This is a genomic window from Paenibacillus sp. FSL H7-0690 (genome assembly GCF_037980415.1).
In the GTDB taxonomy this organism is placed as follows: Bacteria; Bacillota; Bacilli; order Paenibacillales; family Paenibacillaceae; genus Paenibacillus_AQ; species Paenibacillus_AQ odorifer.
On the sequence record NZ_CP150281.1, the window covers coordinates 1,441,789 to 1,557,131 of the forward strand.

Genomic DNA, 115,343 nt, shown 5'->3' on the forward strand with positions numbered 1-115,343 from the left:
ACAGGCTGATGATAAAATTGAAGTATCCACTCACGGACAAAGCGTATCCTACGAATATGTAGCGGATAAGAATCCGGATTATCTGTTTGTAGTGGACAGAGATGCGGCTGTGAAGAGTGATGGCGGCGAAGCCGGCTCAGCTAAAAAAGCAGTTGAAAACGATCTAGTGAAGAACACAAATGCCTTTAAAAACGGTAAAATCATTTACTTGGATCCTAACTACTGGTATTTGTCCGGTGGCGGTTTAATATCCGTTAGCGAAATGCTCAAAGAAGTTGAAGTTGTTCTGTAAGCAGAGTAACTTGGTGAATTAAAAAGCCTGTTGGCAGGAGTAATACTCCCTGCCAGCAGGCTTTTTTTCGCTTTTTTCCATGGAATTACTGGTATATTCATACTAGTTGCTAAATTTATCTGTAACTTTTCAGGCTGGGATACGTGGTTAGGTTAAGGGGGGAGTGCATGAAGCGAAAGTCATTGGATGAAATATATCAGATGTATGTGATGGATATTTACCGCTATTTGCGCTCCCTTTGTGGTGATCATTATGCGGCTGAAGATTTGATGCAAGAAACCTTTTATCGCGCTTATCTACATTTGGAGGATTGTAAAGAAGAGAAGATTAAGCCATGGTTGTTCCGTGTCGCTTATAACGCCTTCGTAGATTACAAGCGAAAGGAAGGCCGCAGTACAGTTCAGAGTGAGGATTATTTCAAAAAGCTTGCTCATCCAGATACCACAGAAAGCACACTGCTTCATCAGGAACGTTGGGAAGAGATGAGGATAGCAGTAGGTGAGCTACCGGACAATCAGAGAAATGCACTGCTGCTGCATGATTTTCATGGGCTGAGTTATCGGGAAGCATCGGACATTATGGATGTGGGCTTGTCCCAATATAAGATATTGATTTTTCGGGCCAGACAGAAGCTGCGTGAGGCAGAGCGGAGGAGAAATGAACATGAGTGAAGAGTTTAAGGAGAAGTTAAGAAGGTATGGCGAAGGCACTCTTGCTGATGAGGATAGGGATGAGGTTGAACGTGAGCTAGAGAAGATGGAAGCTTACCAGGCCTATCTGGATGAACTGATGGGCGAAGAAAAGCCGGCTTCAGAAGAGGAGAAGAGCATAAAATTCGGAAAGGGTAAAAGAAACAGACCCGGCAAAGAAAAAAAGATCATCCGCCGTGGCAAGTGGAAAGCACGTATATCAAATACTTTGACGGTGATTTCTGCATTTTTGATTTTTTTGATCGTCAGCAGTATCATCACAGCGGTATTTTATGGCACTGGAGAAAGAGGAGAGACTTACCGTGATGTCGTTTCTTCCGCAATTGCTGTTTCACAGCCGAATACAATCGTCCATTTGAGTAGCGATTCCGGACCGTTTTTTAGTATGAATCTGCAGGGTGAAATAATAAAACAAATTGGTGATGCGCGGATTAATGTTGGAGATTATTCGATGAAGTTTCTATTAGGCTGGCCCAGAATATATAGTTATTCATGGACATATGAACGCAGTGGGACAGGTAATTACTTTATCTATCCCACTGAGAACCAGTCTGCAGAAAATAGGATGGATGACAGCAGTGAGTGGGAAAAACTAGAAAAGCTCCCTGAAGGTACGGTAGGAGAAGCCTATTTGTCTTTTGAACAATTTTTTACGACAGATGAGCTATTGAAGAAGTTTCAGCATAAAAATCTTGAGCTTTTATGGTTCGCAGCAGATACAGGTCCAAGGATACAAGAGCCAGTAATAAATGATCCCTTAGGATTTCCAAGTACGCCCATCTGGCATGCCGATGATATGAAGGTGACACAAGAGTCAAAGAAAAAGTGGGGTTGGTTTGGAGGGGGGACTAGCCGCACGAGTGTTTCTCCATCTGTTGACTCATATGGGGATGGTGAACTTCGTAATGCGAACTTCCTTAAGACACTGCACTTAATGCAGGAGCATAAATCGATCGCCAACAAGGTAATTCCGTTTATTGATCTGGATGACTCCATTAGTTATCTGGAGAAGAACGGAGTTAGGCTGTATGGAGCTGTCGTAACCGGTCCGGTAAAAGAACTGCTCAAGTTAAAGGAAGAAAAATGGGTCAGTAATATTCATGTTGAAGAAGTAAGATTATGGAATTGGCAGGATAGAGAGAACTGAGTTGGGATGCTAAATACTGTAGAAGGTAGTAAGCATAAATGATTTCTTTGGAATTACTTAATGGCAGCCGGATATGCCCTGTGTTAGTGGGGTGTACCCGGCTTTTCTGTGTGGGAGAAGTCACAGAACTTGCTTCTCGTTTAAGCAAATCGTACAATTATTTGAATATGAGATGAGTATGATAGATTAGGAGCTGAGTTATATGAAAGTAGGCGTGGTATCAGATACACATATGACAAGAATGGCTAAGTCTCTGCCCAAAGCACTTGTTGCTGAATTCCGGAATGTAGACTTGATTCTGCATCTTGGAGATTGGGTGAGTATGGGAATCTACGATTTGTTGGCTGAATTGGCTCCAGTGGAAGGGATTGCTGGGAATAACGATGGAATAGAGATCATCGAGCGTTTCGGGGAGCGTAAGCTGCTAACGCTTGAGGGAGTCCGGATCGGAATGGTCCATGGTCATACGCCACACTCCCGCAAAGGAACGGACGGGAATGCGCTGCTTGCTTTTGCGAACGATAAGGTGGATTGTATTCTTTTTGGACATTCGCATCAGCCTTTATTGCGGGAAGAGAATGGGATTCTGCTCTTTAATCCAGGATCGCCAACGGATAAACGACGTGAGAAACTGTATTCCATCGGAATTTTGGATATCGAAGAGGGTAAAGTCAGTGCCCGGCATGTGTTCTACGATTCCAAAGAATAAGAATAATTGTCCAAATGATCTGGCGTTCGCTCCATGGTGCACGGTACGGCTGAAATATACAATAACGTTAAAACGGCCCAAGCCGGAAAGTGAGCGTTGAGGATGAACAACTATCGTATTGAACGTGTGATCTATGATGATTTGGAACGGCTTATCCCATTGTTTGATGAGTATCGGGTATTTTATGGGGCAGTCTCTGATCTGGATGGTGCACGTGCTTTTTTATCAGATCGATTGAAGCTGAACGAATCGGTAATCTTTATTGCGGTGGAGGGAGAAGGCGAGGAGAAACGAGCGTGGGGCTTCATTCAGCTCTATCCCTCTTTTTCATCGGTCTCTATGGAGCGTCTCTGGATATTGAATGATCTATATGTAACTACAGAACTGCGAGGACATGGGCTCGGCTCCAAGCTGCTGGAAAGTGCCATAGCTCATGCGCTCGCAACTAATACCAAGGGCTTGTCCCTGACAACAATGACGGCGAATGTGGGGGCACAGCGCTTATATGAAGCGCATGGCTACATTCGGGATGATGATTTTTATACCTATAACCTTTTTTTCTAAAGCTAGAGAGAAAGACGAGTAAGGGGCGTTAAAGTGGATACAAGTAATAAGCTGGCAATCTTTTTTGACCTTGATGATACCTTATATGATCATTTGATTCCTTTTAAAGAAGCGGTGCGTCAAGTGCTTAGACCGGATGAGAGCAGTCTGGACTTTGCGGAGTTATTTTATAAAGTAAGACATCATAGTGATGTATTATGGCCTATGTATTTACGTGGAGAAATTCCGCTGGAGGAGACTAGGGTACGCCGATTGGAGCTTGCTTTTGCAGAGTATGGTTTACAGCTCGATCGTGATCAAGCCACGGCGGTACAAGCGGCTTACATTGGCCGTCAGTACACCATTCAAATGATAGATGGAGTCCGGGAGCAATTGGAAAGGTTCATTACTGCTGGTCATAAAGTAGGCATCATTACGAATGGACCCAAAGATCATCAAATGAAAAAGATTCGCGGATTAGGTCTGGATCAGATGATCCCCGAGGAGATGATTTTTATTTCTGACGCTGTAGGTCTGGCCAAACCAGATCCGCAACTCTTTTTGCATGTGAATCAGAAGTCTGGCACTTCACCAGACCATTCACTTTATATAGGTGATACCTGGGCTAACGATGTAGTAGGAGCGCTTGCGGCTGGCTGGAAGGTCTGCTGGTATAATCCGAGAGGCAGACAGCCGGCTACGGATCATAAGCCTAGTTATATTTTCACGAATTATAAGGAATTTAGCGAGTTGCCTTTGGTGCTGCAAAAATCTTGATCAGGAATTAATTAGGGAGGAATTCCCTGAAATTAATCGATTAAAGCGCGAAATGGAGGTTATTGGGGAATTCCTCCCTAATAAAACCTAAATAAGCACGGTTATAGCCAAATTTCGGTGATTTTTAGGGAGGAATTCCCTGATTATCAGGCTGCTGGGCGATGAATGGGCGATGAATATCCCTCAGCCACGCCAAAGAACCTTTATCCACAACAAAAGAGCTTGCCTCCCAAAGCCAATAATGGCTTTATGGGGGCAAGCTCTTTTCTACTAATCAGCGAAGCTGTACGTAGGGTCAGTCAGATTCATTCTTTCTTTAATGCCTGGTGTGGCGTAGATTTTGTTGTCATCGGTAATAAAGAAAGCTTCTACATCTTCAGGTAACGACTCCAGATATTTCATGCCTTCTTCGATCCCCATCAAGAATACCCCAGTGGACAAAGCGTCCGCATCTGTTGCATTAGGGCTCATAATGGTCAAGCTTTTGAGACCGTTCTGAGAAGGGTAACCTGTGCGTGGATCAAGAATATGGTGGTAACGAACATTGTCTTGCATAAAATAACGTTCGTAAACACCAGAAGCATCGATGACCTCATCTGCGATTTTAATCGTTCCTAGCTGTGTGCCGCGGCTTTGGTCAGGGTCTTGCAGACCAATATTCCAATCCGTTCCGTTTGGTTTCGTACCTAACGCAATAATACTGCTGCCGCCGAGGTTGATCATTGCACTGTTAAGACCTTGCTCTTTTAAATAATCAGCGATACGGTCAGCAGCATACCCTTTGCCGATACCTCCAAGATCCAGTACCATATTTTCCTTCAATAGCTTCACGGTCTTAGCAGCTTCGTCAATTTCAACGTCCCTGTAATTGGTTAGGCTCTTGGCTGCATCGATAGCTGCTGGATCAGGGACTTTATCCCCGCCACTACCGATGTTCCAGAGGTCGATCAGCGGACCAATCGTGGGATCGAATAGCCCGTCCATTTCTTTTGCATATTGCACCGATTGTTTTACAACATCTAAGGTCTCTTCCGAAACGACAACCGCTTCTTTTCCTGCTGCTTGATTGACTGCGTAAACCTCGCCGCCTTCTTTTGTACGGCTAAGCTCCATATCCATTCGCTCCAGCATTTGCTGGATATCATCCATATTTTTTTGGGCTACATTTTCTCCGAACACTTTGATATTCACGACCGTGTCATAGATATAAAAGGTCTGTGAGAGTGACTTGGCTTCGCCTTTTCCTGAAGCTGTTGCGCCACCCGGTGTTTCCGTCGCTTTGTCATCCTTATTTTTAGTAATTAGCCAAGCGCCGACAGCTATGACGACGATGAGGATAACAACGAGGATCAACGTCGTTTTTTTGTTCTTGAACATATTCCACCATCCATAAAGTTAGTTTCTAAAACACATTATCACTATCATACCCTAGATCAGAAGTTGATGGAAATTAATTTCATGGCATATTTAGGTACAACTCCGTCTGCACGAAAAAAAAGCCCCGCAATCTGATTCGGAGCAACGCTGTGGATATAGAGGTAACTATTAAGCTAATCTAGCATGTATTCACGGTATTTGTTTTTACGAGGATTCATTACGAAAAGGATTCCTTTGGCATAACCGCTAACGGCTTTGAAATTTCGTTTGAGAGTTTCTTTGCCTGTCAGACAGGTTAACGTCCAGATCAATGCGGCATAATTCATAGGGGGTGCTTTACGTAAGTTGAGCAGATAATAATGATTGATGGCAGTAGCTCTTGCAACAACGCCCGCCTTATCCCGAGAACCCGGCGACTCATGATGAATGATTTTCATAGCCGGGTTAATGACAAGCTTGCCATAACGGCTAGCCAAATGGGACAAGTAAATATCCTCGGCAATGGAGTAACTTGTCATCCAGGGATAGGGTTTCATATCTTGTAATGCTGAGCGCCGGAATGACATATTACAGCCGTGAAAAAAATCCGTTTCAAAAACCTGCTCTTTCTCTCCCCAGAGGTATAGGGAGCCTGCAAACATGCTTGGGGATAATCTGCCCGGGGATCCGGACATTTGTCCGGTCAGCATGCCAAACAGCCGGCCCGGTTTGCTGCTGCGCATGCCTTTAGCAACCCCGCCTACACCGACAATTGAATCGTCCGCTGCATAAGTATCAAGTAATCGTCGAATATATAAGGAATCATCTAATTCTGCATCATCGTCTAAATGAAGCACAATTTCAGCATTTACTAGTCCAAGTGACTCATAACGGGAGAGCCAGAGACCCGGATTAGTCTTACGATGATATCGAAACTCAGCCTGTGGCAATTTGTTCAGTATGTTACGATAATAGGTTAATCTTTCTACAGGAATCTCACCGTCATCTACAATCCAGAGCTCGATGGAGACATTCTCTAGCTGTGTCTGCTTGCTTATAGATTCTATGCACACTGTAAGGTCGTTTATACGGTTACGGGTAGGTATCACTATAGATACATCATGCATATGGGGATCTCCCTTCGGAATTTCTGGTGTTAACTTTATTCTATCTGCCCTGAAGGGGAGCGTATATACCACTTTCGTTTACTTTTTGCTTTAACATTCACGTCTATAAATGTTATTTTAATAAAAGTTAAGTTTGTAATTTTGAGTTTTTAACTATATAATAGTAAGCGACGTATATTTAGTTATTACTCTTATATAACAGCTACAAATTATCAATAATATTAGGAGGTTTTTTCGTGAGAATAGATATCTGGTCCGATTATGCATGTCCTTTTTGTTATATTGGCAAAAGACGGTTGGAGAATGCGCTCAGCCAATTCCCGAACCGTGATCAAGTGGAGGTAGTATTCCGTAGCTTTCAATTGGATCCACATGCAGAGGTAAGTACAGACAAGAGTATTCATGAGCTGTTGGCTACCAAATACGGGATGACCGTTGAAAAAGCAAAAGCAATGAACGCACAACTAGCGGAGCAAGCTAAAGATGTGGGTTTGGAATTTAATTTTGATACAGTGAAGCATACCAACACTTTTGACAGTCACCGACTGAGTCATTTTGCAAGCACAAAGGGAAAAGGCGCAGAAATGTCCGAACGTCTGCTGCGCGCCTACTTTACGGATTCATTAAATCTTGGAGATCGCAGTGTACTGGCTTCACTCGCTACTGAAGTAGGTCTGGATCAAGCAGAAGCTGCGGCAATGCTGGAAACGGATGCTTTTGCGAATGAGGTTAATGGCGATATTGAAGAAGGAAGCCGTCTTAATATTACCGGTGTACCTTTCTTTGTATTCAACAATAAATATGCTTTATCTGGTGCACAACCAGGTCCTGTATTTACAGAGGTACTGGATACTGTGTGGGCGGAGGAACAAGCAGGACCAACGTTACAAGTGGTTGGTAAGGGGAATTCTGAAGTATCCTCCGATGATGGCTGCGCAGATGGATCTTGCAATATTTAAAGTTTGGATTCGAGTAAAACAAAAGAGCTGAGGGAGCCCTCAGCTCTTTTTTTGTTTTGATAAAACTGTTCTTTTGTTGCTTCCCACACTCAAAAACAAGCGCTCCCGATATCCGGAAGCGCTCGCCGCTGATTGTTGTTTTATCTGAAAGATGTAACAAAGCTTGAGAATAGTGTACGTACATCGTATTGATATTGGTTGATTGGCTCGATAGGCCGTTCGATACCAAGTAGAGTATATACCGCAATTCTCGCTGCTCTCACGGAGTATTCTTCAGTGAATACAACGTCATCTGGAATTTCACAGAATTGTCCAATAAAGGCCAGGTTCGTGGAACCCTCAGGGACAACTTTTGGTCTGTCACTATTGAGTCTAGGCATGAACTGTGAAGTGATATAAGGCATCATGCAAGGAATACAGTTGGCGGTAGCCATGATCTCGTCCTTATGTTCTTCAAAGTGAAGATGACCGATCAATTCTTGCATGATTTCTTCGCCGGTACAATCACACATTCTCTTTTTCACGAAATCCCCAACTTTGTCTGGATACAGTCCGTAACCCCAGAACACTTTAACATGCTCAGGTTGATTGCGGAAATGCGGTTGGTAGGCCAGTACAACGGACATAAACCAGCTCGAATCCTTGAATGTGACCAAAGCGCCTGTGCCGGCACGGTTACGTGTGAAATTTTCCATCAGATCGAAGAATTTGGAGTCATGGAAAGTTACAGTAAAGGACTCCCATTTCGAACCGTCTACATGATCATCGAACGAAGAAGGATTGCCAAGACTTGGTTTCTTGGAAGCGATGTTTTCCCATAATTTCCACGAGCTTCCCTTGCCGTTAAGGCGTGGAGCAGAAGTCATAGAACCAAGGCTGGAGCCTTCGGTCATAGAACCGTTTGTGATAATCACAAGATCATCTTCTTTTACATCAATCACATCTTTGACACCTTCGCGCACTACATTCATTTGGGTTACGGTAATTCCGTCACCTTTTTTGAACTGCAGATCAGTCACTGTACATTTCAGTGTGAAATCGACACCAAATGGTTCAAGATATTTGTGCAAAGGCAGAATGATGGAATCATATTGGTTATAAGGAGTGCGGGTTACACCTTCCAGTGTTTGAATTCTTGGGAATTCATGGAAGAAACGGAGCATATATCTTTTAAACTCTACAGCGCTGTGCCAAGGTTGAAATGCAAAAGTAGTAGCCCACATATACCAGAAGTTAGTTGTGAAAAAGTGAGGGGCGAACCAGTCGTTGATACGCGCTTTCCCCATTTTATCTTCTGGTGTAATAATCAGCTTGCCCATAGCGAGACGATCAGCCATATCAAAACCCATGGACAATACATCTTCTACTTTGCCGTCTTTATTTACTAGTCTGGCGTTTGAGTGTGTTGGATTAGCGGTATCAAAAGCAATAATTTCATCCCGCACAGACAACCCCGGACGGTCGACAGAAGGAATCGTTGTTAATAGTTCCCAGAGATTTTCATAAGCTTCATCGTTGAGCATACGGCCGCCGCGGACAACGTAACCATGTTCAGCGTCACCTGCGCCGTCATTGCTACCACCAAGAATCTTCATCTCTTCAATAATGTGAATGTTTTGTCCCGGAAAATCACAGTCTCTGACCAGGTAAGCAGCGCCCGCTAGGGATGCAATTCCGCCACCGACAAAATAAACCTGTCTATTACCGTACTCTTTTTTCACAATGGTCGCCTCCAAGTAGTTGTTTAAATAATCACACTCTTAATGTAAACCAACTCCTATTTTGAAGGTATAATCAAACTCTTTAGAGTGTCTGGATTTTTGTCATTATGGGTGATCTGTCTAGTTTTTAGACAAAAAAAACCGCTGCAACCAAAGGTTACAACGGATGGTTCTCATATTTGTGTAAAGCTTTCAGAAAATTTCCTTCAATTAGATCACTTAGCTTCTCAATCATATGGTGCGGTTGTTCCTTCATGCCTTCTCTCATCCACTGAATGATTAGGCCTGTGAAGGCTAGCGTATAGAAATTGGCTATAAAATGCTTGTCTTCTTCGCAAACCTCCATCCCGGAGGACAGCTCGTTTATAACCCCCATGATGAGATCGTTTGTCACCTCGTACAGATATGCATCCAGGTGATTTCTGCCTAGTGAATTTAGCGTGTTACAGCAAAAGGATTTATTCCGCTCAATATAGCAGAAGATTCTATAAAAACCGTCCGTCCAAGTGCTGTAGCTGCGATACTGGGCGAGGCTTTCGACAGCCTCAGTCTTATAGATCCAACCTAGCAAATCAAATATATCCTGAAAATGATAATAAAAGGTTTGTCTGTTTAGTCCGCAATGGTCCACTAGTTGTTTAACAGTAATTTTATTGAGCGGTGTATGCTCCATTAGTTCTTTTAAAGAATGGGACAATGCATTTTTGGTTAGAAAAGAATTGGACAACAGCGTTTCACCTCTTCCATTCAAGACTTCGATGCTCGCGTATACAGCAGACGAATACCTTCCGCTAATAAACCCAGTGCAAATCCGGCACATGAAAATAGGGAAAATGCGAGGAAGCCTGCGAGATCCTCCCAACCGGACATCTCTTTGTAGGTGTAGCCCAGCATAAATGCCGCGCCTATGATTATTCCCGCCGTACTAAATACCCAGAGCAGACGTGCTCCGAGCCAGCCTAAAGTGTTGACGATGCCTGCCACTACTACGGAAAAAAGAGCAAAGCGCAGTAAGAGTGTGGTATCCATTTCTTGGGCCAGCATCACAAATCGGTGCAGAGGGAAAAGAAGCCATAGCAGAATGGCATAAACGGTCATCCAGAGAAACCAACTTTTACTTTTGGTAGCAGGCAGGAATTTCATTTCATGCACACCTCTTTTCCCATAGTTCGAACGTTAAAAAGTAGGAATTATACCGTGAAGGATTCCAGTTCTTCCGCACTTTGCAGCAGGTGGCTTAGCAGGTTTGGAATGTCCTCCATTTGTTCTTCTGTAAGTTGTCTTTTGAATTGCAGCTCGATGCAGTTATTGTAAGTTTCACTTTCCTGGCCATATATGAAGCTTAAAGATTGCACAGGCTGGAAATCAGGTCCCCAGATCGCTTTTAGAATACTGTCTATCGCCTGACATTCGTTAGGAATATCATCGACTTCCATATAAAAACGAAGTGAAAGATTACAGCCGGGATCCGTATTAGGAACCTCCATGATTTCATCGCTGAGATCTTTCGTGGTCGAAGTGAGCAGGATTTCGGCGGTTACTTTCCTGCCTGCAGTTAATTGGAAGGAGAGACTGAACTCTCTGGACATCAGCGCCATATTCAGAAGGTCGGAGCGATCCGTAACCACCAGTATTCCGTCTAAATTATCGTAGTCATAAATCTGGTTCTCAAAGGCGATCTTAATATTATCGAAAACAGTAGGATGGAACAATAAGGGCACCTTCTTTGTTTATTTATATTGTAACATGATGTGATAGGAAGTTAAAAAAAGACGCCCAGGACCAAATGGACCGGGCATCTTGTGTAGAAGTTACGGCTTCCCATAAGCGGGAAGGCTCGTCAGTCGTGGGTATACGTTCAATTCTTAGTTTGTAGGCGCAGGTGCAGTATATTTCAGGAACGTCTTCGGAATCGGGCTCTCAAAGGTCATTAGTTCTCCAGTGGTTGGATGAATAAAAGAGAGCACTCGAGCATGTAGGCCAAGTCTTCCTACCGTTTTGGTCTCTGCCCCATATTTCTTGTCACCTGCGATAGGGTGGCCGATATCTGCCATGTGCACCCGAATCTGATTTTTTCGTCCGGTTTCGAGCTTAACCTCTAGCAAGGAAAAATGGCGGTTAGCCTGTATAAGCTTATAATGTGTAATTGCATGTAGTCCATCGCCTTCATGAGGACTGGAATACATTTTAAGGGTTGAGGTTTCTTTGAGCCAAGAGCTTATCTTGCCTTCAGGTCTTTTAACCGCGCCTTCGACGAGCGCTACGTAAGAACGTTCCTTCACAGTATCTTTCCACGTAGTTTGTAATGCCTGCTGAATCCGTTCGCTTTTGGCAAACATCATTACGCCTGAAGTATCTCTGTCCAAACGGTGTACGACAAAAATCCGATTTTTTGGATTGCTAACACGGACATGCTCCATAAGCTGGCGGTAAGCCGTCAATTCATTTTCTTCCGCAGTGGCGATAGATAGCAGTCCAGCATCCTTTTGAACAATGATCAGATCTTCATCCTCATGAACGATTTTAAGTCCGATCATCTCTGCTGTTTGTACAGGCTTCTCTTGATCAATAGTAACGTTTTGACCCGGATGCAGTTGGAAATTATGCTGTGTAACTACCTTATCATTCACCGACACTTGTCCACGCGATAGGATGGATTTAATCGCATTTCGTCCGCGACCCGTGACGTGGGTGAGTAAGAAGGGCAACAGTTCAGAAGGTTCGTTTACAGTAAAAGACTTGGGTGCTGCGGTTGTTTTAGTTTTATGGTTAAGCTTGCCAGTAGGCTTGCTGTGAGAACGAGTACCTCTTTTGGCTGTTTCTTTAGGATTTCTTCTTGAGTTCATGGATGCATTCTCCGTCCTTTAATATTGTACTCCTCAATATACCATGGGCTGTGAAGAAATACTATGGAGAGGGCAGGCTTGCTGGTTTGGTTTGTAAATGCTCATAAATAGAACAGCTGGGCTAATCCAAGAAGCAGGAATAAACCGAGATAAATCCAGCCTAATATGCGGGCATATTTCTTTTCCCGGTGCATGGCATTGACTGCATATATTTTAGTATCCACAGTAAGCAACAGAACACTGGAGATCAGCAGCGCAACAATTACGTAGGTTAGCTGGTGATAGAGCATAGTAGAGCCTCCCATAAACGTCATTTAATTTTGTTTAAGACCTACTCTGTCGATGTGAGTTTTCAACTTAACTTCAATACTGAGATTGGAATACTGCTGCTCCCAGTCATGTTTGTCACGAATATTGGCTTTCCAGTAGGAGGGAGCATATGCACGAATATATTCACCCATGCCAAAGACATCGGAATGCGCTTGTTGAGTTTCTTTGATAAGGTGGTTGAAAATACCGATCACTCTCTTTTGAAAAATATCTTCAATCTTTTCTAAAGAACGGCTGGAATCGATAGGGATATCACTACGTAAATGCTCATCTAGAGCCGCCTCTAAAGTGAGGTTATAAGTGATGTGAGGTTTGCCCTCTTTGAAATGGACCTTCACCCTCGTGAACCGGTCGTTGACCTTGAGCATCACCGGACCGAATTCATCAGCATAAAAAAGATCGGAGTATCCCCCGGGATTAATGCCCTTCATGGACATATATGCGCCAATCTCAATCGGAATCGTCGATCCGACCATCACTCCACCACTAAAGTAAGCTAGGCCTTTAATCATGATATTGTCTTCCTGATGTAATGAGACGTAAGGCAGATAACCACTTTCGCCCCATTTGGATTCTGCTGACCAGAATACACCTATATAATCAGCGGGGAATTTTCCTGATGTTACTGCTTTTTCCATGGTGGAGAGGATGTAAAGGGTCGGCACTCGCTGCAGCGGAGGATTAATATTCATAAATTTAGCAGCCTCCCCTTCGGATACTAGCAGCCAGGTCCGGCGACGAACTTCTGGATTTCGCCGCAAATAATCATTTAAGTCATTCATGCTTTTTTTTGCGATGTCCTCACTAATAATAATCACTCGTAAATGAATTAGATAACGTGGATCAGAAATTTGCTGCTGTAAATTGTTCATGGCGTCATCTAAGGTGTACCCGTACACTTCTACGACCCATACTGGATTTTGATTCACGCCTCCGCCTTCCCCCCCACTGCCTGGTCCGAGTGGAACTCTTCCCGGAACCGCAATTTGGGCGGTCACACGGATTTTGGGAAGGTTAATATTTGCGCTTTTAAGATGAGTGGTTTGATCATCATTTATTTTGCTGTCTGGAGGGACGGAATCAATGGATAACCCTAGCACCAATGCACGGTCTTCTATTTCAAGCTGGTCCCAGCACCCTGAGAGTAAGCCAGACATGAGTGAGAGAATAAATATAAGAACTACACGCTTGTAAATTTTTTTATTCATGAGAAATGGCTCCTTTATTTCGGATTAGAGAGACTAACCATAATAAAAGAGGATAGAAGGTCAAAAAAATCAAACCGATTATCGCTGTAATGCTAGCAAATGAATAGACCTGAAATATATTTCTCGGCAAAAGTGAAAAAGTGATGATAAGTGGAAGTAAGAAACTGGATATTAGGCGGTGATCCTTGTGCCGCAGCACTTGTTGCAGAGAGTATGCAGCTAAGTAGTAGTTCGTAAAGATGGAAGTGAATATAGAAACCACCCAAATTATTATAAAAAGAGCATCAAACCGTTCTAATAGTCCTGCGCCGATGGATATGGAGCGAGCTGCTTCTAGGGTTGGATAGGAAAGTAATTTGGTTTCTTGAGCTCCAAACATGCCTAAAGTGACCCAAACGATCATTACATAAATGAATCCAATGATACAAAGCGCAACAGTGCCTGCTTTAAGGATCTGTTGAGGTTTTTTCATTAAAGGAACCAGCAGGATGATGACAAATGTGCCCTGATAAAGGCCAGCGGACGTAATCGTTCCTTTGGAAAAGCTTGAAAAGGTGGTGTGATTTCCGGTGAGGGGTAGCAAGTTTAGAACATCAACATTTTTCATAGCTACCAAGGCAATTGCTATAACAGATAATAGAATAAAAGGTAAATAGAAAACATGGACATAAGTGAATTTCACAATATTTCTTCGGATTGATAAGGCAACCAGTAGGAGCATTAAGAGAATTACTGCTTCGATGGGTGTCTTTTTAAAGACAACCGCAATACATACTTCTCCGAATTGGCGCATGGTGATCCCGGCAGAGAAAGCAAAAAACAAAGAAATAAAAATGGAGAAAATATCCGCGAGCCCAGTTCCGAGAAGGCGGCGGCTGAATACGAACAACGTTTCGTTCGGGAATTTTCGGCAGACAGCTGCTGTAAACCAGCAACCCAAAAAAGCAACAGGTACACCAGAAGCAGTCACGAGCGGTGCACCACTGTCTCCGGCTTCAGCCATATAACGAGGAATACTTAAGATTCCTATTCCTATAATCGTACTAACGATTACAGCCATGACTTGGATCGTTGTTATGGGGCGGTTACTATTCATCAGCTTCACTTTTCTCCTTAAAAATCAGATCGGTATGCATTTTCGGAATATCCTTGGCAAGAAGATCAGGATCAGGTGTATTAAGAAAGCTTGGGCGGCTTCGCATCCACCATAAAGGTACCCGAACGATACTATCCTTAAGGTCCTTCCATATCGTAGGGACAAAGGGGGTCATGTAGGGAACGCCAAAAGATTCCAGGAATAATAAGTGGTTGATAATAACAATAGTGCCCAGCATTACTCCGTACAGGCCAAAGCAGCCTGCCAATATGATCAATGGAAATCTAAGCATTCTTGAAGAGATTGCGGCATTGTAAGCGGGTGTGGCAAAAGACCCTATGGTCGTTATAGCGACAACAACTACGGTGGTTGGACTCGCCAGACCTGCTGCTACGGCTGCCTGACCAATGACAAGCACACCTACAATAGAAAGAGCCCCGCCAATCATTTGCGGTAGGCGAATGGTTGCTTCGCGCAGCACCTCCATGAAGACTTCCATAATCAGAACTTCCAATACGGCTGGAAAGGGTACGCCAGCTCTTGCACCTGTTATTGCTACGGCGAACTCTGTCGGCAGTAGCTCAGGGTTGAAAGAGATAATGGATACATATAAGGCAGGGAAGAAAAGGGAAAATAATAATGCGATCAGGCGGATCATTCTTAGGAGGCTTCCTACGATAAAACGTTCCGTATAGTCATCCATCGTCTGAAAGAATTGGTTGAAAAGTGCCGGGACGATAAGGCAGAAAGGTGAGCCATCTACAAGGATGATGACTCGTCCTTCTAATAAAGAGGCTATAGATTTATCCGGACGTTCAGTTGGCTGAACCTGTGGAAACGGGGAAAGGGGATGATCCTCTATAAATTGCTCGATATACCCCGCATCAAGGATGCCGTCTACATTTATTGCTGATAATCTCTTCATCACCTTTTGAACTAGCCCTGGATCGGCTATTCCTTCGATATAACAAACAGCTACTTTTGAGCGCGTCCGTACGCCAAGAGGGGCAGTTACTACACGAAAATCCGGCGTTTGTAGTCGATAGCGAAGCAAAGAGATGTTGGATTCTAAATTCTCTATAAACCCATCACGTGAACCGCGTATAACTTGTTCAGTTTGAGGTTGCTCAATGCTACGATGCTCAATTTTACGCAGATTGAAGTAAAGTGCCTGATCCATTCCATCTATGATTAGAACTACATTTCCATCCAACAAGACGGAGACTAGAGTATTTAGGTCCTTAGTGCGGTTACCTTGTGTGACTTGTACAGTCATACTCCAGATGTAATCAGGTAAATCCTTTAGATCTTTTGGAATTTCTGAGTGGTCGGAGGAAACATTCATTAATGGCTTTAAAACATAGTTCTGAATTTGATTCTGGTCCACCACAGAAGAAAAAAAGATAATAGCCGCATCATATCTACCGTATACCTTGAAGTTACGGACAATAAGGTCGCTGTCTTCTCCAAAGACTTGTCGAATGAAGCTTATATTGCTCTTCAGGCTGGAATCCAATGGCTTTACTGGACGATTGTCCTGGGCAGAGGACTCGTTACGTGCAGGCTTTTGTTTAAAGGAGGTATATTTTTGTTTCCAATTTTGCACGGTCGCTCCACCTTTCTATGAAATCACGCTTATTAAAGCTTGGCTTAAAAGAAGACCTTTTATGTAAATATTTCAAAAGAAGAACAGGGTGATGATAGTTAAGAAGTGTTGCTCATTACACCATTGACCGCTAAACTAAAGATAGAAACGCCTAAGGAGTTATGAGAGATATGAAGATGCAAGCACCTACTATTGAACAGGCGCAGGCTGAGCTGCAAAAATATTACGGTTATCCAGACTTTCGGGATGGCCAGAAAAAGATTGTTCAGAACTTGCTGGAAGGACGCGACACACTGGGAATCCTCCCTACGGGTGGCGGGAAATCGATCTGTTATCAGGTTCCTGCACTGCTCCTGCCAGGGCTGACACTGGTGATATCACCACTGATCTCGCTGATGAAAGACCAGGTGGATGCGTTAACTACTGCGGGTATTCCGGCAGCCTTTATTAATAGCACGTTAAGCGGAAAAGAAGTGAATGAGCGGATTCGGGCTGCCCGGCGGGGCGATTTGAAGCTGCTCTATGTTGCGCCCGAAAGACTTGAGCTGGACTGGTTCCGTCTGGAAATGGCTGAGCTGTCTATTTCCTGCGTGGCTGTTGATGAAGCGCACTGTGTATCCCAGTGGGGACATGATTTTCGGACAAGTTATCTGTCGGTATCTCCATTTGTAGATGAGCTGCCTAAACGTCCGATCCTGGCAGCATTTACCGCCACGGCGACGCCGGAGGTTATGGAGGATATGGTCCGGCTGCTGCGCTTGCGCGAGCCGGGTATTTTCATGACGGGGCTAGGAAGAGATAATCTGGCAATGTCCGTGCTGCGGGGAGAGAACAAGCGGGAGTTCGTTATGGATTATGCGGCTACGCATTCTCACCAGCCGGGGATTGTATATGCGGCAACCCGCAAAGAAGTAGATGATCTGTATCAGAGGCTGCAAGCTTCTGGCATAGCGGCAGGTCGCTATCATGCGGGTATGAACGACCAGGAGCGGGCAGATAGCCAGGAAGGGTTCCTCTATGACGATATCCGGGTCATGGTGGCTACGAATGCCTTTGGGATGGGGATTGATAAATCCAATGTCCGGTACGTAATTCACTACAATATGCCCAAAAATATGGAAGCTTATGTTCAGGAAGCAGGTCGTGCTGGACGTGACGGGGAGCCGAGTGAATGTATTTTGCTGTTTAGTGCGCAGGATATTATGACGCAAAAGTTCCTGATCGAGCAGAATCCACAGGATACTGACCGTAAAGCTAACGAATATCGCAAGCTTCAGCAAATGATTGATTATTGCTATACTACTCGCTGCTTGCGCAGTGCCCAGCTGGATTATTTCGGGGAAGAGCATGGGGACAAGCCATGTGGTATCTGCAGCTCATGTACGGATGAACGAGAGCTAGTGGATATGACCGTCGATGCGCAAAAGATTTTCTCCTGCATCCACCGCATGCGGGAGCGTTATGGTGTAGCGTTGGTGGCATCTGTGCTGAAAGGCTCTCGCAATCAAAAGGTGATGCAGTACGGCTTCGATAAGCTGCCCACACATGGGGCGATGTCGAGCCGGACGGAGAAGGAAATCTCAGAGAGTATCAATGTGCTTATCTCAGAAGGGTATCTTGCCTTGTCGGAAGGCCAGTACCCTGTAGTACGGCTTCAGCCTTTGGCTGCCGAGGTCCTGCGCGGACAGCGTGAGGTGATGCAGCGTGTGGCACGGCCTTCGCGGACAGGTACAACATCCGGTACGAGAGTTCGTAGTCGGGGGCATGACCTGTCGCCATCAGCCGTCAATGAGACTGTCTTTGAGCAGCTGCGTCTTATCCGGCGTGAATTGGCAGGACGCGAGCATGTGCCGTCGTACATTATTTTTAATGATGCCACGCTGCGTGAGATGAGTGTGGTTTGCCCGCAGACCGAAGCGGAAATGCTGAGGGTAAAGGGTGTTGGGGAAGTGAAGTACCGGAAGTACGGTAAGGCATTCTTAGAGTTTTTTCAAAATGAAATGTAGAAAAGGTCGTGTAGCATGAAAATCGTCCTGACCACGTTAAACGCCAAATATATTCATACCTCACTCGCAATCCGCTTGCTAAAAGCGTACAGTGAGCATGAATTTAAGGATATTCATTTGGCAGAGTACACCATCAAAGATCCCGTGATGAATATTGTGTCCGACTTGTTTCAGAAACGGCCAGATGTGATTGGTTTCTCCTGTTATATCTGGAACATCGAAGAGACGCTGAAGCTGATTGGTATTCTTAAGCAAGTGATGCCTGAAGTTACGATTGTTCTCGGAGGACCGGAAGTTTCGTATGAGCCGCTTCATTGGATGAAAAGAGAAGCTGGCATTGATTTTATAGTTAATGGAGATGGGGAAGAGACGTTCCACCATTTGCTGCAGGAGCTAAGGGATGATCGTAAGTTTCACTTTGTGTATGGAGCCGCTTATCGCAAGGGAGAAGAGATCATTGTCAATCCACCACGTCCCAAAAGCGATCTGAATACCCTGCCTACGCCGCATCGTTTTCCTGAGGATATTCCAGATTTGAGTAAACGTATTGTTTATTTTGAGACAAGCCGCGGGTGCCCATTTAACTGCCAGTTCTGTTTATCCAGTATTGAGGTAGGCGTACGTTATTATGATATTGAACGAGTGAAATCTGATCTGCTTTATTTAATACAGAATGGCGCCAAAATCATTAAATTTCTGGACCGTACCTTTAATATCAACCGCAACTATGCGATGGAAATGTTTCAATTCCTGATCGATAATCATCAAGGCTGCGTGTTTCAGTTCGAAATTACCGCAGATATCATGCGGCCGGAAGTTCTGGATTTCCTATCTAAGAATGCGCCTCCGGGTATTTTTAGATTTGAAATTGGGGTGCAATCTACCAACGATGAGACGAATGAGCTTGTTAAACGCCGCCAGAATTTCAAAAAGCTGTCCCGTACCGTAATGAAGATTAAGGCAAGCGGCAATATCGATCAGCATCTGGATTTGATTGCCGGACTACCTATGGAGGATTACAGTACCTTCCGTAAAACGTTTAATGATGTATTCGTTATGGAGCCGGAAGAGCTACAGCTAGGATTCCTCAAAATGCTGCGGGGAACGGGGCTGCGGGCGCAGGCGTCTAAATATGAGTACACGTATATGGAACACGCACCCTACGAAATTCTTAGCAGTCATATGATGCCTTTCTCAGACATTATCCGTTTGAAGCGGCTTGAGGATGTGCTGGAGAAATACTGGAACAGCCACCGGATGGACCATACGGCCAAGTACTTGATCCGACATGTATTTGATTCGCCATTCGATTTCTTTCAGGAGTTCGGTGACTACTGGGAGGAGAGAGGCTGGCAAAAGATTGGTCATCAGCTGGAAGATCTCTTCACCCGCTTGCAGTCCTTCCTGATAGATCGCGGGACGCCGTCTATGGATGTTATAACTGGCTTGATGAAGCTGGACTATTTTCTTGGACACAAGTACAAGCCGCGCAAAATCTGGTGGGATTTCGTGCTGGATAAGTCGGATTGGTCGAGCTATTTAAAAGATATCGCGGCTAATCCGGGTCAAATTTCTGCCCAGTTAGCAGAAGCAGGACTTAACGAAAGAGAACTGCAAAAGTATACTGTGCTGGAAGTATTGCCATTCTCGCTGGAAGCGGTGCTGGATTCCATCAGCGGCATGCGTGCCGATGAAGGCTTGGAGGATAGTGAAGCTGATATGGCTAATCTGGAGGCGTTGCCTTCGGCAGACTCGCCATTACAGGGAGCAGCGGATAGTAGTTTAGAAGAGACTGCGCAAGCAGCAAGCTCGGCTGTAGCTGTAGCGGAGCCCGCTTCCATTAGAGAAGGGCGCACGCTACTAATCGTAATGTATCAGCAGAACGAGAGCCAACGCGCTCAGTACTACACACTGCCCTTGTAATAGGCGGGTGGAAGGATAGACCGTTCCTTTATGGGACGGTCTATTTTTTTGTCTTGGGCGATAGCGTCATCTGGATTCACAAGTGGCTGGGAAGGGGATGAGGTGGAGCTAGTGGCGATTGAGTCCGCATATGGTGGAGGAGAGAGATGGTGGGGATATTGACAACTGGGTCCGAAAGCGGTGAGTAACCCGACGCAGGCGGACCCAGCGGACCTTATACGTGGAATTATCTTGTTTTTTTGATGCTAACGGACCGCATAGTCGCTATTGTCACGAAAAACACCCAATATGAACCTGTTTCGCATGAATAGCTTCACTGGAGTCCGAAACCTAGCTCGAAAGGCTATAAATCAGCAAATAGCGTCAACTGAGTCCGAAAGCGGTGAGTAACCCGACGCAGGCGGACCCAGCGGACCTTATACGTGGAAATATCCTGTTTTTTGGATGCTAAAGGACCGCATAGTCGCTATTGGCACGAAAAATACTCAATATGAACCTGTTTCGCATGAATAGCTGCACTGGAGTCCGAAACCTAGCTCGAATGGCTATAAATTAGCAAATAGCGTCATCTGAGTCCGGAAGCGGTGAGTCACCCGACGCAGGCGGACCCAGCAGACCTTATAACGTGGAATTATCCTGTTTTTTGGATGCAAACGGACCGCATAGTCGCTATTGGCACGAAACACACCCAATATGAACCTGTTTCACATGAATAGCTGCACTGGAGTCCGATATCTAGCTCGAAAGGCTATAAATTAGTAAATAGCGTCATCTGGGTCCGAAAGCGGCGGGGGAAGGTGATGATATGTAGCTAGTGACAACTGAGCCCGAAAGTGGAGGGGGAAAGTGATGATGTGTAGTTAGTGACAGCTGAGTCCGAAACCTAGCTCGAATGTCTGAAAATAGCAAATAGCATCATCTGAGTCCGGAAGCGGTGAGTAACCCGACGCAGGCGGACCCAGCGGACCTTATACGTGGAAATATCCTGTTTTTTGGATGCAAACGGACCGCATAGTCGCTATTGGCACGAAAAACACCTAATATACACCTCTTTGGAAGGAATAGGTGCACTGGAGTCCGAAACCTAGCTCGAAAGGCTATAAATCAGCAAATAGCGTCATCTGAGTCCGAAAGTAGCGGGGAGAGTAATGATATGTAGTTAGTGTCAACTGAAGTCCGAAAGTGGAGGGGAGAGTGACGATGTATAGTTAGTGTCAACTGAGTCCCAAAGTAGCGGGGGAATGGTGATGATGTGTAGCTAGCGACAACGAGTTTGTACGTGGTGTGGGAGAACGATGAGCTGAAGACAGCGTCAACTGAGTCCTTTAGCGGTGGGGGATGTTTATTTACTAAGTTCAGATGCGCGGAGGAACTGGAGATTGTTAGATTGAGAAGTCTGCTGAGACAAGCTACGCAAAACGCAAAACGCAAACCGCAAACCGCAAACCGCAAACCGCAAAGAAGCGATCTCCCAAATACCGGGAGCATCGCTTCTATGTTGTCTCATTTCTCGTCTCATAAATTCACTAACAACTGCGCTTTTTTCTTAACTTATCTTAGCAACCTCTGAAGGAAGGTGGCGCTCTAACCAGTTGAGCACATCGGCTGTGACTTGATCTCGATTCACTTCATTTAGCATTTCGTGTCTGCCTTCTGGATAGAGTCGGAACTCAACGTCTGACACTCCTCGTTTCTTATACAACTCCGCAAGACGGGGAATGCCTTGACCGTTCATCCCGACAGGGTCCTTATCCCCACCGAATATATAAATGGGCTTACCTGTACATAATGTGCTAAGTGATTCCTCAGTATGGATCTCTCTTAGGAGGTGGAAGAAACCACGGAAAAAGCGTGTTGTACAAATAGCTCCGCAGAATGGATCGGAAATGTACTTATCTACTTCCGCAGTATCGCTGCTCAGCCAGTCAAATGTTGTTCTGACCGGGGAAAAGGCGCGGTTATAGCTGCCAAATACCAGACTGTTCAGCAGTACACTGCGATGATGCTCACCCTTTAGCTTAAGCTGCGCGCTAGCCAGAGATTCTCCAATACGCAGCATACTGCGTGGACCATTTGTCCCGCTTAGGATAAACCCTGAATAGATTTCGTTGCCTTCTTCGCACATGAGTTTTTGACCCAGAAAGGAACCCATGCTGTGTGCGAATAAAATGATGGGCTTTCCTTCATGCTTGGAGAGTGCTGCGGCACCTACCTGTAGAAGATTGCGCCGCATCCAATAAAATCCGTCCTCCCCAACATCACCAAGCAGGTTGACTTGACCAGCGGTTCTACCATGTCCCCGGTGGTCATTTGCATATACTGCATAACCAACCCCGGTTAAAGCTTCCGCAAAACGAGCGTAGCGGGCAGCAGTTTCACACATCCCGTGTGAAATTTGCACGATTCCTCTAACTGGCACATCGGACTCAGGTAACCATTCATAGACATGGATGGTTACACCTATGGGATCCGTTAGAGTAAAGCTGTTTTCCTTCATGGTCCATTCCTCCTAAAGGTTCTCGACTTATGGTAAATAAGAGCGAAGCACAGTAGAATGACCCTCGATAGTATAACGGCCTAGGTTGGAAGGAATCAGATAACATTCCCCTGCGGCATAAGGCTGGGAGCCGCCTTCCCAAGTCAGATGTCCGCTGCCTTCGCAGATAACCAGAATAGTGAAGCTGTCTTCTGAAGTGGTGAGATCCCATGAACCATTTACGATCCCTTTTTCGACAATAAAATAAGGTGAAGCGGCAAGCTGCAGCCACTCTCCAGGCACTGCATGATCGGTCTTCATCGAAGTAGCGCCGGCGCCTTCATAAGCTGTAACATTCAGAGAATCCTCGATATGAAGCTCGCGTGGTTTTCCATCTAGTCCTGGACGGTCGTAGTCATAAATACGGTATGTAGTGTCGGAATTCTGTTGAATTTCCGCTACAACGACACCAGCACATAGAGCATGTACCGTTCCGGCAGGGATGTAGAAGGAATCGCCAGCGGAGACAGATACCTCTTGAAGGCTATCCATAACCGTACCTTTTTCCAGTGCTTCGCGTAATGTTTCACGGTCTACGCCTTCTTTAAGGCCGTAGATGATTTTTGCATCTGGCTTAGCGTCTAATACGTACCACATCTCTGTTTTACCCAGTTCACCTTTAGGCAATCCTACATAATCATCCGTAGGATGGACTTGAACGGAAAGGTTGTCGTTGCAATCCAACAATTTGATCAAGAGTGGAAATCTTCCGCCAGCTTCTGATATTCCCTTGCTTCCGAACCACTCGTGACCAAATTGCTCACGAATTTGATCCAGACCTTGTCCAGCTAATTCTCCATTAACCACCGAAGATGTTCCATTCGCATGATCGGCAATCATCCAGCCTTCACCAATATGACCTTCTGGTAGATTCAGGCCGAATTTCTCCAGCGCGCGGCCACCCCAGACACGTTCTTTAAACTCCGGTTGAAATTTTAAAGGATATGGTTGTGTCATTCGTAATCTTCCTTCCCAATTACAAGATTGTTTGATTGTTTACAAAGCTTAAGATGGGGAACCTTTTTTCTTCTCGAGGGCAATTACATAAGGTGCGTCCGTGCGCTGCAACTGGCGGTATACAATGCTCTGCGCTACCTTAGGGGAAACAGTCGCAGCCCAAGCTTCAACAGCGGCGGCTTCGAGATCTCCGCCTGCATGTCCAGGATACAGTACAGCCGTAATAATTCCCCCCGGACGCAGCAGCTGGAGTGAAGCTTCCAGGGCTGCAATAGAGCTATCCGGCTCAGTAATGATATTCTTGTCGGCATCGCCTGAAGGCAGATAGCCAAGATTGAACATTACAGCACCAACGGTGCCTGGCCAGTTAGCCGGGACGGCTTCTGCCATTTCGGCATGGCTGCGTTCCAGTAAGGTAACGGCAGAGAGTGAGGAAGTGTCCTCCCGCGTAAGCCGGAGACGTTCTTCTGCCAGCTTCAGCGCCGCAGCTTGAATGTCAAAGCCGTAGACTTCGCCACGAGCTCCGGTTGTTTTGGCTAGAAAAAGCGTGTCAGCACCAGTACCTACAGTTGCATCAATCGCACGGTCACCTAAAGTTAGCCGCTCAGAGATTAATTTATGAGCAAAGCTTAGAACGGACATAAAGCCCATTAGCCCTTCCTCCAATACTTACCCTGCCAAGTATCACGAGCAACAAGCTCATCGTCAATGGCATTTAGCACTTCCCATTTCTTGAGACTCCACATCGGTCCAACTAAGAGATCCCGTGGGGCATCTCCAGTCAAGCGATGAACAATCATCTCAGGGGGCAGAATTTCAAGTGAATCAGCAATCAGCTTCACATACTCGTCCTGTTCCATGAATCGGAGCAATCCTGCTTCATACTGCTTCACCATTGGTGTTTTGCGCATGAGATGCAGAAGGTGAATCTTAATTCCCTGCACATCCATGCGAGCTACAGCAGATACCGTTTCGAGCATCATTTCGTGCGTCTCCTGTGGGAGACCGTGAATGATATGGGTACAGATTCGAATATCGTGACGGCGCAGCTTCTCCACAGCCTCCACATAACACTGCGTATCATGCGCCCGGTTAATAAGCTCAGAAGTGGAGTCATGTATAGTCTGAAGACCCATCTCTACCCAAAGATACGTACGCTTGTTCAGCTCTGCTAAATATTCGACCACATCATCCGGCAGACAGTCAGGGCGGGTAGCAATAGACAATCCAACGACACCAGGCTGCTGCAAAATAACTTCGAAATATTCTCTCAGCTCTTCGACCGGAGCGTACGTATTAGTATAGGCTTGGAAGTAACCGATATATTTAGCATTTGGCCATTTCAGATGCTGTCTGTCACGGACGTTATTGAATTGTGTGACTAGGTCATCTCGGCGGCTTCCGGCAAAATCACCAGAACCTCTGGCACTGCAAAATGTGCAGCCTCCCTTAGCAATGGAGCCGTCACGATTGGGACAGGTAAAGCCTGCATCAAGCATAACTTTGAATACCTTGGTGTTCATGTGTTCACGCATTTCGTAATTCCAAGTATGAAAACGTTTATCTCCCCAAAGTTGCGGAGGAGAAGTGTATTGAAGATTAGACACGAGAAGCCCCTTTCTGAAAATATAATTATGGATAAGATTCCTTATCCTTATATTTTTCTGAGACAGATGGCGTCCTTATCCCAGAGAACGCACAGCCGTTTCTTATAATCCAATACATTGTATCAAAAAACCGAGCTCGGCGTAACATTGACTCCTCATAACGGCATGAAAAATAGGCAGGAAATAAGGCGCTTTCAGCTTGAAAATGCTTACATAGTATGTTATATTCAGAGTGTGAAAAGCTGCTGTGGCATAAAGAAATTCATCCAAGAGTTCATAATTTCGTGTCGTCCGATCCATAATAATAACCGTGAGGTGATAGCAATGAATTCTCAAACGGTATATGCTGAGGGTAAAGATTCGATTGAAGTCCACTTAACACCAGATGAAGCCCTTGCACTAACGGGCGTGGAATTTAACGGCAACCCTAAGATCAAGACAGATGCGCAGCGCAAAATTCGTAGCGCATTCGAAAAAAAGACATTTGCCACAAACACAAAGTAAATCCTGATTTGCCAGACAAGAACGAAATCTATTCCAATATACAACAACGAAGGAATTCCTCTGAACAGCTCATTTAAGAGCTGAACCAGAGAATTCCTTTTTCTTTTTTTACCGCAATCCCTTTACTTTTTGGGACAATTTCGGCACAATATTGCAAGTGACAGTTATCGTATAAGAGATAATCGGAGGAATACCTATGCGTTTACGCGGAAGAAAAGGAATACGTGAAAGTTTGGAAGAACAGACGGATTTAGTCATTCTAGATCCTCGGAGTTATAAAGGTGAGTGGTCCAAGCTGTTCGGTAACGATCATCCGATCCATGTGGAGTTCGGAATGGGCAAAGGACAGTTTATCAGCCAAATGAGCTTTAAATATCCTGATATTAACTTTATCGGAGTGGATATGTATGATGAGCTGATCCGCCGTGCTGGAGATAAGGCTAGAGCAGTATGGGAGCCGGCAGGACATGAAACACCGCCTAACCTGAAATTGGCACTTGCAAATATCGATTATGCTGAGGAAGTATTTGCTCCGGGAGAGCTTGAGCGGATTTATCTTAATTTCAGCGATCCGTGGCCTAAAAGCAAGCATGCCCGGCGTCGTTTGACACATCCACGTTTTCTTGACAAATATCGCGGTTTGCTTAGCGATCTAGGTGAAATTCATCTAAAAACAGATTCCCGCAGTCTTTTTGAGTTCTCATTAAATGCCTTTGCGGACTTTGGCTTGCAGATGAAAAATATTTCTTTGGACCTACATGCAGATGGCATCATCAACGAGGATCATATCATGACAGAATATGAGACGAAATTTGTCGGACGTGGCGTGAATATCCATCGTTGCGAGGCAATTGTAGGTGCAGAAGCACTCAAACAGTATCAGGCTACCCGATTGGATAAATATCGGCTGTAGTTACAAAGCACTGCTTCAAATGGCATGCTTCAATAATAAAGCGGCAACTCTCCAAGTAAAGTAGTTTGGAGGCTGCCGCTTTTTTAAATTAACTATTCCAATAATTCAATGATACTCTGAGCACATTGTAAAGGATGGTAGCGCGCAATTTCTTCAAGATGAAGTTTGCGCTTGTTTTGCACATCCTCATAGTTGTTTAAGAGGCGCTCCATCCACATTTCGACAACCTCTAAAGATTCGATCGGTTCTCCGAAGCCGGCTGCAGTAAAGTAGCGGCAATTCTCCTCCTCCTGCCCGGGAAGAGGGTGATGGAAGAGCATCGGAATACCTTTTGCAAGCCCTTCACTGCAGGTCATTCCTCCCGGTTTTGTAACCAGCAGATCGGACACCTCCATCAGCTTGTGGATTTCACGCGTAAAGCCGAGTAAGGAGATATTAGGATGATTATAATGCGGGTCTTCTTTCATTTCCTTTAGCAGCTGTTCGTTATTGCCGAGACAGAAAACAATCTGAATCTTGTCACGCCATTCCGCCAGACAAGCATTTACGACTTGGTCGTTCATGATTCCCCAGCCTCCGCCCATGACAAGAACGGTTGGCATCTCCCGCAGATTGAATTGCTCTCGAATCTCCTGCTTTCCGGGATGCTTCCAAAAATTAGGGTGTATCGGTATACCTGTTACCTGAATTTTCGTGGCAGGAATATTTCGGCTGCGTAATTTGGATTTAACCTCAGGTGTTGAAACCAGGTAAAGGTCTACCTCTGGGCTAATCCAGGTTGCATGCGCATCATAATCCGTTATGACGGTGACGAGCGGCACATTTAGGGTAGGATCCAATCTCTTTAGGCGGGACACTACAGCACCTGGAATAAAATGTGTGCAGACAATTACGTCGGGTTTCAGTTGCCTCACAATATTTTTGGCATGCGTATAAAATATACGATGCAAGGCAAGCGTGGTAAGACGATTGAATGATTTCTGGTGACGGTAGACATAACCCATCAATTTTGGCTGTGTCGTTACCGTCTTTCGGTAAGCAGACAGAATAATAGGTGCCATCTTGGGGTTTAAAAAATTTCCAAGTTCTAGCACCTTCGTTTGTAAATTAGGCGATAATTGGCGCAGACTGCTCGACAACGCATAAGCTGCTTGTGTATGTCCGGCGCCAAAACCTTCCGAGAGTATTAAGATTCTTTTTTTACGCAATGTTGATTCACCTATTCTCAAGGGTTTTCCCGGTTATTAACAATAAATGCTTTACATCCATAAGGCTATAGTACCAGCTGCTACGCAGGAACCGATCACTGCGCCAGCTATAACATCTGATGGATAATGCAATCCAAGATAAATACGAGAAAATCCGACAATACAAGCTAGCGGCAGCAGAATAACGGTCAAAGCAGGAAACGCCAGCATATAAGGGACCGTAGAAGCAAAGATAGCTGTAGTATGACCAGATGGAAAAGAATGATCCTTTAATGGATTACGAAAAGTATTGGTTTCCGGTAACGCCAGATAAGGACGCATACGCGGGTACAGTTTTTTGGCGATAGCTACGGGTATATGGCTGACAGCTAGTGCTGTTAAGGCTTGTAAACCTGTAGTTCTCCAAGGCTCAGGAGCTAATACCCATACCAGTATATTGATAACAATCGTGCTTGTAGCTCCACCCAAATGAGTAAGGTAAAAGAGCCAAAAGTTCAAAAAACGATTATGCATTCGTCCGTTGATCCACTTAAAAAGATGCCGCTCCCAGAGATGTAGTTTCATGAATAAATGTCTCATATCTAATTCCCTCCGCTAGTCCGGCTACCGTTAACAGATGTTAATGCAGTAATCCGTTCTATAGCTTAGATCTGTCTTAATCATACTTTTTAAAGGTAGTTCATTTCAAGGAAAAGCTCAGGTTTACACGAAATTTGCCAGTTTTGACTTAGAGCACTATTACGCTTTACAATGATTCAAGCAGACTAAACCTGTTTAAAAGGGTAAGAGATAAATAAGGATTCAAAAAAAGGAATCCATAGAATTCTTTTAAACAGCATATATAAAAATTGTGAAGTCTGCCGAGAATAAGAATACTCTTGGTCTATTGTTAAGGGATGCAACAAAAGGGTCAGAAAGAACGTCAAGCAAGCTAGAGAGAAAAAAAGAACACCAAGAGTGAAAAAAGGGGGCATCAAAAGGTCATGACAGACGCACTGTTTGTTACGCTCCAAGTGATCTTGGCAGCAATCGCAGTCTATCAGTTTACGTTTTCATTATTCGGACTGCACAGGAAAAAGAAAAAAACGCAGTATAAGCCGGAAAAATCTTTTGCCGTACTTGTTGCCGCACATAACGAGGAAGAAGTTGTCGGCGCATTAATGGAGAATCTGAAGCAGCTTAATTATCCATCAGAACTGTACGATGTATTTGTAATTTGTGACAATTGTACAGACGGTACAGCTCGCATCGTTAGAGAACACGGCATGAACGCTTGTGTCCGCACCAATGCAAATCTGAGAGGTAAAGGCTACGCAATAGAATGGATGCTTAAAGAGCTGTGGGCTATGCCGCGGCAATATGATGCTGTTGTCATGTTCGATGCCGATAACTTGGCGCATACTGAGTTCCTGATGGAGATGAATAATGATCTTTGTTCAGGTGCACGGGTAATCCAAGGTTATATCGACACCAAGAATCCAGAGGATTCCTGGATTACAGCTGCTTATGGTATTTCGTACTGGTATATTAACCGTTTGTGGCAACTTTCACGCCATAATTTAAATATGGCTAACTTCCTTGGCGGAACGGGAATGTGTTTTGAAACCACACTTCTTAAAGAAATGGGCTGGGGAGCTACAAGTTTGGTCGAGGACTTGGAGTTTACGATGCGTAGTGCAGCACATGGTGTATATCCTAAGTTCAATTATGATGCAAAGGTATTTGATGAGAAGCCGTTAACCTTCAAGGCCTCCTCAAGACAGCGTCTGCGTTGGATGCAGGGGCACTTCACTGTTGCTCGCCGTTATTTTTTCCCATTGCTTTGGCAAAGTATTAAAGAACGCAGCTTAACGAAGTTTGACCTCGCGCTTTATGGAGCGAATGTATATATTGTATTGCTCACTTTTTTAATGACGGCGGTAATGTGGGTGGATATGGCGTTCTTTAACGGACCGAATATCGCTAACATTTACGGCAGCTTGCCGATCTGGCTCAGCTTCCTGGCTATTGGCGCCAATCTGGTGACTTTTGGTATTGCGATGGCATTGGAGAAGGTTACGTTCAAGAAAGTATATGCTTATCTTGTATTCTTCCCGATCTACTTGATCTCGTGGTATCCGATTACGTTCTATGCGTTCTTCACGCAGAACAATAAGCAATGGAGCCATACCAAGCATACTCGCGTAGTACGACTTGAAGAAGTACAAAGTAAGCAGGTATAAAATTCACGAAATTTCTGCATAAAAGGATTGACACCCCAAATAGTGTGGTGTATAGTATTCAAGTACGCAAATCATAGGGATTGCAAGAAGAAGCACCTGCTTCTCACCTGACTGGCATATTCGCCGGCTGGTTTTGATCTCAATGCTTTATGAATGTTAATGTTCATGAACGTTGATCAAACACGGGGTGTCGGGTGTTACCGGCACCCCTTTTTTATGGAGTTACGTGAGAATAGTTGTTAAAAAGATCCGGAGGTGGAGAGTTATCAGTAAGGAACATATGATCAATGATGAAATTCGGGCCAAAGAGGTACGGTTGGTTGGTGCGGAAGGTGAGCAAATCGGAATTAAACCGATCCGCGAAGCGCTGCAAATGGCGATCGATCTTAATCTGGATCTAGTCAATGTAGCACCACAGGCTAAGCCGCCGGTATGCCGCATCATGGATTACGGCAAGTTCCGTTATGAAACGCAGAAGAAAGAGAAGGAAGCGCGTAAAAACCAGAAGGTCGTTGATATCAAGGAAGTCTGGTTCCGTGCTAACATTGAGGAACATGATTATCAAACTAAGTTCCGCAATGTGATCAAGTTCTTGGGTGAGGGCGATAAAGTGAAGTGCTCCGTACGTTTCCGCGGACGTGAGATTACACACGCGAATATCGGCCAAAAAATCCTCGAACGAGTGAAGAACGAAGTGGCTGATATATCTGTTGTTGAGCGCCAGCCAAAGCTGGAAGGCCGCAGCATGATTATGATTTTGGCTCCTAAAGCTCAATAAATCTGGAGTCACTTGCTTATCTGCAATTTGGCGCCGCATAATATTCAAGGAGGAAACACCATGCCTAAGATGAAAACACACAGCAGCCTGAAAGGCCGCTTCAAAATTACCGGAACTGGTAAAGTAACACGTTACAAAGCTCACAAAAACCACTTGCTGTCCCACAAATCTAAACGCGCTAAGCGCGTTCTGAACGGAAATCCAGTAATGGCCCCTGGGGATGTAAGACGTTTGAAACAAGGATTGGCTAACTTGAAATAGTTTATTACACATTTTTGGGAGGTTTATTAATATGGCAAGAGTTAAGGGCGGATTTGTAGTTCGTCGTAAACATAAAAAAGTGTTGAAATTGGCAAAAGGTTATTTCGGTTCTAAACACCGTATTTTTAAAACAGCTAAAGAACAAGTAATGAAATCGATGGTTTACGCTTACCGCGACCGTCGTCAAACTAAACGTAACTTCCGCAGACTGTGGATCGTTCGTATTAATGCAGCAGCTCGTTTGAACGGTCTTTCTTACAGCAAGCTTGTATACGGCCTGAAATTGGCTGGTGTAGAAGTTAACCGTAAAATGCTGGCTGATCTGGCTGTGAATGATCTTAACGCATTCAACTCCTTGGCTGGTATTGCTAAAGAGAAAATCAACGCGTAAGTGTTGTAATATAACCGAAAAGCACCGCCTGCGGGTTGCCCATGCAGCGGTGCTTTTTTGTGCGGTAAGATAGGGATGAAGCAGCGTTGGAATTCCCTACATAAAAGAAAAAGCTCTGCATCTGCAGAGCTATTCCCAGTACTTTATGGTGTTTAATTGAGCGGCGAGTTTTTTGCTGATATTGCGGCGAACTTTTCGTAGCTCGGAACGTTCATTAGCAGATTCGTTGATCAGCTTCTCTTCGTCTGTCTCTGGGATGATAGCTGGGACCGGAGTAGGTGTGCCATCCTCTTCGACTGCGACAAAGGTTAGGAATGAAGTAGCAGCGACAGCGCGCTCTCCAGTATATAGATTTTCTGAAATGATCTTCACAAACACCTCTATGCTTGTCCGTCCGGTCCAGGAGACGAAGGATTCAAAGCATACGGAGTCCGTAGGGCGAATGGGTCTCAAGAAGTCTACAGAGTCTGTAGAGGCTGTGACGACGTTAGTTCGACAATGGCGCATAGCTGAAATGGAGGCTACTTCATCAATGCCGCTCATAAGCTTGCCACCGAATAATGTTTTGTGATTATTGACATCATTAGGGAAAACGCGTCCGGTTTTGAAGACACGGGATTCACGGCAATATTTGAAGGCCGGTGTTGTTTGTGGATTTATTTCTTCGGTCATGATCTGATAACTTCCTTTCAGTGCAATTACTAAGGAATCATAATAATAGAAAACACTTAAGTGTGCAATAATATTTGTAATGTGTTGGAATACTATACAGAGTAAAATCAGGGTTTCTGACATTAACCAGACATAACTGTAACATGCTATGTCATGGAAAGCGGTTACTTGCTAAAAAGTGCAAATTATTATTGACCTGAGGTCATTTATGCACTGGATTTTAGATTTTATTGCAGTTATAATTTGAACTAATGGAATGTCCAAGCAGAACACAGAAGACATCCAATATTTTAAGGGGGATTACATTCAATGAAAAAAGGTTTAAAGCTATCTCTTGCAATGTTGCTGTCTCTTACAGTCGTTTTGACAGGCTGTGGAAACAACAATAACAACGCCGCTAAAGGTGAAACTAATGCAGGAACCAATGCAGGAACAAACGCACCTAAATCCGATTTCAAATTTGGTATGGTTACTGACATTGGTGGCGTAAACGATAAATCGTTTAACCAATCCGCATGGGAAGCATTGCAAGCTCTTGAAAAAGAAACAGGTAGTGGCGTTAAGTACTTGCAAAGTAAATCAAATGCTGACTATGAGCCAAACCTTAACTCCTTCGTTAAAGATGGATACAACTTGACTTGGGGTATTGGTTTTGATCTTGGCGACGCAATTAAAAAAGTAGCTACTGAGAACCCAAATGCTAACTTGGCTATCATTGATAGCGTAGTTGAAGCTCCTAACGTAGCTTCCGTTACTTTCTCCGAAAATGAAGGTTCCTTCTTGGTTGGTGTGGTTGCTGGTCTGACTACAAAAACTAACAAAGTTGCATTCATCGGTGGTCTGGAAAGCCCTGTAATCAAACGTTTTGAAGCTGGCTTTAAAGCTGGTGTAGCAGCAGTTAACCCTTCAGCTAAAGTAACACCTACTTATGCTGGTGGTTATGACAAACCAGACGTTGGTAAATCTCTTGCGGCTACATTGTATAACGACGGAAACGACATTATCTTCCCTGCTGCTGGACAAACAGGAAATGGCGTATTCAACGAAGCTAAAGCTCGTAACAAAGCAGGCGGTACTAAAGTATGGGTTATTGGTGTAGATAAAGACCAATCCATCGAGTTTGGTACTGACGTTACTTTGACTTCCATGATCAAACGTGTAGACGAAGCTGTTCTTAAAGTTTCTAAAGAAGTAATTGACGGTACGTTCAAGGGTGGTACTACAACCGTTCTTGGTCTGAAAGATAATGGTGTAGGTATTTCTGATACTAAGGACAACGTTTCTGAAGAGATCCTGGCTAAAGTTGAAGAATACAAAAAACAAATCATTGATGGAACAATCACTGTTCCTTCCGAGTAATAGTTAGTCTCCATTTATTGCATTACAATAAGGATCAAAGAATAAGGCCGGTGTTGTGCTGGCCTTATTCCTTGTTAAAGCACTGGTTATGATAAGAGGAACATAGATATACCGCCTTACAAAGGGCGGTACATCCGTGTCTATAAGGTAGTTATATATTCTGTGATGAGGGTGATTCCATGAGTGCTGCGGCTCCTGTCGTAGAGTTGAAGCAAATCACAAAACGCTTTCCCGGTATTGTTGCTAACGATTCCATTAGCTTGACGCTTAAAAAGGGTGAAATCCTTGCATTGCTTGGTGAGAATGGTGCAGGCAAGTCCACTTTAATGAACATTGTATTTGGATTGTATCAACCGGATGAAGGCAGTATTGAAATCGACGGGAAACCGGTTATTATTGATAACCCCAATAAAGCTATTGAGCTTGGTATTGGTATGGTTCATCAGCATTTCAAGCTTGTGGAGCCTTTTACGGTGACCGAGAATATTGTTCTTGGGATGGAGCCGAAAAAAGGTCTTAAAATTGACTATAAATCCGCTGCGGAACAGGTTCGGAAGCTATCGGAGCAATATGGCCTGCAAGTGAATCCAAATGCCGTTATTCATGACATTTCGGTAGGTATGCAGCAAAGGGTAGAAATTATGAAGACCCTGTACCGTGGAGCGGATATTCTCATATTTGATGAGCCGACCGCAGTACTTACGCCTCAAGAAATTACGGAACTCATGGCGATTATGAAGCGGCTTGTTGCAGAGGGAAAATCCATTATTTTGATCACGCATAAGCTTAAAGAAATCATGCAAATATCTGATCGGGTCACCATTATTAGACGTGGGAAAGTAATTGATACTGTGAATACCGCGGAGACCAATCCTAATGAGCTAGCTGAAAAAATGGTTGGGCGTGGCGTAACTTTCAAAGTGGACAAGAAGGTTCCTGAGGTTGGCCAATCTGTACTCAAACTGAAGGATGTCAGCAGTAAGAGTAAAGATGGGGTCTCCGTACTGGATGGTCTTAGCTTTGAAGTAAAAGCAGGGGAAATTCTCGGGATTGCTGGCGTAGATGGTAATGGACAAAGTGAGTTGATCCAGGCCATTACAGGTCTGCGCAAAATTGATTCGGGTTCGATAACCGTGTCTGGCAATGAAATTGCTAATTTATCACCGCGGAAGGTTTCAGAGATGAATGTCTCTCATATTCCTGAGGACCGCCACAAGCATGGGTTAGTGCTTGATTTCACCATGAGTGAGAATATGGTTTTGGAAACCTATTATAAGAGTCCTTACAACAAAAATGGCTTTTTGCAAAATGATGTCATTGATAAGTACGCAGCGAAGCTTATAGAGCAATTTGATGTACGTACACCTTCAATAGAGACCAAAGCACGTTCTTTATCCGGCGGAAATCAACAGAAAGCGATTATTGCGCGGGAAATAGATAAAAATCCGACATTGTTAATTGCCGCACAACCTACACGCGGTCTAGATGTTGGGGCTATTGAATTTGTTCAGAAGCAACTCATAGCTCAGCGTGATCAAGGAAAGGCTGTTCTACTTATTTCCTTTGAATTGGACGAGATTATGAACGTCTCTGACAGAATCGCTGTTATCTATGAAGGGAAAATTGTCGGTGAAGTGTTCCCGCAAGATACGAATGATCAGGAACTGGGTCTTATGATGGCAGGCAGCTTGCAGCGGGGAGGTAAGGCAGTTGAATAAGTTCAAAAAAATCTTCACAACTGACAGCTACATCGTTCCTCTGGTTGCCATCGTGCTTGGTTTTCTTGTGGGAGCAATAGTTATGCTTCTGGGCGGTTATGATCCGATAACTGCTTACTCCGCACTGTTCAAACGTGTGTTTGGTAATTTGTATAACTTTGGTGAAGCTGTGCGCGAAATGACACCATTAATGCTTACAGGGCTAGCCGTAGCTTTCGCATTCCGTTCAGGGATGTTTAATATCGGGGCAGATGGCCAAGTAATGATTGGTATGACAGCGGCAACAGTGGTGGGTATTAAGATGGCAGGTCTGCCATCCTTCCTGCTTGTCCCGCTTGCTGTAATTATTGCGGGTGTCTGCGGTGGTTTATGGGCAGGGATTGCCGGTTATTTGAAAGCAAAACGTGGGATTAACGAAGTTATTACCACAATCATGTTAAACTGGATTGCTCTTTACCTGTCGAATTATATCGTTAGAAACTTTTTGTTGCTTCCAGGACAAAATCGTTCCGAGGATATTCCGGCCTCGCTTTCCATGACCTTTTTGAATTCGATATTTGATAATGCACGTCTACACTGGGGTACAGCTATTGCTCTTGCTGCAGCGGTATTCTTCTATGTGTACTTATGGAAGACCAAGCAGGGCTACGAAATGCGTGCAGTTGGTTACAATCCACATGCTGCCGAATATGCAGGGATGAATGTTGGACGTAACGTTATGAAGGCAATGTTCATAAGTGGTGTATTCGCCGGTCTGGCCGGAGCAGGAGAGGTGCTTGGTGTATTCCATTATCAAGCTATTTTCGCGGCATCGCCAGGATATGGATTTGATGGTATCGCTGTTGCTCTTCTTGGTTTAACACATCCACTTGGTGTTATTCTGGCTGCGATTCTCTACGGTACGCTGACTTATGGTTCTGCGGGTATGAGTTTTGCTGCAGATGTTCCACCAGAGCTTATTCGTATCGTTATTGGTTCAATCATATTCTTTATTGCGGCACAAGGGATTGTGCGCTGGGTGCTTAAGCCCTTTTACTTCAAGCGCAAGAAAGAGAAGGTGTTATAGATGGATCTGCAGACGTTAGGTCAACTGCTTAATACAACGCTTGTTTTTTCCACAGCGCTCATTTTTGCCTCACTTGGCGGCATCTTCTCTGAACGTTCCGGTGTCGTAAACATTGGACTTGAAGGTTTGATGATGTTTGGTGCCTTTGCGGCAGCAGTAGGCGGTTATTATGCTCAGGACGCTGGAATGGGCGAATGGGCTCCTTGGGTTGGTGTACTCTGTGCTATAGCTGTTGGTGTGCTAGGCTCACTAATTCATGCGGTTGCATCTATAACCTTTAAATCTGATCAGACGATTAGTGGTACGGTTATTAACTTTTTAGCTGCAGGAAGCACGCTCTATATGGTAAAGCTCCTGTTTGATGGATCTGCTGAAACTCCGATCATTGATGGGTTTAGCAAGGTTGCAATTCCTGGGCTCTCCAAAATCCCAGTGATTGGTGAAGGGATTTTTAATTCCTATCCTACAACTTATCTGGCCATAATACTGGTCATCGTTATTTATTTGGTTCTGTTTAAGACGCCATTTGGATTGCGTTTGCGTGCAGTAGGTGAGCATCCAAGTGCTGCAGATACACTGGGTGTAAAAGTTAATCGGATGAGATATATCGGTGTAATGTTGAGTGGATTGATGGCGGGTATTGGTGGAGCTACAATCACTTTAACAACAACCGGAACCTTTGGACATAATACAATCTCTGGTCAAGGTTTTATCGCCATTGCAGCGATGATCTTTGGGAAATGGAATCCACTTGGTGCCTTTGGTGCAGCGGTATTCTTCGGATTTTCCCAAGCGATCCGCAACTATGTTCAATTGTATGAGTGGTCACAAAATATTCCTCAAGAGTTTATCTTTATGATCCCTTATGTACTGACTATCATCGTGCTGGTAGGGGCTGTAGGCCGATCCTCTGCTCCTAAGGCATTAGGACAGCCATACGATCCTGGTAAGCGATAGAAATGTAACCTTTCAAAGCCGTATTTCCGGTCTTTTCCCGGAAATACGGCTTTTTTATTAGGATCAGCAAGGATAAACATTGAGGCAGGAGGGCAAGTGTACAGGCGAAGGTCCTTTCCATCGAATAGACTGTTTTGTAGATGATGCAAATGAGAGGCGTACAAAACATTTAGGAGGGGATCATATGACTAAGCCAGTTACGAAGAAGCAAGTTATGAGACTCGTAGGTAAGCAGATCATTGCAGTAAAAAAGGACGGTACTCAGGTGACAGGGAAACTGCTTCGTGTATCCGGAAATCGTCTGATATTACAACGCGTAAGTGGTAAAAAAGTACAAACCAAAGCAATCATTCCTTTAGTGTTGTTTGATTTGCTAGCCATTGGTACAGCACCTTATGCTTTTGGTGGTGGCTATGGCGGTGGAGCGCCTTATGGCGGAGGTCCTGGCTATGGCAATCCTTATGGAGGTTACGGGTACGGAGGCACACCCTATCCACCTTTCGGATTCTTTTAAGTTCAGTTGAAATTTGATTTAACTAGATGAACCTTTTCTCCAATTCGTAACAGAAGCTTAGGGATTGATAACGGGCTACGCTGTAGCCCAATTTTTGATAAAAGGCAAGAGCTGCTGTGTTTCCTAAATCGACGGATACCTTAGCCCGATGACATCCGCGTGATAGTGCAAATCGTTCTGCTCGATCCATGAGCATATTCCCCAAGTGTTTGCGCCGTGCTGCGGGTGCTATGGCTAACATATCGATATAAAGTAAATCACCATGCAGCAGGAAATGGACAAACCCCATTGGATCACTCTCATAGTCGGGACAGGCGACTAAGGTGATACCGTGTCCCAGACGACGGGGGATATCTTTTTTGATTTTGGCAATTTCAGTCTTTGGCAAATGAGATAATGGTACAAGCTGTCGCTCGATTAAATCAAGGATAATGACGTCATCCTGCTTGGGTCGACGATAACGGATCATAGAGCGCCCCCTTTCTACGCATTGTCGTACATCATATGTCGGGAGCATGGTGGGGGTTCCCAGCACGTAGAAGTAGGAGTTGTGACAATATTAAAAATAAGGGTATTGACTTATCCATGTTAGGAATCATATAATGTGTCTAAACATTTTATCGAACATACATGTATCGGCAATGATGAGGACGAAGTTTTAAGGGCTCTTTTGCTCAGAGAGTGTGAGGATCTGCTGCAACCTCCACCGAAATCCCTTATATACGAGCTCACCTCGGAGCTGTTTTCCTGAAAGGTCCACTGGCTAGAGTGGTGGAATTATTAGGGGAAATCGTTTAGTCCGCGTTAGGGACTTCAGGTTACAGAGATTAGGGCCCTTGCCTACATCGATGGATTTTTGTATACCTGATAAGGCGTTGCATCGCGAGATGTAATGCAAACATGGGTGGTACCACGGAAGATCAACCTTTCGTCCCTCACGCGCTAATACTGTGCGTGGGAGGCGAAAGGTTTTTTTGTTTTATAAGGAACCATTTGCTGATGTATAAAGGACGGTCCGTCATTTGCATAATGAATGTTAAATATCGGAGGAGGAATACTGATGAGCGCGCAAATACCGGAATTACGGTCTACTGAGCAGTTAAAAGAAAAATGGATGGAGCCGGAGGTCATTTCCGGTTCCGAGATATTACTCCGCAGCCTTGTATTAGAAGGTGTAGACACTGTATTCGGATATCCGGGTGGAGCTGTACTGTACATCTATGATGCATTGTACGGTTTTACGGATTTCAATCACGTGTTAACACGTCATGAGCAAGGTGCTATTCATGCAGCTGACGGTTACGCTAGAGCAAGTGGCAAACCAGGGGTATGTATAGCTACCTCAGGTCCCGGAGCAACGAATCTTGTAACAGGTATTGCTACAGCATATATGGACTCCACTCCATTGGTTGTAATCACAGGTAACGTATTCTCCAGCCTGATCGGTACAGATGCTTTCCAGGAAGCAGACATTACCGGGATAACGATGCCAATCACTAAGCATAGCTACTTTGTAAGAGATGTTGAGGATCTCCCGCGTGTTATACATGAAGCTTTTCATGTGGCGAATACCGGTCGTAAAGGTCCAGTGTTGATCGATATTCCGAAAGACGTGTCAGCAGCGAAGACGTTGTTCACACCAGTGAAAACAGTGAATCTTCGGGGCTACAATCCTTGTACAGTTCCAAACAAACTGCAGCTTGATAAATTGGTTCGTGCGATTGCGGTTGCTGAACGTCCGATCATCATTGCAGGTGGTGGAGTTATTTACTCCGGAGCACATGAAGCTATGTTCGAATTCGTGAAACGGACAGAGATTCCAATTACTACAACCTTGCTGGGTCTCGGAGCTTTCCCTAGTGCAGAAGAACTTTGGATGGGAATGCCGGGTATGCATGGTACGTATACCGCGAATAATGCGATCCAACAGTGCGATTTGCTCATTAATATCGGTGCACGTTTTGATGACCGTGTTACTGGCAGACTGGACGGCTTCGCGCCAAAAGCCAAAATCGTGCATATCGATATCGATCCTGCAGAAATCGGGAAAAATGTATCGCCTGATATTCCGATTGTAGGCGATGTAAAAACTGTATTGGAAATGCTGAATCCTGAGGTTGGCCGCGCAGCTAATGCTGATGCTTGGAGAACACAGATTGCTCAGTGGAAGCTAGATCAGCCGCTTCGGTATAGGGATTCAGAAACAGAGCTTAAACCACAATGGGTGATTGAAATGATCAATGACACCACTAAAGGTGAAGCGATTGTTACAACGGATGTTGGTCAGCATCAAATGTGGGCTGCACAATACTATAAGTTCAATCATCCGCGTTCATGGATTACTTCAGGCGGTCTTGGAACGATGGGCTTCGGATTCCCGTCAGCTATCGGTGCACAGATGGCACATCCTGAACGGCTGGTAGTATCCATTAATGGTGATGGCGGCATGCAAATGTGTTCCCAAGAGCTAGCGATATGTGCGATTAACAATATACCAGTCAAAATTGTAGTAATTAACAATCAGGTGCTTGGCATGGTTCGCCAATGGCAGAATCTTATCTATGATAAACGTTACAGCTTTACAGACCTCGCAGGCAGTCCGGACTTCGTTAAGCTGGCTGAGGCCTATGGTGTAAAAGGTCTACGGGCGACGAATAAGGAAGAAGCACGTGATGCATGGCAGAAAGCACTGGAAACACCGGGTCCAGTATTGGTAGAATTCGTTGTTCCAAAAGACGAGAATGTCTACCCGATGGTAACTCAAGGTTCAACCATCGATCATATGCTGATGGGGGATGAATAACAGTGACAAGACATACGATTTCTGTACTCGTAAATGACCAGCCGGGTGTGCTTCAACGGGTGTCGGGTTTGTTCGGTCGCCGCGGATTTAATATTGAGAGTATAACGGTTGGCCAGTCTGAAGAGGTTGGATTGTCCCGGATGGTTATCGTTACTCTTGGAGACCAGCATACGCTTGAACAAATCGAGAAGCAGCTCTACAAGTTAATTGATGTAATTAAAGTCGTTGATCTTGGATCTAAGCCAATGGTTGCTCGTGAGCTGGCTCTGATTAAAGTGAATGCTGATCCAAGTGAGCGTCCGGAAATTATGGGCGTTGTAGAAACCTTCCGGGCTTCAGTTGTTGACATTGGCAGCACTACATTGTTAGTACAGGTAGTTGGAGATACAGTGAAGATTGATGCGATGATCGAGCTTTTGAAACCTTATGGAATCAGAGAGCTGTCTCGCACGGGTATTACGGCTATGGTACGCGGTAACTCTTAAATATTTTATTTTGCGACTTTAACGGATTACTGCTTGATTGCATTAATCTGATATGATATGAATGAACTTCCCGCTAAAGAGCGGGAGCTTGAGGAGCAGCTAGATCTTCTATGATTCCAGTTCTCTTGAAGCACCCGCTCTTTATGATGGGTCTCAAATTAAAGGAGGATATTGACAATGGCAGTTACAACGTACTATGAACAGGATGCAGAACTTAGTGTATTAAAAGGAAAGACAATTGCGGTAATCGGGTACGGTAGCCAAGGACATGCCCAAGCACAAAACCTGCGTGACAGTGGTCTTCAAGTTGTCATCGGTCTTCGTGAAGGTAAATCTTTTGAAACTGCGAAAAATGACGGTTTTGAAGTATTGCCAGTAGCTGAAGCAGTATCCCGTGCAGATGTTGTGCAAATCCTAATGCCAGATGAAACACAGGCTTCGGTATATAAAAATGAAGTAGAACCAAACCTCAAAAAAGGCGCAGCTTTGATGTTCTCCCACGGCTTTAACGTACACTTTGGACAAATCGTTGCTCCTAAAGATGCAGACGTGCTGCTTGTAGCACCAAAATCTCCAGGTCACATGGTTCGTCGTACTTATGTTGAAGGCTTTGGCGTTCCTGGCTTGATTGCTATCGAACAAGATGCAACTGGAAAAGCTAAAGAAATCGGTCTTGCTTATGCAAAAGGTATCGGCTGTACACGCGCAGGGGTTATCGAAACTTCCTTCCGTGAAGAAACCGAAACTGACTTGTTCGGTGAACAAGCTGTACTTTGCGGTGGTGTATCCGCACTGATCAAAGCTGGCTTCGAAACATTGACTGAAGCAGGATATGCTCCTGAGATGGCTTACTTCGAATGTCTGCACGAATTGAAGCTGATCGTTGACATGGTATACGAAGGCGGATTGTCCAGCATGCGCGATTCCATCAGTAACACTGCTGAGTACGGTGACTATGTAACTGGACCACGCATTGTAACTGAAGATACTAAAAAAGCTATGAAAGCTGTTCTGACAGATATTCAAGAAGGTAAATTCGCTCGTGACTTTATCCTTGAGAACCAATCCGGACGTGCTTTCCTTACCGCTACTCGCCGCAACGAAGCTGCTCACCCAGTAGAAGTTGTAGGTAGCCAATTGCGTGAAATGATGCACTGGATTAAGAAATAATCATAATCATACTTATGATTAAATAGTATTACCTTCAAATGCGGCCGTGACTTTGCGAGCCGCATTTGAGAGTTTCAGCACAATTTTTGGGAGGTGCTTAGCATGCGGAAAATTTATGTGTTCGATACGACACTGCGAGATGGAGAGCAGTCACCAGGTGTGAACCTCAACACGCGTGAGAAAGTGGAGATCGCTTACCAGTTAGAGAAGCTGGGAATTGATCGCATGGAAGCGGGTTTTCCTGCAGCTTCTCCAGGTGATCTAGCTTCTGTTAATGCGGTGGCAAGAGCTGTGAAGAACGTCACGGTAATCGGCCTTTCTCGTTCTAGAGAGACAGATATTGATGCTGTAAAAGAAGCACTACAGGGAGCGCAGGACCCTTGTATTCATATTTTTCTGGCTACATCTCCTATTCACCGCCAGCATAAGCTACGGATGGATAAGGCTCAGGTGCTGGAAACTGCACAGTCTGCTATCCGATACGCTAAAAAATATTTCCCTAAGCTCGAGTTTTCATTAGAAGACGCGGGACGTACGGAGTATGATTTCATGGCTGAAATGGTCGGCATGGCTATCCGGGAAGGCGCTAATGTTGTTAATATCCCGGATACTGTAGGTTATTTGAATCCTTCGGAGTACGGAGCTATCTTTAAATATCTAAAAGAGAATGTGCCTGATATTGAACGCGTACAGCTTAGTGCCCATTGTCATAACGATCTTGGTATGGCTACAGCAAATACGCTGGCTGCGATTCAGAATGGTGCAGATCAGATCGAAGGAACGATCAACGGTATCGGTGAACGTGCCGGGAACACAGCGATTGAGGAAGTTGCGCTAGCGCTTGAGACACGGGCTGAATTTTTTGGCGCAAAAACATCGCTTACGTTATCCGAGATCTCTCGCACAAGCCGTCTGGTCAGCAAGCTGACAGGTATGGTGGTTCCAGGGAATAAAGCGATTGTAGGAGCTAACGCATTTGCTCATGAATCGGGTATTCACCAGGACGGGATGCTGAAAGAGAAAACTACCTACGAGATCATGACACCGGAGACTATTGGACTTAAAGAGAGCAAGCTGGTACTCGGCAAACACTCTGGACGGCACGCTTTCCGCGATAAGTTGAGTGATCTTGGGTATGATTTGTCCGAAGAAGAGCTGAACACCGCTTTTTCTAGATTTAAGGATTTGGCAGATAAGAAAAAAGAAGTATCAGATGAAGACATTTTGGCTTTGATTGAAGAGAAATTAATTGATACGCCAGAAGTCTTTAAGTTGCAAACGATGTTCGTTACTTATGGTAATGAAGCTGTTCCAACCGCCAAGGTTATTATTGCGGGTCCGGAAGACCAGCCGATTGTAGCTGAGGCCGAAGGTAATGGTTCAGTAGATGCCATCTACAATGCTATTGATAAAGCCACGAATGAGGAAGTTACCCTTGGAGATTATTCGATTAAATCGGTCTCCCGTGGTAAAGATGCGCAGGGTGAGGTTCATGTGGTGCTTTCGCAGGGAGAAGTAGCTGCACAAGGCCGTGGACTTAGCACCGATATTCTAGAAGCAAGTGCCCGCGCTTATATTGATGCGCTGAACAAGCTTCTGGAGAAGCGTAAGACTTACACCAAACGTGATCACGCTAGTCTATAAGATGTACAATGTTATTTTTATTTTCCATTAAGTAGTAAATACGACAGGGATATGCGAGTTATTGCGCATATCCCTGTTTTTTTTTGCAATAAAAAGATCTCCAAGACTGCAATAGGACGCTGTTCAGATTATGTATAGATGGACTATTTACAATAGTTGTTAGGTTTCAAATTTATATCATGAGAAAGCGTCAAGGAGGTTAATGCGGGGGAGTAGAGTACGGGATTCAAAGGATAAAGCTTAGGAAAAGCACGATAAACGGAGTGACAAAGGAGGCATTTTTAATAATGTTATCAAAAAAGAAAATTAGCGCATTGCTCGTAGTATTCTTGCTTGTGACGCAATGGGCTTACAGCTTTGGCTTTGGAGTCAATTCGCAGGCATATGCGAGTGGCAACGGTACTGTAATTGGAGATGACCTCATTACTAGTGTTACGCTTGCTGTATACACCGATGATAAATACACAAATACGGTTACAGAAAGTGTATATGAACTTGATTCCTATTCGGAATTGAACTATACATGGTCACTTCCAGATGGGCATGGATATAAGGATGGGTCCACCTATACCTTTGATCTTCCAACACAGTTTGAACTTTATAACGATCTGAATGGTGATCTTATTTTTGACGATGAGCCTGTAGGGACTTATACCGTCGACAAAAATACTAACCGCGTTGTATTTACATTTAATGCTTATATCGAAACCCACGATAAAGTGGGAGGGACTTTCTCCGTTAGGTCGCTTTTGAGCTCCAAGAAAATTACAGGCTCCACGAAGCAAACCCTGATTTTCCCGATACAAGGCGGTACTCAGACCATTGAGCTTAATTTTAAGCCGAAGGTTAGCTCTACTATAGAAAAAGACGGTTCGCCTAAGCCGCAGTATTATAACCCAACAAGCATCGCTTGGACGGTTGATGTGAATAAGGCACTGGAAAGCGTAAAAAATGCAGTGGTCACAGACACACTCCCTGCGGGATTATCACTGAATACGGTATCTATTGCTGTTTATGAGCTTGATGTGAAGGTCGATGGGACTGTGAGTCTTGGCAATCTAGTGGACAGCAACAAGTATGATGTGACAGGATCCACTTTGGGAGAGTTAAAGCTGAAATTTGCGGATAACCCGCTTACTAAAGCTTACCGGATTGGCTTCTCTACGGATATTACTGGTACTGGTGTAGATGCGAAAACCTTTTTGAATGAGGCAGTCTTAACAGGAGATAACGGATTTTCTAAAAAGGCTAGCACTACAGTTACAGTAGGACGTGGCAAACCACTATCGAAAGAGTCCACCAATTACGATGCAGCGAATCAGGTGATTTCCTGGGCTGTTAATTTCAATTACAATGAAAAAACAATTTCAGCGGCAAATGCTATTTTGAAGGATACATTCAATAACACTCAAGATCTAATTCTCAACTCGGTTAAAGTTTATCCTGTAACGATCGACAGTAATGGCAACGGGGTTAAAGGCGCGGAAATCGCTTCAAGCGAATATACAATAACTCCAACAACTGCAACGGGATTAAATGGTTTTGATCTGAAATTTAACAATGATATAAATTCTGCCTACCGTATTGAATATCAGACAAAGGCAAACGGCAGAGTATTTGTTGATGGTCAGATTACGAACAAGATTACTTATGATGGAAAAACAGAAACGGGTTACAGTGATATCAAGCAGCAAATTCTCCATAAAAATTATAGTAACGTTAATTATGCGACTAAGACCCTCGATTGGACTATCCAAATTAACGATGACAGCAAGACTATGGAAAATCTAGTGGTGACAGATACTTTTGGCAATGCTGGATTAAAGCTTGTCCCGGGTACATTAAAGGTTCAACCAACTAAAGGTGGAACTGCTACCGTCCATAGTGTTGTTTACAATGCGCATGATCCGGTTGCAGTAAACGATGGATTTGTGATTACTTTTAATGCGCCGATAAATGAGCCTTACACAATTACTTATACAACAAGCTTTAACTATGATTGGCTGGCTCCGGGCAAAACTCAATTCACTAATACAGGTGCACTCGATTGGAAAGAAACGGTTAATGGGGTGCAGGAGTCTAAGCATAAAGAAGCGACCGGAACCTTTAATCCAAGAGATGAGGTTAAAAACAATGGGAAGAAGAGTGGTTCCTACAATGCTGTAACTAAGGAAATCACTTGGAACATTGGGGCTAATTATAATCAGAAAACGTTAATCCAAGCTCAACTGGTTGATACCATTTCAGCTGGCCAAGTTGTAAATATGGATTCTGTGAAAGTGAATAAATGGGAGTATGGAAAGGATGGAAATCCTTCTCCTCAAGCTAGTGTGAATTCCGCGGACTATAAAGTGGAGCTGGATGGCAGTGAGCTGAAGGTGACATTTAATAAAACGATTAATTATGCGTTCTACGTCACTTTCAAAACAACGTTCGCGGATCAAGCGATTGATTCAAATGAAATTAAAAATACAGCTACGTTATATGACGGTGCGAAAGTAGAGTCCGCTAAACTGCAAGCTTCTGTTAATATCCCTCAGGGCGGGGAATACGTTAACAAAGAAGGTGCGCAGGATGGCAATAAAATACATTGGACGGTTTACATCAACCGTAACCAATCTTTTGTAAAAGAAGCGGTAATTACGGATATTCCAAGCGACAATCAAATCCTGCTGTCCAATACATTCCATGTCTACAAAACGAAAGTTGCAAGCAATGGGGATGTAACATCGACCAACCAAGAATTGGTGAGTGGTACAGATTATAAGCTGGAAATCACTACGGATAATGACGGAAAAGAAAGCTTTAAGCTTAGTTTCCTGAAGGATATTTCCGAAGCTTATATTTTGAAATATGACTCCCTGATCACAGCACAAAACAATGATAAGGTAACCAATCAGGTTAGTTTCGATGGTAAAAACATCAAGGTAGTTCCAGGTGTAAGCACCGAGGAAATTATCGTTAAGCTCTCTAGCGGCTCCGGCACAGGAAGCGGCGTAAGAGGACCGTTGACGATTACCAAAGTAGAAGACGGGAATACGAGTAAGGTGTTAAGTGGGGCCGTTTTTGATCTGTATCGGGTAGTTGATGCCGATAAGATCTGGATTAAGGAAGGCACTACGGATACAAACGGGATACTTGAATTTACCAAACTGACAGGTGGGAAATATGTATTAATTGAGAAAACAGCGCCTGCTGGTTATGTTCTTGATCAAACACCACATGAAGTGACTATTTCTTCGACGACAGGGATAAGCCTTGAGGTAAAAAACAAAGTTCCGACACCAACAGCAACGCCTATACCGACCGTAACGCCAGCACCAACGGTAACACCAACGCCAGCGCCAACAGCAACACCAACGTCGACGCCGACAGCAACACCAACGTCGACACCGACAGCAACACCAACGTCGACGCCAACAGCAACGCCAACGTCGACGCCAACAGCAACGCCAACAGCAACGCCAACGTCGACACCGACAGCAACACCAACGTCGACGCCGACAGCAACACCAACGTCGACGCCAACAGCAACACCAACATCGACACCAACAGCAACACCAACGTCGACGCCGACAGCAACACCAACGTCGACGCCAACAGCAACGCCAACGTCGACGCCGACAGCAACACCAACGTCGACGCCGACAGCAACACCAACGTCGACGCCGACAGCAACACCAACGTCTACTCCAGAGGAACCGACAGGTCCTATCTGGACACCATCACCGACTCCGGAAGTAGTCGTTACTTCTACGCCAACGGCAACACCAGTTGTGGTGGCAACACCTTCGCCAACACCGATGGTAACGCCAGTGTCGACGGCAACGCCAACAGCTACTCCAAGCCAGCCTGTGGCAACTAGTACGCCTGTTGTTCCGCAGGTAACTCCACCTGTGCAGAAAGAGATTACCAATGAAGATGTTCCTATTGAAGGTGAAATTCCACTTGGGGGAGTGCCAAGCCTGGGAGATGAGCCGGGACATGGTAAAGTAATTATTACTAAGGATGGCAAATGGGTCTACACACCTGATCCGGGCTATATTGGTAAAGATAAGTTCACCATTATTGTTACAGATGAGAATGGAAATGAAGAAGAAATCCTCATAGAGATTGATGTGGAGGAAGTACCAAAGGGTACAGTCACTAAGCCAGGAAATAACAGCAATAAACCGACTCAGCTTCCGAAAACAGGAGAAGACAGCGCGTTTCCGATCTACTTGGTTGGTGGGAGTCTAGTACTTTTAGGGTTTGTATTAACAAGACGATTCAAACGTAATAACTAGGAAGGTAATAATAAAGACACCCGGTTTTATCCGGGTGTCTTTATTATGTCTTGATAGGTTATTTAGCTCATCGCACTCTATGGTTAAGCTGCTCCCATTGCTCGTACCATTGCTCAACGCTGGCTGGAAGGCCAAGGTTAAGTTCCTTTTGGAACAAATCCTTGAGCAGCTTGTACTGCTCTTCCACAGCGGAACGTTCTCCAATACTGTCGTAGACCTTCATTAATCCTAAATGCCCTTGTTCAAAATAAGGCTGTAGCTGCACTACTCGTTGATAGACAGTAACGGCCTCGGCAATTCTGTTGCTTTCTATATAAAATTGGGCTATGCCCATTGCATGGTGCAGCCAAATGGTACGAAGGCGTTGCCGCTCACTTTCAGCCCATAAATAATCATAATCGTCAAAGTAATCTCCAGAATAAAGCTCGAATAAAACTTGATGCTCCGCACAATTAACTTCACTGATGGTTTCCAGAGCCAGGATACCCTGTTCCCACTTATCTACATCAATCAACATTGATCCGGTTTCAAGGGTATAGCCTTCCCCCCCGCTAAGGTTGCTGATATGCAGGTCGACTTCATTCTGCTTTAAGCATTGCCGGACTTGATAAATTGTTGTATAGAGATGGGTAGAGGCCTTTTTCAGATTGAAGTCTGGCCACAGCAGTTCAATCAGCATGTCTTTACTTACGAAGCGGTTGCGATTATGGAGCAAAAAGGCAAATAACTCTTGGGCCTTAGAGGTTCTCCAACGCAGATTATTCAGAGATTGTCCGCCTCGTTCAAAACGAAGCGATTGAAGACAACGAATGGTTACCTCTTCTTTTGCAATTATGAGTTTTGGTGCAAGTGCTAATCTTTCTTCTAACCGCTGGACAGCTTTCAATAGTCGGTCATTTCGCACAGGCTTCAAAATATAATCGAGCGCATTAATCTCAAAAGCTTCCACAGCATAATGGTTATACGCGGTAACGAAGATAATATTTGCATTTGGACAGGCCTCTTGGAGCATCTCCGCAGCTTGAAGACCATTAATTTCAGGCATTTCAATATCAATAAAAATAACGTCAGGATGATAAGACGGAGCCTCTTGAATGGCCTGTGAGGGGTCCGTATAGGAAGCGGCTATATGTAAAGATGGTATTTTTTTTAACATAAACTCTAATTTCACAAGGGCAAGCCGTTCATCGTCAACTAATATTGCCTGAATCATTATTAATCACCACTCAGATATAGTATTTTAGCCAAAATACGTCGAATCCTTACTTGATATTTCGGTTCACAATAGTTTGTCTGTTAATCAGAAAGTTTTCGAAGCGGATTTTTTTTGTCAGAAGGAATAATAAAACTCACAGAAGTTCCTTTCCCTTCGGAGCTTTTAATCTGCAGCCCTTTTCCGTAGACCCGCAGCAGCCGTTTATGTGTATTTAAAAATCCGATTCCTCTTGCATCATTAGACGGATTGCTGAGCAACTGCTGGAGTTGTTCGTTTTTCATGCCTTGGCCATTGTCTGATATCGTGATTTCAATATCGCCAGCTTGTTCCTTGATGGTTATGGACACCGTTCCTCCTTGGGAGCGACTCAAAATACCATGCCGGACAGCATTTTCAACCAGTGGCTGTATAGTCAGAGGCGGCAGCTGAAAATGCAAGCTTTCCTCATAATCCCAAAGAATGGTCATCCTATCTTCAAAGCGCTCCTTTTCTATGTAGAGGTAGGCATGAACAAGCTCAAGCTCTCGTTCAATCGGTATCATAGGCTCAGCATTCAGGAAATTGAAGCTTAAACGCAAATAAGAGCTGAAGGCATCCACAAGGTGACTCATTCTATTAATATCAAAAGAAGCCAGCGCGGATATTGAATTTAATGTGTTGAACAAGAAATGTGGTTGTATTTGCGCTTGAAGATAGGCAGCTTCCACACGAAGCCGTTCGTTTACGGACTGTTTTAGATCTGTTAAGGAGCGTACACGGGCCTTCAGCTCTATTGCATTCATAGGCTTCATTACATAGTCATTTGCACCTGAAATAAAACCGGTATAAATATCTTCCGCTTGGCCTCGTGCCGTCAGAAGCAGAATGGGAAGCTCAGCAATGGTGTAACGTTCACGAATTCTATGCGCCAGCTCATACCCGGACATTTGTGGCATCATTACATCTGTAATAATTAAATCCCACTGAACGGTATCCAGCAATAGTAAAGCATCGTTTCCGCTGGTCACCGTAACGATTTCATAGTCCTTGATGGAAAGTACGTTGGTAAGTATTTTTAGATTAACCTGATCATCATCTACAGCCAGAAGCTTGGGTCTCCTTCCATGGTCTGATGAAACGATACCCGGTGCGGTTAATTTGGATAAAGTGATCATAGATGGCGTGTCTGAGAATTCAGTCATAGAGGGCAGTTCTGAACTCAATACCCGGCTGGTTGAATCGTATAATGGCATTGTGAATGTAAAGGTAGTACCTTCTCCAAGTGTAGAGACTACACTTATTTTCCCGCCGTGAAGTTCAACTAACTGCTTGCTGGTGCTTAATCCAAGCCCGATGCCACCGCTAACTTCGTTCATGCTGGAATCGCCCTGTTCATAGGGCTGGAAAGCTCTGAGCAACGTCTCCTCGTTCATGCCAAGACCCGTATCCGTAATATGAATCTGCGCCGATTTTTTATGAATATCTGCATGGATTCTTATCGTGCCTACAGTCGTATATTTAACAGCATTTTGAAGCAGATTGAACAAGATCTGAATGAGTCTTTTTTCATCAGCCACAATAGAAGGGAATGAATCTGGTATTTCTGAGATTAAGGTTAAAGATTTCCCTTCCGTTAAGAATTTGAGCATATCAAGCACACCCACTGCGAAGGATTGGATCTTAAGTTCTCTGAGCTGCAATTGTATATTGCTTTCACGGAGCTGGGATTGATCCAGCAGATCGTCTACCAGAAGAGACATACGTCTTCCAACGGTAATGAGCAGTTTTAAATTCTCAGCATTTTGATGCGTTACAGTGTCACGCTCGCTGTCCAGGACAGTTTCGGCAATGTTAATGATACTGTACAGCGGATTTTTTAATTCATGTGAGGTGTTAGCCAAAAAAGCATCCTTTTGTGTAACACTTCTCTGCAGGCTGTGCGCCAGTTTTTCTGTCTCCTTGGTATTCCAGTGATATCGCTTAAATCCAAAAGTCGCAAAGCACAAAAAGGCGATAATTAGATCAAAAGGATAATAGGTAACGTTAACCCAGTTATAATTCTTGAACATTCCCCAAAGTGTGCTGTTAACGATGGCAAACATAGATAACAACAGGAAAATAGAGCCTTCGTAATTTTTAATAATAGATCTCAGAAAAAGAATTACGACACCTAATGCTAAAACTAATAAATTTATGCCGAAAATCAGTGTGTGAAATTCATAATAGTGAACAACGGGTCCAAATAATATGAACAGGATGTCTACTACGGACAGGATGGTTAGGATACGAATACTTTTTATTTTTAAATCCGCGAACAAAAGATGTTTGCTTGTCTGCAGGATAAAAATAAATACAGCAATATAAGAGATGTAAAATAGTTTGAAATTCCATTGATAGTTCAAGGGAAATACGTGCAATAGAAGCCTGTCATCATCTATGAGTACGGTAGTTATAGCGGATATTACCAGTAGAAAAAAATAGATCAACATCTTTTGCCGCAGCCCAATTATATATAAAATAACAGCATATACAGCGTGCAGTATTAGAACAACACATAATAGCAACTGTAGGCTAATAGAGAGCAGTCTTTCCTGTGTTAAAGCTTTTTCGCTGCCAAATACAATCGTTTTAGAAATTCCTCCCGTTTGGGAAAAGGAATAGTTGGCTACATGGATCACAATTTCAAGTTCACTTTTATCGGTTGTAAAGGATACTGAATAAGGCAGTATGTACGGAATATAGTGTTCTTTACTCTCAGCAGGAGTGCCAGAGCTGTCCAGCCGTTCACCGTTGATATACACTTCTGAAGAGGACCGAGCTCCGGAAATTAGAAGACTATAGGATTGCTTCTTATGATTATCTGTTAGGACACGTAGCCGATAGGAGCCGTAGCCATAAGCAGATTTATCGCTATCGCTAAGGGCATCTTTCCAGTTCCCCGGGACTTGTATATATTTTGCAGGAGCAGCAGTTACAGATTGTTCGTTGAATGAAGGAAGCAGCATACCCGGATAGAACTCCCACTGCCCACTTAAAATAAGGAGTTTGTCCTGATTCCATTGTTTATCCCGTAAATCCAACACACCATTGATCAGTGGTGGTTGTGTGGTGTGCGGAGAAATCTTTACCCATAGGATACGGAATCCAGTGAGTACAATAAGAAACAATGCGATAATTAAGAAGAGTTTTCTTTTAGTCATAGTAGTTAAACATTATTCGACAACAAACTATATATTCCTCTCTTCAGCCTATTTCAAAAAAACCAAAAAAATTTATGTATAGGTTGCAGGGGAGAACGATTGGTTGGCGTCTAACGTTATGAAGGTTAAGGAGGGGAGAAAGCTGGAAGAGGCAGAATGGATTGCTGCTGTGCTGAACGGTCAACATCAAGCCTTTGGGCATTTGGTGACACGTTACCAAGGCATGGTATACAGAGTATGCGTCAAAATCACAGGAGAAGCCGAATCGGCCAAAGATATGGCCCAGGAGGTTTTTATAAAAGCATATAAAGCGCTCCCCTCTTTCAGAGGACAATCCTCCTTCTCGACATGGCTGTATCGGATTGCCTACCGAACCTGTCTGGACTGGAAACGGGCCAACGATAGGGAGTGGAAGTACCGAAGTGCAGCTGATTACACAGAAAATGATTGGGTAACGTCTCAAACTCCGGAGCATGAGGTACTTGAGCAGGAAACATCAGCTGAATTAGGTGAGAATGTGAACAGTCTGGCGGAACCGTACCGGTCGGTCGTCCAGCTGTACTATTTTCAGCGGAATTCCTATCAAGAGATTGCAGAGCAAAAGGGAGTTTCCGTGAAAACAATCGAATCGCAGCTTTATCGAGCCAGACAGATGATGCGTAAACAAAGGGAGGAATGGCGATGAATTGTGCAATAGTGAAGGAATGGATGCCACATTATATAGACGGCCTACTGTCTCCAGAGATGGAGCTGAGTATCCGATTGCACATAGAGTCATGTCCTGATTGCGCAGAGTGGCTGGAGGAAGCCAAGGCAATGTCGGAGCTGTGGTCGGAAATGGATGCTGACAGAGAACAGTTGCAGGCGCAGATGGACTTCCCGGATCTCGCAGCAGATGTTATGACACATATTGAGCAGCTCGAAACAGGGCGCAGATCACGAGCGACTAAGGCAACCAATGTAAGACGTCGTTCTGCCCCAAAAACCTCATGGATTCATTATGGAGTGGCTGCTTGCCTCAGTTTGTTATTGTTGCAGTTTGGGGTATTTGAGAATTTGGCCTATGGCATTACCGAAATAAACGGCCATATGTCGAATTCAGTAACCCAGTGGTTTGGTGGCTTTGGGAGATAGTAATAAAATAATTGATCATCAATAGATGTTTAAATTGGCTAAAGTTTTGCTACCCAAATTTTAGGAGGATGTATTATGATTAAGAAGAGACGTTGGCTCACTTTTATGCTGGCTATGATACCTGGAGTAGGTCATTTGTACTTAGGTTTTAAAAAGCAGGGTTTACAGTTTATGATCGGGGCCTCCTTATGTATAATGTTTATTCCGTCCGAGCCCTTGATCTTCCCGTTTGCCCTGGCGGCGCTGTGGTTTTATCAGTTGTTTGATGCCCTGCAGAAGGCGGCTTGGATGAAAATAACGGCTGCTGAACACGAACGAATGATGTTTCATCCAGACAGCTTCGGAGCCCCTTGGACCATGGGTATGTCCTCTATGCCTGGATATCCACATGAAGAGATCAATCCAGCTTGGGTGGGAATCGGCTGTGTTGTTGCTGGATTCCTCATGTTGGTAATCACAGCTTTCCCTACCCTTTGGGATATGCTGACTGAGATCAACATCGGCACGATCTTATTATCAGTGGGTCTGATTGCGTACGGACTGAAGATGTTAAGGAATAATACGAGAGCATAAGAAACGGGGATTTAACTATGGGGAGATGGAAAATAGGAAGTTTCACAGCAGCCTTGGGCTGCATTGCCCTTGGTGTCATTATCGTGATGGCTCAGTATGATATGATCAGCTATGAGGTGCTTGGTTTTTTATGGCCGGCGTTGTTGGTCTTATTCGGACTTGAGATGTTGATTAGACTTTTTATCAAATCCGATGTCAAAAGCCGTGTAAGCGGCTGGGCCATCCTGTTAATTATTGTGCTGATCGGAGCAAGTGGTGCTCAGACAGTAATGGCCGGAGGTTCACTCAGCAATCTGATCGGTAATACACATCTAACTCCGCTTAGTGGGAATGTGGAAGTGAAAGAGAATATTACGACGCTCAAAATCGTACTTCCAAGTGGAAAAGTAAAGGTTGAGGGTGTAGCTGGAAGCTCTTTGGATTATGAGGGAAGTTTACTGCTGCCTGGAAAATCGCAAAGTGATGCTGAAAGTGCATTAGAAAAGAAATGGAAGGTTAGTACTGAAGGAGATACACTGATTATGGAGCTTGATACCGATCATAATTGGTTCTCTAACATTCAGTTTGGATTCAATACCAAAAGTCCTTATTTAAATATAAGTGCACCCAATAACCTTGCTGTTGAGGTTGAGACAAGTGATGGCTCTATAGAAGCCTGGAATCTTAAGTCAGGTATAGAGGTTGAGACAAGTAATGGTGCATTAAATATTCATGATATTGTCGGCGAAGTGGATGCACATACCAGCAATGGGTCACTATCCGTACAGAATATCCAAGGTGAAGTTGAACTTGTGAGCTCTAATGGAGCCATAGTATTGGATAACATTGATGGGGCGTTGTCAGCCAAGAGCAGCAATGGCAAAATTACTATAAACTCAGCAGTGACCGGAAACTGGAAATGTACATCCAGTAACGGAAAGATTATAGTGGGCTTACCGGCCGTGTCGGATGCGAAGATTATTGCAGATACAAGTAATGGCTCGCTGAAGGGGAATGTACCCTGGGATCGGGACGGCGATAGCTATGGTACCGCTGTGCTTGGTAAAGCCACGTATACTGTGGATTTAAGCACGAGTAATGGAAGTGTGACCGTGGACACAGCTGAATAAGTATGAGTAAAAGGGAGCTGAGGCTTCAGCGAATGGATTCTGCTGAGGCCTCAGCTCCTTTTATGATAGAACTTACCTACCAAGCATAGGCTTTAGGGGCTTCACCGCCGGGTCCAGGGAATATTTCATCTAGTCGTTTAAGCACAGCTTCATCTAGTACAATCTCAAGACTGCGCAGCGCACTCTCGAATTGCTCCAGTGTGCGGGGGCCGATAATAGGAGCTGTTACAGCAGGATTAGCCAGTAGCCAAGCAAGAGCGACATTATCCTGTGGTTCTCCTAGCTCCATACATAAGCTGGAAAAAGCCTCAAGCTGGCTCTTGTGCTGCTCTACACGATCTGCATTTCCGCCACTTCGGCTGCCCTCTATTTTTTTGAGTGCATTTCTTCCGAGAAGACCTCCATCGAGTGGACTCCAAGGAATAATACCTAGCCCCAGATGGCGAGCGGCTGGCAAAACTTCAAGCTCAGGAAGCCGACAGGTCAGACTGTATTTATGCTGCTCTGAGACTAGTCCAAGAAAACCACGAGCCTTAGCTTCTTGTTGAGCTACGGCGATATCCCAGCCTGCGAAGTTACTGGAACCGACATAACCAATCTTGCCTTGATTCACAGCCAGCTCGAAAGCTCCCCAGAGCTCTTCCCAGGACGTACTGCGGTCTATATGATGCATCTGGTACAATTCAATATGATCGGTCTGAAGACGCTGCAGGGACCCTTCAAGATGGCGGCGAATGATATATGAGGATAATCCTTCTTCATCATTAGGACCATCAAGCTTATCATTCATGGCTCCATAAACTTTGGTGGCTAGTACAACCTTTTCCCGCCGCCCGCCGCCTTGTTTAAACCAGCGTCCGATAATGGTTTCAGTCAGGCCAGAATTTTCGCCCCAGCCGTAAATGTTAGCGGTATCAAAAAAATTAACACCTGCATCCAGTGCAGCGTCCATGATGCGGAAGGCTTCTTTTTCATCCGTCTGTGGGCCAAAATTCATCGTTCCCAGACATAGGCGACTGACCTTCATGCCGGATTTGCCAAGCTTTGTATAATGCACTTCGCATTCACTCCTTTGATAGATGACTTCATAGTAATTGTAAACATCTTCAGAACTAAGAGCAAATATGCTCAGCATTCACGGTGGTGGTCTGATTCTCACTGTTTATAGGCTATACCTATCAGCTCAATAGAATCTATATCTTTGTCCTTTACGACTGGGTATGATACAACAATATAAAGAAGAACTATGTCTGTTAGAGCAGAAAACTTGAGGAGTGACTGAGATGAGTGAAGTTAAAAAAATCGCCGTTATCGCAGGGGACGGTATTGGACCAGAAGTTGTAGCAGAAGCGGAAAAAGTATTGAAAGTAACAGAAGAAGTATTCGGTTATGCCTTTGAAACAGAGCATGCATTATTTGGCGGTATCGCTATAGACGAGAAGGGCACTCCGCTGCCGGAAGATACACTTGAAATCTGTCGTAGCGCAGATGCTGTGTTATTGGGTGCTGTTGGTGGACCGAAATGGGATAATAATCCAAAGGAACTTCGTCCTGAAACCGGACTGCTCGGAATTCGCAAAGCACTGGGGTTGTTCTCCAACCTGCGTCCAGCTGTCGTATTTGACTGTCTTAAGGATGCTTCGACTTTGAAGCCTGAAGTCCTGGAAGGCACAGATCTTATGGTAGTTCGCGAACTGACTGGCGGGATTTATTTCGGAGATAAATTGCGCCGTCAAGGAGAACATGGTGAAGAAGCTGTGGACACCTGTGTATATAACGTAATGGAAGTAGAACGAATTGTCCGCCAAGCTTTTGAAATTGCCGGCAAGCGCCGCAATAAACTGGCGAGTGTTGATAAAGCGAATGTACTTGAAACTTCACGTTTGTGGCGTGAGGTTGTGAATAAGATCGCTCCAGAATATCCGGAGGTAGAGGTAGAGCATGTACTGGTTGATAACTGCGCAATGCAGTTGCTGCGCCGTCCATCTAGCTTTGACGTTATCGTTACTGAGAACATGTTTGGTGATATCCTGAGCGACGAGGCTGCTATGCTGACAGGTTCTATCGGTATGCTTGCTTCGGCTTCGATGGGTGACGGCAACTATGGTCTCTACGAGCCCGTTCACGGCTCTGCTCCTGATATTGCCGGACAAGGGCTTGCGAACCCGATCGCAACAATCTTGTCGCTGGCCCTTATGTTCCGCTTAACCTTTGGTTATGAGGATGCTGCTGCTGCAATCGAAGCTGCAGTTGCTGCAGTATTGGATGCAGGGCACCGTACAAGTGATATCGCCGTGGATAAGAGCAAAGCGATCAGTACAACTGAAATGGGCGACCTGATTGTTGCAGCAATCCGCACAGCTTAATTATTAGTTTATAATGATTACAAATAAATAATTGATCTAATCTTGACTTTGATTTTGTGCGATGATACCATTTGTTTAGTAGACAAGATATTATCGATTTCTGCAAATTTCAATATATTTCAGTATATTGAGAGATACAAATGGTACTTTTTCTTACATAATCAGAGGGAGGATTCTAGCAATGGCGGAACGTTTAGTAGGTAGACCGGCTCCCGATTTTACTATGGAAACCGTATCAGGTGATGGTAAGGATTTTGGTAAAGTAAGCTTGTCTGATTATCGTGGCAAATGGCTTGTATTCTTCTTCTATCCGCTTGATTTCACATTTGTATGTCCAACTGAAATCACAGCTCTGAGTGACGCAGCAGCACAGTTTGAAGCACTTGATACAGTGATTCTCGGCGCAAGCATCGATTCGATCCACAGCCACAAAGCTTGGATCAATACCCCTAAGGATTCTAATGGCCTGGGTCGTTTGAATTTCCCGCTTGCAGCTGATATTACGAAACAAGTCTCTAAAGACTATGGCATTCTGATTGAAGAAGAAGGTATCGCATTGCGTGGTTTGTTCATAATCGATCCTGAAGGCGAATTGAAATATCAAGTCGTTAACCACAATGATGTAGGCCGCAGCGTGGAAGAAACACTTCGTGTTCTGCAAGCCTTGCAATCTGGTGGTTTATGCCCAATGAACTGGAAGCCGGGAGATAAGAATCTGTAAATTTTAGACCGTTATCATAGTGATCCTTGATATTCTGATTTCTACCTCCTTGCAGAAAATTTTCTGTAAGGGGGTTTTTTGCTCCAAAAGATCTTGTATATCTAAATAGATTTGAAAATAGGCGCGAAAAGTTATATTATGTCCTCGAGTGGAGGAATCTCCATTGGGGTAATGTAATACAATAATAAACAATCAAAGGGTTATTTCTAAGGAGGGCGAACAAATATGAGCTTTTGCTGTGGAGCGAGTATGGTAGGAACAAAGGGGACCCTAAAACATTATCGCACGCAAGTCCATAATGTTCCCCTGCTTTTTTGTCCGGTATGTCATCGTGTGGAGGTTCACTACAAGGTCGAGAATGAATATGAGATCTTAGCGGAATATGCACATGGAGATGGTGTTACCGACGTGGACTTTCAGGACTATGTCATGGAAGACGAAACTGCAATATTCGAGAACGTCATTAACGTCGAGAGTGAAGATCCTCTAGCCGTTGTACGCAATCAAATCGATATGGCGCTTGACCTGCTAGCTGTAGCCAAACAGATTGAGGATACCAAGTGGGAACGGGAATTGAAAAAAAGGTTAGCTGTGATGAGTCAGCGCCGTCTACGCCTGCAACAAAAGGCATAAGTTTATTACTAATTTTTTGGGCATGCCCCATTTTTCCATGTAAGCCTCCGCAATCGCGGGGGCTTTTTAGCTTTTTATAATCCTTTTTAGTTTTTCGTGATCCTTTTTAGATTTTTTTAAATCATTTAGGCGAATAAATAGCGATAAATATAATTTGATGTGATGTTTCATATGTCTTTGGAATCATTTTATGAATTTTTTTACCATTCGACAGTTTCTCCGATTGCGTTGTCTAGTTCTCTTGGATATGATTGGAATATAATTGAACCGGTTGGAAAAAGTGCAACGATTACCGAATGTTCTGGCGGCTTCGTCATACACTCAAATACATAGTAATTTGATGTCGCTTAAGCGTCTTCGTCAAATGCAGTAAAAGGGGGAACTTCGTATCGTGATTAGCCAATATCAAGAAAGTCTTCTATTACCGGGAAGAACCTATCAAACTGGACCTGTGGATACTACATACGAGGATGTTCTAGAGAATATTGACAGCGGAATCATGCTTTTTGATGAAGAGGGAGTTATAAGTTTTGTAAATAAGCAAATGTACGGGATGCTTGAGCTTACCCGTCACTCTCTTGTGGGCTGCACATTTTCCCATCTGCTGTCTAATGTTCGACTGAGCCGTTCCAAGAAAAAACAAGTACTGCAGAGCTACAGAGAGATGGTATACAAAGGAAAATCAAATTATGAGTTTCTAGACGAGTATGGCCGTTACTGGAAGGTTACTTTATGCTGCGGAGAGCAAATGAAAGGCTGTTATTTGTTCACTGTCAAGGAAATCTCGGATTATAAGTTAATCGAACAAACGGCTTACCAGAACGATAGCTTGGCTATGCTAGGCAAATTATCCGCATCTATTGCCCATGAAATCCGCAATCCGTTGACCGCGATCCGGGGATTTATTCAACTGCTTCATCCATACTTGCATCAACTGGGGAAAGAGGAATATGCCAAGATTATATTGGCCGAGATCGATCGTGCGAACGATATTATCCATGAATTTCTGTCCTCCTCTAAGCCGTCAGTTCCGCAGGTGGGGATGATACCCGTGTCCGCATTGCTCAAGGAGGTTGTTCTCCTTACAGAGAGCGAAGCTTTAATGAAGGGCTGCCAGATCAATCTTCATCCTCTTCAAGAGGACATGGTGATTTCTGGCGATGTCAAACAGATGAAGCAAGTTGTGCTTAATATGATTAGAAATGCAATGGAGGCTGTAGCGGATCGAGAAGATGATTCGATGGGGAAAATCGAGGTTGGTGCCCGCAGAGAAGGCTCTGAGGTCCGTATGTTCATATCTGACAACGGTAAAGGAATGGATATTCGTACACTGGACAGGTTATTTAATCCTTTCTTTACTACCAAAGAGAATGGTACAGGATTGGGTCTTTCCGTAAGTGACCGCATCATCAAAAATCATGGCGGATGCATTTCTGTTAGCAGCAGAGTCAACGAGGGTACTCATTTTGTGATCTCTTTGCCATTAATCCATTAGAATAAGTAATAAGAGGCTGATCCCTGCGGATAATACAGATGCGGAGATCAGCCTTTGCTTATGTTACAATGGGTGTTGGTTTGGGGAAACAAATGGAGGGAATCACAATGAATATAGATTACAACAGTGGTGTTGCCAACAATGTGCAGGGTGATGCCCTTATCCTTATTATTTCTGAGTCTGAGGTCGAAAATGGAGGCTTTTCCGAGGGCTGGGATGACAGAATTCGCCTATTGGGAAAGGCAGGTTTATTTAAAGGCAAGCTTAATCAGACTTATGTACTACCTGCTGAGAATTCATCTGGTTGTCCTGTTGTTATTTTGGTTGGCAGGGGGGACCAACTTCTCACGACTGAGGATCTAAGGCAAATGGGGGCTCAGACAGTTCGTGCAGCACTTCGTTTGAAGGCGCTCAAGCTGATATTTGAAGTGCCGGACAAATTACAGGAGCTTACCGTAGAGAAGGATGTGACTTCTATTGCTTATGCGCTGACGGAGGGGCTAATGCTTGGTTCCTATCGTCGGGCTACCTATAAGCAGGTGCAGTCTTTTTATACAGGCCCAACAGCAGTTGTTTTCACTATAAAAGAGAAATTAGAGGGTACTGCCGGGCGGGATTGGACTCAAGGCATTCAGAAGGGGCTAGCTTTCGGTGAGGCCACGAATTTGGCGCGGAGCTTGACCAACATGCCTGGTAATCTATTGACCCCCTCAGACCTTGCTGTGGCCGCTATAGAGATTGCTGAGCGATATGGCTTTCCTTCTGAGGTGCTGGACGAACGGGAAATTGAGCAAAAAGGAATGGGCGGATTACTCGCCGTCGGAAAAGGAAGTGTAAACCCTCCACGAATGATCGTCATCCGTTATCAGGGGACAGGGAATTGGGATAATGTAGTGGGGCTTGTAGGGAAGGGAGTTACCTTTGACACCGGCGGGATCTCCTTAAAAAGAGCATCAGGTATGGAAGAGCTGATTAGTGATATGGGAGGGGCAGCGGCTGTACTCGGAGTAATGGAGGCGCTTGGCCGCTTACGTCCACGAATGAATGTCGTTATGGTTATTCCTTCTGCGGAGAATATGCCATCGGCCAATGCTTTTAAGCCTGGAGATGTTATTACCTCCATGAGCGGACGAACGATAGAAGTGTTGAATACCGACGCTGAAGGCAGAATTGTCCTAGGAGATGCGCTGACTTATGCTCGGGAATGGGGAGCGAAACGTATTATCGATGTAGCTACGCTGACAGGCGCTGTGTTGTCCACTTTGGGAGATATAGCAACAGGTGCTGTGACTAATGATGAAGCGTTTCTGGAGCGATTTCTGACCGCTTCAAGCTATTCAGGGGAAAAGGTCTGGCAGCTTCCGGCATACCCGGAATTTCGTGAAATGCTAAAGAGCGAGGTTGCCGATATCCGTAACACTGCTGGAAGATATGGTGGAGCTACTACAGGCGGATTATTTGTAGGTGAGTTTGCTGAGGGCTTGCCATGGATTCATCTAGATATTGCTGGCACTGCATATGTATCTAAAGAACGTGGAGTTAATCCTAAGGGAGCAACAGGTGTCATGGTTCGTTCTATCATTCAGTGGCTGCTGAGCGAAAGCGAGATCTAAACATCCGGGGAGCTGTCCGTTCTAAACAACAAGGGGTGTTCCCTAAACCAGACTCTGGTTTAGGGAACACCCCTTTATTGAAATCCAAGAGCAGAAGCTTAAACAGTACCACTGGATTTTTTGGCCTTCGATTGGGAAGTGTAGGATTGAATGCCGTTCATAATTTTATCGCGAGTTCCCTTATTCTTCAGTAAATATACTGCTCCCAATGCGACTGTTGTAAATAATGTCTTTTTGGTATTCATAGGAATTACCTCCTTGGTATTGTCTGTAGTTGCTTATAACAAACATACCCGTTAGTTAAGGAGGCTAAACGATAAATCTCTATTTATTGCTCGTTTTACAAGCTTACTTCTTGTTGTTAACCGGTGTTGAACAACAAGAAAGAGGGGAATCCATCGATGCTGCCGAGCAGCTTTTTCCTTTATCACAGCCTGCACAAGCGCCCTGCTTCCCCTTTTGCACATGTCGATAGATGGTCCAGCCAGAATAACCGAAAATTAAGGCGACAATCACAACATTTATCATAATGGTACCCCACTTTCATCATGAGAATCTTATAATTTACAAGTCTACGACCATCCTAATAACCGTCCGCCTTGAAAAATAATTAAAGATACGATATACGCCAGAACGAGAGAATACCCCATGGAGAAGAAGGTCCATTTCCAAGATGCTGTTTCTTTTTTGATCACCCCTACAGTAGCCAAACAAGGAATATATAGCAGGATAAAGGCCATAAAGCTGATCGAACTCAATGGTGTGAAGACTTGAGAAATTTGATTTTCTAAACCAGCAGCATCTGGTGCATGATAGATGATATTCATGGTAGAGACTACGACCTCTTTTGCCAAAAAGCCCGGAACCAATGTAGAGCCAGCCTGCCATGTTCCGAAACCAAGCGGTGCCAGTAGCGGTGCGATCATACCTCCAAACTTAGCCAGGAAGCTGTGATCCATGTCCACATCAAACCCGCCAGGACCTGCATAAGACATAAACCAAATAATTGCTGAGCCTGCAAGAATAATAGTTCCAGCTTTTCGCAGGAAACCTTTGCCCTTTTCCCAAGTGCTGCGCGATAAGGTCTTGATCTGCGGCATACGATAAGGTGGAAGCTCGATCATGAAAACTGAGGATTCATTTTTGAATAAATATTTAGAGAATACCTTACAAAGAATCAGCGCAAACACAATACCCATCACATACATGGACAGAACTGCTACGGCCTCTTGCGCCGGGAAAAATACTGCTGCGAATAAAGCGTAAACAGGCAGTCTCGCAGAACAGGACATCAGTGGCATTAGCAAGGTGGTCAGCATTCGGTCTTTGGGCTGTTCGATGCTGCGCGCCGCCATTATGGCAGGTACATTGCAGCCGAAGCCAATGATGAATGGAATAAATGCTTTTCCGTTTAGTCCCATACGTTCCATCGTGCTGTCCATTAATAAGCAAACCCGAGCCATGTATCCTGAATCCTCCAAGAAGGAAATGATCAGGAAGAGAATGAAGATTTGCGGGACAAAGACGAGGACGCCCCCTACACCGCTAATTAATCCATCGACGATCAGGGCATGCGTGAAGCTGGATGCTCCAAGCGTCTGTAGCAGGGAATTGGCTCCATCACTAATCGGTCCGGAGATCAGGCCATCGAGGAGATCTGATAGAGGTCCGCCAACCCAGTCAAATGTGGTCTTAAAGAGAGCATACATAAAGAAGATAAATAAGGGCAGTCCTAGAAAACGATGCGTCAATATGGAATCTAATCTTTCTGTTAAGTTATGAGGCTTCTGCGTTGTTGTATCAAGTACAACCTCACAAATGAAGTGGATATAATCCATCCGCTGTGAGCGAATCCATTGGGGGAGCGTCAGGGCCAGCTTTTTGATCTGTAGCTCACTCTGACAGGATTCACAGATGTTTAGTAGGCGAGAGGTGTCCATACGTGTCTTTAGAAAATGAAGAATAACCGGATTCTGCTCCATAAGCTGTAGAGCAATCCAGCGGTGATTGGGTAAGTCCTTGATAGGAAGTAATTCCTTTTCTATAGAAGATATCGCATGCTCTACAATCTCACCATAGTTCAACTTGAACTTTACAGCGGGAATCGCAGAGGATTTCTCTAAAATACTGAGGACTTGTGCGCAGCCTTTTCCCGTTCTTGCAACAAGCGGGAGGACAGTTATACCCAGTCGTGATTGTAAGACTTCATGATTGATGCGAATTCCACGTGCATTGGCGACGTCAATCATATTCAGTCCGAGTAAGGTAGGTTTGCCATACTCAAGTAATTGAAGCGTGAGCAGCAGATTTCGTTCCAGCTGTGAAGCATCCACGATATTAATTAAGGCTTCAGGAGATTCTTCTATTAAATACTGGGCAGCAACTCCCTCATCACGTGAGAGTGGGTGCAAGGAATAGATGCCCGGCAAATCAATGAGCTTGCCAGCGCCGTTCTTCAGGCTGCCGATCTTCTTTTCTACCGTTACCCCTGACCAGTTACCAACATATTCGTATGAGGAGGTCAATGTATTGAAGAGAGAGGTTTTACCTGTATTGGGGTTACCTACAAGTGCTATTGAACTCAAGACACGTTCACCTCAATCAATGAAGCTTCCTTCCGGCGGATGGCGAACAGTTGTCCATTGCATTCCAAGGTAATAGGTCCTAAAAAAGGTCCTTTTCCTTTCAGGCGAATGCTCACACCCTCGGACACTCCAAGATCAGCCAGACGACGACGCAGGATGGGGTTGATTCCTTCTATTTTATGAATATATCCGGTCGAACCCGGTTGTAGTCGCAGTAATGAGCAAGAGGTAGAAGCCATTTTTATCCCTCCAAAAGAGACTGATAATCAATCTCAATGATTTTCTTGTAATGTAGCATTTTTAGGGCTTATTTACTGTGATCATTGTCGCTGACACGATGTGGTAATAGCATTAAAGAGAAGAAGATGAAATTCCTTTACATTTTATTCTTCATTAAAGTATGATTATACGATATAAATTGCATAGTAAAGCTATATTCGCGGTTATAATGATTGCAATAGTTGAAGGGAGATAATTATGAAGACTAATCAATGTAAGATTGTTGACTGCACCATCCGAGATGGGGGCCTAGTGAACAACTGGGATTTTAGTGTGGAATTTGTACAAAACTTATATGCCGGCTTGAATGAAGCTGGTGTTGATTATATGGAAATCGGTTATAAAAATTCACCAAAATTGCTCAAAGGAGCAGAGGGTGCCGGACCATGGCGTTTTCTGGACGATGATTTCCTGCGTAAAGTGATTCCGCAAAAAGGTCACACCAAGCTATCTGCTTTGGTTGATATCGGCCGCGTGGATGAGAATGATATTTTGCCTCGCAGCGAAAGTATGCTGGATTTGATTCGTGTGGCATGCTACAGCAAAGATGTAGAGAAAGCCTTGCAATTGGTACAAACTTTCCATGATCTAGGCTATGAGACAACGATCAACATTATGGCTTTGTCTAATGTTATGGAGAATGAATTGTTGGAAGCTTTTGAAATGATCCGTGAGAGCGTTGTTGATGTGGTATATATTGTAGATTCATACGGCAGCTTGGATCACAATGACATGAATTATCTGGTTGAGAAGTTCAAGACACATCTGCCAAACAAACGTCTAGGCGTACATACTCACAATAATCTTCAGTTGGCGTTCTCCAACACGTTGATTGCTGCTGAGAATGGTGTAGAGTTACTGGATGCTTCTTGTTATGGAATGGGACGAGCTGCAGGAAATTGCCCTACAGAGCTGTTAGTAACTCATTTGAAGAATACACGTTACTCCTTGCGCCCTGTGCTTGATATTATTGAACGCCTGATGATTCCTTTGCGTGAGAAAGAGGAGTGGGGCTATATCATTCCTTATATGATCACAGGTACACTTGATGAGCATCCACGTTCAGCAATGGCACTTCGTGCATCTGCAGACAAGGATAAATCCGTTGATTTTTTTGATAAGCTTACAACACCAGAAGTAACCTTTGGTGACAAATAAACTTGAGTTTCTTAGAAGCACTGAACCCTTTCGTAGGGGGAAGTGCTTTTTTGGTTGCCTGCTAGCAGAAAATGGTTTATATTTATGCAAGATTTATGAATATATAACTTATAAACGCGCCTTCCTTTTGAATGCCCATAAAAGAAATGTAACTTAAAAGTCCTATCCCGCCGATATTTATACATAGGACATAACTATACTTGAATGTTAATTAATAGATATTATTTTCAGACGCGAGGGACTTATGAGACAAGAAGAGAAAAAGACAATTCAAGCAGCTGCTGTAGGCGCCTTGCTGTTCCTTTTAATTCAAATTTTCCATACATCGCTTAACCGATTGGACGATTGGGATATTATTTCTTCTCTCTATCTCATTGTCGGCTGCTGTAATGTTGCTTTTGGATTTGCAATATTTGCACAGGGCTGGTTATTCTTCTCTAGCAGATTATCTAAAGGAAGATTATATGCCGCTGCTCTTTTTGGTGGAATATGTATTCTTGATTTCTTGCATACATTGGGTTTTGTCGGCGTCCCGTTGATTTCATCATTCATAACTTTTGAAGAATCGTTGTGGCTGCGAACCCTCTCACGACTAATCAGCGGTTTAGGAATGTTGTTTATTTTTAGCAGGGAAGATAAGCCCGTGTCTGTCTCTGAAAAAAGAAAATTGTTTAGAATAGCCTTCATGTTGATTGTGCTTTCCATTGTTTTGTTTATTTTCAGCCACTCGGCATTGCCTCAGTTATTAACTAAGCCTTGGATGAATCCATTGAAGCAGATTGCTGATTTAGCAGTTCTTTTTGTTTACTTGGCAGGTGTTGCGGTTATTGTATTTCCTGAAAAAAATGAAAAGTCAGCCTCACTGCTTATTATTATTCGAGCACTTATCTTTTTCTCTTTGGGCCAAGCCTTTTTTATGAGTCCATTCAGTAGTGGCAATATAGATGATCTTTTTGGAATGGTGTGTAGCGGAGTTGCTTACTACTTGCTGCTTACTGGAGTATATCGTCTGACGATTGAAGAACCTTTTTACGAAAAGCAGTTGGCTGAGGAGCGGATCAATTATTTAGCCTATCATGATGATTTAACGGGACTTCCCAATAGACGTCGTCTGACGCAGCGTGTAGAAGAGATGATTATTGCTGGAGAGAAGAAAACGAGCGATAAATTCTCAGCGTTAGCTATTATGAATATTAATCATTTCAAGAATATTAATGACTCCCTGGGCCATTTTGCCGGAGACCATTTATTGAAGCTGGTGTCTGAGCGGCTTGTGAATGAGGCCAAATCTACTGAAGAGCTTTATAGTATGGGGGCGGATGAGTTCGCTTTTCTTATGATGGAGAGAGCAAGTCTTGGAGAATGTTTGGTACGAGCTACGGAGCTGCATCGATTGTTTGAGGTACCTATTGCCTTAGAGTCGGGGGAGTACCATATTTCGCTTAGTATGGGGTTAAGTATTTATCCCGGTGACGGTGAAACTGCGGAACATCTAATTCAGAATGCTGATACGGCTGTACATAATGCCAAGGAACAGGGAGTGGAGATTCGCCGGTATATCCCAGCTATGCAGATGAAAGCAAAGGAACGTCTAAAGCTGGAAAATGACCTCCGCAGAGCGCTTGAACGCAATGAATTCTTTCTGGTGTATCAGCCAAAGGTTTTGCTGGAGACGGAAGAGATCGTAGGAATGGAAGCTCTGCTCCGCTGGAATCATCCGAAACGTGGTCTGGTCTCTCCTGCGGAATTTATCCCGTTAGCTGAGGAGAGTGGACTCATTGTTCCGATTGGGGAATGGGTACTTAAAACAGCTTGTCTGCAGAATAAAAAATGGCAGCTGGCCGGCTATGTGCCGATTTGCGTCTCCATCAACCTATCTATGCGGCAATTCCTTCAGCCTAATCTAGCAGGGAGGATTCATACCATCTTAACCGACATTGGATTAGATCCGTGTTATGTCGACCTTGAGATTACTGAGAGTATGACCTTGGATAAAGAAACAGCCTTTGATCAGCTGAAACGTCTGAAAGAGCTTGGTGTCTTCATCAGTATTGATGATTTTGGTACAGGCTACAGCTCCCTGCATTATCTAAAGAACATGCCAATCGACAGATTGAAAATAGACAGGTCGTTCGTATCAGAGGTTATGGAGGACAGCAACAATGCTGCTATAGTCTCTACAATCACTTCTATGGCGCATCATTTGAAGCTGAAGGTTACGGCTGAGGGTGTTGAGAACAAGGAGCAGCTGCAGTTTTTGCGTGAACAGCATTGTCATGAAGCTCAAGGATTTCTGTTCAGCAAACCTATTCAACCAGCAGAGTTTGAGGCGATATTTTTAAAAAAGGCACCCCTCGGCGCTTCCCTGTAAACTAAAAAAATGTTGATTTTTACTTGTAGAGATGATACAATAACTCTTGTATTCACTTTCTAGTGCGGGTGTAGTTCAATGGTAGAACTTCAGCCTTCCAAGCTGATAGCGTGGGTTCGATTCCCATCACCCGCTCCATAATTCAAACTTCCAAATCCTTGCGATGCAAGGGTTTTTTTATATCCCATCAGCCTATTAATGGTTGGTGGGATTTTTTTGTTTATACTATTTGCCTAATGGAAAAACTTTAATATAGCGTACTTTTAAGAAAAGGTTGTGAAACTTTTGAATGGTGCAAAGATTGCGTTCCTATCTGTACTTAGCAATACATTTATCGTTTCTTTAAAGCTTATGGTCGGAGTACTTACAGGTTCAGTAGCAATTATCTCGGAAGCGATCCACTCCTCCTTAGATTTAGTTGCTTCGTTGATTGCTTTTTTCTCGGTCCGATGGTCGAGTCGCTCTGCGGATAAAGCTCATCCTTATGGTCATGGCAAAGTGGAGAATATCTCAGGGACGATTGAAACGTTGCTTATTTTTGTTGCTGGAGATATTACATGAAGGATAATAATTGTGATTAAGCACAGAGTTTCTCTGCTATTTCAATATTTTGTATTAAGTGATATGGTGATTATATCTCTTTTATATTCATTCTATATGGGGGACGGATAATGATCGCTTATTTAAGACCTTTAATAATAAGTAGCTCAGTTAAAAGCCTGATTTTTCTTTTAATAATAATGGTGATAGCAATGGTATGGTGGTTTTATAAATGGACTAAGCAATGATGCTCTTTTGTTTGGCCGCATACTAAAAAGCCAGGCTCCCAATTTAGGGAACCTGGCTTTAATTGTTTGTAGGGAGCTTATACAGTCTTTAGGAACTCAACAATGGTGAGTAATCCCTTGTCGAAGTTCTCCAGGTTGAAATGCTCATCCGGTGCATGCAGGTTCTCATCATCGAGACCAAAGCCCATCAGAACGACAGGTGCTTCCAGTACACGGGAGAAGCTCTCCATGATCGGAATGGAGCCGCCGTCTTTGGTGAAGAGGGCACGGGTTCCATATACTTTGCCATATGCGTCTGCTGCAGTTTGCAGAATAGGATTCGACGGATCGATGTTAAAGGCACGTGCCTTCTCCATTTGCTTAACATGCACTTTCGCTCCGGTCTGAATATTAGCCTTCAGATGTGCTTCAACGGCATCGAGGATATGCTGTGGATCCTGATCGCCAACTAGGCGGCAGGTAATCTTCGCATGTGCTTCTTTAGGGATAACCGTCTTACTGCCTTCCCCTTGGAAACCGCCGTATACGCCGTTAAGCTCAAGCGTAGGACGAGCGCCAATCCGTTCTACAAAGGAATAACCTTCTTCCCCGTATAACGATTCCAATCCAAGACCTTCGCGGATTTTATCTTCATTCACACCTTGCTTCACGAATTCTTCCCGCAGCATTGGGGAAAGTTCAGGAACACCATCATAGAATCCGTCTACAGATACACGTCCTTTGTCGTCATGAAGCGAGCTTAGCAAAGATACTAGGGCATGCAGTGCATTCGGAACACCGCCGCCGTAAGAACCGGAGTGCAGGTCTGTCAAAGCGGTAGTTACATCAACTTCAAGGGAAGCTAGTCCACGTAGCCCAGTGCAGATGGCAGGACGACCGCGTTCCAATAGGGATGTATCGGAGACTAACACCGCATCCGCAGCGAGCTTTTCTTTATTGGCCTCAAGGAACGGAGGCAGATTCACACTGCCGATTTCTTCTTCACCTTCGATGCAAAGCTTGAGATTCACAGGAAGAGTACCTTCTTGTTTCAGGATCGCCTCAATGGCTTTGAGGTGAACGAATACTTGTCCTTTGTCATCTGTTGCTCCGCGTGCATAAAGCTTGCCATCACGAATCTCTGGTTCAAATGGAGGTGTGGTCCATAGGTTTAATGGATCTACTGGTTGTACATCGTAGTGACCATACACGAGAATGGTTGGTTTGCCTGGAGCATGAAGATAATCGGCATATATAACGGGATGTCCCGCTGTCGGATGCAACTCAATGTTCTCAAGTCCGGCTTTTTTCAGGGTGTCTGTCAGCCAATGGGCTGCCTTCAGTACATCGTCCTTATGTTCAGATAAGGCAGAAATACTTGGAATTCTGAGCCATTGTTTTAGTTCTTCGAGATGTTCATCCCGGTGGGTTGAAAAATAAGTTTCGTATGACATAGTGAGTATGTACCTCCTTAAGTTTTGCTGCGCAAAACCGGCTTTGTAAGCGCCTGGGCATAAGCTTATTGGCCATGCGTGACCGTCTTGTTTAGCATTCTATAGGAACCATTATACTGGAGAACTCACTATGGATCAAAAGCGATGGGGCAAACCTCTCACCAGATGATTGTAGCCGGTGTCACACCTTTGGGAAAAGTATCCTCAGCTTTGCTTTTGTCCATATACATCTCATACCAAACATCAGCGATGAGTCCTGGATCTGTAGCGGTGTCGGGTTTAATGAATACACCAAGTGCTAAATGACCTACATAGATTTCTTGTGGAGCCAAATCTGCATGCAGGTTAAGTGCGTAGTTTCTTAATCCGCTAAGCGCAATGCCAACATTACCCATCATCTGCATGGGATAGATGGAGGACAATCCGGTTGTGAACAGCAGTGCGCCGCTGCGTTTCTCCAGCATCTCAGGCAATACCTGTGCTACGCTGCGGATAGCGGCTACAACCAGTGCCTGAAAGGCATCCTGTGCATTTTCTTCTGTTACTTGTGAAGCAGGAGTAGGAGGGTGATTTCCACTTGTCGGGCTGAATTCGAGCACATCGATAAAGCCGTATTTTTTCTTGATATTATCGAAGGCTGTGGCTACTTGTTCTTTATTGTATACGTCGGCAGGAAAAGCAGCAGCCTCGATATTCAGTGCTTGCAGTTCCTGAACAAGGGTGTTCAGCTTCTCTTCATTTCGAGAGATTAATGCCACTTGAAATCCGTTGGCTCCGAATTTTTTGGCGATTGAGAGTCCTAGGCCGGGTCCAGCACCCATGATGGCAATGGTCTTTTTCATGATTTATTAGTTCCTTTCCGGTTGTTGATTACTAACAGTAACCATGATAAGCTGAATAGGCTTGAGGGACAAGAAGGCACTATTACATGCTTAAGTTACATGGAGGTAACCACAGTTGGAACATTCAAAGGAAGAACCCACCCGGTTCATACCGATGCTGGAGGATTGCTCCATTACCCGCCAGATTCTGGACAGGGTCGGAGACAAATGGAGTGTACTGATCATAGTCAATTTAGGTGCTGAAGCTTTGCGGTTCAAAGAGTTGCAAAGGCGCTCTGGAGGGATATCACAACGGATGCTGACCCAGACCCTGCGCCATTTGGAACGGGATGGATTAGTTTGGCGTAAAGCGACGCCTACAGTCCCACTGACTGTGGAATACGGTCTGACGAGCATAGGAGAATCATTGTTGGGACCTTTAACCTCGCTTGTGGACTGGGTCAACAAAAACAATGGGAAGATCGCCAAAGCGCGTATAGATTATGACCACCAGCACGACACACAGGAGTAACAAGACAGCAGAACAATTCACTGGGATAGAGGATGGATTATATTGCATACGGAAAGTGGAACAAACACATTTATTTATACTTACACCTGTTCAGAGGACGAATTATCGCTGTGTCAGATGGAGCTGCGATGTCTTTTTGGCGAGCAGGTGCCGACTGCTCTTTTTAAGAGTGAGGTTGAAGTGGATGTCAGCCGCAGTCCCTTCATTAAAGAGCGGATAGATGTAATGTATGAAGGGGATAGTCTGCCTGAGATTTATGATCAAACGGAGCAGGTGGAGCTTGGCGGCAAGACGTTTAAGGTTATTTTTGTGAAGACCAACGATCTGGGCCCTGCAGACAAAATAGAGTATGATGAGCGCAGAGTGATCGAGCGGGAAATTGGGTTGCGGATTGAAGGAGAAGCGGATGTTAACCATCCGGAGCTGGTATACGGCATTGTTACGCTGGGTGGACGCTGGTACTTCGGATCTTATCATAAAAACAAGGCAACTTGGTTCCGCCAAATGAAGAAGCCACGCAGCTATTCTATCGCGCTTAGTACACGTGTTGCCCGTGCCGCGGTTAATATGGCTATTCCGAATCCTGAAGGTATACGTGCTATAGATCCTTGCTGTGGTATTGGAACTGTAATGGTAGAAGCCTTGTCAATGGGAATCGACATGGTTGGACGTGATATTAACCCTATGATTGCTACCGGTGCGAGAACAAATATTGCCCATTTTGGATTCACCAGTGAGGTAACGCTTGGGGATATTGCGGATATCACTGATCATTACGATGTAGCCATTGTAGATATGCCATATAATCTATATTCTAGTATTACACCTGAGGAGCAGTTCGCGATTCTAGTGAATGCGCGCCGGATTGCAGATCGGGTGGTTATCGTTGCGATTGAACCGATGGACGAGATGATCACTGAAGCTGGATTTACAATCATAGACCGTTGTGAAGCTAAAAAAGGAGCCTTCTCGCGTCATTTAATGCTTTGCCAGTAATCCTAATCAAGGTACCGAAAAAGGGGTGCAGCAATGGAGCAGAAATGGTTAACGTGGGCCAAAGAAATTCAGGCCATCGCACAGACTGGATTAACTTATGCTAAGGATGTTTATGATATAGAACGGTATCAAGCTTTGCGGGAGCTCAGTGTAGATATCCTCGCTAATTATACCTTCGAAAGCAAGGAGAGAATTAGACTCTCCTTTGCGGGTGAAGGGGGTTATGCTACTCCAAAAGTTGATGTCCGTGGTGTTGTATTCCGGGAGGATAAAATTCTACTTGTTCGCGAGAAGTTGGACGGGAATTGGGCGCTTCCTGGTGGCTGGGGAGACATTGGACTGTCCCCGAGTGAGGTTGTTGTGAAAGAAATCAAAGAGGAATCGGGTTTTGAGGCAGAAGCAGTTCGCTTACTGGCTGTATTAGATAAAAAATTTCATAACCATCCACCGGAGCCTTATCACGTGTACAAGTTCTTTATTTTATGCCGCATTGTGGGCGGAGAGGCAATGGAAGGGGTAGAGACAAGCGAAGTTTCTTTTTTTGCAGAAGATAAGCTGCCTGAGCTCTCAGCAGAGCGGAATACAGAGGCGCAGATTCGGACGATGTTTGAATATTTACGAAATCCGGAAAAAGTAGTAATATTGGACTAAGAATCTGCATATACTGTATGACTTCCGCAAATTTAAGTTTTTAATTATTCAAAATTTGGTTAATATCTAATATGTAAGCACTTACAACGGTTTGGCCGCTGAGCCTTTATATCTACCAAAATTCAAAATTTTAATTTTTTGGGTCGAGCGGTCTACATTTTTTCCTCTACTGTGACGATAAGATATTTTAGGAGGGGATCGCATGGAACAAGAAGAATTGAGCATTCCATTGAAACAGGAAAATGTGGTGCGTCCTGCAGAAGGCAATATTGCCACTGGGCTGGTTTGGGGTATCTTAATCAGCATTCCGTTATGGATCTCTGTTATTGGCTGGATTTTGGGATTTTGGCACTAAACCATAAATTAATGAGGATCTAATTCTGTTGAATTTATAGTATACACAAAAGGCTGTCCCTTCCTTGTGGAAGAGACAGCCTTTTGCGTTTTCTGAAGATCTTAGCCTTTTGTATATACCACTTTAAAATTCTCACAAACAACTTTCATCTTTGGATCAAAGGGTTTGTTTAAGAATTTTAAGGATTCTCGGGTGAAGAACTGCTCATGATCATGACGCCATGACTTAAGCGTCCGGTCACCCTCTCCTTCAGTATAGGCAAACTCAGCGCTAACCTCATCAAAAGGTATAATTTGTACCTCTGTAGTAATAATTATTGCCTGTGGATCACCAGAACCATCCAGCACGATACTGTGCCCGCCAACTTGCGGAAACGTCTCGTCACAAGTTTCAAATATATCATAATTTGAAGCAGTTCCTGTCTTGATCCCACGAATCACCAGATCGAGCAGTTTATCGGCCATCTGGGGACTGTCACCAAAGGCCCAGGCGTCATATTTATCCGCTGTTTGTGGATGAAGCTGGGTATATTCTTTCCATAACAACTTAATTTTCTCTTTGTTGCTCATATGCTCATCTCCTTATAGATCAATTTATAGATCAGTTGTCTCCATCCATCCTGTATAGAGCTCATCCAACTGTTCCTGTATCGCATCACGTTCTTGTTGCAGTTCAGCAAGTTCAACTGCATCGCTGCTGATCAGGGGCTCTAACATCTTGGCATCGATCACGCCAAGGCGTTTCTCTACCTCTGCAATGGCCGTTTCCCAGTCGAAGGTGGTGTTTTTCCTACGGGAACTGGAGGATTTAGCGTTGGTTTCTTTCCCTGAATTGTTAGATTGAGGCTTATCAGAGCCTGAACTTGTTCGTTCTGCAGAGAAAGGTTTAGCTTGATCCGCAAAAGAGGGAGCTAATAATGCTTTTTCAGCTTGTTTTTCCTTGTAATATTCATAGTTTCCGTTGAACACTCCAAACCGCCCGTCTTCAATGGACCATAGTTTGTGAAATAGACGATTGATGAAATAACGGTCATGAGATACCGCCAGAACTGTGCCTGGAAACTCCTCTAATGCTTCTTCGAGTGCTTCACGAGAATCTATGTCCAGATGATTGGTCGGCTCATCGAGAATCAGCAGGTTTGGCTTGTGATGCATTAGTACAGCGAAACGCAGGCGGGTCCATTCACCACCGGACAGATTCGTAATGTCTTTGAATACATCGGGACCATAGAATAGGAAACGTGCAAGTTGCCCGCGAGCTTCACCTTCTTCAAGTCCAGCTTCTTCGCGGAAGTAGCGGAGTACAGACTGTTTGTTATTTTCCGGAACAGCCTCTTGTGCGAGGTAGCCGACCACAGTTCTTGAGCCGAGTATACAGCTTCCGCTGTCCGGGGTTTCCTGCCCTAAAATAATTCTTAAAAGTGTACTTTTACCTGCCCCGTTACCGCCGATGAGTGCCGTAGTCTCTCCGTAGCGAAGTACTTCGTTTGCCTCTGCGAAAAGGCTTCGCTGACCATATGCTTTTCCGATATCCTCCAAAATGACAACCTGATTACCGGAACGGTCATTTTGCTGTAGCTGCAAATCCATCGATTTGCGCTCCAGAATAGGACGTTTAACCTTCACCATACGATCCAATGCTTTTTGCATGGATGCTGCTCTCCGGTAAAAGGAAGGGTTAGGAGGAGTCCCGCGATTGCCAAATTCAATGAGACGTTTGATGCTTTCCTGCATTTGTTTTATTTTTTTCTGCTGCTCTTGATAATCAGCAAATTGTTGAAGAAGTCGTGTTTCCTTCTCCACTTGATAGCCGCTGTAGTTGGTGTGGAAGGTAAAAGCCTCGCCATCTTCAATCTCAATGACTTTCTTGACTACAGCGTCCAGAAAGTAGCGGTCATGGGAGATCGCCAGCACTGTTCCATCATAACTCTGTAAAAATTGCTCCAACCATTCGATGGCATTCATATCGAGATGATTGGTTGGTTCATCCAGTAGAAGGATGTCTGGACGGCGCAGCAGCAGCTCCGCAAGTCCGACTTTTGTTTTTTCTCCTCCTGAAAGAGAGGCGAACAGTCGGCTGTATTGTCCGGTTCCGATCCCGAGACCCGAGGCTACGCGCTGAATAGAGGATTCGATCTCGTAACCTCCGGCGGCCTCGAACTTATCCTGCAAGCTGCCATATTCTTTTAACAGCCGATTCCAGAGGGTTTCATCCGTTCCGCTGTTAAAGCTGGACATTTCCAGCTCAAGCTCCCGCAGGCGGTGCTGCCATTGCAAAGGTTCAGCAAAGCTGCGCTGTAGAACATCATATACGGTTTCTTTTTCGCTAACTTCTTGTATTTGAGCCAGCAGGCCTACTACGCTACCTTTGCGTATTGAAATTTGCCCTTCATCCGGACGTTCTTCCCCGTTCAGCAGGTGGAATAGTGTCGTTTTGCCACAACCGTTGCGGCCGATCAGGCCAATTTTTTCCCCTTGGCGGATATCGAAGGTAATGCTATTCAACACGAGTTGTGCCCCGTGGTATTTTTGAACATTTTGGCATTGGATGATCATATATATTCTCCTTTAAGAATGCCCTTCGCACCGCCAGTACCCTAAATGGCTCCGAAATCCTGTAAAAAACCATAAAAAAAGACCGTAGGGAAATTTCCCCACGGCCTTATCATTCTCCGGTTAACTGATCCGTCCGGGTGATGGCAGGAAAGGCATTTCACAATTGTGTAGTGTTATTAAATTCATACAAATGGACAGACTTCTCCCGTTATCGCCATTTACATGAGCAATGCCAGCTATCGCTTTAGGTAGCCGACTCATAACACTGTTGGTCCAATTGTGATCCATTCCTTCCACACCCCTCTCTTAGTAAATTTAATGACAGTGTAATCAAAAATCAGAAAATAAGCAAGTAAAAAGATGTCAGAGAGTATTTTTACACAGCATAGAATATAAAAAATAGAATAATATGGTTCTGTAGTGGGGGGCAAGTGGCTAAACTTAACGGATGAAAAGAGGAAGAGATATGGCACTTTTTGACGGATTAATGGGCAATGCATCGCAAGTGAATCTTACGGAGGTCCAGCGGGAATACGCACAAATTCTTGCCCCTCAGGAGAAAATTGAACGCGCCTATAAGCTGATTAGAGATATGTTCATTTTTACGGACAAGCGGCTTATTTTGGTGGATAAACAAGGTCTGACGGGCAAAAAAACAGAATATCATTCGATCCCTTACAAAAGCATCTCGCATTATTCCGTGGAGACGGCAGGGCATTTTGATCTGGATGCGGAGCTATGTATCTACATTTCCAGCAGCACGCTTCCGGTGAAGAAGACCTTCAATAAATCCGTAAATATTTACGAGGTGCAGGCCGTGTTATCGCAATATATTTTAAAATAAATTGTTTATTCGGTGTTCCAAAGCACAAGCCCCCCCTAAGTAAAAGTGGCTAAGATTACTAAGGTTAGATTCAGCTAGATATATCTGAGATAGGCAGCCACAAGACATAACCGAGATAGGTAGCTATATGGCGGCAAAAGGTGACTAGACATATTCGAGATAGGTAGCTATATGGCGGCAAAAGGTCACGGTAGTACGCCATGGGTGTATGCAGCTCCATGTAATTAAAATGATTTTATAATATTCGTAGGCGTGAATCTACAAGGTTAAACAAAGAGGACCTCTTATTTGTGCATAGCTCACAAAAAGAAGAGGTTTATTTTGCGTTTCAGCGTAACCGATTGACAAAGGATTTTCGTGTAATGTTAAATGACACTAATTAAACCAGAAGTTATAGGGGGCTCGCAGAGGAACCTGCCGCAGAATATAGGAGATTGAATATGTTGAAGAATCCCGCCGCAAAAAATAAGGAGTTGGGACATGGCGGAGAAACTCGTAAAACATAGGGGGATGGGCATGGTGGAGGGGAGAAACCCGTAAAACGTAGAGGGATAGGCATGGCGGAAAAACCCGTAAAACATAGGGGGATGGGACATGGCGGAGAAACCCGTAATAGGCACAAAAACTATGGTAGTTAGCCCCCATTATTTAGCCTCGGCTGCTGGTGCACGTATGCTGGAAAAAGGGGGGAATGCCTTTGATGCAGCGGTGGCGATCAGTGCGACATTAGCTGTAGTATATCCACATATGACGGGGCTAGGCGGAGATTCCTTTTGGTTGACCTATAACACGCAAGAGGCGCGTGTTCGGGCCTATAACGGAAGCGGGCGCTCCGGGTACGGAGTCCGCAGAAGCAGCTACGCCGGGGAAGCTTTCATCCCACGGCGGGGGATTCGCAGCGCCATTACGGTGCCGGGGATGGCAGACAGTTGGGATGCCATACTGAGTAAGTATGGCCGTTTTACGCTGGCGGAAGTACTGGAGCCTGCCGTTGGTTACGCTTTGGAGGGGTTTCCGCTGTCTCCGGATCAGCGGAATAACACGGCTGTTGCGGGCTTTGCGCTGTCGCCGGAGGCGGCAGCGATTTACACGCCAGGCGGCGTGATTCCTTGTGCTGGATCGCGATTCCAGCAAAAACAGCTGGCGGCCACCCTGCGGACATTGGCGGCGGGTGGGCGGGATGCTTTTTATAAGGGGAAGATTGCGGAGGACATCTGTGACTTTATGCTGGCAACTGGCGGGTATCTGACTCGGGATGACTTTGCGGATCATCAGGGCGAGTGGGGCGAGCCGCTTCATACGGATTATCACGGGCATACGGTGTACCAAGTGCCGCCTAACTCTCAAGGTTTCACAGGACTAATGAGTCTTAATATGTTGGAGTATTTCAATTTTGAAGCAATCGAGCATGGATCGTATGAATACTACCACCTGCTTGTTGAAGCGTTGAAGCTAAGCTTCCGCGATCGGGATAGGGTGCTTACGGATCCGGATTTTAGTGCTATACCTTTGGAGCAGCTGCTGGATAAACGTTATGCAGGACAAGTAGCGTCGGCGATCTCGATGCAAAAAGCTGCAAAACTGACAAGTCAGCCTATCGGCAGTGATACAGCTTATGCTGCGGTTGTGGATGAAGACGGGAATGCGGTCTCTTTTATTCAGAGTCTGTATTTTGAATTTGGTTCGGGCGTGGTCGCTGGGGATACTGGGATTCTGCTGCAGAATCGAGGTTCGTTTTTTTCGCTGGACCCCGGGCACATCAATACGCTTGAGCCGCATAAGCGCAGCTTCCACACACTGATGCCAGCGATGGCCTGCCGCGAGGGCAAACCTGTGATTTTGTATGGGACGCAAGGTGGCGAAGGTCAACCACAGACTCAAACTCTGCTGCTCACAAGGATGCTGCATTATGGCATGAATCCACAAAAAGCTGTGAATGAGCCACGTTTTGTGTGGGGGAGAACGTGGGGAGAGCCTACGCAAGAACTGAAGGTGGAGAGTAGGGTAGCTGATGAGGTGCTGGCAGATTTGGCCGCAGCCGGTCATATTGTCCGGAAAGTAGATGACTATGATGGGGTTATGGGTCACGCTCACGTGATTTCGACAGATGACAATGGATATCGCAGTGGGGGAACGGACCCGCGCTGCGATGGTGCGGCGATTGGGTGGTAGGTATAGGAATGATGGAGCGGCCGGAAGAACTCTGAAGGAATCGTAGGAGAAAAGGTGACGGATACGAAAAGCTACTAGAGGGATTGTAATAGTAATGGTGAGGGGAGGAGGAGTAATTATGGTTTTGGATAATCGGTATGGTGCGTTTATAGATCCTGAGCTTACGGTTGAGAGTTTAGGTAGCGGGATATTGGATGGACTGACCTTTGCAGTAAAAGATGTATTCGCTGTAGCTGGACACAGCTCTTCTGCAGGTAATCCTGATTGGCTGCATAGCCACCATCCATCCACGGAGCATGCGGTGGCTGTACATCGTTTACTGTTGTCGGGTGCTACACTTCGTGGTGCTGCCCATACGGATGAGCTGATGTATAGTCTGGGCGGCGAGAACCATCATTTTGGAACGCCGATTAATCCGCGTGCTGTAGGTCGTATCCCGGGCGGATCTTCAAGTGGTTCGGCAGTAGCGGTAGCTTCTGGTAGTGTTGATTTTGCGCTCGGTACGGACACTGGTGGCTCAATTCGAGTACCTTCCTCCTATTGCGGAGTATATGGCTTTCGACCAACGCATGGAGCTGTGGATTTTCAAGGTGTTATTCCATTATCTCCGGCTTTTGATACCATTGGCTGGATGTCAGATCGTTTGGATGTGCTCCAGAAGGTAGGGGAAGTGTTGCTTGTGGCTGGGAGTACATCTGTGAAGACGGCGAAGAAAATAGAAAGTAGTATAGAGGAAACTGTAGGGAAGAGCATGGAGAATACTGATGAAAATAATTTAGAAATGAGCCGGAAAGAAAGTTTAGAAACGATTTTGGAGAAGCGTATTGAGAAGAGTACGGAGGAAATTTTAGAGATCGGCCCGGAGAACAAGGTAAAAAAGAAAATAGAAGACAAAATCAAAATGGGTACTTTATTTGTTGCTACTGACTGCTGGGCTTTGGTTAATCTGGAGAATGCAGCTATTTTATCGGAGGGATTAAGGTGTTTGCGATCCGGGGCAGATCATCTCATGGAGATAGAGATTGCTTTGGAGGGGTTAAAGGTCTGGATGGATGTTTTTAGAGAATTACAGGGGAATGAAATTTGGGAAACTCATGGCGTTTGGATTGAGAACAAGAAACCAGTTTTTGGACCTGATATTGCAGCGCGATTCTCGTGGGCTGCTAGTTTGGCGGAAGAGGATCATAGTGTTGCGAAATGTAAGCAAAAAGAGATTTCTAATCAGATGCGCTTGCTGCTAGGTGAGGACAATTGTCTTGTGATTCCGACAGTTCCGGGACCAGCGCCGCTGCGTGGAGGGGATTTGCGCCAATTGGAGGAGAATCGTAGTGGTGCGATGATGTTGAGTTGCATAGCAGGGTTGGCGGGTTTGCCTCAGGTAACAATACCTGTGCTCTCCACAAGTGGATTGCCACTGGGATTATCCGTTATTGCCGGACATGGTCAGGATCTCCGGTTACTCTCTTGGGTGAATGAAGTGTGGCAGCAGTCCTGAGATGCTGGGTGCAGTGGTCTTGAAAAAACGATACTGAGCAGACCGAAGACTGAACACCATAACTTGATTCTTTTCAAGTTACTATTAACCGGTACTCCTCCATTACCCTCTTGGAATACACTTTGGGAATACACTCTACGATTATACTTTTGGATTACACTCAAGGAATATACTCTTGGAGTACATTCTAGAAATACACTCTAGGATTACATTCTAGCAATACGCTCTAACGCCACGCTCACTTATTCATTCACAAATTAACGAAATGCACATGTCATTCCCTCCTGCTTTTAGTTTTATTGACACCGGGGAGCCTAGTGGAGTTGCTTTTAATACTAAGGTAGTTGGAGTTAGCTCAATAGTGGGGCAGTAGTGTAAAAAAAGATAAATTCAGCGCTCGATTGTGTGGTGTAAGACCAGTGGAATTAAGTGAATACGTCGCTGGAGAGAAAAGAACGGTATAAATCCCGCAGAAATCGGAGAAATGGCTAAAGAAGCTAAAAAGTACAGTATAAATCCCGTAGAATCTAGGAAAGTGGCATAAGTAACTAAAAAAGAACGGTATAAATCCCGTAGAATCTAGGAAAGTGGCATAAGTAACTAAAAAGAACGGTATAAATCCCGTAGAAGTCGGGGAAATGGCTCAAGTAACTAAAAAGAACGGTATAAATCCCGCAGAAGTCTGGGAAGTGGCACAAGTAACTAAAAAGATCGGTATAAATCCCGTAGAATCTAGGGGAATGGCTAAATAAGCTTAAAAGAACGGTATAAATCCCGCAGAATTCGGGGAAGTGGAACAAGTAACTAATAAGAAGGGGATAAATCCCGCAGAAGTCGGAGAAATGGCTGAAGTAGCTAAAAAGAACGGGATAAATCCCGCAGAAGTCGGGGAAGTGGCACAAGTAACTAAAAAGAACGGTATAAATCCCGTAGAAGTCGGGGGAAATGGCTCAAGTAACTAAAAAGAACGGTATAAATCCCGTAGAAGTCGGGGGAAATGGCTCAAGTAACTAAAAAGAACGGTATAAATCCCGTAGAATGTGGCGAAGACACCTATGTAGCCAAAAAGAAGGGCAAAAGTGCCCTTCATCCCGGCACTTCCGGCCGAATAGCCAAAAAGAAGGGCAAAAGTGCCCTTCATCTCGGCAGTTTCGGCCAAACAGCCAAAAAGAAGGGCAAAAAAGCCTCACACCTCGGCAATTCCGGCCGAATAGCCAAAAAGAAGGGCAACAGTGCCCTTCATCTCGGCAGTTTCGGCCAAACAGCCAAAAAGAAGGGCAAAAAAGCCCTCCACTTCTACCGGCAGCAGTAGATCTATAAGCGCTTGTACCTCCGCCACAGCTACAGTGGGGTGGTATTATCTCTACTCGTACGGATCTCCTCCACCGATCAATTCCCCGTCTTGCAGCGCTGGTGTGCCTGCAACTTCGATCCGATGGTCAATTCGAATGGCCCGAGAATACCCTCCATCAACTCCCATGTTGAACCCGTAAAAACTTGTTTTTACTCGAAAGCCCTCCCTCAACTCCACCTACTATTTTCCAATCCCCTTATACAGTTCACATGAACGATATGAGCTAAAGTTCAATAATTCATCATTCATAATTAATAATTCATCATCCATGTTCATTTTGTGTTAAGTTTATTTACATAAAATCATGAAAATTTAACTTACCTCTATTCAACGCGGTTCATTTTAATTATAATGTTACATAAAATAACATTATAAATCAAAAATGGTTCTATTGATCCTAATAAGGAGGGGTGGCATGCATCTTACGGTTGAAGAAGCGTTGTCCATTTATCCTTTGTCCGAGGCGAAGCTTATCGCTGGGTCTAAAGGGAAACATCGAATTGTGAAGTCAATTAATGTAATGGATGCCCCCGATATCTCGGATTGGATCAAAGAAGGCGAGATGCTGCTAACGACAGCCTATTTGATAAAGGACAATATGGAGGAAGCCTCTGCCTTGCTGCAGACTTTAAATCGCCGGGGATCTTCGGCCTTGGGCATTAAGCTGGGGCGGTTTTGGGATGAAGTACCAGAGCAATTGGTCGCAGAAGCGGAGAGTCTTAACTTCCCTCTAATCCAACTGCCGTTCGAGTTTACTTTTTCGGATCAGATGAATGGTCTGTTTCGCGCCGAGCTTAGCCGCAGCACTCACGTTCTGCAGAGCATTATGGAGAAGCAGAAAAAGCTGATGCAATTCGCCTTAAGATCTGTCCGCAGCCGTCCGTTGTTTGACTCGGTGTCTGAAGTGATTGGCCATTCACTTGTGGTGGTTAGCGCACGGGGGGATGTGATCTACAACAACTCTGAATACCATCCTTCAGAGCTGCTGGAGGGGTGGCCATGGCAGAAACGGAATCAGCGCTTTCGTGTGGGAGATCATGTGAGCTACCGTACGCCACTTTTGCAAGGAGAGAAGTGTTCCGGATATCTATTGTTTTGTGCCATCGACCCTTTATTGCTCCCAATGGAAGAAAGTTTGTTCGTTCAGGGAGCTGAACTTATTTCATATCATATTCATTCAGGATACGAAGATTATTTTGAACAGGCAGAACACAGGGAGTTTAGCGGATTGCTGAGACGTTGTTTGAGTGGTAATTTATCTTACACAGATTTGGCGCAGGCTGCTCTCGACTTGGAGATTGAGCTGCTTCAATCACCATTTTGTCTCTTATTGACCGATACAGCTGCGACTGGGGAAGAACGCCAAGGGGAGCTGCTCAGGCTAAAAGAAGAATATCTTGAACATCCCGGGCTCCGGGAAGTAAAGGGAATTCATGTGATCATAGATCAAGGACTTTTGTCTATATATCCGGGAGATCGTCAGCGTCCTGAACAATTTCAGGATCTAATCCAGGTTTGTTTTGACAACATGAAGTTTGATAAGGGATATTATCCGCGAGCTGCGATAAGCAGTTGTAAAGCGAAGCCGGAGGGGCTGAAGGAGGCTTTTGCCGAGGTGAAGGATTGTATGGGAATGCTTCAGGGCGGGGGAGTAAAAGGGAGTGTTGTGCATTACCGGCAGCTTGAGCTTAACCTGCTACTCGGGCAAATTCCGGCAGAGGTTATGGAGAAATATTGTAATGGAAGTCTAAGAGGGTTGCTTAGCCGAGAACCGGAGTATGTCAGGGAAATGCTGCGGACGCTGGAAGTTTATCTAGAGAACGATGGTCATGTTAATGAGACGGCTAAGAAACTGTTTATTCATCGAAACACGGCTACCTACCGGATTGAGAAGCTTAGTGAGCTGCTGGACGTGGATTTTAAAAAAATAAATGATCTCATGAGGTTGAAGTTAGTATTCATGTTTCGGAGGATGCTCGGATGGGACTAAGGTCTAAGGTTTAAAGTCTAAGGTCTAAGTTCTAAGTTCTAAGTTCTGGGTTGAAATGCAAACACGGAGGAGGGGAACCTCGTGAATACACATGAGATCGCAATGCATATTCAAACCCATCAGGCGCCTGCAGTGCTGGCAACGCTGATAGAGGTGGAGGGACACTCGTATCGTAAAGCCGGAGCGGTGATGTTGTTTTTTGAAGGAGGTACGATTGGGAGCCTGAGTCCAGGTTGTCTGGAAAACGATCTGCAACTGCGAACTTCTGAAATCTGGGAACGAGGGCTGCCCGAAATTGTGGAATACAACATGCTGTCTCCGGATGATCTGTCCTGGGGTGAGGTTGTCGGCTGTGGAGGCAAAATCAAAGTAGTGCTTGAACCCGTGCAGGGTCAGCTCTACAAGCTTTTAGTGCAGGCGAGTGACAGATTGGCTAGGGGAGAGAAGCTAATTCTGTTCCGCGAAGCAGTGGAGAACGGTTTTGCCTATAAGCTGGAGCTGGATCCAGACCTTGTACTGCCGCAGAGCAAGAAACATCCGAAATTATCCCACTCGGAAAAAGAAAGCCTGGCGACAGGTCGCTTTATGGCCGCTCCAGCAGAATTGACAGCATTCCATACGTCTTTCGTACCTAAACCGCGGCTTGTGATTTTTGGCGGGGGACGTGATGTGGTTCCTATTGCGGAACTTGCTGACAGAGTTGGCTTTCGGGTAGCGGTTGCGGATTGGCGTGAAGGAAGCTTGCACAATAAGTTTCCTCGAGCTGAACAAGTAATTTGTTCCCCCATGGAGGTTGTTCAGCGATTGGGCGTAGCTCGAGAGGATTATGTATTGATTTGCAGTCATCAACTTGGGCGGGATAGACAGTTCCTGGAGAGTGTGATTCCGCTTGCTCCTCTATATATAGGGATTATCGGTTCGAAGGCGCGAATATCTCTTTTACTGGAAGGGTTTGAGGCTCCTGCATCTTTGCATGCACCTGTAGGGTTGCCGATTGGAGGAGAAGGTCCGGAGGAGATTGCGGTCAGTATTATAGCAGAAATTATTCAAATTAGAAGGGTGGGCTCACGAGAGCTGCCCAAAGGAGCGGATAGTATTGAAGGTAGCAGGAATATATTTGGCAGCGGGGCAGAGCAGGCGGATGGGCGTGTCCAAGGTTTCGCTGAAATTGTCGCAGGAGGTCTCCCTCGGGAGCGTCGCGCTTAGTGAATTGGATCGTTGCAATCTAGAACCGCTAATCGTGGTAGTGCGTGCGGATGACAACTTGGAATGGCTGCCACCCGCGATTGAGCCGCAAGGCTCCAGACGTACCGAAACTTGCTTAACCGCACATCTAGGATTGTCTTTTTCATTGCGCTGCGGCCTTAATGCGGTATTACCTTTACAGCCCGATGCAGTAGTTGTGGCGCTTGCGGATCAGCCATTTATTACTACAGCATTAGTGAACCGTCTAATACAAACGTTTGAACAATCTCCGGAGATGGATTATGTCGCTAGCGTCAGTAATGGGTCGGCTATGCCCCCGGCTTTGTTCTCGAAGACGTTGTTTCCAGCACTACAGGGATTAGATGGAGATCGAGGAGCGGCGGGGATATTGCGTTCACCTGATTATAAGGGGATTGTTCTGGAATCTGAGTCTGCCCATTATTTCATGGACGCAGATACAAAAGAAGATTTTGGTGAGATTCAGGAGCAATGGATTCTGAGAAATGGAAAGTGAAGTAAAGAATAGTGTGGAAAGTAATCTGAAACAGTGTTCCTTTTCCACCTTCGGTCATATAATGTGACACGTAACTCACCTTCCGAAAACCAATTAGTGCATTGCACACAAAAAAAGTTCTGATTCTTATATTCAAATACAAACGTATGTTATATAAATTTACGCCAAGGCCACCTCTAAGTATAGTAGAAGTACATTAATGGTTGCAGCCATGATGAGAGATGATTTGGAGGAGGAGAATTATGAAAAAAAGGGGTCAGTTCATAACATCTTGTCTTGCATTAATGGTTCTAATGACGGTGGCTTTGGTGGGGTGTGGCAGCAATAATAATACTTCTACAAATGCAACGGAGGCACCAGCGACAACTACAGCGGCAACAGAGGCAACTGCAACAACAGAACCGGCTGCAAAGAAACCGACGGTTGCTTTTGTTTATATCGGACCTCCAGGGGATGGCGGCTACACGTACCAACATGATCAAGGACGGCTGTATATGGAGAAGGAGCTGGGGATTAAAGCTGACTTTGTAGAAAATGTCCCTGAAAGTGCTGACGCCGAACGAATCATCACAGAGCTTGCGCAATCACACGACATCGTGTTTACAACGAGCTTCGGATATATGGATTTTACATTAAATGTAGCGGGCAAATTTCCCAACGTGAAGTTCCTGCATGCTTCGGGTTACAAAACCGCAGAGAACATGGGGACCTACTTCGGAAAGAACTATCAGGCCAGCTATCTGAGCGGCATAGCGGCAGGGAAAATGACCAAAAATAATCAGTTGGGTTATGTAGGGGCTTTTCCGATCAGCGAAGTGATTTATAATTTGAATGCTTTTACCCTTGGAGCACAAAGTGTCAATCCTGATGTAAAGGTGAATGTGGTATGGACGAATACATGGTATGACCCGACGACTGAACGTCAAGCGGCAATCAGCTTGCTGGATAAGGGTGCGGATGTGCTTTTGGCCTATCAGGATTCACCTGCAACCCTGCAGGCTGCTGCTGAACGAGGGGCTTTTGCCGGGGGAAATGACTCGGATATGAGTAAATACGCTCCGGACAATTATTTGACGAATCCGGTATGGAATTGGGGGCCGTATTACGTAAAAGCTGTGCAGGCAGTTATGGATGGAACCTGGAAGAGCGAGCAATATTCCGGTGATATGGCTGACGGTATGGTGGAGCTGGCTCCTTTCGGGAACAAGATCCCAGATGATGTGAAAAAGCTTGTCGAAGACGCCAAAGCCAAAATTATCAGTGGTGAGCTTGAGGTTTTCACAGGTCCGATCTCAGATAATCAAGGGAATGTGAAGGTTCAGGAGGGTCAGAAGCTGACCTTGGAGGAAGTGCTGGGCATGAACTGGCTCGTAAAAGGTGTGGAAGGAACTATCCCGCAATAATGTTTAAAAATAGGGAATAAGATGTGCACAATCTATGGGTGGGGCGGGTTCCGTTAAGCGGAAACTTCCCCACCCGTACTACAACTTGAAGGAAGGAGGGGTTCAGGCCATGCGGGGAACTTCAGTTGAAATGCGGGGGATTGTGAAAAAATTCGGCTCGGTAACCGCCAGTGATCAAGTCGACTTTTCGGCAAATGCGGGTGAGATTCATGCGTTGCTTGGGGAGAATGGGGCCGGGAAGAGCACGGTGATGAGCATGCTGTCAGGGGTGTACAGAGCAGATGAAGGAGAAATCTTCATTCATGGGAAAGGTGCTCAGATCCGTTCTCCTAAAGATGCTGCGCAGCTGGGTGTAGGTATGGTGTTTCAGAACTTTAGGCTGGTGCAAAGCCTCACAGCAGCAGAAAATATCGTGCTTGGCGAAAAGTCGTCTTTCTGGCGCGGCCGTAAGTGGATGAAGAACAAACGCGAGGAGATCGAGGCATTAGCGGAACGGTTTGGACTGAATTTCCCGGTGGATCGCCCGATCTGGCAGTTGTCCGTGGGTGAGCAGCAGCGTGTTGAAATCGTTAAGACGCTGTATCGCGGGGCTGACATTATTATTCTGGATGAACCAACCTCTGTATTGACCCCGGGAGAGGTGGAACAGCTATTTGAAACGCTGCGGGTCATGAAGCAGGCAGGAAAAACGGTCATTATGACTACTCATAAAATGAAAGAGGTTATGGCGTCCTCCGATCGGATTTCCGTCATGCGCAAAGGGAAAATGATCGCCACACTGACCACGGCAGATACAGATGAACTGGAGCTGGCTCGTCTGATGGTGGGCAAGGAAGTAACCATCACTCGTCAAGAACGGGAAGCCACTGAAGGGGATTCTTTATTAGAAGTGAAAGATGTGGACGTATATGCCGATCACGGGCGAAAAGCACTGGATCACTTCTCACTGAACGTATGTAAAGGGGAGATTGTAGGCGTAGCTGGGGTAGCTGGTAACGGGCAAAAGGAACTGGCTGAAGTGTTAACAGGTCTTAGAGGCTGGAAAAGTGGTGAAATCACGTTTGATGGAAAGACGGTGAAATCGGCTTCGGTTAGAGGGGCAATTGATTCAGGAATCTCCCACGTGCCGGAGAACCGGATGAAGAGCGGTTTAGCTGGACGCCTCGGATCGGTGGATAATCTTTTGTTTAAGTCTTACCGCTCAGAGGAGCACTCCAAATTTGGTTTCTTGAAGTCCGCGAAGAACCGTTTGTGGTCACAGGAGCTGGTCCAGCGCTTTAACGTCAAGACACCTGAGCTGGAGACGCCAGTACAACAGTTGTCAGGTGGTAATCAGCAGAAGCTGCTATTTGCACGTGAAATCAGTCATCGGCCTAAGCTAATGGTCGCCGTTCATCCGACACAAGGGCTGGATGTAGGTGCCACGGCTGGTGTTCACGACCTTCTTATGGAGCTGCGTGGTTCAGGTAGTGGCGTGTTGTTAATTTCGGAGGATTTAGATGAATTGCTTCAGTTGTCCGACCGGATTCTAGTGATCTATAACGGCTCAATTATTGGTGAGAGTACACATGAGGAAGCGAATCGAGAGAGCATCGGACTACTAATGGCTGGTATTCATAATAGAGAGGAGAGCGCCGTATGAGCCTGGAGAATGGAAGAAATACCGCAGCAGCAGTACTGGAACCCCTCTCCTCCCACTCCGGAAAACGATTCTCTCTACGTTTCGAATACGATGCCAGCCGCATCCGTTCTCCTTGGTGGACACCTATTGTATCTATAGTTTTAGCGCTATTGTTGTGTGCCCTATTTATTGCGGCGAATGGTATGAATCCGGTGCTGGTCTATGAAAAAATGTTCCGTGGCGCATTTGGCACTGCGTATGGGCTCACGGAAACGATGGTTAAAGCGATCCCGCTACTTCTATGTGGGCTTGGGATTGCTGTGGCTTACCGCATTTCGGTATGGAATATTGGAGCAGAAGGCCAGTTAACCGTTGGGGCTATGGCGGCCACAGCGGTCACGATTTATTTTCCTGACTTACCTTCATTCTGGTCCCTGAGCTTAATGCTGCTGTTCGGGATTGCCGCGGGTGCGCTTTGGGGACTATTGACTGCTATTCCGCGGACGCATTTTGGAGTGAATGAGCTAATCACTTCATTAATGCTGAATTATGTTGCCCTATTGGCGCTCGATTACGTGGTATTCGGACCTTGGAAAGATCCTAAAGGATTTAATTTCCCGGGATCACCTATGTTTACTGCGGCTCAATCGCTGCCTGTTCTCGGAAGTACAAGATTGCATATTGGATTGTTATTTGGACTTATCGCCGTTGTGATTTATTACTTAATGATTCGTTTTACCAAGTGGGGTTACGAGCTCCGGCTGATTGGGGCCAATCCTGTTGCAGCCAGATACGCGGGGGTTCCTATCAAGCGCCATATTATTATCGTCATGCTGATCAGTGGGGGGCTCGCCGGGATCGCTGGCATGGCGGAGGTCTCCGGTGTTACACACAAGCTGATGCAGGGCATTTCACCGGGTTATGGATACACCGCCATTATTGTGGCTTGGTTGGCCAAATTGAATCCACTCGGTCTAATCGTTACTTCTATTTTATTCGGTGGCTTAATTGTTGGCGGATATAGTGTTCAAACCATCGGGCTGCCCTCATCGATATCAGAAATGCTGCAGGGCTCCATCCTGTTTTTCTTGATTGCTGGCGATATGATCTATCGTTTCCGCATTCGCCGTAGCCGGGTTCAGCTGAAAGGGGGGAGATAGGCGATGGATTTTACAACACAGCTACTTATTGCCGCTATTTCCGCAGGGACCCCGCTGCTGCTGGCTACGCTGGGAGGCATTCTAAATGAACGAGCCGGCATTATACAGCTTGGGGCTGAAGGTCTGATGCTGATGGGAGCGGTCACCACTTGTATCGTGTATATTCGCTCCGGAAACCTGTTGCTGGCTCTGCTGGCTACCGTAGCTGTAACGGCTGTGCTTGGTTTGCTGCATTCTTTTCTCTGTGTGACCTTGCGGGCGAATCAAACGATGTCCGGTCTTGCGATGACCTTGTTCGGCAGTGGGTTGAGCGCTTATCTTGGTAAACCAATCAGCGGCATTCCTTTGCCGGGAACCTCCCCTAAGCTGCATCTGGCTTGGCTGGAAAATGTACCGTTCATCGGAAAAATATTCGGCAACATGGATTACCTAACCTGGTTCAGCCTGCTGCTAGTGCTTGCTCTGCATCTGCTAATTCACCGCACTTCATGGGGCCTGCATTTGCGGGCAGTCGGAGACAGTCCGGCTACCGCAGATGTGATGGGGATCCGTGTGCAGCTTATCCGCTACAGCTATGTGATCACCGGTGCTGCTCTCATCGGCCTGGCCGGAGCGGATATGGTATTGGCCTATGCGCCAACCTGGAATGAAGGGCTGACAGCCGGTCGAGGCTGGATTGCGGTAGGGCTAGTGATTTTTGCCAGATGGAATCCGCTGCGCGCTTTGTTCTGCGCTTACTTTTTTGGGGCATTGGATTCACTTGGCTTCCGCATTCAATTGCTGGGCAGTGCAGTTCCGCCCTATTTTCTCAAAATGATTCCGTACCTTGTGACCATTCTGGTCCTAATGTACCTTGGGTACCGCAATCGCAACAAACCATCCGGTACACCGGAGGCGCTCGGAGTTCCTTATATTCGGGAACAAAGGTTTTAAGGCAGGCTATACGAGAAGGGAAGCGGCAATCTGGTACTCAAAAAGGGAGGCGGAGTGTATGGGAGTTATACGGGAAGAGGATGGAAGGCTACCTGAAGTAATTCAACCCCACAGCCTGCACGAAGCTTGGGAGAGAAAAACGGCGTTTGGAGACAGTTCCCGATATGTCGCAGGAGGAACATTGCTGAGAACAGGGTGGGAAAATGGAACGGATCATATGCCCAAACAGCTGATTGATCTTCGGCAAATCACAAATCTCGGCGACATTACCTTAACGGAATTTCACTTATCTCTGGGCGCTCTTGTTCCACTCTCCCAGTGCCGCAGTAATGAGCATTTGCAGGCCGTGGCTCCTGCGCTGCAAGAGGCTGCACGTTGCATAGCGGCTCCGTCGGTGCGTAATCTTGCCACGCTCGGGGGCAATATCGCTTCTGGCTTCGGAGATATTCTACCTGCGTTACTGGTCTATGACGCGGAGTTAATCTCCTTTGACGGCAAATTTATGACGGCACTACCTTTGATAGAGTGGCTAAACAATCACTGGAGCGGGATAAAACCTGCGGCAGATCTTGTGGCTGAGATTCGCATCTCACCTACTCGCTTAGAGAGTCCGTTAACGGATAGGCTAGAAATTTTCCGTAAGGTTGGCCGCAGGGAAGTGTTCACCCCTTCACTTGTAACAGTAGCAATCTCAGCATCAATCGATGAGGAACTCCGTTTCCGTGAGGTGCGTATCGCCGCAGGTGGGGGCTCTGGGCGGCCGCAGCGACTAAGTAGAGCTGAAGTTATGCTTGAAGGTGTGAGGTATACAGAGGAGCTGTTGGCTTCTTTATATGAAGAGGTTGAGAACAGCTTTGAGACGTATAGTGATCCCTTTGCAACAGAACTTTACAAGAAAAAGACTGCTGGGAATTTGGTTGTATCTGAGCTGTGGAAGGCTATGAATATACGGAGTTAAGAGGTGAATAACCCGACGAAAGGAGAGAGGGAAAATGCTGCTGAATAAGGAATCCAGCGGTAGCCGCTGGCGTACACGACCCGATGGAGAGGGCAAGGTATCCGGTAAGCTGCAGTATTTGACCGACATGAGGGCAGAAGGAATGTTGATCGGCCGCGTGCTCCGCAGTGAGCAGGCACATGCTCGTATTTTGTCCATACGCATTGAGAAGGCCGTTGAAGTCCCTGGTGTACACGCTGTAATTACTCATGAGGATGTGCCCGGACTTAACGGCTTTGGCATAGCTTTGCCGCATCAACCGGTATTTTGCAGTGACCGTGTGCGTTACACTGGCGATGCGATTGCGGCAGTCGCGGCAGAGACGGACGAAATTGCGGAATATGCCTTATCTCTTATCGAAGTGGATTATGAGCTTCTACCCTTACTCGAGAACCCGGAAGAGGCGATGAAAAAGGACGCAATTCTGCTGCATGCCGAGGGAAACGTGCTTCATCATACGGAATATCGAAAAGGGGAGCCGGAAGCGGTATTTACGGATTGCTGTCATGTGGTAGAGGAGACTTATTATACACCACGCCAAATGCACACTTATATGGAGACTGAAGGTGGACTGTTTATCCCAGAGGATAACGGACGGCTTACCGTATATTCAGCTACACAACATGGGTTGATGGATCGCCTGCAGCTATCCAGAATTCTGGCTATTCCTCAAGAAGATATTCGCGTCATCTCGAGTCCTATCGGCGGGTCCTTTGGAGGAAAAGACGAGCTGAATGTACAACCGTATGGAGCGCTGCTCGCCTTGCGGACACTCCGTCCGGTAAGACTGCATAATTCGAGAGCTGAATCGGTACGTGCAGGACTAAAACGCCATCCCATGAAAATCACCATGAAAACTGGCTGCGACCCCGAAGGAATCATCAGGGCACATCAGGTCAGAATTATTTCGGATACGGGAGCTTACGCAACACTGGGGGCGGAGGTGCTCAACTTTGCGACAGAACATGTGATGGGCCCCTATATCATCGATCATGTGGATGTGAAGGGTTTTGCTGTATATACCAATAACGGTGTATCTGGTGAATTTCGCGGTTTTGGCGGCAATCAGGCGATTTTCGCTTTGGAGGGACAAATCGATCGGTTGGCTGAGCGATTGCAGATCGATCCGTGGGAAATGCGCCGCCGTAATTTGCGTAAATATGGAGATCTGGGGCCGCTGGGTCAGGAAATTGCTCAGACCGATGGTGCCTTTCAGGTGTGGGAAGCGCTGGCGGGTTCGCCTCTTATGACTGAGGCCGCATCTACAGACAGTGATTCAGGTGTGGTGGAACCTTGGATCGTAACTGGAACGGGTGCTGCTATAGCTATGCATGGTGCAGGACTTGGCTATGGTATTCCCGATCCGGCGGGTGGCAGGCTCTCTTTGACGCTAGAGGGCAAAATTGAGGCGGTGTTTGGTTACGAGGAGTTTGGTCAGGGGTTAATCGCAACAATGGAACAAATGCTGATTGAACAGTTTGGCTTGGCGGCAGAGGATCTAAGCATCGTTATTGGCGATACGGATGTTGTGCCCGATAGCGGATCTAGTACGGCTTCCCGATCAACCAGCATGATGTGGATGGCCTTAAAACGGCTGCGTCCAGACTTCACCGCTCGAGTGCTGCAGGCAGCTGCGATGATAAAGCCAGAGCTGGATAACTATGAAATGAAGCTCGGCCCTGGCGGTATTTGGCTAAAAGACGGCGGTCTGCTTCTGACTTACAAGGACTTGGCACAGCGTATTTCAGAACCCATTGTCTGTAATACAAAGTTTACTTATCCAACCACACCCTTTAAAAGAGTGGGGGCACATTTCCTATACACCTATTCTGCAATCGCAGTCCGCGTGGAAGTTAATCTGCTTACTGGACGTGTTCGTGTACTGGATCAATATCATGCGGTAGCGGCGGGACCGGTGGCTAATCCGCAAGGTTATCTTGGACAGATCGAAGGTGGCAGCAGTATGGCGGTCGGTTTCACCTTGTCAGAGGATGCTGTGATGTCTGGCGGCAGCTATGTCACCAAAAATTTAGACACCTATTTGGTGCCGACCATTGCCGACATGAATGGCAGCATTCAGGTGCAGCCGATAGAGGATTTGCCGGATCATGACACGTACGGTCCTCGCGGCATTGGAGAGGTGGGTTCCGTCAATTTAGCTCCGGCAGTCGCGTCAGCCATATTTCAGGCTGTAGGGAAACGGGTAACCAAGCTGCCCATTGATCCCGAATGGCTGCAGTCTACACCGTTTATTCCACAAAAGGTGGTGAACATCCATGCCGAGCCATAATTCAGATGCGAATCTAGATGAAGATAACCTTGACCCCTTATCGTCTGAGGAAGCCTTTGCAGAAGAGAGGTTCACCTTTAATTGTAATCTTAATGGCAAAGCGATATCCACGGAGATTCCACCCTCCCGCCGGCTTTTAAAGGTCATACGTGAAGATTTGGAGCTGACCGGCACAAAACGTTCTTGTGAGATTGGCCGCTGCGGGGCATGTATGGTGCTGGTGGATGGACGTCCAGTGAATTCATGTCTAGTCATGGCCTATCAATGCTCAGGTGCGGAAATTACAACGATTGAGGGAATTAGTGAAGTAGGCCTGCATCCCGTTCAGCGGGCTTTTTTAGAAGAGGGGGGGTTCCAATGCGGTTATTGTACACCAGGGATGGTTATCTCGGTGGTTGCTCTGCTGGAAGAGAATCCGCATCCTACTCAGGCTGAAGTGGAAGAAGCTTTATCGGGTAACATTTGTCGCTGTACGGGGTACGGTGGCATTTTACGAGCTGTTAACAAAGCTATTGGAGGTTGAGTGGATGGTCGTTTCTGAAGGCAGGTTTACGATGGAAGAGATAAATGCCATGAGTATAACGGATTTTGTGAAGCATCTAGGCGGCATTTTTGAACATTCACCGTGGGTAGCAGAGGAGGCTTATAAGCAGATTCCGTTCCATTCTTTAGAGCATTTGCATAGCACCATGATGCAGACCGTACTGAGTGCTGACCGGAGCCGAATGGAGGGACTATTAAAAGCTCACCCGGATTTGGCGACTAGGCTTCAAGTTACGGCTTTATCTGCTTCTGAGCAGCAGGGAGCTGGACTGGATCGGTTAACAACGGAAGAGTTTAATCTATTAAATGATCTGAATCGAAAGTATACGGACAAATTTCATTTCCCTTTTATTCTAGCTGTTCGTGGCAAAAACAAAGATGACATTATCAGCGCCATTGGCGTGCGAGTTGAGCGTTCCCCTCAGGAGGAATGGGTTCAAGCCTTTTCTGAAGTCGGTACAATTACGAGATTTCGCCTAAGTGATTTAATTATTTAATTATTTAATTATTTAATTATTCATTCATCATAAACGGGGAGGGTGTCAGCCATGCTGGAACCAATTAACGGACGTACAATATTTTATGGAAAAAGTGATGTGCTAACTTATCGTACCTATGCTAAACCGCTGGCCGTTACCCCCGTTCCCGAATCTTCCTTCACGGGCTGCGACAACATTATATTCGCACATAATATTACATTCGCGGTCACGGGCGAAGCGTTTCTTCCTTCTTTTTCAGAGGGGGATAATTCCATGGTCGTTGCTACCGATTCTATGAAAAATTTTATCCTGCGCAATACCGCGGACTACACTGGAAGCACAACGGAGGGGCTACTGCAGCTTCTAAGCAGCCGTTTTCTCGATAAATACGATCATGTCACCGCAGTTTCAGTTTCCGCAGACCGGTTACCTTTTGAACAGGTGATGGTACCCGGGGTTGAGGGGCTTAAACAGAGTCATTTAGTACTGCGTCACTCCAATAATGAATCTTATTCGGCTTCGTTAACTATAAAACGTGGAGAGAATGGGACTGAGGTTATCGCTCATGAATGCCGATTGAAGGATTTACAGCTGATAAAAGTGAGTGGAAGCTCGTTTTATGGATTCGTCCGTGATGAGTACACAACATTGCCGGAGAGCTTTGACCGTCCGCTTTATATTTTTCTGAATATTAACTGGACCTACAGTGATGTTCAGCATGCTCTGGATGGAGATCTAGGCCAATATGTGGCATCGGAGCAGGTTCGCGATATCGCCCATAGCGCTTTTCATGAGCTGAACAGTCCATCAATCCAATCGTTGATTTATCAAATTGGGCTGCGCGTATTGTCCCGTTTTCCACAGCTGGCTACCGTTTCATTTGAGTCCAATAACCGGACTTGGGAAACCATTGTTGAGCCTGAAGAAACTAAAGGTGGAGTCTTCACCGAACCTCGTCCACCCTATGGCTTTCAGGGCTTTTCTGTCAGCCGTGCAGATCTGGCCGGAGAGACAGCGTAATGAGCGGGCGTCTTACCACCCATGTGTTGGATCTGTCGCGGGGGATTCCTGCTACAGGTCTGACGCTTCAGCTCTGGAAGCTTACGGATGGGATGAGCAAGCTTCTGTGTGAAGAAGTCACGAACAGTGACGGGAGGCTGGATGCTCCGCTGCTGGAGGGAAACGAAATGGAGTCTGGATGTTACGAGCTGCTGTTTATGGTTGGCGATTACTACCGTAGAGCGGATGCCAAAGCGTCAGCAGACACTCAACGTGAGATGCCTTTTTTTCTAGAACAGATACCTATTCGCTTTCATATAGAGAGCTCCATGCAACACTACCATGTACCTTTGCTAGTAGCACCTGGTGGATATAGTACGTATCGGGGAAGTTAAGAGAAAGTTGACGACCGGAGGAGGTGGCAGCTCATGAAGGAATCCTATGAACTTGTGATTAAGAACGGGAATGTAGTGCTGCCCGATCAGGTACTCAAGCTGGATATTGCAGTATCAGAGGGTAAGATTGTCGCACTTGGAGAGGAACTTTCGCTTGCGCCGCTAACCAAAGTCATCGACGCAGAGGGGTTCTATGTGCTCCCCGGTATGATTGATATGCATGTCCACTTTAATGAACCAACGTTTGGACATTGGGAAGGCTTTCGCAGCGGTTCTGCGGCGTTGGCAGCTGGCGGCTGCACAACCTATGCAGATATGCCGCTTAACGGCAATCCACCTACTGTGAACGAGGCTGGGCTTCGTCAAAAGGTAGATGCTGCGGCTGGAAACTCTGCCGTTGATTATGTGCTGTGGGGTGGGCTCGTTCCCGGCAATCTGGATGATTTAGAAGTTTTGGCAGCCGCTGGCGTCACTGGGTTTAAAGCCTTTCTCTCCAATCCTGGAGGGGAGGGCGAAGGCAGATTCCGTGAAGTGGATGAGGATACACTCTATCAAGGGATGCAGCGAATCGCTTCTCTGGGCGGGATTCTGGCGCTGCATGCAGAAAGTGAGGCTATCACGGCGGTGTTGACCGCAGATGCAGTGCGAAATGGCAGAACCAGCGCAAGTGATTTTGCGGCTTGCCGCCCTGCTGAAGCAGAGCTGGAGGCAGTGTCCAGGGCGCTGCTGTACGGTGAACGTACGGGCTGCCGGTTGCATTTTGTTCATATCAGCACGGCCGCCGCCATTGAGAAAATCTATGAAGCTAAGCTTCGAGGTCTGGACGTTTCGGCCGAAACCTGTCCCCATTATCTGGTTCTCACTGAAAATGATATGAAGGCTTTAGGCCCTGTGGCGAAGTGTGCACCTCCGCTGCGAAGTGCGGTGGAGCAGGAGAAGTTATGGGAGATGCTGGCCCAAGGCAAAATCGATCTGATTGCTTCGGATCATTCCCCCTGTCCAACGGAATTGAAGGTGAAGCCGGACTTGTCTTTTTTTGCAGCTTGGGGTGGGATCTCGGGTGCGCAGAGCAGTCTGGAGCTTATGTTCCATGAAGGCGTGAATGTGCGGGGTTTGGATGTTACATTAATTTCCAGTCTGCTTGCAGGGCAACCCGCAAAACGTTTTGGAATAGAGCATCGCAAAGGCGCTATAGCTCTAGGTCTAGATGCCGATCTAGTTCTGATGAATCCAAGCACAACCTATACGCTGACTGCGGAGGATTTATTGTATCGCCACAAGCACAGCCCCTACATCGGAAGAACTTTATCCTGCAAAGTAGTTGCTACGATCTGTCGCGGGAATGTGATCTATACCTCTGAAGAAGGAGTGATCAGTGAGGGAGGTGGACAGTGGCTGCGAGTTAGGAAGGAGCAGTACAGCCTATGAATGATTCCAGAGTTCAAGCGTCGACTCAGAAACTACTGGAGCTGCTGGAGGAGCTGGCGGCATTCAGCACACCTGGGCCAGGAGTTACTAGACTGCTATATACGGAGGAATGGAGCCGGGCGCAGATTTTTTTGCAGGAAAAAATGGCTGGGCTCGGCTTAGAAGTTTCCATAGACAAGGTTGGCAATGTATATGGACGATTGAGTGGATGCAATCCGCAGCAAAAGGTTATTTTAACCGGATCGCATATTGATACTGTAATCAATGGCGGAAAATATGATGGTACGTATGGGATCGCTGCGGCTATGATTGCGCTTCAAGATTTGCAGAGGAACTTTGGCCAGCCGCAGCGGACGCTTGAGGTCGTATCTTTTTGTGAAGAAGAGGGGAGCCGATTTCCGCTTGCTTATTGGGGTTCGGGCCATGTCACGGAAAGGTATGACGGAAGCGAGGCCGAGACCTGTATGGATGCAGAGGGCGTGACGTTAAAAGCAGCAATGGCACAATCCAGCTTCTTACAGGACATAACGGAGGAGAAAGCTTCTAAGCGGACTGGAGTCAGAAATGATATTGGTGCTTTTGTAGAACTGCACATCGAGCAAGGGATTATTCTGGAGAAGACGGACACTCAGATAGGCGTAGTTCAGGGGATTGTTGGCCAGAGACGATATGTGGTCAAGGTCAGTGGTATTGCTAATCATGCAGGCACGACACCGATGTTTATGCGGCAGGATGCACTGGCTAGTGCGGTTGAAATGCTGTACGTGCTTGAAAGTGCTGCTAAAACTACTGGTGAACCTCTTGTAGCAACCTCGGGTAAGCTTGAGGTGTATCCGAATACGCCAAATGTGATCCCGGGTGAGGTTCTTTTTACACTAGATATCCGCCATAGTGAAGAGGACGAACTGGAACGTTTCTGTGAGAAGCTTCTTGCGGAATGTAATGAAATTGCTGTTAAACGTGGGGTGACTCTTGAGGTTACATCCGTGCTCAATACAGTCCCTGCGCCTATGGATATGAAGCTATCTGCAATGCTGGAAAATATCTGCCGCCAACAGGGGAAGACGTACCGCATGATGGTAAGTGGAGCGGGACATGACGCCCAGCTGTTTGCGCCGCGTTGCCCTACTGCGATGATATTTGTGCCAAGCCGAGCTGGCATCAGCCATTCTCCGGAAGAATATACTTCCCCTGAGCAGCTCGTTGCTGGGCTTGAGGTTCTGACTGCGATGTTATATGAGTTAGCTTATTAAAAAGAGTTCGCCGAACTTTTAAGGGAGGATCATCATGAAGCGTTACGAAGATTTGTCGCCGTCCCAACGCTGTATTATGACTCCGGGTCCGGTCGAGGTAGATCCGCGTGTACTGCGGGCGATGTCTTTTCCGGTGCTGGGTCAGTTTGATCCAGAGTTCACCTCTATTATGAATGAAACGATGGAAATGCTGCGGGAGCTGTTTGCTACTCGTAATTCATGGGCTTACCCTATCGATGGTACCTCCCGTTCTGGAATTGAAGCTGTGATGGTTAGTTTGATCCTACCGGGTGAGCGTGTGCTGATTCCGATCTTTGGCCGCTTCGGACATCTATTGCATGAGATTGCTGAAAGATGTGGCGCTGAGGTGTTCGTGCTGGAAAAGCCATGGGGGAGTGTGTTTGAGCCGGATGAAGTGATAACAGCTATGGAGACTTTTAAACCACATGTGGTGGCAATGGTTCATGGGGAGACCTCTACAGGACGTGTGCAGCCACTCGCGGAAATTGGTAGAGCTTGCCGCCGGATGGATACTTTATTCATAGTCGATGCAGTTGCAACCATTGGGGGCATTCCTGTCGAGACAGATGCTTGGATGTTGGATGCCGTCGTTGGCGGTACACAGAAATGCCTGTCCGTCCCTTCCGGAATGGCACCGATAACGTATAATGATCGTGCTGAAGCTAAGCTCATGACCCGAAAACGAGTAGAACGCGGGATTAGAGCAAGTGATGTCCAGCCAGGTGACTTATCTTTTGTCCGCAGCAATTATTTCGATCTCGGCATGCTTCAGGATTACTGGAGTCCACAACGTCTCAATCATCATACAGAGATGACCTCAATGCTTTATGCACTGCGGGAGGGCTTGCGGCTTACCCTTGAAGAAGGGCTGGATGCCCGATTCGCCAGACATATCCTCCATGAAAAAGCACTTGTAGCTGGATTAGCAGCTATGGGTTTAGAACTATACGGGGATCCTTCCTGCAAGCTTACTGTTGTTACCTGTGTGCTGATCCCTGAGGGGATAGATGGGGAAGCTGTCCGTTCGCTGCTGCTGGGGCGGTTCGGAATTGAAATTGCCAGTTCTTTTGGACCGTTAAAGGGAAGGATCTGGCGCATCGGTACGATGGGTTTTAGCAGTCGTGAGAATAACGTGTTGCGGCTGCTTGGAGCGCTGGAAGCCGCATTACAGCGTCATGGATTTAAGGGGCCTTGCGGGTTTGGGGTTCAGGCAGCACTTGACGTATATGAGGCAAAAGTAAGATAATCGTTGGAATAGAGCGGATGGCGGGAGAGTAAAAACAGGGGCATGTCCGGATGGTTCGGACAATCTTTGGGAATAAGTAAACGGCTATCATCTACAGGGATGATTGAGCCGTTTTTTCTTACAAATACAGACCTGCGCAACTATATTATCCTAGGCTTAATAGTTAGGCAATCCTCTATGATTACGGATCTATTCACTACATCAAGACAACACTTGGATACTAACGGGGGAGAGATGAAGATGACAACTTTTACAAGAAAGCCTTTAGCGGATTGTGTACCTGAGCTTGTGGCTACGGCAAGAGGCGATAAACCGGCAACACTGGTAATTACAGGTGGAAAGCTGGTCAACGTATGCTCTGGTGAAATTCTAGAAGGAATGTCTGTTGGTGTTCAAGGTGGACGAATTGCTTATGTTGGTAAAGATGTGACACATATGATTGGCGAAGGAACGCAAGTTATTGATGCGAACGGCAAGTATATAGCTCCGGGATTGCTCGATGGCCACTGCCATATTGAGAGCACCCAGCTAACCGTTACTGAATTTTCCCGCGCTGTTCTGCCGCTTGGCACAACAGGTGGTTTCTTTGATGCACATGAGATTGCTAATGTATTCGGGCTGAAGGGTATTCAATTGATGCTGGATGAGATGCGGGGGACGCCGTTAGCTGCTTACATGCAGGTGGCTTCTTGTGTGCCTGCGGCAGGTGCGGAATTCGAGACAACGGGTGCCTCAATTGGTCCTGAAGAAGTTGCCGAAGCTTTTACGTGGGGCAAAGATGTGATTGCTCTGGGCGAAGTGATGAATTTCCCTGGCGTTGTTTACGGCGATGAAAAAATGCTTGGAGAGATTCAAGCTACGCTGCGGGCAGGCAGATTTGTTGACGGTCATTTCACATGGCCTTCCAGCGACTGGAGACTGCCAGTGTATGCTGCGGCAGGGGTGACTGGTGATCATGAGTGTGTTACAGCAGACGATGTGATTGAGCGCGTTCGACTGGGGATGTATGCCAAAATGCGCCGGGGCTCGGCTTGGCATGATGTTGCCAAGACCATCACCGCTCATACAGAGCGTGGACTTGACCCGCGTCGCATGATGCTGGTTACTGACGACCGCAGCTCGGAATCGTTACGGGACGAAGGTCATATGGATTTCGTTATTCGCCATGCGATTGCTCAAGGCGTGAAGCCAGTAACAGCCTTCCAAATGGCAACTATTAATACGGCAGAGCGTTTTGGGTTGTCTCAGGATATCGGATCTATTACTCCAGGTTCTTTTGCGGATATTATTCTGCTGGACGGGAATTTGGCCGATGTTCACGTGGTACTTACGATTGCCGCGGGTGTAGTCGTTGCCGAAAACGGTGTGATGACGGCAGAGCTTGCTAAATTCACATATCCAGAGGAAGTTTTGGCTTCGGTTCATTTGCCGCAGCGTCCTACCGCCGAAGATTTTATTATCGCGGCTCCAATTGAAACAGGGGAACTTACTACAAGAGTTATTAAAGTAAGAGAAAATCATGTGGAGACCATTGAACGTATGGTTTCGGTACCTGTAGTAGCAGGGCAGCTGGATGTAAATGCTGTAGAGGGTCTATGTAAAATCGCTGTGCTCGAACGGCATAAAGGAACAGGAAATAAATCAGTGGCTGTTGTGGAAGGCATCGGTTTTAAAGAACCGGCTGCTATCGCAATGACTGTTGCTCATGATAGTCATAATGTACTCGTCATCGGCAATGATAATGAGCTAATGGCCAAAGCTGCGAACGCGGTGGCGGACGCTCAGGGTGGGGTCGCTGTAATTACATCTAGTGGAGAAACGTTATTCCCGTTGGCCATTGCAGGCCTAATGTCTACAGAGCCATTTGAAATTGCTGCTGAGAAATCAGCTGCGATCAGCAAAGCGTTGTATGATGCCGGCTGTACTTTGAATTACGCGTTTATGACTTTATCGCTGCTTGCTTTGGCGGTTATCCCAACGTTACGTATCACAGATAAAGGACTCGTACGGATTTCACCCGAGGGAATACAGTTAGTGCCATTGTTTGTTTAAGTAAATTAACTGAAGTATAATCCTAATGCAAAAAACTGTTCTGAGGTCGTAATGACCCTTCAGAACAGTTTTTTTTTGTTTAAATATAAGAAAGCAAAAGCTTCACATGATGCGTAATCTTTATACATCTTATTGTAATGAACAATAATATTAAACAGATTTTTAGAGAATGAAACATTTTTCTGAGCAAAATCCTAAAAAAATATAAATAAAGCATAGTCAGGTGACGATAATAATGTTAAATTAGATAAAATTAAAGTGAATTAATGGAGTTAATTTTACATTAATGGCATATAAAGAATTATAGATAATGGCAGGTTTCGAATAACCCAACTAAGAGGGACGAGGTGCATGGAGAGATGATCAGACTAGAAACGCAAGATATTTTGAATATTAGCATGAAGCAAATTGCTACTATTTTTAAGATGAAGCCGCTTGAACTGAGATTTGTCACCGATTTTCAGGGTGAGAAATATCTCTTAACTAATGATAAGTTACACCTCAACAACCAGCAATATTGGGCAAAGGTTATGGAATGTGTCTTTGATGATCATGTTAGACCTGTGTTAATGTGTGAGGTATTATATTTCCTTCGTAATGAATTTCTGGAAAGTGACATTAAGTTATGTTTTTCTTATGATTACGCAGAGGATGGGAATGGCGCAGCTACAGCTACGGCTGAAGTATCCTTTAATGACTCAGCAGATTTACAGCCGAGTGAGATTGCCGAGCTGATTGATTTTGCGTTGACCTTGCAGGACAAGCAGTGGTTCCATGAACTGACTACGAAATATAAGCAGCTTACAGCATAAGTATCCTTTCGATTCTTCATGCTTAACAATTGATATAGATAACCGTCTTGTCTGCAACAGAAATGATCTGTGGACAAGACGGTTTTTTTTGATTTACCATCCTTGGGCGTTTTTTTCTACATGTTCAGCCAAAAAATCAAGCCAATCCTCATGGTCATTCAAACAGGGGATTGCCATAAATTCCTCTGCTTGTCCTCCACCAGCCTCGAATTGTTCTCGTCCTTCTATGGCTAGCTCATGCAGCGTTTCCAGACAATCGGTCACAAGACCCGGTGAAAAAATCAGAGGCTTACGTATTCCTCGTCCGGCAAGCTCTCCCAGAACATCCGCAGTAGAGGGTCCTACCCATTCTTCTCGTCCGAAACGTGATTGAAAACTAAGCTGCCAGCGTTCGGGCTCCCAATTCATAGCAGAAGCAAGAAGATGCGCGGTTTCCATACATTGCTGCGGGTAGGGATCGCCGGTATCCGCATACCGTTTGGGAATCCCATGGAAGGTCAGTACAAAATAATCAGGTTCTTTGCTCAGAATCTCCATTTGACGCAGTAGGTGTGACTTCAAGGCTGAAATATAACCGGGCTCATTATAGTAGGCATCAATAAATCTTAGAGCCGGAATCAGACGTTTAGTTACAGGTCCAGTGGAGCTTTGGCGACCTAAGGCTGCAAAGCTGGCCTGATCGAATACGGACGCGGTAGTCGTGGACGAATATTGCGGAAACAGCGGCACAATGATAATTCGGGTAACTCCGGCGGTGTCGAATTTCGCCATCGCTTGCTCCATGCTGGGTTCGCTATAAGCCAATCCAAGCTCTACCTGATACCGTGGACCCAGCAGTTCTTGTAATCCAGATTGCTGAGCTAAAGAGTGAAAGAGCAATGGTGATCCTTCGGTTGTCCATATTTGACTGTACAGCTCAGCGGACCGGCGTGGACGTGAACGCAGAATGACACCTCGCAGCAAAGGCTGCCACAGCAGAGGAGAATAATCTATGATTCGGCGATCTGATAAAAAACGTTTCAGATAAGGCCGTACAGCTTTTGCAGTTGGTGCAGTAGGGGTGCCGATTTGGGCGAGTATAACTCCAATAGGTGGCTGTTTGCTCAAAGCACAGAACTCCTTTCCCATATAAGAGATCGTTCTAAAATAGCATAGCTAGCCTTGAATGCACAGTTATTGAGATCACTTTGCGCGTATAAATTAAATTTAATCGCAAATAGTGATGTTTCTTATAGGGTGTGTGATTTTCGATACAGAAGAACCGCAGAAAGGTCTGGTAGTATCAAACCAGAAATTGATGGAAAACGGGTGTAAGTGTTTTTATAGTAACTTATGTGAATTATTTCACCTTTTATACGGCTTTGTGTTAAAAGGAAGAAATGAAATAGATCAAAACTATTTTTTATTGAAAATCGAGCGTGTAAAGGCATGAGAGGGGGGATGAGTTCTTATGAAGAGAGAAGTTATGCTTCATAAGAAGAGAAGGGGCATCGTACGAAAAAGGTTTGGTTAACAAAAAGCTACATATCACTGGGGTTTGGTAAAGGAGAATTTTCATTGAAAAAACTAATTTCTTTAACGGTTAGCGCGGCTATATTGTTAGCGCCGTTTGCTTACACACTTAATGTGCCTGCTGTAAACTTGAAGGTGGATGCAGTATCGGCAGCCTCCGAAGAAGCGGATGCACCGGCAGCAAAACCAACAGCAAAACCCACGGCAAAACCAGCAGCAACACCAAAAGCAACGGCAAAACCAGTAGCAACACCAAAGCCAACGGCAAAACCAACAGCAACGCCAAAGCCAACGGCAAAACCAACAGCAACACCAAAGGCAACAGCCAAACCAGCAGCAACCCCAAAAGCTACAGCAGCACCAGTAGCAACCCCAAAAGCAACCGCTGCACCAGCAGCGACAGTAGTACCGGCGGAAACTGTTAAGCCTGTGGCTACAGCAAAGCCTGTTACAGTTAATGAAAACGTATACCAAGATGGAGTTTACGTAGCTTATGGCGATGCATACTCCAAAGGCACGGAAGGTGCCAAGATCGAAATTAAAGATGGTAAAATTACTAGCATTGAGCTTTTGAGAACCAGTCCTAAGCTGATTGATAGAGATGCTCGTAACAATTATAGTGCTTTATGGCAAGCTTATGGATTGATGAAGGATAGATTGCTTGGCAAAACAAGAGATGGAGCAGCGGCAGTTGATGCTGTTTCGGGAGCTACCCGCTCCAGTAATGGCTGGAAATTGTCTGTAGATAGAGCGTTTGAAAGAGCTCTGACAGTGAAAGATACAAATGCCGTTTACTTTGATGGAGTTCATATGGGCGTAGATCCTACAGGTAAATATTCTGTATTCGCGACCTACGAATCCAACAAGCTTACAGATGTTAAAGTGTATCCTATGAACAGCGCTGGTGATTTCATTGAGGAGAAAGCTTACACAGCTGAGCAAGCGGCAGCGGTTGCAGCTATAGCTCCAGCCTTGCTGGCCAAAGGAACAGAGGCACAGCCTGTTGCAGGTCTTGAAGCCGACTTTATAGCAGCGATTAACGCTTTCTGGGATGCTGAGCAGAATGCAATAATCAACAATACATCTGCTTATGTAGACGGATTCTATTCCTCTTATGGTACGGCAAGAAGTGTTGGCGTTGAAAGAGCCGACATCGTGATTCGCAACGGTAAGTTGGTTGATGTGAAGCTGTTTAGACTTGGCAACAACCTGATTGACAGAGGGGCAACAGCTTATGCGGAAGTAGTAAAAGCAAATGCTCCTATGACAGCTAAGCTGCTAGCGAATGGTTCATATATCGCTAACTATGATGAAAAGGTTGACGGAATTTCCGGAGCCACAGAAAGCAGTCACAGCTGGAACCAAGCTGTAGAAAGAGCATTTGAGAAAGCGCTGAAGGTTCCTGCTGAAGGTCAATATTTTGACGGCAAATTTGCCGGAGTAGATAACCAATCTAAAGTGCTGCTGCTAGTTGATGTTGATGCAGATGCGGTAACAGGCATTAAAGTAAGTCTGTTTGGAGCTGACGGCAAGCTGATTGCTGACGATAAAATGAGTGCAGAACAAAAAGGATGGGTAGCTACACTCACATCCGGGCTGTTAGAAAAAGGTGTACAAATGGCCGATATTACAGGCCAAGAAGCATTGTCGGCAGCAGCTAAAGCAGCACTGACAGATGCTTTGACCAATGCATCCAAAGTCCAAGGAACCTATAAAGACGGAACCTTTACTGCATTTGGTGATGCTTATGATAAAGGAACGAACAGAGCGGACGTTACCCTGCGTAACGGCAAAATCGTAAATGTAGCCTTGTACCGTGTAGGAATGAACCTTGTAGATAGAGGGAACGCTGCTTATCCTGAGGTGGTAAAAGCAATTCCTCAGTTGACGGCTAGCTTCCTCGCAGCAGGGACTAGAGAAGGTGTGCAGGAAGTAGATGCTGTGTCTGGTGCAACTAGCAGCAGCGTGGCTTTGAAGACTGCGGTGGATAGAGCATACGGAAAAGCTGAGGTTGTAGAAGCTAATAAAGCGGCTTATTTCGATGGAATCTTCATTGGTGTAAGTGCCGATAAGCTTGTAAATGTTATGGTGAATGTAGAGTACGGTGTTCCTGTCAAAATGCTTGTTTATTATTTGGATAAAAACGGAAGTGTAAGAACAATCAATCAGTTAACGGACGCGGAGCTGGCAGTGAAAGGTGAAATCGAGTCGACATCGACCGGATACAGCCTGCACAAATATGGTTACCGTCCAGCAGCCTTCGGAAAAAATGATGCAGAGAAAGAAATATCCGCTAAAGCGGTAGAAGCTATTAAATCAGCGCTTGAATCGGCTGGTAAATAATTATCGTTTTATAATAAAAGGAGGATATTCCAGTGCCAGAATATGGCCGGGGAGTAGCCTCCTTTTTCAAATATTCTTGGCTTGTACATAAATATGAAAATAGATCGTATAGTGATTTAAAGGGATTTTGGAGGTGAGTGTCTAAAGTTTAATATAGAGAGCAGGCCAAAAGCCTGTTATTAATAGGAGGCTCCAACATGACACAAATTAAACAGCTCGCTCCACAAGATGAATTTGTTGGCTTTTATCTTTTAAGAGAGCTGGCAATTAAACAAACGAACGGCACTCCTCCAAAAGATTATTTCGACATCGTTCTGGGGGATTCCACTGGACAATTATCTGCGAAATATTGGGATGCCAGCACAACCGATAAAGAAACTTTTTTTCCTATGGCGCTTGTGAAGGTACGCGGGATTGCTCATACTTATCGTGAGAAATTACAAATAAAAATTACTAAAATCAGGTTGGTTAACGATGAGGATGGTGTTGCACTTACGGATTTCATCCGTTCTGCCCCAATTCGTCCAGTAGACCTTATTCATACGATTAAAGGGGTTATGGCGAGTATTTCAGATCCGGAAATTGCTTCGATTGTCTCTTTTTGTGTGGGTAAAGTGGAAGAGAAATTGATGCATTATCCGGCAGCCAAAACACATCATCATGCTTATTTTGCCGGACTTGCTTATCATATGGTGCGTATGCTGGAGATTGGTGATTTTCTGTGCAAGCAGCGTCCGTTCTTGAATCCAGATCTAATGAAGGCAGGAATCATTCTGCATGATATCGCGAAGCCGGAGGAGATGGTCTCCCAGCTTGGGATTGTCTCGGAATACAGCGTTCAGGGCAAGTTGATTGGCCATATCTCGATGGCGTCTAACTGGATCACGGAAGCGGCTATCCGTTTAGATATTGATTTGAATTCGGAAAAGGTTATGGCGTTACAGCATCTCGTATTGTCACATCATAATTTGGGCGAATGGGGTAGTCCTGTTCAGCCACAGACAGCTGAGGCAGTCGCTCTGCATCATATCGATGCGATGGATGCGAAGCTGCAAATGGTGGAGGATGCTTTGGATACCACACCGGAGACCGAGGAATGGACACCGTTCATCAGAGGTCTAGAGAATAAGGCTGTGTATCGTTTGAAGATTTAAGAGATACCCTGTAAAAAAAACCCCCAATCAGCAGAAAGCAGCTGGTTGGGGGTTTTTGATGTTCTTTGGTTATTTGGACAAAGTGGCGCGGCTGCTATAAATGGAGGGTTTATGTTTAGTGCCTTGTTTCTTAGCAGGCTTTTTCGTGCGAGTGGAAAATGGGGTATACCCGCCGGCAAACATCGTTCCGCTAGTATATCCTTGACTGGCAGAGAGCAATAGAGGATCATAGTGCTCCTCCTGCTCCATAAGTTTTACTAGAATTGCAGCGGCTGCGCGTGCGTCATCTAAGGCATCATGGTGCTTTAGCGTAATGCCGAAAAACTCGGAGACTACATTAAGTTTATGGGAGGGCAGGTCGGGCAGCATTTTTTTGCCTAATAAATAGGTACATAAGTATTGAAAGCTTGGGTAGCTCAGGGACATTCCATCGAGACAATAACGCAGGACACTCATATCAAAAGCAGCATTATGCGCCACGACGATTTGTCCGTGTAGTAACGGTTCAACGGTGGGCCACAGCTCTTGAAAAGTAGGTTGCCCGATTACCATTGATGGCGTGATGCCGTGTATCGAAATGTTCATGCCATCAAACCGCTGCTGCGGGTCAATTAGCCAAGAATGTTCTGCGGTTATATTTCCAGCTTTAACTTCCACAAGTCCCAAGGCACATGCACTGGATCGACTGGAGTTCGCGGTCTCAAAGTCAATTGCTATAAAGTCCATTCGTAAAGCTCCTTATCTATCATATATACGTTTCATATTAAAGTAGTAAAATGATAAATACAATCTAGTGAATCACAATGAGCTGTTCAGTAAAAATAAGGAGATGATAGAGTGCGGCTTATAAAGGGGCAAAAGGTGGATATTACGAAAGGGAGAAACGTGAACAAGCTTTTGCTGAAATTTGGGTGGATGACTGCTGATACTAGAATTGGCATAGACTCTGCTGCTTTTTTACTGTCAGAGCAGAACCGTTGCGAACGCGATGAGAACTTTATCTTTTATGGTAATCCGTTGTCTATAGACGAAGCTGTAACTCATTCTGTCTTACAACTAGGGGATAAAGAAGCTATCGCCATTACACTTTCTCGACTTCCTAAGGATATTACTAGAATAGCTTTAACTTTAACGATCTATGAAGGAGAAAAATTAGGACACTCTATGAAGCAAGTAACCTCTCCTTATCTACGCTTAGTGGATGCTGCTAGCGGTGAGGAATTATTCGTTTTCGAGTATGGCTCTGACCTGTCGACGGAGACAGCTATTGTGGTTGGAGAGCTATATCGCTATGGCCCAGAGTGGAAATTCAGTGCGATTGGTAGTGGCTTTGAGGGAGGATTGGCTGCGTTATGTACAAACTATGGGCTCGTTATTGAAGAAGACGAAGGGAACCCTGAGGTAGCGGCCACAGCTGAGTTATCCCTGCCTTTAGAGACGATCCGTTATGAAGAGAAGAATGTACTGTCCTCTATTGATTTACGTAAAAAAATTGTTCAGATTACCTTAGAAAAAAAGAATCTGACAGGAGTCATCGCAAGGGTAGGCGTTGTTCTGGATATTACAGGATCTATGAGAAATCTCTATAATAATGGAACCGTTCAAGAAGTAGTTGAGCGTATATTAGCCGTTGCCTGCAAATTTGATGATAACCAATCGTTAGATGTTTGGGTGTACGATACGGAGTTTAGCCGGCTGCCACCAGTGACAGAGCAGGAATTAGGAAGATATGTGTTTACACATATTTTAAATAATCGTACCATTCATAAGTTTGGCCGCAATAATGAACCGCCAGTAATGGAGGATATCATTAAAAAATATACGGAGGAAGAACCCGATTCTACACCAGTATTTATCATATTTATTAACGATGGTGGTGTAGTGAAATCCACTAAAAATGTGATTATGGCTGCTTCGGTCCAACCGATTTTCTGGCAGTTTGTCGGAATCGGTAACTCGGATTTTGAAGTATTGAAGCAACTTGATACGATGAAGGGCCGTTTGGTGGATAACGCCAATTTTATTCATCTGGACAACATTGAAAAGGTGACTGATGAAGATCTGTATGATCAGCTGCTGAATGAATTCCCCTTGTGGCTAAGCGCAGCGAAAGAAAAAAGAATCCTGCGAACATAAAAATACATTACTGAAAATGAATAAGCCTGTGCGTTACTATAGGCCATAACCACCTATCTTAGGAGGTCTTATGGCTTTTTTTAGTTTCGCTATCTTGCTATTCTATTCAACAATCCGTACACTGCCAAATAGGTATTGTATATTAGGATTAGGGTCATCACTATCAGATACGGGAGGAAACACTTTGAGCAGCGTAATTACTAAGTTTTTTGATTATGGGCAAGAAGACATAGATTATCTCCGAAGTGTGGATCCAGTACTTGGCGCAGCTATGGCACGGATGGGCAGAGTGGAACGTGTAATTATACCGGATCTTTTTACTGCGCTTATCTATGCTATAGTAGGACAGCTTATTTCAGTAAAAGCGGTTCGGACCATTTGGAACAGAATGTTGGCTCAGTTCGGAGACATCACTCCGCAGCAGTTAGCCTTACATACGGCGGATGAGATTCAAAGCTGTGGGATGACGATGAAAAAGGCACTATGTATCCATGAGATTTCCAATTTGATCGCTCAGGGTGATTTTAAGCTGGAGGAATTGCCTGGGTTATCAGATCAAGAGGTTATACAAAAACTTATGACGTTAAAGGGCATTGGCAAGTGGACGGCAGAAATGATGTTAATCCATTCTATGGAACGACGGGATGTGGTCAGCTGGGGAGATATTGCGATTCGTCGGGGGATGATGAAGCTGTATGGACTTGATAAGCTTACCAAAGATCAATTTGAACAATACCGGCTAAACTATTCTCCTTTGGGTTCTGTGGCTTCTATATATTTATGGGAAATTTCATTTGAATAATGGACGGGTAAGGAGTACTACTATGGAAAAAACAATAAGAGAACAGCTATTGAATTTGGCAGATGTGGACTACCAAAAGTTTTCTGCGGCCTTAATTCCGACGATAGATAATGTTATAGGCGTCAGGCTACCGGAACTGCGCAAGCTTGCCAAAATCATTGCAAAGGGTGATTGGAGAGCCTATTTGGAGCATGCCGAGACAGATTATTTTGAAGAAGTGATGCTGCAAGGTATGGTGATTGGCTACGTGAAGACAGATCTTGAAGAAATCCTACGTTATATCGCTGACTTTATTCCCAGAATCGATAACTGGTCGGTATGCGATAGCTTTTGCACAAGCCTGAAGTTTACCGTAAAGAATAAAGAACGGGTATGGGAGTTTATAATGCCGTACTTATCATCAGATAAAGAATATGAGATCCGATTTGCTGTGGTAATGCTGCTTAATTTCTTTATTGAAGAAACGTATATCAGCCGGATTTTATCATTGCTCGATAAGGTCAGTCATGAAGGCTATTATGTAAAAATGGCGGTTTCTTGGGCGCTTTCGATTTGTTATGTGAAATTGCCAGAGCCTACGATGAGTTATTTGAGAAACAACAGCTTAGATGATTTCACTTACAACAAGGCTTTGCAGAAAATCACGGAGTCTTATCGCGTGGATCCGGAAACGAAAAAATGGATTCGCGGGATGAAAAGAAGTAAAAAACAAACCCCTTATTCAACACAATAGCTGAGTAATAAGGGGTTTATTGTCCTATTTATTTTTTCTCAGTGTTTACTTCAGTGTTAGTTTTACGGTTGCGGATTCGCTCGATTTCGATGTCAACAGCGCTACGCAGGTTAGGATCGATGGAAGGACTTATTCCTGTACCTGTATTGAATTTATTTTTGGAGTTTTCCGCCAATGCTTCCCACTCGAAAATCTTCTCTTCCATACGTTCGAAGCCTTGCGAAGCTGATCCTACATGTAGACCTTTCGTAGAACTACGTGGAGCTGAGTGGAGTGTTTCTGTGGCTTGTTGAGCGCGAGCGATAAGCTCAGTTCTTTTCGCTTTGAGATGTTCACGCTCTTCTTTAGCTCTAGCGATATTGATCTCAAGCTCTGCCAGGGATTGCTTAGTTTGTACTTGGCTATTTATGGACTCTTCCAGCTGTTCCACGTACCGTAACTTGGCTATGAGTGCCAGGCGAGCTCTTTCTTCATTTCCTTGCTCAACTGCTTGAACGGCTTCGGCTTCACTTTGCTCTACTAACTGAGTATATTCTTGCTTGCGGCGTTCCAACACACTTGCTGTAACTTGCAGATCACGCTCATTGCGTTCCGCCTTAGCAATATCATTTTCAAGATCACGTAAATACTGACCTGTCAGCAATACCGGGTTTTCTAATTTATTTAGACCTTCGTGTAGGGCTGCTTTAGTAATTGTGGAAATTCTTTTTAATAGACTCATGTTCTATCTCTCCTTTTTTATGGCTATATTAGGGCTGGCTTGTATTGAACGACGATTAATTAATAGAAATCATGTCCATCTGAAAAGCTGTTAAAAGGTTCTTTAGGAACGATGATACTAGCGATGACGTAGAAGATAAGTACTGTTCCGAAGCTGAACAATGCTGCGGCAACAGCAACAAGACGGATTACTGTAGCATCAATACCAGACCAACGAGCAAGACCTCCGCACAAACCACTTATCTTCTGATCACTTTGGGAACGATATAATTTTTTCATTTATTGTTTTCTTCCTCTCGTATGGGTGTGATTGTTATTGAATCCTGCAACCCGTTTGCTTATGTACTCATTCTAATGTCTTTTTGCATGCGAAAAAACGGCCTGAAGGCGGTTTTGTATACCAGACCTGAGTCGAGGTTCGTTCCCGCAGGAAGGCGGGGAAAGGGTTAGTAAATCGGTTATAGGCTACAAACCATGGACGAAGTTAGGTACAATAAAGAAAGGAATACTTCTGGCGGTGTCGAAATATGCTTATATATGACTACTACGGAATTGGGGGCTGAATATGAGTTTTTTTAACAAAGTAAAAGCAGGGGTAAGCGAGGCTGGGAATAAAGCAAAAACAGTGGTGGAGATTAACCGGTTGAAGCTGCAAAATAACGGTAAGCAAAATGATATTGACCAGCAGTATCAGGTCATGGGCAAACTGTTATTTGAAGCCGTAACTCAAGGTGCAGGACCACTGCCAAGTGAGCAAATCGAGACTAATATCAATCGTATTCTCGAATTGAAGGCGGAGATTGAGACGAACCTTCAGCAAATAGCTGAGTTGTCCGATGTAAAGCATTGCAAAGCATGCGGTGGGAATGTGGCGATCGAGGCACGCTTTTGTCCGGCCTGCGGATCCACTTTTGAAGTGGCAAAAGAACCTGTCAGTGATGTAACTCCATCGTCGTTTTCTTTGGATAAGAAGGAATAGAGTTACTTCATACAAGAAACTTATGAACAAAGAGGCTGTCTCAAAAGTAGTGAATACTACTTATGAGGCAGCTTCTTTTTTAGTAAATAGTCTATAAGCGGATTCTTGCTTTAGCCAATAGACTATGGGCTACGCACACAAAGTATTCTATGCCATTAGGTTGGGCGGCGGAATATTCACTTTGTGTGATATCTGTTGGGGCGATATCTATTGGACGGTGCGATAAGCAGTATGCGGGGACGTTTGTGTTGTCTGCGTTTATGAGTGTGCGAAGCCGGCCTAAAACTAATTAGGGAAAAACTCCCTGAAAACAACCAATATTCGCTCTAAATGAACGAATTTAGGGAATTCCTCCCTAATAATAAGGGGAATTTCTTTAATTGCTAACGAATCAGCTGAAATTTAGGGAGGTTTTCCCTGATCATTAGTCTAATGAACGAAAATCCCAGAATTTCAGGGAGAAATTCCCCAATTATTTTAGCGGAGCTTAATTAGATCTTTAAGTGGGATTCGTATCTACAATCTTAATTTCACTTGTCCATAATCTAGTGTCAGTTAAACCTTAGAAGCATGGCGTTTCTTAAATTGATACACAACTAGCAACATAAGCGGCAGAACAAATGCACAGGTGAAATCCCAATCTACCCAGTAGGCGGGGATCTCCTTCACATAGAAAATGATGTCTTTGGCAATCAGCTGTGACATACCGAATAACAAAAATCCAGTGGGTATGATCAGAGGACGGTGGCTTTTGAGTTTAAATAATTGGGCTGTACCTAAGGTTAAA

At 45.1% G+C, this 115,343-nt stretch carries 106 protein-coding genes, 1 tRNA gene, 2 pseudogenes and 1 other annotated feature (2 of these 110 only partly in view); of the genes and pseudogenes, 73 read left to right on the plus strand and 36 right to left on the minus strand.

The window, feature by feature from the left end; translation table 11 throughout:
- The 6 genes from MHI32_RS06430 to MHI32_RS06455 form a co-directional block, all read left to right on the plus strand.
- Nucleotides 1–292 carry the 3' end of a siderophore ABC transporter substrate-binding protein gene (locus MHI32_RS06430; RefSeq protein WP_282579687.1) on the plus strand. 713 nt of this gene lie to the left of the window's left edge, so only the last 292 of its 1,005 coding nucleotides appear in the window; its start codon lies off the left edge, out of view; it ends in the stop codon at nt 290–292.
- A gap of 167 nt (nt 293–459) precedes the next feature.
- Nucleotides 460–963 carry a sigma-70 family RNA polymerase sigma factor gene (locus MHI32_RS06435; protein ID WP_036681849.1) on the plus strand — a complete coding sequence of 168 codons (504 nt, stop codon included), beginning with the start codon at nt 460–462 and terminating at the stop codon, nt 961–963.
- Nucleotides 956–2,149 (plus strand): anti-sigma factor, encoded by a 1,194-nt coding sequence (locus MHI32_RS06440; protein ID WP_076281997.1) that lies wholly within the window; start codon nt 956–958, stop codon nt 2,147–2,149. Before MHI32_RS06435 ends, MHI32_RS06440 begins: the two co-directional genes overlap by 8 nt.
- Nucleotides 2,150–2,351: 202 nt before the next feature.
- The gene (locus tag MHI32_RS06445) at nt 2,352–2,858 is read left to right on the plus strand and encodes a metallophosphoesterase (protein ID WP_076128097.1); all 507 of its coding nucleotides are present in this window, start codon (nt 2,352–2,354) and stop codon (nt 2,856–2,858) included.
- Nucleotides 2,859–2,960: 102 nt separating this feature from the next.
- Nucleotides 2,961–3,422 carry a GNAT family N-acetyltransferase gene (locus MHI32_RS06450; RefSeq protein ID WP_076281996.1) on the plus strand — a complete coding sequence of 154 codons (462 nt, stop codon included), beginning with the start codon at nt 2,961–2,963 and terminating at the stop codon, nt 3,420–3,422.
- A gap of 33 nt (nt 3,423–3,455) precedes the next feature.
- Nucleotides 3,456–4,178, plus strand: a complete 723-nt coding sequence (locus MHI32_RS06455; RefSeq protein ID WP_076281995.1) for an HAD family hydrolase — start codon at nt 3,456–3,458, stop codon at nt 4,176–4,178.
- 270 nt (nt 4,179–4,448) lie between these two features.
- Here MHI32_RS06455 and MHI32_RS06460 read toward each other — a convergent pair whose 3' ends face one another.
- A complete protein-coding gene (locus MHI32_RS06460; protein ID WP_076128094.1) occupies nt 4,449–5,555 on the minus strand; it encodes an FAD:protein FMN transferase in 1,107 nt (368 codons plus the stop codon).
- Between the two features lie 173 nt (nt 5,556–5,728).
- Nucleotides 5,729–6,661 (minus strand): glycosyltransferase family 2 protein, encoded by a 933-nt coding sequence (locus MHI32_RS06465; protein WP_076128092.1) that lies wholly within the window; start codon nt 6,659–6,661, stop codon nt 5,729–5,731.
- A 236-nt stretch (nt 6,662–6,897) separates the two neighbouring features.
- Between MHI32_RS06465 and MHI32_RS06470 the strand changes: the two genes are divergently transcribed.
- Nucleotides 6,898–7,620: a DsbA family oxidoreductase gene (locus MHI32_RS06470; protein ID WP_340012055.1), complete on the plus strand. Its 723-nt coding sequence runs from the start codon at nt 6,898–6,900 to the stop codon at nt 7,618–7,620.
- A 140-nt stretch (nt 7,621–7,760) separates the two neighbouring features.
- Here MHI32_RS06470 and MHI32_RS06475 read toward each other — a convergent pair whose 3' ends face one another.
- The 9 genes from MHI32_RS06475 to MHI32_RS06515 form a co-directional block, all read right to left on the minus strand.
- A complete protein-coding gene (locus tag MHI32_RS06475; RefSeq protein WP_076128088.1) occupies nt 7,761–9,341 on the minus strand; it encodes an oleate hydratase in 1,581 nt (526 codons plus the stop codon).
- A 157-nt stretch (nt 9,342–9,498) separates the two neighbouring features.
- Nucleotides 9,499–10,068 (minus strand): TetR/AcrR family transcriptional regulator, encoded by a 570-nt coding sequence (locus MHI32_RS06480; RefSeq protein ID WP_036681438.1) that lies wholly within the window; start codon nt 10,066–10,068, stop codon nt 9,499–9,501.
- A 20-nt stretch (nt 10,069–10,088) separates the two neighbouring features.
- Nucleotides 10,089–10,484: a hypothetical protein gene (locus MHI32_RS06485; RefSeq protein ID WP_076128086.1), complete on the minus strand. Its 396-nt coding sequence runs from the start codon at nt 10,482–10,484 to the stop codon at nt 10,089–10,091.
- Nucleotides 10,485–10,531: 47 nt separating this feature from the next.
- Nucleotides 10,532–11,053 (minus strand): hypothetical protein, encoded by a 522-nt coding sequence (locus MHI32_RS06490; RefSeq protein WP_076282231.1) that lies wholly within the window; start codon nt 11,051–11,053, stop codon nt 10,532–10,534.
- Between the two features lie 153 nt (nt 11,054–11,206).
- On the minus strand, nt 11,207–12,187 hold the full coding sequence (locus MHI32_RS06495; RefSeq protein WP_076128083.1) for an RluA family pseudouridine synthase: 981 nt from the start codon (nt 12,185–12,187) through the stop codon (nt 11,207–11,209).
- 101 nt (nt 12,188–12,288) lie between these two features.
- The gene (locus MHI32_RS06500) at nt 12,289–12,477 is read right to left on the minus strand and encodes a CLC_0170 family protein (protein ID WP_076128081.1); all 189 of its coding nucleotides are present in this window, start codon (nt 12,475–12,477) and stop codon (nt 12,289–12,291) included.
- 24 nt (nt 12,478–12,501) lie between these two features.
- Complete coding sequence (locus MHI32_RS06505) at nt 12,502–13,725, minus strand: Ger(x)C family spore germination protein (protein WP_076128080.1); 1,224 nt, start codon at nt 13,723–13,725, stop codon at nt 12,502–12,504.
- Complete coding sequence (locus tag MHI32_RS06510; protein ID WP_076128078.1) at nt 13,718–14,821, minus strand: endospore germination permease; 1,104 nt, start codon at nt 14,819–14,821, stop codon at nt 13,718–13,720. The genes MHI32_RS06505 and MHI32_RS06510 overlap by 8 nt, the downstream gene beginning before the upstream one ends.
- Complete coding sequence (locus tag MHI32_RS06515; RefSeq protein WP_139330130.1) at nt 14,814–16,427, minus strand: spore germination protein; 1,614 nt, start codon at nt 16,425–16,427, stop codon at nt 14,814–14,816. Before MHI32_RS06515 ends, MHI32_RS06510 begins: the two co-directional genes overlap by 8 nt.
- A gap of 170 nt (nt 16,428–16,597) precedes the next feature.
- On the opposite strand from MHI32_RS06515, the gene recQ reads away from it, so the two are divergent.
- Genes recQ through MHI32_RS06530 form a run of 3 tightly spaced genes read left to right on the plus strand, consistent with a single transcriptional unit; the run spans nt 16,598 to nt 20,518 of the window.
- Nucleotides 16,598–18,433, plus strand: a complete 1,836-nt coding sequence (recQ, locus tag MHI32_RS06520; RefSeq protein WP_076193010.1) for a DNA helicase RecQ — start codon at nt 16,598–16,600, stop codon at nt 18,431–18,433.
- Nucleotides 18,434–18,448: 15 nt separating this feature from the next.
- On the plus strand, nt 18,449–20,356 hold the full coding sequence (locus tag MHI32_RS06525; protein ID WP_076279505.1) for a B12-binding domain-containing radical SAM protein: 1,908 nt from the start codon (nt 18,449–18,451) through the stop codon (nt 20,354–20,356).
- Between the two features lie 30 nt (nt 20,357–20,386).
- Nucleotides 20,387–20,518, plus strand: a complete 132-nt coding sequence (locus MHI32_RS06530) for a hypothetical protein (protein WP_340012056.1) — start codon at nt 20,387–20,389, stop codon at nt 20,516–20,518.
- A 1,384-nt stretch (nt 20,519–21,902) separates the two neighbouring features.
- On the opposite strand, the gene MHI32_RS06535 is transcribed toward MHI32_RS06530, so the two are convergent.
- The 4 genes from MHI32_RS06535 to MHI32_RS06550 are packed head-to-tail and all read right to left on the minus strand — an operon-like array spanning nt 21,903 to nt 25,456.
- Nucleotides 21,903–22,853, minus strand: coding sequence for an alpha/beta hydrolase (locus MHI32_RS06535; RefSeq protein WP_076128072.1), 951 nt, complete (start codon nt 22,851–22,853; stop codon nt 21,903–21,905).
- Between the two features lie 27 nt (nt 22,854–22,880).
- Complete coding sequence (locus MHI32_RS06540) at nt 22,881–23,849, minus strand: type I phosphomannose isomerase catalytic subunit (RefSeq protein ID WP_076128070.1); 969 nt, start codon at nt 23,847–23,849, stop codon at nt 22,881–22,883.
- A gap of 48 nt (nt 23,850–23,897) precedes the next feature.
- Nucleotides 23,898–24,500, minus strand: coding sequence for a class I SAM-dependent methyltransferase (locus MHI32_RS06545; RefSeq protein WP_076128068.1), 603 nt, complete (start codon nt 24,498–24,500; stop codon nt 23,898–23,900).
- The gene (locus MHI32_RS06550; protein ID WP_076128066.1) at nt 24,500–25,456 is read right to left on the minus strand and encodes a TIGR01212 family radical SAM protein; all 957 of its coding nucleotides are present in this window, start codon (nt 25,454–25,456) and stop codon (nt 24,500–24,502) included. Before MHI32_RS06550 ends, MHI32_RS06545 begins: the two co-directional genes overlap by 1 nt.
- 324 nt (nt 25,457–25,780) lie before the next feature.
- Here MHI32_RS06550 and MHI32_RS06555 point away from each other — a divergent pair, with 324 nt between their 5' ends.
- On the plus strand, nt 25,781–25,960 hold the full coding sequence (locus tag MHI32_RS06555) for a hypothetical protein (protein ID WP_036679526.1): 180 nt from the start codon (nt 25,781–25,783) through the stop codon (nt 25,958–25,960).
- A 196-nt stretch (nt 25,961–26,156) separates the two neighbouring features.
- Nucleotides 26,157–26,873: a tRNA (guanosine(46)-N7)-methyltransferase TrmB gene (trmB, locus tag MHI32_RS06560; RefSeq protein WP_036679523.1), complete on the plus strand. Its 717-nt coding sequence runs from the start codon at nt 26,157–26,159 to the stop codon at nt 26,871–26,873.
- Nucleotides 26,874–26,965: 92 nt separating this feature from the next.
- Here trmB and MHI32_RS06565 read toward each other — a convergent pair whose 3' ends face one another.
- Nucleotides 26,966–28,081 (minus strand): glycosyltransferase, encoded by a 1,116-nt coding sequence (locus MHI32_RS06565; protein ID WP_076128064.1) that lies wholly within the window; start codon nt 28,079–28,081, stop codon nt 26,966–26,968.
- A gap of 51 nt (nt 28,082–28,132) precedes the next feature.
- Complete coding sequence (locus tag MHI32_RS06570) at nt 28,133–28,660, minus strand: phosphatase PAP2 family protein (protein WP_076128062.1); 528 nt, start codon at nt 28,658–28,660, stop codon at nt 28,133–28,135.
- A 404-nt stretch (nt 28,661–29,064) separates the two neighbouring features.
- On the opposite strand from MHI32_RS06570, the gene MHI32_RS06575 reads away from it, so the two are divergent.
- From MHI32_RS06575 to rplT, 4 genes are all read left to right on the plus strand, one after another.
- The gene (locus tag MHI32_RS06575) at nt 29,065–30,303 is read left to right on the plus strand and encodes a glycosyltransferase family 2 protein (RefSeq protein ID WP_036679513.1); all 1,239 of its coding nucleotides are present in this window, start codon (nt 29,065–29,067) and stop codon (nt 30,301–30,303) included.
- Nucleotides 30,304–30,381: 78 nt separating this feature from the next.
- Nucleotides 30,382–30,526 (plus strand) — a sequence feature (ribosomal protein L20 leader region).
- A gap of 57 nt (nt 30,527–30,583) precedes the next feature.
- Nucleotides 30,584–31,081, plus strand: coding sequence for a translation initiation factor IF-3 (infC, locus tag MHI32_RS06580; RefSeq protein ID WP_036679510.1), 498 nt, complete (start codon nt 30,584–30,586; stop codon nt 31,079–31,081).
- Nucleotides 31,082–31,141: 60 nt separating this feature from the next.
- On the plus strand, nt 31,142–31,342 hold the full coding sequence (rpmI, locus tag MHI32_RS06585) for a 50S ribosomal protein L35 (RefSeq protein ID WP_036679507.1): 201 nt from the start codon (nt 31,142–31,144) through the stop codon (nt 31,340–31,342).
- 31 nt (nt 31,343–31,373) lie between these two features.
- Complete coding sequence (gene rplT / locus MHI32_RS06590) at nt 31,374–31,733, plus strand: 50S ribosomal protein L20 (RefSeq protein WP_036679505.1); 360 nt, start codon at nt 31,374–31,376, stop codon at nt 31,731–31,733.
- 129 nt (nt 31,734–31,862) lie between these two features.
- Here rplT and MHI32_RS06595 read toward each other — a convergent pair whose 3' ends face one another.
- Nucleotides 31,863–32,405, minus strand: a complete 543-nt coding sequence (locus MHI32_RS06595; RefSeq protein ID WP_051491073.1) for an acyl-CoA thioesterase — start codon at nt 32,403–32,405, stop codon at nt 31,863–31,865.
- A gap of 309 nt (nt 32,406–32,714) precedes the next feature.
- On the opposite strand from MHI32_RS06595, the gene MHI32_RS06600 reads away from it, so the two are divergent.
- From MHI32_RS06600 to MHI32_RS06620, 5 genes are all read left to right on the plus strand, one after another.
- A complete protein-coding gene (locus MHI32_RS06600; protein WP_076107271.1) occupies nt 32,715–33,764 on the plus strand; it encodes a BMP family ABC transporter substrate-binding protein in 1,050 nt (349 codons plus the stop codon).
- A gap of 179 nt (nt 33,765–33,943) precedes the next feature.
- Nucleotides 33,944–35,482 (plus strand): ABC transporter ATP-binding protein, encoded by a 1,539-nt coding sequence (locus MHI32_RS06605; protein WP_076192998.1) that lies wholly within the window; start codon nt 33,944–33,946, stop codon nt 35,480–35,482.
- Nucleotides 35,475–36,548 (plus strand): ABC transporter permease, encoded by a 1,074-nt coding sequence (locus MHI32_RS06610; RefSeq protein WP_076107269.1) that lies wholly within the window; start codon nt 35,475–35,477, stop codon nt 36,546–36,548. Before MHI32_RS06605 ends, MHI32_RS06610 begins: the two co-directional genes overlap by 8 nt.
- Nucleotides 36,549–37,505 carry an ABC transporter permease gene (locus MHI32_RS06615; protein ID WP_036679496.1) on the plus strand — a complete coding sequence of 319 codons (957 nt, stop codon included), beginning with the start codon at nt 36,549–36,551 and terminating at the stop codon, nt 37,503–37,505.
- A 184-nt stretch (nt 37,506–37,689) separates the two neighbouring features.
- Entirely contained in the window at nt 37,690–38,019 is a 330-nt protein-coding gene (locus MHI32_RS06620) for a hypothetical protein (protein ID WP_076128060.1), read from the plus strand.
- 22 nt (nt 38,020–38,041) lie between these two features.
- Here the strand turns inward: MHI32_RS06620 and MHI32_RS06625 are convergent, their stop codons facing one another.
- Nucleotides 38,042–38,488, minus strand: a complete 447-nt coding sequence (locus MHI32_RS06625; RefSeq protein WP_036679492.1) for a GNAT family N-acetyltransferase — start codon at nt 38,486–38,488, stop codon at nt 38,042–38,044.
- 591 nt (nt 38,489–39,079) lie between these two features.
- Here MHI32_RS06625 and ilvB point away from each other — a divergent pair.
- The 5 genes from ilvB to MHI32_RS06650 all read left to right on the plus strand — a co-directional run bounded on the left by ilvB (nt 39,080) and on the right by MHI32_RS06650 (nt 48,407).
- Complete coding sequence (gene ilvB, locus MHI32_RS06630) at nt 39,080–40,822, plus strand: biosynthetic-type acetolactate synthase large subunit (protein WP_248547824.1); 1,743 nt, start codon at nt 39,080–39,082, stop codon at nt 40,820–40,822.
- The gene (gene ilvN, locus MHI32_RS06635) at nt 40,819–41,307 is read left to right on the plus strand and encodes an acetolactate synthase small subunit (protein ID WP_170914191.1); all 489 of its coding nucleotides are present in this window, start codon (nt 40,819–40,821) and stop codon (nt 41,305–41,307) included. Before ilvB ends, ilvN begins: the two co-directional genes overlap by 4 nt.
- A 177-nt stretch (nt 41,308–41,484) precedes the next feature.
- A complete protein-coding gene (ilvC, locus tag MHI32_RS06640) occupies nt 41,485–42,477 on the plus strand; it encodes a ketol-acid reductoisomerase (protein ID WP_036679485.1) in 993 nt (330 codons plus the stop codon).
- Between the two features lie 102 nt (nt 42,478–42,579).
- Nucleotides 42,580–44,121 carry a 2-isopropylmalate synthase gene (locus MHI32_RS06645; RefSeq protein ID WP_038569217.1) on the plus strand — a complete coding sequence of 514 codons (1,542 nt, stop codon included), beginning with the start codon at nt 42,580–42,582 and terminating at the stop codon, nt 44,119–44,121.
- A 287-nt stretch (nt 44,122–44,408) separates the two neighbouring features.
- The gene (locus MHI32_RS06650; RefSeq protein WP_340012057.1) at nt 44,409–48,407 is read left to right on the plus strand and encodes a collagen binding domain-containing protein; all 3,999 of its coding nucleotides are present in this window, start codon (nt 44,409–44,411) and stop codon (nt 48,405–48,407) included.
- Nucleotides 48,408–48,474: 67 nt separating this feature from the next.
- Here the strand turns inward: MHI32_RS06650 and MHI32_RS06655 are convergent, their stop codons facing one another.
- On the minus strand, nt 48,475–49,620 hold the full coding sequence (locus MHI32_RS06655; RefSeq protein WP_339189968.1) for a response regulator: 1,146 nt from the start codon (nt 49,618–49,620) through the stop codon (nt 48,475–48,477).
- A gap of 83 nt (nt 49,621–49,703) precedes the next feature.
- Nucleotides 49,704–52,802: an ATP-binding protein gene (locus MHI32_RS06660; protein ID WP_340012058.1), complete on the minus strand. Its 3,099-nt coding sequence runs from the start codon at nt 52,800–52,802 to the stop codon at nt 49,704–49,706.
- Between the two features lie 103 nt (nt 52,803–52,905).
- Between MHI32_RS06660 and MHI32_RS06665 the strand changes: the two genes are divergently transcribed.
- The 4 genes from MHI32_RS06665 (at nt 52,906) to MHI32_RS06680 (ending at nt 55,618) form a co-directional block, all read left to right on the plus strand.
- Nucleotides 52,906–53,487: an RNA polymerase sigma factor gene (locus MHI32_RS06665; RefSeq protein WP_076125482.1), complete on the plus strand. Its 582-nt coding sequence runs from the start codon at nt 52,906–52,908 to the stop codon at nt 53,485–53,487.
- The gene (locus MHI32_RS06670) at nt 53,484–53,936 is read left to right on the plus strand and encodes a zf-HC2 domain-containing protein (RefSeq protein ID WP_038569222.1); all 453 of its coding nucleotides are present in this window, start codon (nt 53,484–53,486) and stop codon (nt 53,934–53,936) included. The genes MHI32_RS06665 and MHI32_RS06670 overlap by 4 nt, the downstream gene beginning before the upstream one ends.
- A gap of 75 nt (nt 53,937–54,011) precedes the next feature.
- Nucleotides 54,012–54,509, plus strand: coding sequence for a hypothetical protein (locus MHI32_RS06675; RefSeq protein WP_076125480.1), 498 nt, complete (start codon nt 54,012–54,014; stop codon nt 54,507–54,509).
- Between the two features lie 17 nt (nt 54,510–54,526).
- Nucleotides 54,527–55,618, plus strand: coding sequence for a DUF5668 domain-containing protein (locus MHI32_RS06680; protein WP_076125478.1), 1,092 nt, complete (start codon nt 54,527–54,529; stop codon nt 55,616–55,618).
- Nucleotides 55,619–55,694: 76 nt separating this feature from the next.
- Here MHI32_RS06680 and MHI32_RS06685 read toward each other — a convergent pair whose 3' ends face one another.
- Nucleotides 55,695–56,675 carry an aldo/keto reductase gene (locus MHI32_RS06685; protein ID WP_339189970.1) on the minus strand — a complete coding sequence of 327 codons (981 nt, stop codon included), beginning with the start codon at nt 56,673–56,675 and terminating at the stop codon, nt 55,695–55,697.
- A gap of 226 nt (nt 56,676–56,901) precedes the next feature.
- Between MHI32_RS06685 and leuB the strand changes: the two genes are divergently transcribed.
- From leuB to MHI32_RS06710, 5 genes are all read left to right on the plus strand, one after another.
- Nucleotides 56,902–57,984: a 3-isopropylmalate dehydrogenase gene (gene leuB, locus MHI32_RS06690; RefSeq protein WP_076185413.1), complete on the plus strand. Its 1,083-nt coding sequence runs from the start codon at nt 56,902–56,904 to the stop codon at nt 57,982–57,984.
- A gap of 181 nt (nt 57,985–58,165) precedes the next feature.
- Complete coding sequence (locus MHI32_RS06695; protein WP_340012059.1) at nt 58,166–58,705, plus strand: peroxiredoxin; 540 nt, start codon at nt 58,166–58,168, stop codon at nt 58,703–58,705.
- A gap of 225 nt (nt 58,706–58,930) precedes the next feature.
- Entirely contained in the window at nt 58,931–59,338 is a 408-nt protein-coding gene (locus tag MHI32_RS06700; protein WP_036680100.1) for a hypothetical protein, read from the plus strand.
- 391 nt (nt 59,339–59,729) lie between these two features.
- On the plus strand, nt 59,730–60,833 hold the full coding sequence (locus MHI32_RS06705; RefSeq protein WP_036680098.1) for an ATP-binding protein: 1,104 nt from the start codon (nt 59,730–59,732) through the stop codon (nt 60,831–60,833).
- A 107-nt stretch (nt 60,834–60,940) separates the two neighbouring features.
- Nucleotides 60,941–62,446: a leucyl aminopeptidase gene (locus MHI32_RS06710; RefSeq protein ID WP_340012060.1), complete on the plus strand. Its 1,506-nt coding sequence runs from the start codon at nt 60,941–60,943 to the stop codon at nt 62,444–62,446.
- A 98-nt stretch (nt 62,447–62,544) separates the two neighbouring features.
- Here MHI32_RS06710 and MHI32_RS06715 read toward each other — a convergent pair whose 3' ends face one another.
- From MHI32_RS06715 to MHI32_RS06730, 4 genes are all read right to left on the minus strand, one after another.
- A complete protein-coding gene (locus MHI32_RS06715; RefSeq protein WP_172628785.1) occupies nt 62,545–62,691 on the minus strand; it encodes a hypothetical protein in 147 nt (48 codons plus the stop codon).
- Between the two features lie 103 nt (nt 62,692–62,794).
- The gene (locus tag MHI32_RS06720) at nt 62,795–62,974 is read right to left on the minus strand and encodes a FeoB-associated Cys-rich membrane protein (protein WP_038569228.1); all 180 of its coding nucleotides are present in this window, start codon (nt 62,972–62,974) and stop codon (nt 62,795–62,797) included.
- Nucleotides 62,975–63,018: 44 nt separating this feature from the next.
- On the minus strand, nt 63,019–65,031 hold the full coding sequence (gene feoB, locus MHI32_RS06725; RefSeq protein WP_076185412.1) for a ferrous iron transport protein B: 2,013 nt from the start codon (nt 65,029–65,031) through the stop codon (nt 63,019–63,021).
- A complete protein-coding gene (locus MHI32_RS06730; RefSeq protein ID WP_036680093.1) occupies nt 65,028–65,270 on the minus strand; it encodes a FeoA family protein in 243 nt (80 codons plus the stop codon). Before MHI32_RS06730 ends, feoB begins: the two co-directional genes overlap by 4 nt.
- Nucleotides 65,271–65,508: 238 nt before the next feature.
- Between MHI32_RS06730 and MHI32_RS06735 the strand changes: the two genes are divergently transcribed.
- The 4 genes and pseudogenes from MHI32_RS06735 to MHI32_RS06750 form a co-directional block, all read left to right on the plus strand.
- Complete coding sequence (locus MHI32_RS06735) at nt 65,509–66,468, plus strand: aldolase catalytic domain-containing protein (protein ID WP_170914180.1); 960 nt, start codon at nt 65,509–65,511, stop codon at nt 66,466–66,468.
- 244 nt (nt 66,469–66,712) lie between these two features.
- The gene (locus MHI32_RS06740) at nt 66,713–68,839 is read left to right on the plus strand and encodes an EAL domain-containing protein (RefSeq protein ID WP_076185411.1); all 2,127 of its coding nucleotides are present in this window, start codon (nt 66,713–66,715) and stop codon (nt 68,837–68,839) included.
- 64 nt (nt 68,840–68,903) lie between these two features.
- Nucleotides 68,904–68,977 (plus strand) — tRNA-Gly (locus tag MHI32_RS06745).
- 147 nt (nt 68,978–69,124) lie between these two features.
- Nucleotides 69,125–69,388, plus strand: a pseudogene (locus tag MHI32_RS06750) (cation diffusion facilitator family transporter); the annotation flags it as partial.
- Nucleotides 69,389–69,704: 316 nt separating this feature from the next.
- On the opposite strand, the gene MHI32_RS06755 reads toward MHI32_RS06750, so the two are convergent.
- Both MHI32_RS06755 and MHI32_RS06760 read right to left on the minus strand, forming a co-directional pair.
- Nucleotides 69,705–71,060, minus strand: a complete 1,356-nt coding sequence (locus MHI32_RS06755; RefSeq protein ID WP_036680069.1) for a dipeptidase — start codon at nt 71,058–71,060, stop codon at nt 69,705–69,707.
- Nucleotides 71,061–71,218: 158 nt separating this feature from the next.
- Nucleotides 71,219–71,902, minus strand: coding sequence for an SDR family NAD(P)-dependent oxidoreductase (locus tag MHI32_RS06760; RefSeq protein ID WP_076185410.1), 684 nt, complete (start codon nt 71,900–71,902; stop codon nt 71,219–71,221).
- Between the two features lie 115 nt (nt 71,903–72,017).
- On the opposite strand from MHI32_RS06760, the gene MHI32_RS06765 reads away from it, so the two are divergent.
- The 4 genes from MHI32_RS06765 (at nt 72,018) to MHI32_RS06780 (ending at nt 74,415) form a co-directional block, all read left to right on the plus strand.
- Nucleotides 72,018–72,413: a helix-turn-helix domain-containing protein gene (locus tag MHI32_RS06765; protein ID WP_248547819.1), complete on the plus strand. Its 396-nt coding sequence runs from the start codon at nt 72,018–72,020 to the stop codon at nt 72,411–72,413.
- 42 nt (nt 72,414–72,455) lie between these two features.
- Nucleotides 72,456–73,409 (plus strand): RNA methyltransferase, encoded by a 954-nt coding sequence (locus MHI32_RS06770; RefSeq protein ID WP_076125464.1) that lies wholly within the window; start codon nt 72,456–72,458, stop codon nt 73,407–73,409.
- 33 nt (nt 73,410–73,442) lie between these two features.
- Complete coding sequence (locus MHI32_RS06775) at nt 73,443–74,060, plus strand: NUDIX hydrolase (RefSeq protein WP_076147563.1); 618 nt, start codon at nt 73,443–73,445, stop codon at nt 74,058–74,060.
- Between the two features lie 202 nt (nt 74,061–74,262).
- A complete protein-coding gene (locus MHI32_RS06780) occupies nt 74,263–74,415 on the plus strand; it encodes a hypothetical protein (protein WP_155288093.1) in 153 nt (50 codons plus the stop codon).
- Between the two features lie 101 nt (nt 74,416–74,516).
- On the opposite strand, the gene MHI32_RS06785 is transcribed toward MHI32_RS06780, so the two are convergent.
- From MHI32_RS06785 to MHI32_RS06795, 3 genes are all read right to left on the minus strand, one after another.
- Nucleotides 74,517–74,984 (minus strand): ASCH domain-containing protein, encoded by a 468-nt coding sequence (locus MHI32_RS06785; protein ID WP_076185408.1) that lies wholly within the window; start codon nt 74,982–74,984, stop codon nt 74,517–74,519.
- Between the two features lie 24 nt (nt 74,985–75,008).
- A complete protein-coding gene (locus MHI32_RS06790) occupies nt 75,009–76,970 on the minus strand; it encodes an ABC-F family ATP-binding cassette domain-containing protein (RefSeq protein ID WP_340012061.1) in 1,962 nt (653 codons plus the stop codon).
- Nucleotides 76,971–77,090: 120 nt separating this feature from the next.
- Nucleotides 77,091–77,258 carry a hypothetical protein gene (locus tag MHI32_RS06795; protein WP_162636617.1) on the minus strand — a complete coding sequence of 56 codons (168 nt, stop codon included), beginning with the start codon at nt 77,256–77,258 and terminating at the stop codon, nt 77,091–77,093.
- A 178-nt stretch (nt 77,259–77,436) separates the two neighbouring features.
- Here MHI32_RS06795 and MHI32_RS06800 point away from each other — a divergent pair, with 178 nt between their 5' ends.
- The 23 genes from MHI32_RS06800 to MHI32_RS06910 all read left to right on the plus strand — a co-directional run bounded on the left by MHI32_RS06800 (nt 77,437) and on the right by MHI32_RS06910 (nt 104,177).
- Complete coding sequence (locus tag MHI32_RS06800; protein ID WP_036680049.1) at nt 77,437–77,814, plus strand: PH domain-containing protein; 378 nt, start codon at nt 77,437–77,439, stop codon at nt 77,812–77,814.
- Between the two features lie 594 nt (nt 77,815–78,408).
- Complete coding sequence (ggt, locus tag MHI32_RS06805; protein WP_248547817.1) at nt 78,409–79,986, plus strand: gamma-glutamyltransferase; 1,578 nt, start codon at nt 78,409–78,411, stop codon at nt 79,984–79,986.
- Nucleotides 79,987–80,104: 118 nt separating this feature from the next.
- On the plus strand, nt 80,105–81,481 hold the full coding sequence (locus MHI32_RS06810; protein WP_340012062.1) for an amidase family protein: 1,377 nt from the start codon (nt 80,105–80,107) through the stop codon (nt 81,479–81,481).
- Nucleotides 81,482–82,272: 791 nt separating this feature from the next.
- On the plus strand, nt 82,273–82,443 hold the full coding sequence (locus tag MHI32_RS06815; protein ID WP_340012063.1) for a hypothetical protein: 171 nt from the start codon (nt 82,273–82,275) through the stop codon (nt 82,441–82,443).
- 35 nt (nt 82,444–82,478) lie between these two features.
- Nucleotides 82,479–82,793 carry a hypothetical protein gene (locus tag MHI32_RS06820; protein WP_340012064.1) on the plus strand — a complete coding sequence of 105 codons (315 nt, stop codon included), beginning with the start codon at nt 82,479–82,481 and terminating at the stop codon, nt 82,791–82,793.
- A 457-nt stretch (nt 82,794–83,250) separates the two neighbouring features.
- Nucleotides 83,251–84,825: a PucR family transcriptional regulator gene (locus MHI32_RS06825; protein WP_340012065.1), complete on the plus strand. Its 1,575-nt coding sequence runs from the start codon at nt 83,251–83,253 to the stop codon at nt 84,823–84,825.
- Nucleotides 84,826–84,906: 81 nt separating this feature from the next.
- Nucleotides 84,907–86,031, plus strand: coding sequence for an XdhC family protein (locus MHI32_RS06830; RefSeq protein WP_340012066.1), 1,125 nt, complete (start codon nt 84,907–84,909; stop codon nt 86,029–86,031).
- Nucleotides 85,973–86,545, plus strand: coding sequence for an NTP transferase domain-containing protein (locus MHI32_RS06835; protein WP_175617362.1), 573 nt, complete (start codon nt 85,973–85,975; stop codon nt 86,543–86,545). Before MHI32_RS06830 ends, MHI32_RS06835 begins: the two co-directional genes overlap by 59 nt.
- 242 nt (nt 86,546–86,787) lie before the next feature.
- Nucleotides 86,788–87,948: a BMP family ABC transporter substrate-binding protein gene (locus tag MHI32_RS06840; RefSeq protein WP_036680038.1), complete on the plus strand. Its 1,161-nt coding sequence runs from the start codon at nt 86,788–86,790 to the stop codon at nt 87,946–87,948.
- Between the two features lie 109 nt (nt 87,949–88,057).
- Nucleotides 88,058–89,590 carry an ABC transporter ATP-binding protein gene (locus MHI32_RS06845; protein ID WP_076185401.1) on the plus strand — a complete coding sequence of 511 codons (1,533 nt, stop codon included), beginning with the start codon at nt 88,058–88,060 and terminating at the stop codon, nt 89,588–89,590.
- On the plus strand, nt 89,587–90,729 hold the full coding sequence (locus MHI32_RS06850; protein WP_340012067.1) for an ABC transporter permease: 1,143 nt from the start codon (nt 89,587–89,589) through the stop codon (nt 90,727–90,729). The genes MHI32_RS06845 and MHI32_RS06850 overlap by 4 nt, the downstream gene beginning before the upstream one ends.
- 3 nt (nt 90,730–90,732) lie before the next feature.
- A complete protein-coding gene (locus MHI32_RS06855; protein ID WP_042185778.1) occupies nt 90,733–91,662 on the plus strand; it encodes an ABC transporter permease in 930 nt (309 codons plus the stop codon).
- Between the two features lie 58 nt (nt 91,663–91,720).
- Nucleotides 91,721–92,620 (plus strand): FAD binding domain-containing protein, encoded by a 900-nt coding sequence (locus tag MHI32_RS06860; RefSeq protein ID WP_076125444.1) that lies wholly within the window; start codon nt 91,721–91,723, stop codon nt 92,618–92,620.
- A gap of 34 nt (nt 92,621–92,654) precedes the next feature.
- Nucleotides 92,655–94,949, plus strand: a complete 2,295-nt coding sequence (gene pucD / locus MHI32_RS06865; RefSeq protein WP_340012068.1) for a xanthine dehydrogenase subunit D — start codon at nt 92,655–92,657, stop codon at nt 94,947–94,949.
- Entirely contained in the window at nt 94,936–95,472 is a 537-nt protein-coding gene (locus MHI32_RS06870) for a (2Fe-2S)-binding protein (RefSeq protein ID WP_339247131.1), read from the plus strand. The genes pucD and MHI32_RS06870 overlap by 14 nt, the downstream gene beginning before the upstream one ends.
- Before the next feature lie 4 nt (nt 95,473–95,476).
- A complete protein-coding gene (gene uraD, locus MHI32_RS06875; protein WP_076185397.1) occupies nt 95,477–95,989 on the plus strand; it encodes a 2-oxo-4-hydroxy-4-carboxy-5-ureidoimidazoline decarboxylase in 513 nt (170 codons plus the stop codon).
- 51 nt (nt 95,990–96,040) lie between these two features.
- Nucleotides 96,041–96,991: a factor-independent urate hydroxylase gene (gene pucL, locus MHI32_RS06880; protein ID WP_339189997.1), complete on the plus strand. Its 951-nt coding sequence runs from the start codon at nt 96,041–96,043 to the stop codon at nt 96,989–96,991.
- The gene (gene uraH, locus MHI32_RS06885) at nt 96,991–97,365 is read left to right on the plus strand and encodes a hydroxyisourate hydrolase (protein WP_076125436.1); all 375 of its coding nucleotides are present in this window, start codon (nt 96,991–96,993) and stop codon (nt 97,363–97,365) included. The genes pucL and uraH overlap by 1 nt, the downstream gene beginning before the upstream one ends.
- A gap of 33 nt (nt 97,366–97,398) precedes the next feature.
- Nucleotides 97,399–98,793, plus strand: coding sequence for an allantoinase (locus MHI32_RS06890; RefSeq protein ID WP_076185396.1), 1,395 nt, complete (start codon nt 97,399–97,401; stop codon nt 98,791–98,793).
- On the plus strand, nt 98,790–100,046 hold the full coding sequence (locus MHI32_RS06895) for a M20 family metallo-hydrolase (protein ID WP_076185395.1): 1,257 nt from the start codon (nt 98,790–98,792) through the stop codon (nt 100,044–100,046). The genes MHI32_RS06890 and MHI32_RS06895 overlap by 4 nt, the downstream gene beginning before the upstream one ends.
- Nucleotides 100,047–100,080: 34 nt before the next feature.
- Complete coding sequence (locus MHI32_RS06900; protein ID WP_340012069.1) at nt 100,081–101,313, plus strand: alanine--glyoxylate aminotransferase family protein; 1,233 nt, start codon at nt 100,081–100,083, stop codon at nt 101,311–101,313.
- Between the two features lie 234 nt (nt 101,314–101,547).
- A complete protein-coding gene (locus MHI32_RS06905) occupies nt 101,548–103,365 on the plus strand; it encodes an adenine deaminase C-terminal domain-containing protein (RefSeq protein WP_340012702.1) in 1,818 nt (605 codons plus the stop codon).
- Between the two features lie 359 nt (nt 103,366–103,724).
- Nucleotides 103,725–104,177, plus strand: coding sequence for an IDEAL domain-containing protein (locus tag MHI32_RS06910; RefSeq protein WP_076125508.1), 453 nt, complete (start codon nt 103,725–103,727; stop codon nt 104,175–104,177).
- Between the two features lie 93 nt (nt 104,178–104,270).
- On the opposite strand, the gene hemH is transcribed toward MHI32_RS06910, so the two are convergent.
- Entirely contained in the window at nt 104,271–105,284 is a 1,014-nt protein-coding gene (hemH, locus tag MHI32_RS06915) for a ferrochelatase (RefSeq protein WP_175617361.1), read from the minus strand.
- 450 nt (nt 105,285–105,734) lie between these two features.
- Between hemH and MHI32_RS06920 the strand changes: the two genes are divergently transcribed.
- Nucleotides 105,735–108,032 (plus strand): FMN-binding protein, encoded by a 2,298-nt coding sequence (locus tag MHI32_RS06920; RefSeq protein ID WP_340012070.1) that lies wholly within the window; start codon nt 105,735–105,737, stop codon nt 108,030–108,032.
- A 197-nt stretch (nt 108,033–108,229) separates the two neighbouring features.
- The gene (locus MHI32_RS06925) at nt 108,230–109,186 is read left to right on the plus strand and encodes an HD domain-containing protein (protein ID WP_036680004.1); all 957 of its coding nucleotides are present in this window, start codon (nt 108,230–108,232) and stop codon (nt 109,184–109,186) included.
- A gap of 69 nt (nt 109,187–109,255) precedes the next feature.
- Here MHI32_RS06925 and MHI32_RS06930 read toward each other — a convergent pair whose 3' ends face one another.
- The gene (locus MHI32_RS06930) at nt 109,256–109,912 is read right to left on the minus strand and encodes a 3'-5' exonuclease (protein ID WP_076282260.1); all 657 of its coding nucleotides are present in this window, start codon (nt 109,910–109,912) and stop codon (nt 109,256–109,258) included.
- 111 nt (nt 109,913–110,023) lie between these two features.
- Between MHI32_RS06930 and MHI32_RS06935 the strand changes: the two are divergent.
- From MHI32_RS06935 to MHI32_RS06950, 4 genes and pseudogenes are all read left to right on the plus strand, one after another.
- Nucleotides 110,024–110,539, plus strand: a pseudogene (locus tag MHI32_RS06935) (TerD family protein); the annotation flags it as partial.
- A gap of 111 nt (nt 110,540–110,650) precedes the next feature.
- Entirely contained in the window at nt 110,651–111,322 is a 672-nt protein-coding gene (locus MHI32_RS06940) for a VWA domain-containing protein (RefSeq protein ID WP_248547966.1), read from the plus strand.
- A 184-nt stretch (nt 111,323–111,506) separates the two neighbouring features.
- A complete protein-coding gene (locus MHI32_RS06945) occupies nt 111,507–112,124 on the plus strand; it encodes a DNA-3-methyladenine glycosylase 2 family protein (protein WP_340012071.1) in 618 nt (205 codons plus the stop codon).
- Between the two features lie 22 nt (nt 112,125–112,146).
- On the plus strand, nt 112,147–112,857 hold the full coding sequence (locus tag MHI32_RS06950; RefSeq protein ID WP_340012072.1) for a DNA alkylation repair protein: 711 nt from the start codon (nt 112,147–112,149) through the stop codon (nt 112,855–112,857).
- A gap of 28 nt (nt 112,858–112,885) precedes the next feature.
- Here the strand turns inward: MHI32_RS06950 and MHI32_RS06955 are convergent, their stop codons facing one another.
- Nucleotides 112,886–113,578 (minus strand): PspA/IM30 family protein, encoded by a 693-nt coding sequence (locus MHI32_RS06955; protein WP_248547806.1) that lies wholly within the window; start codon nt 113,576–113,578, stop codon nt 112,886–112,888.
- Between the two features lie 59 nt (nt 113,579–113,637).
- Nucleotides 113,638–113,856 carry a PspC domain-containing protein gene (locus tag MHI32_RS06960; RefSeq protein ID WP_038569266.1) on the minus strand — a complete coding sequence of 73 codons (219 nt, stop codon included), beginning with the start codon at nt 113,854–113,856 and terminating at the stop codon, nt 113,638–113,640.
- A 286-nt stretch (nt 113,857–114,142) separates the two neighbouring features.
- Here MHI32_RS06960 and MHI32_RS06965 point away from each other — a divergent pair, with 286 nt between their 5' ends.
- The gene (locus tag MHI32_RS06965) at nt 114,143–114,556 is read left to right on the plus strand and encodes a zinc ribbon domain-containing protein (RefSeq protein ID WP_076125416.1); all 414 of its coding nucleotides are present in this window, start codon (nt 114,143–114,145) and stop codon (nt 114,554–114,556) included.
- A 555-nt stretch (nt 114,557–115,111) separates the two neighbouring features.
- On the opposite strand, the gene MHI32_RS06970 is transcribed toward MHI32_RS06965, so the two are convergent.
- On the minus strand, nt 115,112–115,343 hold the end of the coding sequence (locus tag MHI32_RS06970) for an endospore germination permease (RefSeq protein ID WP_340012073.1). Its footprint extends 872 nt past the window's final position; 232 of the gene's 1,104 nt are visible here — the last part of the coding sequence; its start codon lies beyond the right edge, outside the window — the gene reads right to left on this strand; its stop codon occupies nt 115,112–115,114.

Excerpts from the sequence above, each read along its gene's own strand:
- MHI32_RS06435 (WP_036681849.1), top strand. The coding sequence starts at position 460 with ATGAAGCGAAAGTCATTGGATGAAATATATCAGATGTATGTGATGGAT.
- MHI32_RS06440 (WP_076281997.1), top strand. The coding sequence starts at position 956 with ATGAGTGAAGAGTTTAAGGAGAAGTTAAGAAGGTATGGCGAAGGCACT.
- MHI32_RS06445 (WP_076128097.1), top strand. The coding sequence starts at position 2,352 with ATGAAAGTAGGCGTGGTATCAGATACACATATGACAAGAATGGCTAAG.
- MHI32_RS06450 (WP_076281996.1), top strand. The coding sequence starts at position 2,961 with ATGAACAACTATCGTATTGAACGTGTGATCTATGATGATTTGGAACGG.
- MHI32_RS06460 (WP_076128094.1), bottom strand. The coding sequence starts at position 5,555 with ATGTTCAAGAACAAAAAAACGACGTTGATCCTCGTTGTTATCCTCATC.
- MHI32_RS06465 (WP_076128092.1), bottom strand. The coding sequence starts at position 6,661 with ATGCATGATGTATCTATAGTGATACCTACCCGTAACCGTATAAACGAC.
- MHI32_RS06485 (WP_076128086.1), bottom strand. The coding sequence starts at position 10,484 with ATGAAATTCCTGCCTGCTACCAAAAGTAAAAGTTGGTTTCTCTGGATG.
- MHI32_RS06495 (WP_076128083.1), bottom strand. The coding sequence starts at position 12,187 with ATGAACTCAAGAAGAAATCCTAAAGAAACAGCCAAAAGAGGTACTCGT.
- MHI32_RS06500 (WP_076128081.1), bottom strand. The coding sequence starts at position 12,477 with ATGCTCTATCACCAGCTAACCTACGTAATTGTTGCGCTGCTGATCTCC.
- MHI32_RS06505 (WP_076128080.1), bottom strand. The coding sequence starts at position 13,725 with ATGAATAAAAAAATTTACAAGCGTGTAGTTCTTATATTTATTCTCTCA.
- MHI32_RS06510 (WP_076128078.1), bottom strand. The coding sequence starts at position 14,821 with ATGAATAGTAACCGCCCCATAACAACGATCCAAGTCATGGCTGTAATC.
- recQ (WP_076193010.1), top strand. The coding sequence starts at position 16,598 with ATGAAGATGCAAGCACCTACTATTGAACAGGCGCAGGCTGAGCTGCAA.
- MHI32_RS06525 (WP_076279505.1), top strand. The coding sequence starts at position 18,449 with ATGAAAATCGTCCTGACCACGTTAAACGCCAAATATATTCATACCTCA.
- MHI32_RS06530 (WP_340012056.1), top strand. The coding sequence starts at position 20,387 with ATGGGACGGTCTATTTTTTTGTCTTGGGCGATAGCGTCATCTGGATTC.
- MHI32_RS06535 (WP_076128072.1), bottom strand. The coding sequence starts at position 22,853 with ATGAAGGAAAACAGCTTTACTCTAACGGATCCCATAGGTGTAACCATC.
- MHI32_RS06540 (WP_076128070.1), bottom strand. The coding sequence starts at position 23,849 with ATGACACAACCATATCCTTTAAAATTTCAACCGGAGTTTAAAGAACGT.
- MHI32_RS06545 (WP_076128068.1), bottom strand. The coding sequence starts at position 24,500 with ATGGGCTTTATGTCCGTTCTAAGCTTTGCTCATAAATTAATCTCTGAG.
- MHI32_RS06555 (WP_036679526.1), top strand. The coding sequence starts at position 25,781 with ATGAATTCTCAAACGGTATATGCTGAGGGTAAAGATTCGATTGAAGTC.
- trmB (WP_036679523.1), top strand. The coding sequence starts at position 26,157 with ATGCGTTTACGCGGAAGAAAAGGAATACGTGAAAGTTTGGAAGAACAG.
- MHI32_RS06570 (WP_076128062.1), bottom strand. The coding sequence starts at position 28,660 with ATGAGACATTTATTCATGAAACTACATCTCTGGGAGCGGCATCTTTTT.
- MHI32_RS06575 (WP_036679513.1), top strand. The coding sequence starts at position 29,065 with ATGACAGACGCACTGTTTGTTACGCTCCAAGTGATCTTGGCAGCAATC.
- infC (WP_036679510.1), top strand. The coding sequence starts at position 30,584 with ATGATCAATGATGAAATTCGGGCCAAAGAGGTACGGTTGGTTGGTGCG.
- rpmI (WP_036679507.1), top strand. The coding sequence starts at position 31,142 with ATGCCTAAGATGAAAACACACAGCAGCCTGAAAGGCCGCTTCAAAATT.
- rplT (WP_036679505.1), top strand. The coding sequence starts at position 31,374 with ATGGCAAGAGTTAAGGGCGGATTTGTAGTTCGTCGTAAACATAAAAAA.
- MHI32_RS06595 (WP_051491073.1), bottom strand. The coding sequence starts at position 32,405 with ATGACCGAAGAAATAAATCCACAAACAACACCGGCCTTCAAATATTGC.
- MHI32_RS06600 (WP_076107271.1), top strand. The coding sequence starts at position 32,715 with ATGAAAAAAGGTTTAAAGCTATCTCTTGCAATGTTGCTGTCTCTTACA.
- MHI32_RS06605 (WP_076192998.1), top strand. The coding sequence starts at position 33,944 with ATGAGTGCTGCGGCTCCTGTCGTAGAGTTGAAGCAAATCACAAAACGC.
- MHI32_RS06615 (WP_036679496.1), top strand. The coding sequence starts at position 36,549 with ATGGATCTGCAGACGTTAGGTCAACTGCTTAATACAACGCTTGTTTTT.
- MHI32_RS06620 (WP_076128060.1), top strand. The coding sequence starts at position 37,690 with ATGACTAAGCCAGTTACGAAGAAGCAAGTTATGAGACTCGTAGGTAAG.
- MHI32_RS06625 (WP_036679492.1), bottom strand. The coding sequence starts at position 38,488 with ATGATCCGTTATCGTCGACCCAAGCAGGATGACGTCATTATCCTTGAT.
- ilvB (WP_248547824.1), top strand. The coding sequence starts at position 39,080 with ATGAGCGCGCAAATACCGGAATTACGGTCTACTGAGCAGTTAAAAGAA.
- ilvC (WP_036679485.1), top strand. The coding sequence starts at position 41,485 with ATGGCAGTTACAACGTACTATGAACAGGATGCAGAACTTAGTGTATTA.
- MHI32_RS06645 (WP_038569217.1), top strand. The coding sequence starts at position 42,580 with ATGCGGAAAATTTATGTGTTCGATACGACACTGCGAGATGGAGAGCAG.
- MHI32_RS06650 (WP_340012057.1), top strand. The coding sequence starts at position 44,409 with ATGTTATCAAAAAAGAAAATTAGCGCATTGCTCGTAGTATTCTTGCTT.
- MHI32_RS06655 (WP_339189968.1), bottom strand. The coding sequence starts at position 49,620 with ATGATTCAGGCAATATTAGTTGACGATGAACGGCTTGCCCTTGTGAAA.
- MHI32_RS06660 (WP_340012058.1), bottom strand. The coding sequence starts at position 52,802 with ATGACTAAAAGAAAACTCTTCTTAATTATCGCATTGTTTCTTATTGTA.
- MHI32_RS06670 (WP_038569222.1), top strand. The coding sequence starts at position 53,484 with ATGAATTGTGCAATAGTGAAGGAATGGATGCCACATTATATAGACGGC.
- MHI32_RS06675 (WP_076125480.1), top strand. The coding sequence starts at position 54,012 with ATGATTAAGAAGAGACGTTGGCTCACTTTTATGCTGGCTATGATACCT.
- MHI32_RS06680 (WP_076125478.1), top strand. The coding sequence starts at position 54,527 with ATGGGGAGATGGAAAATAGGAAGTTTCACAGCAGCCTTGGGCTGCATT.
- leuB (WP_076185413.1), top strand. The coding sequence starts at position 56,902 with ATGAGTGAAGTTAAAAAAATCGCCGTTATCGCAGGGGACGGTATTGGA.
- MHI32_RS06695 (WP_340012059.1), top strand. The coding sequence starts at position 58,166 with ATGGCGGAACGTTTAGTAGGTAGACCGGCTCCCGATTTTACTATGGAA.
- MHI32_RS06700 (WP_036680100.1), top strand. The coding sequence starts at position 58,931 with ATGAGCTTTTGCTGTGGAGCGAGTATGGTAGGAACAAAGGGGACCCTA.
- MHI32_RS06710 (WP_340012060.1), top strand. The coding sequence starts at position 60,941 with ATGAATATAGATTACAACAGTGGTGTTGCCAACAATGTGCAGGGTGAT.
- MHI32_RS06715 (WP_172628785.1), bottom strand. The coding sequence starts at position 62,691 with ATGAATACCAAAAAGACATTATTTACAACAGTCGCATTGGGAGCAGTA.
- MHI32_RS06720 (WP_038569228.1), bottom strand. The coding sequence starts at position 62,974 with ATGATAAATGTTGTGATTGTCGCCTTAATTTTCGGTTATTCTGGCTGG.
- MHI32_RS06730 (WP_036680093.1), bottom strand. The coding sequence starts at position 65,270 with ATGGCTTCTACCTCTTGCTCATTACTGCGACTACAACCGGGTTCGACC.
- MHI32_RS06735 (WP_170914180.1), top strand. The coding sequence starts at position 65,509 with ATGAAGACTAATCAATGTAAGATTGTTGACTGCACCATCCGAGATGGG.
- MHI32_RS06740 (WP_076185411.1), top strand. The coding sequence starts at position 66,713 with ATGAGACAAGAAGAGAAAAAGACAATTCAAGCAGCTGCTGTAGGCGCC.
- MHI32_RS06755 (WP_036680069.1), bottom strand. The coding sequence starts at position 71,060 with ATGTCATACGAAACTTATTTTTCAACCCACCGGGATGAACATCTCGAA.
- MHI32_RS06760 (WP_076185410.1), bottom strand. The coding sequence starts at position 71,902 with ATGAAAAAGACCATTGCCATCATGGGTGCTGGACCCGGCCTAGGACTC.
- MHI32_RS06775 (WP_076147563.1), top strand. The coding sequence starts at position 73,443 with ATGGAGCAGAAATGGTTAACGTGGGCCAAAGAAATTCAGGCCATCGCA.
- MHI32_RS06780 (WP_155288093.1), top strand. The coding sequence starts at position 74,263 with ATGGAACAAGAAGAATTGAGCATTCCATTGAAACAGGAAAATGTGGTG.
- MHI32_RS06785 (WP_076185408.1), bottom strand. The coding sequence starts at position 74,984 with ATGAGCAACAAAGAGAAAATTAAGTTGTTATGGAAAGAATATACCCAG.
- MHI32_RS06790 (WP_340012061.1), bottom strand. The coding sequence starts at position 76,970 with ATGATCATCCAATGCCAAAATGTTCAAAAATACCACGGGGCACAACTC.
- MHI32_RS06795 (WP_162636617.1), bottom strand. The coding sequence starts at position 77,258 with ATGGATCACAATTGGACCAACAGTGTTATGAGTCGGCTACCTAAAGCG.
- MHI32_RS06800 (WP_036680049.1), top strand. The coding sequence starts at position 77,437 with ATGGCACTTTTTGACGGATTAATGGGCAATGCATCGCAAGTGAATCTT.
- ggt (WP_248547817.1), top strand. The coding sequence starts at position 78,409 with ATGGCGGAGAAACCCGTAATAGGCACAAAAACTATGGTAGTTAGCCCC.
- MHI32_RS06810 (WP_340012062.1), top strand. The coding sequence starts at position 80,105 with ATGGTTTTGGATAATCGGTATGGTGCGTTTATAGATCCTGAGCTTACG.
- MHI32_RS06820 (WP_340012064.1), top strand. The coding sequence starts at position 82,479 with ATGGCTCAAGTAACTAAAAAGAACGGTATAAATCCCGTAGAATGTGGC.
- MHI32_RS06825 (WP_340012065.1), top strand. The coding sequence starts at position 83,251 with ATGCATCTTACGGTTGAAGAAGCGTTGTCCATTTATCCTTTGTCCGAG.
- MHI32_RS06840 (WP_036680038.1), top strand. The coding sequence starts at position 86,788 with ATGAAAAAAAGGGGTCAGTTCATAACATCTTGTCTTGCATTAATGGTT.
- MHI32_RS06845 (WP_076185401.1), top strand. The coding sequence starts at position 88,058 with ATGCGGGGAACTTCAGTTGAAATGCGGGGGATTGTGAAAAAATTCGGC.
- MHI32_RS06850 (WP_340012067.1), top strand. The coding sequence starts at position 89,587 with ATGAGCCTGGAGAATGGAAGAAATACCGCAGCAGCAGTACTGGAACCC.
- MHI32_RS06855 (WP_042185778.1), top strand. The coding sequence starts at position 90,733 with ATGGATTTTACAACACAGCTACTTATTGCCGCTATTTCCGCAGGGACC.
- MHI32_RS06860 (WP_076125444.1), top strand. The coding sequence starts at position 91,721 with ATGGGAGTTATACGGGAAGAGGATGGAAGGCTACCTGAAGTAATTCAA.
- pucD (WP_340012068.1), top strand. The coding sequence starts at position 92,655 with ATGCTGCTGAATAAGGAATCCAGCGGTAGCCGCTGGCGTACACGACCC.
- MHI32_RS06870 (WP_339247131.1), top strand. The coding sequence starts at position 94,936 with ATGCCGAGCCATAATTCAGATGCGAATCTAGATGAAGATAACCTTGAC.
- uraD (WP_076185397.1), top strand. The coding sequence starts at position 95,477 with ATGGTCGTTTCTGAAGGCAGGTTTACGATGGAAGAGATAAATGCCATG.
- pucL (WP_339189997.1), top strand. The coding sequence starts at position 96,041 with ATGCTGGAACCAATTAACGGACGTACAATATTTTATGGAAAAAGTGAT.
- uraH (WP_076125436.1), top strand. The coding sequence starts at position 96,991 with ATGAGCGGGCGTCTTACCACCCATGTGTTGGATCTGTCGCGGGGGATT.
- MHI32_RS06890 (WP_076185396.1), top strand. The coding sequence starts at position 97,399 with ATGAAGGAATCCTATGAACTTGTGATTAAGAACGGGAATGTAGTGCTG.
- MHI32_RS06895 (WP_076185395.1), top strand. The coding sequence starts at position 98,790 with ATGAATGATTCCAGAGTTCAAGCGTCGACTCAGAAACTACTGGAGCTG.
- MHI32_RS06900 (WP_340012069.1), top strand. The coding sequence starts at position 100,081 with ATGAAGCGTTACGAAGATTTGTCGCCGTCCCAACGCTGTATTATGACT.
- MHI32_RS06905 (WP_340012702.1), top strand. The coding sequence starts at position 101,548 with ATGAAGATGACAACTTTTACAAGAAAGCCTTTAGCGGATTGTGTACCT.
- MHI32_RS06910 (WP_076125508.1), top strand. The coding sequence starts at position 103,725 with ATGATCAGACTAGAAACGCAAGATATTTTGAATATTAGCATGAAGCAA.
- MHI32_RS06925 (WP_036680004.1), top strand. The coding sequence starts at position 108,230 with ATGACACAAATTAAACAGCTCGCTCCACAAGATGAATTTGTTGGCTTT.
- MHI32_RS06930 (WP_076282260.1), bottom strand. The coding sequence starts at position 109,912 with ATGGACTTTATAGCAATTGACTTTGAGACCGCGAACTCCAGTCGATCC.
- MHI32_RS06950 (WP_340012072.1), top strand. The coding sequence starts at position 112,147 with ATGGAAAAAACAATAAGAGAACAGCTATTGAATTTGGCAGATGTGGAC.
- MHI32_RS06955 (WP_248547806.1), bottom strand. The coding sequence starts at position 113,578 with ATGAGTCTATTAAAAAGAATTTCCACAATTACTAAAGCAGCCCTACAC.
- MHI32_RS06960 (WP_038569266.1), bottom strand. The coding sequence starts at position 113,856 with ATGAAAAAATTATATCGTTCCCAAAGTGATCAGAAGATAAGTGGTTTG.
- MHI32_RS06965 (WP_076125416.1), top strand. The coding sequence starts at position 114,143 with ATGAGTTTTTTTAACAAAGTAAAAGCAGGGGTAAGCGAGGCTGGGAAT.